Below are 113,900 nucleotides of genomic sequence, written 5' to 3'. Positions count from 1 at the left end.
CCGGGGCCTGATTTCCCGCCAGCACCCGCCGCAGGAATCCAGCCGCCGCCACCTCATCCTCAATTCCGCCGCCCTCATGACCGTTGTAGGGCCACACGAGCAGTTCCTTGGGCCCGGCGTAGTTGTTGTACGCGGCGTACACCGTGGACGGGGGAGTCACCTCATCCATCAGGCCCACCGAAAACAGTGCCGGAATCCGGGCCCGCCGGGAGAAGTTGACCGCGTCAAAGTACTGCAGGGTCTGCATCACCTGCTCCGGCTGTCCCCGGTGGACGGCCAGATAGTCGCGCAGCTCGCGGTAGGGATACGCGTCTGTGATCTGGACCGCACGGGGCAGGTCGGAGAGGAACGGCACATAGGCGGCGACGGCGGACAGCCCGGGGGCGAGAGCCGCCGCAGCAAGAGCCATGGCACCGCCCTGGCTCCCGCCAACCGCAGCGCACCGGCTTGAATCCACCAGGTCCAGGGACTGCAGCGCCTCCACGGCGCGCACGGCATCGGTATACAGCCTCCGGTAGTAGTAGGTATGGCGGTCGGTGACGCCCCGCGTCATCACACCCGGTCCCTGCGGTCCGGCACTCCCGGAAGCGTCCGGTGTCGCGCCCCTGCTCCAGTCGGCACCCTGCCCGCGGGTATCCATGTGCAGATGGGCAAACCCGGCAGACGCCCAGAACAGGTTTTCGTGGACATCGCCCCGGCCGCCGCCGTAGCCAACAAACTGGACAACTCCGGGGAGCGGACCGCTTGCTTCGGCGGGCACCCGCAGCCAGGCACGGATCCTCTCGCCGCCGTAACCGTTGAAGGTTACGTCCCACACCCGGAGCGTGCCCAGCGCAGACGCGGCCGGCTCCAGCACCACGTCCAGTGGATGTTTCTGGGCTTCAGCGAGGGTCTCCTCCCAGAAGCCGTCAAAACCGGCCGGGTCGGTCTGGCTGCCCAGGTAGCCGGCCAGCTGATCAACGGGCAGATCCGAATACATGTGGTCCTCCTAGATCCCAGTGATATCCACACCGCAGTGCAGGCGCCGGGTGTGATCCACTGAGCGTACCGGTCCACTGAGCATGATCCGGGCCGTGAGCCGGATGTCCGTGCTGGAAGCGCCGAACCGCAGCTCCAGGTCCCCCGGTTCCACCAGCCGCTGCAGGCTGGCCCCGGTGAAGCATGCGAGGTCTGCCGGAACGGTGAAGCTAACCCGGGCCGACTCGCCGGCCCGCAACGGCACCCGGGCATAGCCGATGAGCCGCTGCACGGGCCGCACCACGGAGGCCACGGGATCGTGCAGGTAGAGCTGGACCACTTCGACGCCGTCGCGGTCTCCCGCATTGGTCACCCGCAGGGAGGCGGCAGCCTGCCCGTCGGTGCCGGTCTGCGCCGACTCCACTGACAACGAATCCCACGTGAACCGGGTGAAACTGAGTCCGTGGCCAAAGTCGAACGCCGGTGTGGGATCGATGCTGGACACGTCGGTGGGACCGGCCAGCCGGGCCGCCAGATAGCTGGCCGGCTGGTTCCCGGAGGTTGCCGGAATGCTGACCGGGAGCCGCCCCGAGGGATTGACCGCCCCGCTCAGTACCCGGGCGACCGCCGGCCCGCCCTCCTCACCAGGGAAAAACGCCTGGACGACGGCGGCCGCCCGGTCAGCTGCTCCGCCGAGCGCGTAGGGCCGCCCGGTCAGCAGGACGGCAACCACCGGGGTGCCGGAATCGAGCAGGGCATCCAGCAGCTGCTGCTGGACTCCTGGCAGGACCAGGGATTCGACGTCGCAGCCCTCTCCGCTGGTGCCGCGCCCGAAGAGACCGGCCCGGTCCCCGAGGACTGCGATGACGACGTCGGCCTCCCGGGCCGCTGCGGCAGCGCCCTCGATGCCGGAGCTGTCCGGAGTGTCGATTCCGCACCCGGGAACGTGGGTAAGGACGCTGTCCGGAAACTCGGCGCGCAGCGACGCGGCGACAGTGGGCAGCTCGATGCCCGCCGGTATCTCAGGGAACTGCGATCCGACGTGGGCGGGGAAGGAGTAGCAGCCCAGAAACGCCATGGCGTTCTCAGCATTGGGACCCACGACGGCGATGCGGCGGGGGGACTGCAGCGGGAGGATCCCGTTGTTGCTGAGCAGGATGACGGACTCCTCGGCCAGCTCCGCGGCGAGGCTGCGGTTCTCCAGCGGGTCCAGATCCACGCTGCCCTGGACCGCGCCAAGATCGGTGCCGGTCCCCGAAAGGACTTCGGGGACCGGCGTCCAGTCCTCATCCAGCAGGCCAAGGCCGATTTTCTGCACCAGGACACGGCGGCACGCCAGATCGATAAGCCCGGGATCGATCCGGCCCCCGGCCACCTCCGCGAGCAGGTGTTCGCCGTACGCATCCACGGTGGGCAGTTCCACGTCCACGCCTGCTTTGAGCGCGGCGGCAGCGGCCTCTCCACGGGTTCCGGCCACACCGTGCAGGTCCTGCAGGAAGCCGATGCCGAAGTAATCGGCCACCACGGTTCCGGTGAAACCCCAGGTCTCGCGCAGCAGCCCGGTCAGCAGGCAGCGGTCGGCCGCGGAAGGCACGCCGTCGGTATCCGTGTAGGCATGCATCACCGACCGGACCCCGGATTCATGGACTGCCATTTCAAACGGCGGCAGCACCACGTCGGCAAATTCCCGTGGACCCATGGATACCGGGGCCAGGTTCCGCCCCGCACGGGAGGCAGAGTACCCGGCGAAGTGTTTCAGGGTGGCGACAACTCCGGTGCCTTCCAGGCCCCGGATGTACGCCGTGCCGATGCTGCCCACCAGGTAGGGATCCTCGCCGAGGGTCTCTTCGACCCGGCCCCAGCGGGCGTCGCGCACCACGTCCAGGACCGGTGCCAGGCCCTGGTGGATGCCGACCCGGCGCAGATCGGTTCCAATGGCAGCCCCCAGGCGGCGCACGAGCTGCGGATTAAAGCTGGCGGCCCAGGCGAGCGGCACCGGATACGCCGTCGCGCCCCAGGCTGCGAACCCGGCCAGGCACTCTTCGTGTGCCATCGCGGGGATACCGAACCGGTTGGACGCCGCGATCCGCTCCTGGGTGCGCATCAGAGACAGGGCGCCGGCCCCGGCGTCGACCGGGGTGGTGCCGAAGGGACGGGTGAGCTGGCCCAGGCCGTGCGGCAGCAGCGCCTCGAGGTCCGGCGGTTCGTTCATTTCGTGCTGGTGCGGCGCCACTTCGGCGCCGTCGGCGGAGGCTCCGACCCAGACGCCGATCAGCTGCGCGGTTTTTTCTTCCAGGGTCATCACGGACAGGAGAGCATCAGCCCGTTCTTCCGGGGTGAGTGAGTCGTCCCGCCAGGGAACGCGCTGGGTTGTGGTGTTAGACATGAGTCACTTTCCGCCAGCGCCCATCAGGCCCTGGACTAGTGCGCGGCGCGCAAAGAGGTACACCAGCAGCACAGGAATCATGGAGAGCATCACGGCGGCGAGGATGCCGGGGACATTGATTCCGTACTGGGTCTGGAAGTTGAACAGGCCCAGGGTGATGACCCGGGTCGATTCGGACTGAGTCAGGATCAGCGGCAGCAGGAAGCCGTTCCAGCCCTGCAGCGCGGCGAAGACCGCAATGGTGGAAAGACCGGGTTTGGACAGCGGCAGCACCAGCCGGACAAACGTCCGCCAGGTCCCGGCCCCGTCCACAGCCATGGCCTCATACAGCTCCGGAGTGATATCCCGCATGGTGCCGGAGAGAATCAGGGTGCAGATGGGCAGCGCGAACGCTGCGGTGGGAAGAATGATGCCGAGCAGGGTGTCGTAGAGTCCCACCGTGTTGATCAGGTAGAACATCGGAACAATTACCGCCTGGACTGGAATCGCCAGCCCGAGCAGGAAAAACCGGAAGACCAGGGTGGTGGTGCGGGACTGGCTGCGCACAATGGCATAGGCCAGCGGCGGGACCACCAGCAGCACGATTCCCACCACCCCACCGGTCACTACGAGGGTGTTCAGGAAGTAGAGCCCGAAACCGCTCTGGAAGACCCCGGCGTAGTTCTCCAGCGTGAAGCTGGTGGGGAAGGACAGCGGTCCGCCGGCGCTGAAGCCGCTGCGGGTCTGCACACTGGCAGCGATCATCACGTACAGCGGCAGCGCAACAATCAGGAGCCAGACGACGGCGGCGGCACCGGCAATGTAGTTGGGGCGTGTACGCATCTAGACCCCTTCCATGGTGCTGCGCATCTTGTCGTACCCGGAGACCTTGACCATGATCAGCGAGATGGTGGTTGCCACCACCACGAGCACCAGGGCCACGGCGGCGCCAACACCGAAGTCGAACCGGCGGAAGGCCTGTTCATACATGTAGAAGGCGGTGATGGTGGTATCGGTGCCCGGCCCGCCGTTCGTGAGAATCAGGACTGTCTCGAAGGTGGTGAGCCCGCCGACCACCATCAGGATCACTGACGTGATGATGGAGTTGCGCAGCTGGGGCAGGGTAATGCTGAAGAAAGCCCGGACCCGTCCGGCGCCGTCGACTTCCGCCGCCTGGTAGAGCACCTGCGGGATGGCCCGCGCGGCACCCTGGTAGATCAGGGTATGGAACGGCGTGAACTGCCACATGCTCACGAAGATGATCACACCGACCGCGGTGGCCTGGTGCCCGAAGAGGTTGCCGTCGCCGAAGAGCCAGCGGAACTGGGACGGCACGCCGAAGTTGGGATCCAGCAGCGCCCGCCACAGTACCGAAATGGCGGCTGAGGAGAGCAGCAGCGGCACAAAGTAAATGGCGCTGAGCACCGCACGGTTGCGCTGAGGTCCGGCCGCCCAGACACCAAGCAGCATGCTCACCGGCGTCTGGGTGAGTACCCCCAGCACAATGAACAGCAGGCTCAGCCAGAGGCTCTTGAGCATCACCGGGTCACCGGCGAGCTCCTGCCAGTTCTCCATTCCCACGAACTTCGGTTCGCCGATGCCGCGCCAGCTCATGAAGGAGAGCACTACGACGGCGATCAGCGGGATCACGGCGAACAGCAGGAAGAACACCGTGGCTGGCAGGGTCCAGGCCAGGCCGGGGCGGGGTGTGCGTGCCGGGCGGCCGGCGCGCGCCGGACGGTCCTCAACGGATGCGTCCGGGTGCGCCGGCGGCCTGGGTGGAAGCAGGGCAGTCATCAGGAACGGTCCTAGAGTCCCTGCATGGCGGCGATAAAGCCGTCTTCGTCGATCCGTCCGCTGAAGAAATCGGACATTGCCCCGTGGATGGCAGGGGTGGCCGAGGGCGGGTACGCCTGATCCCAGGAGAGCTGGAAGGCCGGTGCCTGTTCCACCAGTCCGTACTGGAAGCGCGCGTAGTCAGGATCGGCGGACTGATCGAGGAACTGCTCGGTGTTGGTGGTGGTGGGCAGGTTGCCGATTGCCACCTGCTCCTGCACAAACTCATCCGAATACATCAGTTTCAGGAAGTCACGGACGGTTTCCGGGTACCGGGTGTTGGCCAGGACGGAGTAGAAGTTGTTCGTGTTGCCCACCAGGTTCTGCGGGTCGCCCTTGCCGCCGTCAATGGTGGGGAACTCGCTGTAGCCCAGCGCGGTCTCCACGAACTCCGGAGCAGCATCCTGATGGGTGGAATATGCCCAGGAACCCATCAGCTCAAATCCTGCCTGTCCGCTGGAGAGCAGCGAGGCAGAACCGCCGTCGGTGAACTTTACGGACTGGAAATTGGTTCCGAAGGCTCCGGAGTCCACCAGCTCACGCAGCATGCCCAGCGCTTCACGGCTTTCGGCAGAATCCCAGACCTTCTCGTCGCCGGCGAGGGCGCTCTCAAACAGCTCGGGTCCGGCCACCCGGTCGTAGACGTATTCAACCCACATCAGGGTGGGCCATTCGTCCGCTCCGCCCAGGGCGATCGGTGTGACGCCGGCTGCCTTGAGTTTCTCCACGGCCTCCAGCAGTTCGTCCCAGGTCTTCGGTGCGCCGTCTACGCCGGCTTTGGCCAGGACCTCTTCGTTGCTGAAGAGCATCACCGGCTGGGTGCCGCGCATCGGAATGCCGTACGCCTTGTCGTCGACCACCGCGGTGTCAAACACCGAGGGAAGGAACGCGTCCTTCAGCTGCGGGTCCTCCTCGATGAAGTCGTCCAGGGGCATCAGCAGACCGGCGTCCACGTAGTCCGTGATGGACCCTCCGCCCCAGTTGAAGAAGACATCCGGAGCGGAGTCCGTGTCGATGACGGTTTGCAGCTTCTGCTGGTAGTCGGCCCCGGGAATGGTGTCCAGGACAACCTTCACGTCCGAGGTTTCGTTGAACTTGTCCGCCATGGCCCGTTCGACATCATTGCCGGCATCGCCGTAGACGAGGACATGGACTTCATTCTCAGGCCGGTTCGCTGCGGAAGATTCCCCGCTGTTTGAACAGGCGGACAGTGACAGGCCCAGCGCCAAGACGCCGGCGGCTGCGGTAGCTGGTCTCAGCCAGCTGCGGTTGTTCTTCATTGAACTGCTCCTCACTGGAAGGTCTCCCGGGAAGCGCTGCTCCGAAAGTTTCGAAACAATTGCCGAAAGTTATGGAATGCCGCTAGCTTAGGATGCAGTGGTGTGATGCGCAACACTTTTCTGCTGCGGCTTCACTTCGAGGACTTTTCGTGCAGAGGAGATACCCATGGCACAGACGCCGGCGGCTGGACGGGTCACGCTCGCGGAACTGGCGGCGGAGGCGGATGTTTCTCTGTCGACCATTTCGAAAGTTTTGAACGGCAGGTCGGACGTTTCCCGAAAAACCCGGGCAAAAGTTGAGGCGCTGCTGGATGGTCATGGCTATCAGCGCCGGTCGGGCCGGAGCAGCAGGTCTGCGCTGCTTGAGCTGGTGTTTCATGAGCTGGAGAGTGCCTGGGCGCTGGAGATTATCCGGGGCGTGGAGAATGTGGCCCGCGAACACGGCTTGAGCGTTGTCCTGACCGAGAGCGGAACCCGCCACGCTCCGGGCCCCGAATGGGTGGAGGGGGTCATCGCCCGGCGGCCGGCCGGCGTCGTGCTGGTTTTCGCTGACCTGGAACAGGAATCCCGGCGGCTGCTGGAATCCCGCGGGATACCGTTCACGATCATCGACCCGGCGGGCGATCCTGCTCCGGATGTGCCGTCAGTGGGCTCCGCGAACTGGGCCGGAGGCATGATGGCCACCCGCCACCTGGTGGAGCTGGGGCACCGGCGGATCGCGGCGATCACCGGGCCGGAGGACCTGATGTGTTCCCTGGCGCGGATTGATGGTTACCGGTCCGCCCTGAACTCTGCCGGCCTGCCGTTTGACCCGGCGCTGGTCCGGTACGGCAACTTCCATGTGGACGGCGGGCGGGACCATGCACTGGAGCTGCTCGCACAGCCGGACCGTCCCACGGCGTTGTTTGCCGGCAGCGACCTGCAGGCGCTGGGGGCGCTTGACGCGGCCCGGCAGCTGGGTATCAGTGTGCCCGGCGAGCTGTCGATTGTCGGCTACGACGATCTGCCGGTGGCGCGCTGGTCCTCACCGGCCCTGACCACCGTGCACCAGCCGCTCATCGAGATGGCCGAGGAAGCAACGCGGATGGTTCTGATGCTGCGGGACGGTGAACAGCCCAAGAACACGCGGCTGGACCTCTCCACGACGCTGGTTGTCCGGCAGAGCACCGCCGCGCCGCCGCCGGCAGCAGCTTAGGCCCGGTCAGCAGCTGGAGGCTGGACGCCGGAGCCTGCCCGGCCCTAGGCCTGTTCGGCCGCGGCGTTGCTGCCCTGCCCGGTCTCGAGCCGCCGGCCGCGCTGACCGCCGCGGCGGTAGGCCGGCGTCGTTGCCAGGACCAGGACCATAACCACGGCACAGCCAATGATCACGCCGGCCATGGACAGGGCACTGCCGCCGAAGACACCGACCAGCGGACTGATCAGGCCCGCCAGGCCAACCTGCAGACAGCCCAGCAGGGCGGCCGCAGTTCCGGCCATCCGGCCGTAGCCATCCAAGGCCAGCGAGGTGGCGTTGGCGAAGATGAAGCCCTGCATGCCCAGGACGAGCCACAGGCTGGCCACCAGGCCGAAGATGCCGCCGGCTCCGGTAATGATGATGACCGGCAGCGCCAGTGCGAGCACCAGGAGGATCGGGGCGGCGATGCGCAGGATGCCCGACGACGACGCGCGGCTCAGCAGCGAGGCATTGACCTGGGAGGAAATCACCATGGCGACTCCGTTGACCGCGAAGATCAGCGCAAACTGGCCCGGGGTCAGGCCGTATTCCTCCTGCATCACAAACGGCGAGCCCACCACGTAACTCATGATGATGCCCATGGCCAGGCCCGGAATCACTGCGTAGGCCAGGAACCGGCGGTCGCGCAGCAGGATCCGGTAGCCGCCCGGTTCACCGGTTTTCGGGCTGCCCTTCCGGGCGCGGCTGAGGCGCCGTTCCGGGGGAAGTGTTTCCGGCATCCAGCGCCAGACGATGACGACGAGGATCACGCCGATCAGGGCCAGCGAGTAGAACACGGCCCGCCAGGCCCAGATGCCGGCCACAGCCTGACCCAGGGTTGGAGCCAGCAGCGGTGCCAGGCCAATCATCAGCATGAGCCTGGAGAGCAGCTTGGCCGCATCGGAACCGGTGAACCGGTCGCGGATCACGGCAATCGCCACGACTGAGGCGGCAGCGTTAAAGAAGCCCTGCAGCACCCGCAGACCGATCAGCAGGCCGATGTTGGGCGCAATCGCGCACAGCAGGGACGTCACAACGTGCATGGAAATGCCGATGAGCAGCGGCAGTCTGCGTCCGAACCGGTCCGAGAGCGGGCCGATGACCAGCTGGCCCACGGCGGTCCCGAGCAGGGTGCCGGAGAGCGTGAACTGGGCCGCCGTCGTCGTCGTTGCCAGGTCGGAAGCGACCTCCGGCAGCGCCGGAAGGTACATGTCCGTGGTGACGGCGGGCAGCGCAGCAAGCGCGCCGAGCATCAGGATGTACTTCAGGCTCCGGGAACGGGAGGTGGCTCGCTTCGGGGAAGAACTGGTCACCGGGGAAGGCTCCTAGGGAGGGGTTGGGGCGCACGGGGGCCTCAGCGCTCGAACTGCAGCCTGGGCCCGGGCAGGACTGTCTCAGCTGCCCGGAGGATCAGCTGTAAGTATAGGTACCCGGACGGCGGCTTGTCCCGGTGATGTTGCCCACCTTCGGTCGGCTGCCATGGCGGGGAGGACGTTGACCGGTGCAGGCGCCCGACCCACACTTGAGGGACGGTTCCTTTCCGCTCGTGCACGTTTCCCCGCAGCAGCCACTTCCCCAGCAGCCACTCATCAGAGGCGGTATCCATGGAAAAACGGATTCTGGACTACACCGAATGGCAGGACACCGCTGACACCCTGCACCTTTTCCTGCAGATGGCGGGCAAAGTGAAGATTGAGCGCAGCGAGAAGCGGCCCGGCTGGGGGCATATCCGGATGCCGCTGAGTATCGACGGCATCGGCACCGGGATCATCCCCGGCAACGGGGGCAGCTTCGAAATCTATTTCAACCTGCGCCAGCATCATGTGGACGTGCAGAACACCAACGGCAGGAAATCCCGGATTCCCGTTGAGGACGGCCTCAGTGTGGCGGATTTTTATGCCCAGCTGATGGGAGCGCTGGAATACATCGGCGAGCCCACCCGGATCAACACCACACCTCAGGAGTTCCACGTCCAGACACCATTTGAACAGGACACCAGGCACCATTCCTGGGACCGCCAGGCTGTGGCGGTTTACCTGGATAACCTGCACTTCGCCTACCGCAGCCTGACCCGTTTCCTGGCCCCGTTCCGCGGCAAGGTGTTCACCCCGCAGTACTGGTTCGGCACCATGGACCTCTCCGGGACCGTCTTCGCCGGCCAGGCTGCGCCCTACGGCGGAACGGACCAGATTGGGGTGAACTGTTTCGACGAGAAGTTCGTGGAATACGGGTTCTGGCCAGGGGACGTGAACATGACCAAGCCGGCGTTCTACGGTATGCCGTACCCCTTTATGGCCGCCATCGACAGCTATGCGACCATGCTGAAGCCGGAGGCCGCCGTGTTTCAGCCGCAGCTGAACGAGTTCATTCTGACCCTGGAAGACGCCTTCGCCGCACCGGACCCGGAGCAGGCTATCGTCGAGATGTGCCGGAGCAGCTTCGAGATCGTCCAGCGCATCGACCGGTGGGCTGACCTGGACTGGATCACGGAGCCGATGACCTATCCTGCGGTTCCGTCGTCGGGCTAGCCGGGCGGGGAGGCATCCGCCAGCGCACTCAAAGCGCAGATATGGCGGGTTGCACGGCGGCCAGGTCGCCAAAGCTGCACATTGGATTCTCCGGCGGGAGCTCTAAGCGGGCTCCTCCGCAACACCCGCACCAGCAGCCCCAATATTCCCGCGCGGCAGCGCAGCCAGGTACGCCAGGGCCGCGGAAAGGCCGGCCTCGAAGGCTGCATCCGACCGGGAAGCCAATGCATCGCCACAGCCGTCCAGCGACCGGTGCAGCACCGGCTGGGTGTCAGGCGCAGTGCGCCAGGCAACAGCGGGTCCAGCCGTGTCCACGGAGGAACCGAGGCACAGGACGTCCAGCAGGGAGATGCCAAGGACCACCTGCGCATCGTCGAACCTGGCGCCCGCGAGCACCGAGGCCAGCCGTTCGTAGACCTCCAGCGTGGGGGCGTCGGTGACCTCCTCGCCCACCAGCAGGGGAACGGCCTTGGCGTGTTCGCTCAGCACCCGGCGGTAGTTCCGGGTCCACGCCGCTGCCTGCTCCTCCCATGGAGCGGGGGAGGGCGGGAAATCCGGGGCTGCCAGAGCCTGGGCGCCGATGATGGAGCGCATGCCGTTGATGATCTGCGGCCGCCCCTGCACGTGGTGGTAGAGCGAGGAAGGGCTAACGCCCAGGCGGTGGGCGAGCTGGGGGATGGTGAAGTCCCCCAGCTCGTCGACCAGGTCCAGGGCAGCGCCGTGGATTTTCTCCGAGGAGAGCAGCGGGGTGCGGGGCCTGGCCATGTCTCTCCTCCGGGTTGCCGGTATCTAGTCGAACACGATGACGCTGCGGGCACGCTCTCCGCGGCGCATGGCGTCGAACGCCTCATTGACGTCGTCCAGAGTAATCCTGTCAGAGATCAGCTTGTCCACGGGAAGCTTCCCGGCCAGGTACAGCTCGGCCAGGCGCGGGAAATCCCGGCCCGGCACGGTGGAACCGTAGTTCGAACCAATCAGGGATTTGCCGGATTCAGCCAGCGCCAGCGCATCAATGGCTACCGGAGCGTCCTGCGGGGGCAGGCCCACCAGCACGGCCTTGCCGCCGGCGGTGATCAGCCCGGGAAGGGATTCGATGGTCTCCACCCGGCCGATTGCCTCGAAGGCGAAGTCCGCGCCGGTGCCGGTGATCTCCTGGATTCGGGCAGCGAGATCCTCGCCCGGGTGCAGCGTGTGGGTGGCACCGAAGCCGCGCGCGGCGGCGAGTTTCTCTTCGCTCAGGTCCACGGCGATGATCGGGTTCGCGCCCACCAGGTTCAGCGCCATGATGATGGACAGGCCCACACCTCCGGTACCCACCACGACGGCGGACTGGCCCGCCTGGACACCGGCGTCGTTCACTACCGAGCCATAGCCCGTGGCGATGGAACAGCCGATCAGGCTGGCGACGTCGAACGGTACCTCCGCGGGAACCTTGATCGCGGCGGATTCGGGCACCACGGTGTATTCGCTCATCGAGCCGACGGAGAGGTACGGGAACAGCTGCACGCCGTCCTCGCTCAGTGCGGTGCTGCCGTCCGGGAGCAGGCATTCCTCGGAGCGGCTGCCGGTGCAGACGAAGGAGCGGCCGGAAAGGCAGGCGGTGCAGCGCCGGCACGGGTAGAACCAGGACAGGATCACGTGGTCGCCCACGGCAACGTCCTGGACGCCTTCGCCGATGGCTTCCACGGTGCCGGCACCTTCATGGCCCATCACGGTGGGGGAGGGAAGCTGCCAGTCGCCGTCGAGCACGTGGCGGTCGGAGCCGCAGACCCCGGAGGCACCCAGGCGCACCAGGACCGTGCCCGGGCCGGGCGGGGCAACCTCGATGGTGCGGATGTCCAGGCCCGTGGAGGTGCCGTCGTGGATGGCGGCGCGGGCGGTGCGGGGTGCGGGGTTCATGCTGGATCCTTTACTGCGGTTTGTGCTGCGGTGGTGGCTGTGGAGGCAGATGCCTCCGGAACGTCCCGGAAACCGCCCAGGTTGCGCCACTTGTAGGCCAGCGACGCGAGCAGGTAGTAGACGGCGCCGGCGAGCAGCGCTGCCGGCAGGGACGCGGTGGTGTAGCTGAAGACCGGGAGGGTTTCCAGCGTGACCGGGTTGTAGATGCTGAGGTAGAAGGCGGCACCGACTGCGACGGCTGCCAGGCCCGCCCAGTTCACCCCGCCGGAGAAGTGGTAGCGGCTCGCGGCGCCGGGTTTGAAGATATCCGGCAGGTTGAGGTGCTGCCGGCGCAGGATGAAGTAGTCCGCAATGATCGCCCCGCACATGGCGGACAGGAACGCGCCGCTGATGGTCACGAACACCATGAACTGGTCGTACATAAAGCCGGGGAAGAACGCCAGGATGGCCGGCAGGACAAAGAAAGCGGCGCAGAGCAGCGGCCACGGGGCTTTGGCCAGCAGGTTGCCGCTGGCCTGGCGGAGCGCCAGCACGGTCGAATAAACGATCGAGGAGGTGCTGGTGATGTTAGCGAACGCGATGAACAGCAGGATTGCCGCCCCCAGGATGGGCCCGCCGAAGGGCAGCATCCACACGGTGGGATCCGAGTCGCCGAGAGTCAGGGCCGCGCCCATGCCCACAACCTGGGCAATGATCGTGGCAACGAACAGGCCGCCGAACGCCGGCCACAGGGCGGCCTTGGGCGACTTGGTCAGCCGGGCCAGGGAGCCCATGACCGGGTACCAGGAAACCCCCACCCCGGCGTTGAACTCCACGGCCAGCATAAAGTTCAGCCGGTCGTCCTCGAAGGGGGCCAGCGGTGAGGCGGTCAGCAGTGCGTCCCAGGAGGTGTTCAGGATCAGGAAGACCATCAGGCCCGCCGTGATGACCACCAGGCCGGGGGCGATGAACTTGTTGAACCGGCCGATCATGACCGGACCGCGGGAGAGAATCCACCAGGCGGCGGCGATCGCCAGCAGCGCCACCACGGTGACCATCACCGACTCCGGGCCGAAGTCGGTGCCGAACGCTTCGTTGGAGACCTGCGTGACCGCGCGGCCGACCATGATCGACAGCAGCGAGGACCAGCCCATCTCGGTCACCAGAATGACGGTGAACACCAGAATGCCCACGCCAACCAGACCGAACACCGGCCGCAGCATGGTGTACTGCTCACCGCCGTGGCGCTGGCTCGACACCACGGAGGCCAGCACCATAAAGGACAGGCCGATCGCGTTGCCGATGACCATCGCCGCCAGGCCCTGCTGGAAACCAACCAGCAGGGCCGTGGATCCGCCGACCAGGAACGCCCATGTGGCAATGGCCAGGGACACGTTCACCCAGGTGAACTCGGCACCGCTCCAGATGCGCTCGCCCTTGAGGAGGGGGAAAGACCCAAGGGAGGCGCTGCGGTCGGAGGTTTCCGCTGTGCGTTTGCCGCTCACAGCGACATCACCAGCAGTCCAATAAGGCAGAGCACGACGGCGGTGCCCACGTATGCGGCCAGTTCACGGCCGGTCAGTGCCCGCCGGGACGGGTCCTGGTGTTCGTCTTCAGCTATCTGCCGCAGGCGGTCGGCCAGCTCGTCACCGCGCGTCGTTGCCGGGTCCACACATCTCCTCAGATCTCAGAAACCGCTAACCGAATGACATTCGGTTTGAGCATCATGCTTATGCCTATGATGGAAAGAGTCAACGGTTTTTGTGATTGTGACCACCACATGACGTGGCGGCGGATCAGCCCGGCAGGAGCGCAAAATGGTTCGGATAGCAGTGCTGCAGGCAGGCGCGGAGTTGAATGACCCGGATGCGAACCTGGCGCTTCTCCGGCGCTTTACGCTGCAGGCGGCCGACGCCGGCGCGCACCTGATTTTGACGCCGGAACTGTTCGCCACCGGCTACGCCCCGGCACGGGTCCGCCATTCCGACGGCGCCGCAATCCGGGCGGAGCTGGCGCGGACCGCGCACGGGGCAGGAATCGGCGTCGTCGCTTCGACAGTGGAGGACGACGGCGGCACCGGGTACATTTGTGCCTCACTGTTCGATGGTTCGGGCGCCGAACTGCTGCGCTACCGCAAGGCCCACCTGTTCGGGGACGAGGAACGCGGGTCCTTTTCCCCGGGCGATGGTGTGCCGCAGGTGGCGGAGTTCCAGGGCCTGCGGATTGCGCTGGGAATCTGTTACGACATCGAGTTTCCGGAATATGCCCGCTCCGCCGCCCGGGCCGGCGCGGACCTGCTCTGCATTCCCACCGCGGTGCCGGCTACCGGCGACGTCGGTGGCCCGCAGCCGCTGCTCACCTACAACGCGGAGCGGATCTCCACCCTGCTGGTGCCGGCCCGCGCGCTGGAGAACGGCGTCTACATTGCCTACGCCAACCACACCGCGCCGGACTTCACCGGGGCCAGCGTGATCGCCTCGCCGTACGGCACCCTGCTGGCCGAGGCCGGTGCGGGGGAGGCACTCCTGTACGCAGATATCGAGCCGGACGAAGTGCGGCGGGCGCGGAAGATCAACACCTACGAACACGACGCCCGGCCGGGGCTCTACCGGTAGTTCCGGGGGGAGATCCGGGGGCCGCTCTCCCGGGTTCGGGATCAGGGCCGGTGGAGCCCGGCGTAAGAAGGCTGGCAGGCGTGGCGACAGCTTCTGGGCCCGGTCTTAAAATCCCGGCGGGTCGGGACACAGTTTCCCTCCGTTTGGGAAACCCGCCGCTGCCGGGATTCCCAGCCTTCGTGACGGGTGGGGCCGGTGGGGTCCCAGAAGTGTACTTTCGTCCCAGAGAGTGGGAAGCGCGGGTGGTCCAGTCCGGAGACGCGCATGCCGACTCCCGCTCAGCCGAAAGCCCGAGTTGAGCACCCCCGGGCCATGCTGACATACTGTTGGCAAACCCCCTAGGGAAGGTTACCCACCCCCATGCAACCCCGTACCCTGTTCCGTGCCCTGGCCTTCGCGGAGGCCGTGACCTGGACCCTGCTGATCGCAGCGATGGTGATGAAGTATGGCTTCGGGCAGGATGCCCTGATGGGACCGGCCGGCGGCACGCACGGCTTCATCTTCCTCTCCTACGCGGCCAGCACCGTGTTTGTTGGCGTCAACCAAAAGTGGAAGTTCGGCACCATCGTGCTGGGGCTCGTCACCGCCGTCATCCCCTACGCCACCATCCCGTTCGAGAAGTCCATGGACAAGCAGGGCAAGCTCGACGGCGGGTGGCGGCTGGCTCCCGGCGGCGACCAGCCTTCCGGTTTTGTGGAGCAGGTGCAGGCCTTCATTCTCCGCCGCCCGGTGGTCTCCGTGGTGGGTGTGCTCATCGCGATTGTTGGCGTGTTCTCCGTGCTGCTCTACCTGGGTCCGCCGGTCGACTTCAGCTAGTTCGCCGAGAGCCAGGGCCGGATCCCTGGGGTTTGGGACATTCCCGCCAGGTTGGGACTTTCCTGCGCGGCGCCGCGGCAGGGAAGTCCCAAACCGGCAGGGAAGTCCCAAAGCGGAGGAACTCTGGGCCTCACGGCCCACCCGAAGATGGGGCCGCCCGGCCTACGCGTGCCGGACGCCGTCGCCGGCCAGCACGGCGCGGTATCCCTCACGGAACGTGGGGTAGCTGAATTCAAAGCCCGTGCCATGCAGCCGGGCGTTGGAAAGCCGCCGGTTTCCGCCGCGGCTGGCGCGGCGCTGCCCCTGGTCCGCGGGCGCAGGGCCCAGTGGAACGCCCAGCTCTCCGGCCAGGAAATCGAGCACTTCCGCCAGTTCCACGGGCTCGTCATCCACGCCAAGGTACAGCGGCTCCGGATCGGCAACCGCCGTTGTCAGGTGCACGATCGCCGCGGCGGCGTCATCACGGTGAATCCGGTTGGTCAGCTGCCCGGGCCCAGGGCTGGAAATCCCGCCCTGCACCTGGTCGATCAGCCGGGTCCGGCCCGGACCGTAAATCCCGGCAAGCCGGAGCACGATCGCGTCCGGCCGCCGCGAGTGCAGCAGCTCCTCCGCCTCACGGATCACCGCCCCGGTCACCGATGCGGGAGCCGTGGGGGAGTCCTCGTCCAGCCAGCCGCCGCCGGCATCCCCGTACACCGCGGTCGAGGAGACGAACAGGATGCGCCGCGGCCGCACGCCGTCACGCTCCAATGCGTCCAGCACGTTCGCTGTGCCGTCCACATACGCCGCCCGGTAGGCCGCTTCGGTGCGTTCGCCCGCGGCCACAGCGATGACGACGACGTCGGTGTCCCCGGGAATGCGGGGCAGCTCACCGCGCAGGTCCGCGGCCTGGGCCTGGAGGGGCGCGGGAATCTTCTCCGGGGAACGGCGCCAGCCCAGCACGGAAAAACCGGCCGCGGCGAACCGCAGGCCGGCTTCCGTACCGAGGTCGCCGCAGCCGGCAATCAGGACAGTCATGATCCCAGTCTGCCAGCCTGCCGCGGTCCGCACTTAGGCGGATGACGCCGTGCGCAGGATCCGGCAGCGGCGGGCTGGCCGCTAACCCTGAAGCGAGGCTGCGACCTGCCGGGCGACGTCCACACTGGACTGCGGGTTCTGGCCGGTGATGAGGTTGCCGTCCGTGACCACGAAGCTCTCCCAATCGGGCCCGGCTTCGACGATGGCGCCCTTGTCCCGCAGCGCATCGGCCACGAACCAGGGGGTGTTTTCGCCGGTGCCGCCGCCGAGTTCCTCCGAATTGGTGAACACGGTCAGCCGGCGCCCGGAGAACGCGAACCCGGCGTCCGGCGTTTCAGCGCTCAGCAGCGCGGCCGGTCCGTGGCAGAACGGTGCGATCACCAGGCCGGCGTCGTTGGCCGCAATGAGGATCCGGCCCATGTCCCAGTCCGTTGCCAGGTCCGCCATGGGGCCGTGCCCGCCCGGGATCACGACGGCGTCGTACTCCAGCGGGACCACATCGGCCAGTGACATCGGCGTATCCAGTTCCGGACGCAGCTCTTCCAGGTAGGCCCGCAGCCGTTCGGCCTTTTCTTCGCCGCCGGCCTGCTCCGGTGCCAGGCTGACCTGGTCAACCGTAGGTGCCTTGGCTCCGGGGGTGGCGAAGGTGATCCGGTGCCCGGCTTCGAGCAGGGTGCGGTGGGCTTCCACCAGTTCCTCGGCCCAGAAGCCGGTGGGGTGTTCGGAGCCGTCCTTCATGGTCAGGGAATCGGCGGCGGAAACAATCATCAGGATGTTGTTCATGGGTAATCCTCTCTGGGGATCAGTGGTGGAGGTCTACGCGGATGCCGGGCAGCGATCCTAACCGGCGGCGGCGTCGATCTCCGCGAACGTGGCAGCATCAAGGACCAGGTCCGCGGCGCCGAGGTTCTCCTCCAAATGGGTAACGGAACCTGTGCCGGGAATCGGCATCATCACCGGGGAGCGCCGCAGCAGCCATGCCAGGGCCACCTGGGACGTGGTGGCGCCGAGCTTCTTCGCGGCGGCGTCGAGGACACCACCGGGCTGGGCCAGTTCACCGGCGGAAATCGGTGCCCACGGGATGAAGCCGATGCCGTTGGCCGTCGCGTAGTCCAGGACGTCCTCGGAGGAGCGGTCGGTGAGGTTGTAGCGGTTCTGCACTGTGGAAACGGTGAAGTACTTTTCCGCCGTCTTCAGCTGTTCCACGCTGACCTGGGACAGGCCCAGGGCCTTGACCATGCCTTCCTGCTGGAGGTCCCGCAGCACCCCGAACTGTTCCTCGGCGTCGACCGTGGGATCAATGCGGTGCAGCTGGAACAGGTCCAGTGAATCCACCTTGAGTTTGCGCAGGCTCAGCTCAGCCTGCTGGCGGAGGTACTCGGGACGGCCCAAGGGAGTCCACTCGTCCGGTCCGGTGCGCACAAAGCCGGCCTTCGTGGCGATCCGCACGCCGTCGGGGTAGGGATAGAGGGCTTCGGCAATGATCTCTTCGCTGATGTTCGGGCCATACGAATCAGCAGTGTCAATGAAATCAACGCCCAGTTCGACGGCGCGGCGAACCACCTCGACGGCGGTGCCGCGGCTTTCCGGTTCGCCCCACACACCGGGGCCGACAATGCGCATGGCCCCGAAACCGAGCCTGCGGACGGTTCCGAGGTCCTTGAGATGGAGGGTGGCGGGCAGGGGCTGGTCGGTCAGTTCGGCTGGTTCAGTCTGCTCAGTCATACTCGGCGCAACCAAATGATCAGCAGGCTTATTCCTAATCTGCTCCGCCAATCCCTGCTTTGCGGACCAAACCTGACCGCCGGACCCTTGGTGCGCGCCGCAGCCAAGCCTACGATCGCTGGCATGGACTGGAAAATCGAACTTGTACCCGTGCCGGTGTCCGACGTAGACGCCGCCAAGAACTTCTATGTGAACCAGGTGGGCTTCGCTGACGACTTTGACCAGCGGGTGAATGAGGACCTGCGCTTCGTCCAGCTGACGCCGCCGGGGTCCGCCTGCTCCGTGGTGATCGGGGAGGGCACCACAGACATGGTTCCGGGCAGCCAGCGCATCCAGATCGTGGTGCCCAGCGCGGCTGAGGCCCGTCAGCACCTGCTGAATGCGGGGGTGGAAACCAGTGAGGTCACGCCGCTGGACTGGGGTACGTTCGTGTACTTCAGCGATCCGGACGGCAATCAGTGGTCGCTGCAGGAGCTGCCTGCGGTGACCGAGGGTTAATTCTGGCGGTTCGTCTGCTCGAAGTTTTGCTGAGCCATAGATCGTCGGGTCCCGGCGGGATGATCACAGGCGACCCAGCATGAATGGGCTATTCGGGCTCGCCAACCTAATGCAGACCAAAGCGAGTCGGCTAACGTTCTTGGATGCGCCCGGCCCACTCGCACTCACAGATTCGTGCGGTGGAAAATCGGTGAGATCCCGTGCCGGTGTACGAAGTCGATGCCGCCAAACCCGTCAACGCGAATCGCGCAAGGTTCGCCGGTGAGGGCCGAAAACAGCATTGAGTTGGGTAAGGGCAATTGGCGCAGCAGCTCTGACGTACTCAGTATCGAGATCACTTATGCCCCGGAATGCCTCTGAGCCTCGGTGTCAGTAGAAGCACCTTGCTCATGTACGAAGAAGACACGTTATAAACGAGTAGATTCGGATCCACGCAACTGCTCAGTCAATGGACGGAAACCGCCCTGGGACCTGGCGTAGGCTGCAATCCTGGCGCCCACTTTGTCCAGATGCCACATCACCTGAATATACGCATTCTGCCCTCGGGCTCCGGAACGCTGCTGTGGCCGGGCCAAACCTTGATCCAATGCCGCTGGGGTGGGCTGTTGGCCCTGCCGAAGTCCCATCTGAGCAAGGCAACGGCCCGTATCTTTCGAAGCCCACCCAAATTGCTCCCCCAAAGCGGTCTGACTCACCCAAACATCCGGATCCAACAGTTCATCACTGTCCAACGATTCATAGGTCACAACGGTTATCTTGCCTTGGCTCCGGGACGAATAGCTTGATCCCCACGCCGGGAAATCAAGTTGTTTCCGATGTTGAAGTGATGCCGTCATGACAGACGGGGCTACCCCCGAAGGCCCGGGTGCGCTTGTTGTTCCTGGAAGCCTTGTGTGTTTACGAGTGCAGGCTGGTGGCGACGCTCGTCACTGCCGGACTGCAATCAATGGTCGCCGCAGGAGCTGCCGGCGGTCGCTAAGGAATGGGGACCAAAGTCGAACGGCTAAGCAGGTCCGGGGACAGTCCGGCGCCAGCGCCGTCGGCCAGCAGGATGGTCACGTCGGGATGCAGCTGGAGGATAGAGGCCGGAACCTGTTCGGTGACCGGTCCCTGCAGTGCCGCAGCTAATGCATCCGCTTTGGCTTCTCCGCTGGCCAGCAGCACCAGCGAACGCGCCGCACGGATGGTGCCCAAACCCTGGGTCAGCGCATGGGTGGGAACTTCATCCAGGGAGGCGAAGAACCGGGCGTTGGCTTGGCGGGTGCTCTCTTCGAGCCGGACCACCCGGGTGCGGGAGTCCAGGGCAGAGCCGGGTTCGTTGAAGGCCAGGTGTCCGTTGTTCCCGATCCCCAGAATCTGCACATCGACGCCGCCGGCGGCTGCTATCGCGGCCTCATAGCCGGCGGCAGCACGCTCCGGATCCGCGGCCGAGCCATCCGGGACAGCCACGTGCCCGGCGTCGAGCGCCAAAGGCTCAACGATCTCGCGGCGGACCACTTCGGCGTAGCTTTCCGAATGTCCGGGCGGCAGGCCCAGATACTCGTCCAGGGCGAAGGCGCGCAGCGGCGGCAGCTCATTCCGCCGCCGTGCCAGTGCCCGGTACAGGGACAGGGGAGAGGAACCGGTGGCCACGCCCAAGACGGGACGGGTCCCCGGCGAGTGCGCATTCCGAAGCCGGGCCAGCACGGCGTCGGCGGCTGCCTCGCCCAATTCGTTCAGGTTGGCAGCCAGATGAATCCGCAGGGTCACGCCGTTCTCTCCTTCTCCAGAATGCCGTTCTTGCGGGCACCGTCGTCCAGGATATCCAGTGCGCGGGCCAGGTCCGGATCGGCCGGGCTCCAGCAGGTAATATCCAGCAGCGCGGCCGCGTTGGCGCCGAAGATTTTCTGCACGTCCACGGGCGGCATTCCCATTTCCCAGCAGATCCGCAGCTGGTCCGCCAGATACCGCCGGGCGTAGCCGCGGGGGAACCAGGAGGAATCCGTGCCGAAAATGATCCGCTCCGGACCATGGGTTTCGTAGAACCGCCGGAAGACGTCTTCCAAGGTCAGCTTCTGCGCCATGAAGCGCACCCACTGGTTGGAGCCGGAGGTGTCCACCAGAACGTTTGGGCAGGCCCACATCAGGAACAACACCTGCTGGACGTGCTGGATTCCGAAGTGGGGAATCACAAAGGTCACATCGGGATGCCGCTTGGCCACCGTTTCCAGCCAGGCCGGCTCGATCATGGCATTGTGCGCAATTCCGCCGGCAGATCCGCAGTGCCCGAAATGGATGAGGACGGGTACCCGGTGTTTGGCGGCAACCCGCCACACCGGATCGGCCCCCGGATCATCGATGCGGGCGGACATCAGCGGAGCGAACAGCTTCAGCCCGCGCAGGCCCTGCTCCGTGACCGCCCGGTCAAAGTCCTCGGCAGCCCCGGGTGCAAAGGGGTCAGTCATGGCGGCCAGGCCCAGGAAACGCCCCTGGCCGCGCGCCGTCAGCCGGCCCATCGCGGCGTCGCCGCCCGCCGTCACGAAAGCAGCGTACTCAACGTGGTGGTGGTCCAGCTCCTCCAGCCACCGGTCTGCCTCCGCTTCCCAGCCCTGGTCCGCCTCCAGCGGTTCCGGATCGGCGAAGTCCCAGCTGCGCCGCCACGCGGCGGACATTCCGGCGACCTTGGCGGCCCGCCGGGCTGCTGCCGGGGTAGCTGCTTCACAGGCGAACTGCCCTCCGGACAGGGCGCGGGTGAGCGGATCCTGCGGCATCCGGAAATGCAGGTGGAAATCGACGATGGAGATGCCCTGGACAACGGGGCGGTCCCCGATCCTGGAAACGTGCATGGCTACCTTCCTAAAGCGGCAAAACTTCGGCCAGCTGCACCGCGGAACGGTGTTCCGGCGCGGTGGCAACGAGTTCGGTGGCATAGCGGACGGCGGTCCCGAGTGCCTCGGCGGGGCCGGTACCCCGGGTAAGGCAGGTCAGGAACGCGGCGTTGAAGCCGTCCCCGGCTCCGGTGCTGTCCACGGGCACCACCGGCTGGGCGGGTGCATGGCTCCATTCCCCGCTGGGCAGGGCGAGCCCGGCGCCGTCCGCCCCGAGCTTCGCCACCACCAGGGTGCCAGTGGCGGCGGCGAGTTCCAGGGCCGCTGCCCTGGGGTCCTCGACGCCCGTCAGCCCGGTGAGCTCGTCTGAGTTGGGCAGGAACACATCCACGCTGCTCAGCACCCCGCGGACCTCGGCCTGGACTTCAGCGGTCCAGCCCTCGGTGGGCCAGCCGGTGTCCAGGACAGTCAGCGCTCCGGCCGCACGGGCCCGGGTGAACAGGCCTGCCAATCCGGGACCGCGGAGCCTGGGCAGCAGGAAATAACCGGCGAGCACCACGCAGCGGGCTGCCACGGCCTCCGCCGGCACATCCGCGGCGTCGAGCGCCGACATGGCACCGAGGGAGGAGATGAACGCCCGGTCCCGTCCCGGAGCCTCGACGGCGACCGTCACGCCACTGGGCAGCTCCGGATCCGTGATGAGCACCGGCTTCAGATGCGGCAGATCCAGCTCGGAACGGACCAGGGCGGTGGAGGCATCATTGCCGACCCGGCTGATCAGCGTGGTCGGCTGGCCAAGCCCGGCGCACCGCAGAGCGAGGTTTCCGGCGGAGCCGCCCAGCCGGATGCGGATGTCCGGAACCAGCGCTTCCGTGCCGGGTTCCGGCAGGGAGGTGACGCCGGAAACCATGATGTCCAGGTTGGTATTGCCAACGACCGTCAGGTCCTCCCGGACTGCGCTCACGCCGCGTCCGCCAGCTGCCGGGCACGGTCCAGCAGAAGCGCCCGCGCGGAATCCAGCCCCGTGCGCAGCTCCGTGAACCGGGCGGCGAGCTCCTGGGCGGCCGCCAGTGCGCCGTCGGCCGTCACCGTGACGGCCTTAATCCCCGGGCTGCCTGCCTGCGTACGGTCCAGCACCCGTTCCGGCTCGCGGCCGGCAGCGAGCGTCAGCCCGGCCAGCTCGGCGCGGATCCCGGCGGCGGCCAGCGCCTCCAGAACCTGCTCCCGGGTCCAGGCGGTCGGATCAGCGGTCTTGAACAGGCGTCCGACGACGTCGTGGGCTCCGCGCCACGGCACGCCGGCTACCGCGAGGGCCTCCGCGACCGACGTCGTGGTGGCACCGGAGCGGACGATCTCCGCCATCTCCGGCAGCCGCTGGACCTCGAACTCGGTGAGCAGGCCGTCCAGCATCCGCACAAACCGCACCACCCGGTCTCCGGCACGCCACAGGTGTTTCTGCACATCGGTGGTCGCGTTGTTGGAGTCTTCGTACCAGGCGGAGTTGATGTTGGCGAAGGTGGCGGACATGTCCGCAGCGGCCGCACCGGCCATGGAGACCATGTGCTCCAGCACCACCGGGTTCTTCTTCTGCGGCATGATCGAGGAGCCCTGGGTGTAGGCGTCCGGGGTGCGGACCCAGCCGAACGTCATCCATTCCAGCAGGACCCGGGAAAACCGGGCACCGGTGGCGCAGATCCGGGCCTGCGCCGCAGCCAGGCGCATAAAGTGCTCGGCGCCGGCAACGGCTTCGTAGCTGGAGGTGAAGGCGGAGTCGAAGCCGAGCAGCTCGCGCAGCGTCTCCGGGTTGATCGGCACATCCGTGCCCGCGAACGCCGCGGACCCCAGCGGGGAGACATTCAGTTCCGCGTAGATGTCCAGGAGCTCGCGTCCCTGGCTGAGCAGCGCCTCGGAGAGGCCGCCGAGGACGTGGCCGATGGTGGTGGGCTGGGCGGGCCGCCGGTGGGTGAAACCGATGATCAGCTTGTCGGCGTGCTCCTTGGCCAGGGCAGCGGCGTCGGCTGCCGCCTGGACCACCAGGTCGGCCTGGTCCAGCAGCTGGCGCCGGAGCACCATCCGGAACGCACCGGCGTCGAGGTCGTTGCGGCTGCGGGCCAGCTGGACATCCAGCTCGGAGGTGGAAATGCCGCAGGCAGCGGCCAGCTGCTGCTCCATGAAGTAGTAGGGGTCTTCCACGGAACCGTCGAAGACGTACTCCTGTTTTCCGTCGCTGATCCGCTCCCAGAGGGCGAGCAGTCCTTGTTCCAGGCGGGTGGAACGTTCGCGCGGGAGGATGCCTTCGTCGTCGAGCATCCAGACATGGGCCAGGGACGCTTCCACCATGGGCGGATAGATGAAGGACGCGGCTTCTTCGAAGGCGGCCCGGAGATGGTTGTCCCAGTAGACGGAGAGCTCGGGCCGGTCCTGAAGGGCGGGGCGGGGATTGGGGGTCATGACTATTTCACCGGCTTCAAATCGGGGTTCACGGAATCGGGTGCGGGGCTGGGAAGCGGCAGCGGGTTTGCCGCCGCAGGGATCGGGCCCACCAGCGGGGTTTCCACGGTGGGACGACGGCGGCGGCGCAGCATCGCGGCAATCCCGCCGCTGCGGGGGTTCTCCAGGCGCTGGGAAATAATCAGCACGATCAGGATGAGCCCCATCTGCAGGGTGCCGTAGGCCGCGGCGGTGCCGAACTCGTTGGAATAGATCCGGTTGTAGATTTCCACGGAGAGCGGCGCGAACCGGGCGGGGTATACGACCACCGAGGCCACGTACTCGCCGAAGCCCTGAATGAACGCCATCAGGGCGCCGGCCAGGATGCCGCGGTACATCAGCGGTACGGTCACGGTGCGCAGCACGCGCCACGGTCCGGCACCCAGGTTCCGGGCCGCTTCCTCGACGGACGGGTCAATCTGCGCCAGGGCCGCGTTGGCCGAGCGGAAGACCAGCGGCAGGAACCGCACGAAGTAGGCCACGGGGAGGATCCACAGCGAGCCGATCAGCACTTGTCCCAGGTTGAACGGCGTGGGGCTGGCGAACGCAGTGACCAGGTTGACTCCCACCACGGTGCCGGGCAGGGCCCACGGAATCATCACCATGACGTCCAGCAGTCCCTTGCCGGGGCCTTTCCACCGGGTCACGACCCAGGACGCCAGCACGCCGACGACGGTGCAGGCAATCATGGCGATGAAAGCCATCTGGGAGCTGACCAGGATCGGCCGCAGGGTGGACGGGTCGGTGAAGATGCGGGAGAAGTTCCCCAGAGTGTACTGGTTGGGGAGGATCTGCACGGTCCAGGAGCCGTCCACGGTGAAGGCCAGCAGCACGATCACGGCGGCCGGTGCCATGAGGATCAGCACCAGGAGGGTGGAACCGAGGCCGGCGCCGAGCCGGGGGAGCGTGCCGTGGATGACCTTGACGGCCTGCGGGGTGCCCTTCGAGGCGCTTCGGTGCACACGCCGGTTCTGGTACCACCGCATGGCGAGCAGGAAGAGGATGGAGACGATGGACAGGACCGTGGACTGGGCTGCCGCCAGCTCGTACGCGCCGGAGGTCCGGGAAGCAACAATCTGCATGGTCAGAGTCTGTACGTTGTAGAACTGCGGTGCGGTAAAGGACGCCATGGACACCATGAACGTCAGCAGCGCACCGGAGACCAGGGCCGGAGTCAGCATGGGCAGCAGCACGGTCCGCCACATGGTGAACCGGCTGGCACCGAGGTTCAGGGCTGCTTCTTCCATGGACGCGTCGGAACCGGCGAGTCCGGAGGAGACGGCCAGGTAGAAGTACGGATACATGGTCATGGTGTGGACCAGCAGCACGCCGATGACTCCGTTGGCGGATACCGCTCCGGGATCCGCTCCGAAGTACTGCGCCAGGAACCGGGGAACGATGCCGCTTTCGGCGTAGAGGAAGTAGAAGGACACCGCGCCGATCAGTGGCGGCAGGGCCATGGGCAGCATGGCGAAGAGCCGCAGCACGTTCCGGCCGGGAAAGTCGAAGCGGGTCAGCAGCACGGCCAGGGCGGTGCCGATGACGCCGGTGGTGACCACCGAGATGATGGAGATGCCGACGGACAGGCCCAGGGCCCGGCCGGAGTTCCCGCCGAAGAAGCCGCTGTAGTTGTCCATTCCGCCGTCCACGCTGGTGCGTGCCGTGGCGAACATCGGAATGACGATGTACATCAGCAGGACCAGGACCAGTGGAATGGCCAGCCAGTAGATGAACCGGTCGGAGGACGTGGTTCCGCTGCGCATCCGCAGCCTCTGCGCGAGGCCGGTCACGGTGCCACCAGCCAGACCCGGTCCGGGTGGGGTGCCAGGACCACCGGGTCGCCGGGGGAGACCCGGTCCTCGGAATCCGGAACCGAAACCACAAGGTTGTTGCCGTTCCAGTCCACTTCATAAACATTGACTGCGCCGGTGAACTCCGCGGTGCGGACGGTTCCTTTCAGCTCGCCCGTACCGGTGCCGGCGCCGGCGGAACCGGCGTCCCGGAGTACGGCAAAGGACTCCGGCCGCAGGCTGACCGCTGCGGTGTCCCCGCGGGAAACATCGGCGGAGGGAGTGCCCGGAACGCGGGGTGCGCGAAGGACTGTTCCATCCTCCAGCTGCACCTGGACGCTGTCGCCGCCGGCCTCCAGGATGGTGCAGGCCAGGACATTGGATCGGCCGATGAAGCGGGCCACGAAGGAGGTGGCAGGACGGTGGTAGACCTCCCGCGGCGGTGCGACCTGATGCAGCCGCCCCGATTCGAGGATGGCTACCCTGTCGCTCATGGCCATGGCCTCGGCCTGGTCGTGGGTGACGTAGATGCTGGTGATACCCGCGGCCTCCTGGGTGCCGCGGATTTCCGCGCGGGTTTCCTCGCGGAGTTTGGCATCCAGGTTGGACAGCGGTTCATCGAGCAGCAGCACCGAGGGCTGGATGACCAGGGCGCGGGCCAGGGCCACGCGCTGCTGCTGGCCGCCGGAGAGCATATCGATCCGGCGGTCCGCGTACCTCTCCAGGCCAACCTGTTCCAGGGCCCGGTCCACCCGCTTGGTTTTTTCGGCGCGGGAGGTGCGCCGGACGGAGAGCCCGTAGCCGACGTTGGCGCGCACGCTCATGTGCGGGAACAGGGCATAGTTCTGGAACACCATGCCGGTGTCCCGGCGGTTCGGGGCCGTGTTCGTGACGTCCTTGTCGTTGAACAGGATGCGCCCCCGGGTGGGCTGGATGAAACCGGCCACCATGCGCAGAGTCGTGGATTTACCGCATCCGGACGGACCCAGGAGAGTGAAGAACTCGCCGTCTTCAATGGTGAGGTCCAGGTCCGCGACCGACGGGGCTGCGCCCGGATAGCGCTTTTCGATTGATTCGAGAAGGACTCGTGTCATGGCAGCTCTTTCGCAGAGTAGGGGTAGAAAGATGGAGCGGGGCGGACGGCCGAAGCCGCCCGCCCCGGGGAGGCTGGTTAGCCCTTGCCCTTGATGTTTTCGGCCCAGTAGCCGATCCACTCGGTTTCGTTCTCACCGATGCGCTCCCAGTCGACCTTCATCTCCACGAGGTTGAGCTCTGCCAGCCAGGCGGGCTGCTCGGTCATCGCGATGGAGGGGATCTGGTAATACGTCTCGGACAGTTCCTTCTGGGTGTCTTCGCTCAGGAGGAACTCAAGGAACGCGTCGGCGGCGTCGGAGGACGGGCCGTTCTTGATCTTGGCTACGCCGTCAACCAGCATCGGAGCACCGGATTCCGGGACCACCGGTGTGTACGGGGCGTTCTGGTTGTCGATCTGCAGCATGACGTCCTGCAGGTTCCAGGCGCTGGCGGCCGCCTCCTGGCGGGTCACACGCAGGTACAGATCAGTCGGGTTGGCGGCGTAGACCTTGGTGTTGGCGTCCAGCTGCCGCAGCCAGTCGTAGCCGACCTCCGGGGAGCCCGCCTCGTCATACTTGCGGTCGATCATGGCCGAGTAGATGCTGCGCATGGTGCCGGAGGCCTCGACGTCGCGGATGGCGATCTGGTCCGCCATCTCCGGGGCGATCAGATCGTCCCAGTCCTTCGGGGCCTGCTCGGCGGTGAGCATGTCGTGGTTGTAGAAGATGACCTCGGCCAGCTGCATTTCGCCGACCCAGAGTCCGGCGGGGTCACGCAGATCCTCTGGAACGGCGTCGACGACGGCGTCGGGTGCCGGTGCCAGGACATCGTCTCCCGCGGCCTGCTTCATCTGCTGGCCGGTGCCGCCCCACCAGATGTCGCCCTGCGGGTTGGCTTTCTCGGCGCGGATGCGTTCGAGTGCTTCCTGCGCGCCGAGGGTCAGGATTTCGACCTTGCCGGCGTACTCCGGGTTCGCTGCCTCGAAGTCGGCGACGACTGCTTCGGCGAGTCCCTTGTCACGGGCGGTGTAGATGGTGAGGGTGCCGCCCTCGGAACCCTCGGCGCCCGACGACGCTTCGTCCAGGCCACAGGACGAGAGCGCAAGCGCCAGGGCGAGGCCGCCGGCAACGGTGACGAGCGGGCCGCGGATTTTGCGGTTCAGAGCCATGTACTTCTCCTTGGTTGTGTAGTGCTGGTGGGTCTTGGAGCCGGAGGAACCTGGTGGTATCAACCGGTGGGGGTAATCAGGCTGGCGGGGTCTTCAAGGACCCGGGCGACGGCGCCGAAGAGGACCGCTTCGATGCCGAGGGAGGCGAAGGTAACCTCCGGCGCCGATGGTGCCGAGGCGCGGATCCGGTCGGCGAGCTGAGAACGGGCGGCATCGTCCAATCCGATGGCGTCGCCGGAAAAAAGGACCAGGGCAGGGTTCAGGACGCAGGCGCAGACCACGGCCGCCCAGGCCCAGGCGTCCAGCACTTCCCCGCGCAGCGCGGCAGCAGCCGGTGCGGTGCAGATTTGGCGGATCACGTTGGCTTCGGTCACGTCGAGCCCGGCGTCCCGCGCCGCAGCCGCAATGGCCGGTGTGCTCCAGCGTTCCTCGAAACTGCCGCGGTTCCCGTGCGGCAGGGGAGCAAGCCCGGTGGGCAGGAAACCGACTTCGCCGGCAGACCGGGTGGAACCGTGCAGCAGCCGGCCGCCGGTCAGGATCGTTGCGCCGATGCCTTCAGCGATGTGGATCAGAATCAGGTCGTCGACGCCGGCCGCAGCTCCCGCACTTCGCTCGCCGAGCGCGATGAGGTTGACGTCGTTTTCCACCGTGACGGGCAGCCCGGTCTGCCGGCTGAGCGCCTGGGCCAGCTGGGGATCCCCGGCGGCGGCGAAAGCGGGTGCCAGGCTCACGGTGCCGTCAGCAGCGACGACGCCGGGCAGGGCAAGAACGAGCCGGGTGGGCCGGCGGGCGGAGTGCTCCCCGAGGCCGGCGACGGCGAGGGCGGTGGCGTTGACCGGGTCTGCCGGGTCGAAAGGGGAGTCCTGGGTTGCCAGGACCCGGGCATCGAGGTCGATCAGGCTGGCGTGGATGCGTCCTCCGCTGATCTCGGCGACGACCAGTGCGATGGCGGTCCGGTCGAGTTCGACCAGGGTGCGGCGCCGCCCGCCGGTCGATTCCCTGTGCCCGACCTCGTGGAGGTAGCCCAGGCCCTGCAGCTCCTGCACGATTCCGGTGACGGTGGAGGGGCTGTACCCGGTGACGGCGGCGAGATCGGTTCGGGAGATCGGGCCGCTGCTCAGCAGGGCTCCCATGACAGACTCCACCCGGATCCGGCGCAACTCGTGGCGTCCGGTCGGCGCACTGCTTTGTGAGGTGGATGACATTCTTACTTTATACGGTGAAGAAAGTAAGAAAGCAAGGAAATTATTGACTGGGACCTCAAGCCGGCCGGGAGCCCGGACGCTCCGGCAGCCGTGTGCCTGGAGGACACAGCGGCGTACGCCCCCGGAACCGGGGACGTACGCCGTCATTCGTGGTAGTTCAGCAGCCGTGCCCCCGGGTTCGGATGGGGGAGCGGTTTAGTACACGACGATCTTGCGGCGCCCGATGGAGGACTTGAGATCCTCAATTGCCTCTGCGGCGGCGTCCAGGCCGACGCGCTCGCCGACCATCCCGTCCAGCGGCAGCAGACCGGCCCGGTAGAGTTCGGCGATCTTGGGGAAGTCGACTGCGGGCCGGGTGGAGCCGTAGTTGCAGCCAAGGATCCTTTGCCCGGTCACGATGATTTCCCAGGGCCGGATGGTGGCTTCAGCATCACGCGGCGGCATGCCGACATAGACGGCGGCACCGCCCTGCTTGAGGTAGCCGGTCAGAGCCGCGGAAGTGCTGGTCAACCCGATGGCGTCAAAGGCGAAGTCGGTGCCGCCGCCGGTGAGTTCCTTGATCTTCTTCGCCAGGTCCGGATCGTCGCCCTTCAGGACGTCGGTGGCGCCGAAGCTGCGGGCAATCTCCAGACGGTCATCGGAGAGGTCGACGGCGATGATCTGCCGGGCGCCAACAAGCTTCAGTCCCATGATCACCGCCTGGCCCACTCCGCCGCACCCAACAACCACCGCGGTCTGCCCGGCCCGGACATCCGCCGTGTTCGCGACGGCGCCCACACCCGTGGCGATCGAACACCCGATGAGCGCAGCGACTTCCGGCGGCACGTCATTGGGAATCCTGACCGCTGCCGGGCGGGGCACGAGGGTGTACTCGGAGAACGCACCAACGCCCAGATATGGACGCACCTCTTTGCCGTCGTCGGCAGTCAGCGGCGTGGTGCCGTCCGGAAGACCGTCGACGAAAGCGCCGCTGCCCTGGCACAGCCAGGATTGTCCTTCGTGGCAGGACGGGCAGTTCATGCAGGGCGCAAACCAGGAGAGCACAACCTGGTCCCCGGGCACGAGGTCGTTGACACCCGCTCCGACGGACTCGACGACGCCGGCACCCTCATGTCCGAGCATCAGCCGGTACGGGTAGGGCCAATCTCCGTTGATGACATGCAGGTCGGAGTGGCACACACCCGTAGCGGTCATCTTCACCAGCACCTCGCCGGCACCGGGGGCGCGGACGGAGAGTTCCTTCACGTAGGGCTTGGTGTCCACCCCGTCAAAAAGCAGTGAGCGTGAGGTGACTGATGTCGATTCAGTCCGGATGTCTGTCATGAAAATGTTTCCTTCCGTAAAGTCTCCCTGCACGGAACCTGCTGCAGGGTGCACTAAACGTTACGGATAGCCAAACATCCTCTTCAATGGACAAATCCCAGCGGAAAGAGCGTCCAGGAATGGGCTTTTGCACATTCTTCGAGCCGGGAAAACGGGGGAGGGCAGCCGCCGGTATCAGGCTTAGTTTCCAGCGCGCCGGTCAGGACGCTGAACGGCCGGCGGCCACGAGGACCAAAGCCGCTTCCTGCGGCACCCGGACGTCATAGCCGGTGGCGGCTTTGAACCCTGCCAGCCGGTTGATCACAGTGTTGCGGTGACAGTACAGACGGTCCGCGGACGCCTTGAGGGAGCCCGTCTCCAGATAGGCGTGAACGGTTTCCATCATCCGGTCCCGCTCATTCGGGGGCAGGGTGCGAAGCCCGCCCAGTATCCGGGCGCGGAAATCGGGGATGTTGGCGTCAAGGTAGGCGGAGGCCAGCAGCGGCCACCCGCGGTCCAGGTCCAGCAGCCCGGCTTGCGCCTCCGCCGCCCGCGCCAGCAGCGCCACGGCGTTCAAGGCGCGGGGAACTTCCGCCAGCCCCTGGACATGTCCCAGATATCCACCCTGAAGCCCGGGAAAATCGTGTGGATTGCCGTCGGCGAATTGCCGGCGGAATGCCAGGAGAATTCCGCCGGATTCGTAGTCAAAATAGATCTCGTCTTCGCGCCGCTCTTCGAGGAAATTGCGCAGGGCCGGGATTCTCTCGCCCACCGCGGCCACCAGCTCGAAGACTGCGTCCTGGGGAACACCCAGGGCCGCTGCAATCTCCGGCAGTGCGCCGGGCTGGCCCAGGTCTCCCGTGAACAGGCGCGACACACTGTGCGTTGTCTTGAGCCGGCTGGAATGGCTCATCCTCGACCGTTCCTGCAGATACGCAAACTGGACGTCCAGAACGTACCGTTCGACGGTGGCGTTGACGTCGCTGAGATGATGCACCAGGGTGCGCAGGTAGCCGTCGTCGGCGGACTCGCGAAGCGCGTCCCACAGAACGCTGAAGTTCAGCCGGACCGCCTGCAGGAGCTCATCCAGGTCAACATTCTGGCGGGCCCGGCGCATTCCCAGGTTCCGCGGGATCTTGGCCAGATGCTCCGGCAGCGCTTGGCGCCTGAGCTGGAGAACCAGCATTTCGAATGCTTCACGCGTAAAGGCCAGGATCTCGCCGGACTCAACGCGGTGGGCGCTGGCGAAGGTTCCTCCCTGGAACCGGTGAAAATGCTCGGTTGCCAGTTCTGTCCGCCGCTGCCAGACGGAATCCAGCAGTTCATCCCATTGAAGCCTCAACGATTCATCCACTGGGACGGTACTGCTGTTCCGCATGCCCGAGTCCTCTCCCACAGCCATCCTGGCGGCCCGGCCTGTCAGCAGACGATGGCCAGCCGCTAATCCCACGCTAGCCTGAGGGTGCTTCAGTGCCCGGATCAGGCACGTCAGGTTACGGCTGCCGCGTGGCTTCGGCCAGGTACTCCAGGATGTGCCGGTAGGACTGCCCGGTGGCTTTGCTCATGCCAATTTCGCACGTGCGGTTCACGGACGCGTAGCCGTCGAACGTGCGGGCGTTGATCTCAGCTGACTGCCGGTCCGTGGCGGAAGCGGTGAGCTCAGGATGCAGCAGGCCCCGGTCGCCGGCAAAGGCACAGCAGCCCCAGCTCGGCGGCACGAAGACCTCGGCGCTGACGGCCGAGGCGATCCGGTGCAGGGCGTCATTGGCGCCGAGCTGGGTCGAGGAACAGGTTGGATGAAGTGCCAGGGAGCCCATCTTCGCCGTGACCTCCAGCCTGGGGAGCACAGTTTCGCTGACAAAATCCACCGAATCGACGAACCGCAGCCCGGGGTAGACCGGACTCGATCCGGCCAGCCGCTTCATCGTTTCCAGCCCTTCGGTGCAGGAGGCCGCGTCGCAGACCACCGGCAGCTCCCCGCCGCCGCTGGCCACCCACAGGTTCGCGAGCACCTTCTCCGTCATGGCCTCGTAGCCGGCGGTGAATCCCTTGGACTTCCAGGGCGTGCCGCAGCACAGGTCGCCGATCCCGTTCGGCACCCGGACGCCGACGCCGGCACGCTCGCAGAGTTCCAGGAACGCGGTGCTGGCTCCTTCGCCGCCCTCGGCGGGACCGAACATGGTGCCGATGCACGCCGGGAAGAACACTGCTACCGGATCCGGGTCCTCCCGCGGGGCGCGGCGGGTACCACCGGCCGGCAGCACGGTCTCATAGGACTGGACATTGTCCGCCCCCAGCACAGCACGCCCGACGGCGGTAGCCAGCTTGGGCAGCGGCGCCGGCACGGCCTTGGCCAGGCTCAGGGCCTTGCCGCCCAGGGCGGTCACTGTTCCCCAGTGCCCGGCGGCGGTTTTCCAGCCGGCGCCGGCCACCGGGTTGGCATTTTCGGCGCGCAGCCGGCGGACCAGGTCCCCGGTGTTGATCAAAACCGGGCACGCCGTGACGCACATGCCGTCGGCGGCGCAGGTCTGCACGCCGTCGTAGTCGTAGTCCTTGCGCAGCTCCGCAGCCAGGGCCGTGTCCCCGCGGGCCTCGGCATCCGCGATCTCCCGGCGCAGCACAATACGCTGGCGCGGTGTGGTGGTCAGGTCCTTGCTGGGACAAACCGGCTCGCAGTAGCCGCATTCGACGCAGCGGTCCACTTCCTCCTCGACGGTGGGCGCGACCTTCAGGTTCTCGATATAGGCCCGGGGATCGTCGTTGATGAGGACGCCGGGATTGAGCAGGTTCGGCGGATCGATCAGCGCCTTGACCTCGCACATGATCCCGTAGAGTTCGTCGCCGTACTGGCGGCGGACGTAGGGCGCCATAATGCGTCCGGTGCCGTGTTCGGCCTTGAGGGAGCCGCCTTCGGCCAGGACCAGGTCCACCATTTCCTCGGTGAACGCCTCATAGCGGGCCAGCTCAGCCGGGTCGGAGAAGTTTTCATTGAGCATGAAGTGGACGTTGCCGTCCTTGGCATGCCCGAAGATGACCGAGTCCCGGTAATGGTGCTCGGTGAAGAGCCTGGCCAGTTCGCTGCAGGTGCGGGCAAGCGACGGGACGGGGACAACGATGTCTTCCAACAGGGCGTTGGTGCCGGACGGGCGGGCTCCGGCGACCGTGGTGTAGAGCCCCTTGCGCAGGTGCCACATCGAGGCCCGGTCCGCGGACTTGGACGTCATGGCAAACGGAGCCGCCAGGTGCAGGGAGCTGAAAAGCGGGTGGGAGGCCTCACGCTTGGCTGCCAGTTCCTCCGCCGTTGCGGCCTGGTGTTCCACCAGCAGTGCTGCGTGGGCCTGGACGTCCAGGTTCCGCAGTTCCGGGGGAGCATCGGCGGCAAGCTGCGCCACCCGCAGGGAGGTGGCGTCCATCAGCTCGATCGTGGCCAGGCCGGTGGCGGTCAGCTCAGGCAGGGCGGTGGCCGCGGCGTCGAGCGTGTCGAAGAACATCAGGCCGGTGGCGACCTTCGGCAGTGCGGGGACGGTGCGGAACGTTGCTTCAGCCACGAATCCGAGGGTGCCTTCGCTGCCGACCATCAGATGGGCCAGGATGTCTACCGGACTCTCGAAGTCCAGGAAGGAGTTCAGTCCGTAGCCCATGGTGTTTTTCATGGAGAACAGCCGGTTAATCGTCGTGACGGAGTGCGGGTTGGCAACGATCCGGCCCCTGAGCCGCAGCAGACCGTCGAAGAGCTCCGGTTCCAGGGTGCGCAGCCGCTGCTCGGCGTCCGGGGCCGCGGTGTCCAGCACGGTTCCGCCGGCCAGGACCAGCACCATGGACTCCAGCGTCCGGTAGGTGTTGAACTCGGTGCCGCAGGCCATGCCGGAGGAGTTGTTGGCGACCACTCCGCCGATCGTGCAGGCAATTTCGCTGGCCGGATCCGGACCGAGTTTGCGGCCGAAGGCGGCGAGCCTGGAATTGACCGAGCGCACCGTGGCGCCGGGGGCCACGCGTACCCGGGCGCCGCCGTCGAGCACCTCGATGTCCCGGAAATGGTGCCGGGTGTCGATGAGCAGGCTGTCACTCAGGGCCTGGCCGGAGAGGGACGTTCCGCCGGACCGGAATGTGGCGGGGATGCCGAGCTCCCGGCTGCGGCGCAGCAGGTCAGCCACCTCTGCGGTGTTGGTGGGTGTGGCCACGGCCTGCGGGATCAGCAGGTAGTGGGAGGCATCGTGCGCCATTTTACGGCGGTCGATTTCCCTGGTGCTGATTCCCTCGCTGCCGAGGGCACTGATTGCTGGGGCGGAAGACTCTGCTGTGACTGACATACGATCCTGATCCGAGACATCGACGGGGCTTGGGCCCCGGATCAAATCTAGGCCCGGAGCCCGCCTTCCGTGAAATGGTCAGGCCACACAGGGTGCGGGGCCTGCAGATACTGCAGCACGGCCAGGACCCGCCGGTGGTCCCCGGCCGCTGGATGGAGGTTCAGCTTGCCGAATATTGAGGTGATGTTCTTCTCCACTGCTCCGGCGGAGAGGAACAGTTCAGCACAGATGCCGGCATTTGTCCGTCCCTGGGCCATCAGCTCCAGAACCTCCCGCTCACGCGGGGTCAAGGAAACCAGCCCTGCCTGGCGTCCGGCGCCCATCAGCTGCCGCACCACCTCCGGGTCCAGGACGGTCTCGCCGCCGCGGATGCGTTCCAGGGCGCGGAGGAAATCGGCGACGTCCGCCACCCGGTCCTTGAGCAGGTACCCGGTTCCGCTGGGCTGCCCGGCAAAAAGCTGCGCAGCGTAGCGGGTTTCCACGTACTGGGAGAGCAGCAGGACGCCGATCTCCGGCCTGGTTTGGCGCAGCTTCAGGGCGGCGCGGATCCCCTCGTGGGTATGGGTGGGCGGCATCCGGTTGTCCAGGATGACGACGTCGGGCTCCGCAGTTTCCAGCGCCAGGAACAGTTCCTCGGCGTCGCCGGCGGCCGCGAGCACCTGGTGCCCGCGGCCATTCAGCAGCTCGACCAGCCCGGCGCGGAGCAGGGCGGAGTCTTCTGCGATGACAATCTTCATCCCAGCAGCTTGCCTTACCGGGGCTGCACTTTCGAAACCGGCCCGGGAACAGCTCAGGGAACAGCTCAGGAAAGCGGCAGGAAGACCGTCACCACGGTGGGCCCGCCGGCCGGTGAGGAAATCCGCATGGTGCCGTCCACCGTCCGGACCCGTTCCGCCAGGCCTGCCAAGCCAGTTCCGGCCCCGGTTCCTGTGCCAACACGTCCTCCACCTGCTGCGCCGCCGGTGCCGTCGTCCTTGACGCTGAGCACCATGTCAGCTCCCTCCTCGACCACCAGGATACTGACGCGTGTGCCGCGGGAATGCTTGACGGCGTTGGTCACCAGCTCGGCCGCGCAGTAATAGGCGATTGCTTCCACCGCCGGTGCGGGACGGACCGGCAGCCGGTAGGACAGGTCCACGGGCAGGGGTGCCGTGGCAGCCAGCGATTCCAGTGCGGTGTCCAAGCCGTCGTTGAGCACGGCCGGACGGATGCCGCGGGCGAGGCCGCGCAGGTCTTCCAAGGCTTCCTTGGCCGTGCCGTGGGCACTGTCCAGGAGATGCTGCAGTTCCGGGGAAACTTCGGTGCCGGCCGCCCGGTCCCTGGCGTCGCCGAGCTTCATCGCGATTGCCACCAGCTGGGCCTGGGTCCCGTCATGCAGGTCCCGTTCAATCCGGGCCAGCCGGGCGTCAGCGGTCTTCACGGAGCTGCTCCGGCTGGCTTCCAGATCCCGGACGCGGTACTGGCCGGCGGTAGGACCCAGCAGGCCCGCGGCGAGCGATGCCTGGAGGCGGGCCATACCGTTGTTGATCGCTGGCCAGAGCAGGAAGGTGAAGAGAACGCCCACCGCGAAGTAGGCAGCTTGCCACCAGAAACTGTCAGCGAAGACACCCGGGAGGATCTGACTGCCACGGTGCCAGGTCCCGTCGGCCGCCTGCTGCGGGGGCAGCCACCGGGACCAGAACCAGTGGGTCATGCAGCCCAGCCCGGTGACCAGGAAACTGATGCTCAGGCAGGCGGCCGTCACTGAGGTGACGAAGCTGACGCCCATGTGGGCCAGCGCGCGCCAACCGGCCGTGTCACTGAGGCCGGAACGGAGAAAACCGAAGAACCCCGGCCGGGTGGTGAACGGCGGGGGAGCGTCGATCGGGCGGCCGAGCAGCGCAGCCGCGAGGGACCGGTTGATGGTTCCCCAGTACCGGGCTGCAGCCACCATCGCCGCCGGGATGATCAGGCCCACGAAGGTGACCAGGAAGGAAGCACCCAGTGACACCGTGCTCACGGCGTAGGCCAGGGCGAAGGGAGCCAGCAGCAGGCTGAGCCAGTGATAGCCGAACGCCCGCCAGGTGCTGCTGCGGAAAAACGCCGGACGGCGTCCTTCCGCGGGACGGGGTTGCGGACGCTGGGAGTGCGGGGCCCGTTCGGAATGCGGGATGTGCCGGGGGTGCCGCGGGTGCGGGGTGTGCCGGGCGTCCGGCACCGGAGGGGCGTCTGCCGCAGACAGGCCGGGCGTGGCGCCGGGATCGGAAGCGTGGGTGGGTGTCATGGTTCCATCATTCTCCCGGCTCAAGACCGTTGCTATGGGGTTTTCCCCCTAGTTGCCGGGGGGAGTGCCCTCGAGGCGGGCCAGAACCAGGTGCGCTTCCCGGGCGCCTGCGCCGCGTTGGATTACTCCGCCGGAGCCCGCGTTGGATTACTCCGCCGGAGCCTGCGCTGGCTGGTGCGCCGGGATCTGGGCGTAGAACCATTCGATGTGGCCGCGGAGCAGCCGGGCGGCCAGGGGGCCATTCGCAGCCGCAACGGCGTCGTAAATCCCGTGGTGCTGCTCCCGCAGCACAGCAAGGATGCCAGGCCAGTCTTCGAAGTTATCCATGGCCTCCTTGACGTAGCCGCGGATGGCACCGCTGAGCGAGGCCATCATGGTTTCGATGACGGCATTGCCGGCCAGTGAGCTGAGCTCCACGTGGAACTGGGCATCAAGGGTGTGGAAGGCATCCCGCTCCAGGTCAGGGCGGTCCATGGCTTCCAGCAAGCCGCGGGCCCGGTCCAGGGCAGCCGCCGTTGCCTCGGTGCGCGGTGCCTGCGCGGCAGCTTCGGCAGCCCAGGTTTCCAGCAGCACGCGGGTCTGCACGATGTCCGCCACCGGGAGCCGGTTGCTTGCCATATGCAGGCGCAGGGCCGAGGACAATCCGGCGGAGGGTTCGGAGACAATGATGGCGCCGGACTTCGGGCCGGACCCGGAGGAGGAACGCAGGACCCCCATGGCGTCCAGGATCCGGATGCCCTCGCGGACGGACGCGCGGGAGATGCCGTAGGTTTCCGCCAGGGTGCGTTCGCCGGGGAGCTGGTCGCCCAGCTTGATTTCGCCGGACCGAAGGCCTGCTTCGATGTTCTCCAGCAGCAGGTCGTAGCTCCGGCGCGGCGGGAGGGGTGCGGAATCCGTAAGAGTCACTGCAACATCCTTACACGGCGGGCTGTGGGATTCCCCGGCGTCCGCAATAAAGGCTCCCCGCTGCCGTCACGCAGAGGAACCCGGCACTGTTCCGCAACAAAACCCGGCACTGTCCCGCCAAAGAACCCGTGCTGTCCCGCAAAAAAGGAGCGGCAGGGGGTGGATTCCCCCCAAGGAACACACCCCCTGCCGCTCCGGCCCCGGCGCCAGGGCGCCAGGGGGAATCAGAGCAGGATGCTACGGAAGCATCCAGCCCAGGATCGGAGTCGACTGCAGGTAGACCAGCGTGCAGAGGAGCAGCAGCAGGCCAGCGCTCCAGCCGACCACCTTGCGCAGCAGGACGGACTCCTGTCCGTCCAGCTTCACGGCAGTCACCGCAATGGCCAGGTTCTGCGGGCTGATGAGCTTGCCGACGACGCCGCCGGTGGTGTTGGCGGCCACCAGCAGGTTCGGATCGATGCCGGCTTCAAGCCCCGCGGTCTGCTGCAGGCGGGCAAAGAGGGCATTGGCGGAGGTGTCGGAGCCGGTCACGGCTGTGCCGATCCAGCCCAGGACGGGGGAGAGGAACGCGAAGAACCCGCCGGTGCCGGCCAGCCAGGTGCCGATGGATACGGTCTGTCCGGAGAAGTTCATAACGTAGGCCAGGGACAGCACGGACAGGATAGTCAGGGCGGCCCAGCGCATGTTCCATACCGTGCGGCCGATCTCCGCCACGCCGTTGCCGACGCTCATGCGGTACCGGCCGCCGTCGTCGTACCGGGAGTAGACGAAGGAAACGATCAGGCCCGTGATCAGCAGCAGCGTACCCGGGGTGGACAGCCAGTTGAACGTGTAGATGGTGGAGGAAACGGGGTTGCCGGCCTCGTCCACCAGGCGCTCGTGCAGGAGCGGCCAGGGAATCTTGACGTCGGTGGAGGCCAGGAACGCCGGGATGTCCACGCCAAGCTTCCAGAGCTTGGCGATGCCGAAGATCACAATAACCAGGAAGTACGGGAACAGGGCCAGCCAGGTGCGTGACGGCGTCAGGGAGTCCTCGTCACGGACTGCGGTGACGGTCGAACCGCTGCCGGTGCCCGGGCGGTCTGCGCCGGCCGAGACGAGAGCGGTGAGGCCCATCCGTTCGCGGGCGGCGTCGAGGCCGCGGGGCTGCCAGAAGCGCAGGAAGACGACGGCGGCACCCAGACCGGCCAGGGCAGCAACAATGTCCGTGAGTTCGTAGGAGAAGAACGTGGAGCACAGCACCTGGGCAATGGAGAACGCAGCACCGGTAACCAGGGCCGCAGGCCAGGTGTCCTTGACGCCGCGGAATCCGTCGAGGATGAAGACCAGGATCAGCGGCACAATGATGGCCAGCACGGGTGCCTGGCGTCCCACGACGGCACCGATGTGATCGGCGTCCAGTCCGGTGAGGTTGGCAGCCGTGGTGATCGGGATGGCCATGGCCCCGAAGGCGACCGGAGCGGTGTTGGCCACCAGCACGGCTGCTGCTGCCTTCATGGGCTTCAGGCCCAGGGCAACCAGCATGGTGGCGGTGATGGCCACGGGGGCGCCGAACCCGGCGAGGGCTTCGAGCAGGCCGCCGAAGCAGAACGCCACGAGGATCGCCTGGATGCGGACGTCCCCGCCGCCGATGACGTCGAAGACGCGGCGAAGGTCCTCGAACCGGCCGCTGACCACCGTGATCTGGTACAGCCAGATGGCCATGATCACAATCCAGACCACCGGGAATGCGCCGAACACAGCGCCCTGGGAAGCGGAGAGCAGGGCCAGGCCTGCCGGCATTTTGAAGGCAAAGACAGCGACGGCGATGGCCACCACCAGGGAAAGCGCACCGGCAACGTGGGCCTTTACCTTCACGAACGCCAAGAGAATGAAGAACGTGAGCAGGGGTACGAGAGCCACGATGGCTGACGCGGCGACGCTGCCGGACACCGGATCGGTGCTGGCGGTGAAGTGATCCACGGGGGACCTCCGGGAAAGAGAAGAACTGGCGGGGGAGTTGGTCAGACCACAATGGTCAGGCCATGGAAGTCTAGCGCACCACTGGGAAGCGTGTGATCATGGCCACCAGCCGCGGGCCCCCTTGGTGTGTTGCTCATAACGTGCCTAGTATGGTCAGACCACACCGGCCCCGGGGACATCCCGCTGAGAGGCAGCCATGAGAATTGCACTATTTGCCACCTGCATCGTGGATGCGATGTATCCACGGACAGCCCGTGCCACGGTATCCATCCTGGAGCGGCTGGGACACGAGGTCGTGTTCCCGTCCGGCCAGGCCTGCTGCGGGCAGATGCACGTGAACTCGGGGTACTTCCCCGAGGCGGTCCCCGTGGTCCGCAACCACGTGGAGGCGTTCGACCCCGCCGGATACGACGTCGCCGTCGCACCGTCGGGTTCCTGCGTCGGTTCGGTCAAGCACCAGCACCCGATGATCGCCCGGTCCTGCGGCGACACCGCGCTGGAGGCACAGGCCGAAGCTGTTGGCGCCAAGACGTACGAACTCTCCGAACTCCTGACCGATGTCCTCGGTATCACCAACGCCGCCGAACAGCTGGGCTCCTGGTTCCCGCACAAGGTCACCTACCACCCCAGCTGCCACGGCATGCGGCTGCTGCGCCTCGGTGACCGGCAGCTGAACCTGCTCTCCTCCGTGGGCGGGATCGAAATGGCCGATCTGCCCGAAGCCGACCAGTGCTGCGGCTTCGGCGGAACCTTCTCGATGAAGAACGCGGACGTTTCCTCCGCGATGCTGGCGGACAAAACCGCCAACATCACCTCGACCGGTGCCTCGCTGTGTTCCGGCGGGGACGCTTCCTGCCTGCTGCACATCGGCGGCGGACTGTCCCGCGAAGGGGCCAGCGCCACCACCCTGCACTTCGCCGAGATCCTGGCCAGCACCAAGGAAAATCCGGTCTCCGTCACCGGAGAGATCCTCGTCAGCGGAAAGGCCGGACGATGAGCACCTACCTGGGCATGCCCACCCTGCCAGTCTTCGGGCGCGGCAACCTCAACGCCGTCGAATCCTTCCCCACTGCTGCCAAGCGGGAACTGGGGAACGCCCAGCTTCGCGCCAACCTCGGTCACGCCACCCACACGATCCGCGACAAGCGGCTGCGCGTGGTCGGCGAGCTGCCTGACTGGGAAGAGCTGCGCACTGCCGGCAGCGCCGTGAAGGAATCCGTGATGGCCCGGCTGCCCGAACTGCTGGAGCAGTTCGAGGCCAACTTCACCGCCCGCGGCGGAATTATCCACTGGGCACGCGACGCCGACGAAGCCAACGAAATTGTCCGCGACCTGATCCGCGCCGAAGGTGTGGACGAGGTAGTCAAGGTCAAGTCCATGGCCACCCAGGAAATCGGCCTGAACGAATACCTCGAAGAGCAGGGCATTGCCGCCTTCGAGACCGACCTTGCCGAGCTGATCGTGCAGCTGGACCACGACAAGCCCAGCCACATCCTGGTCCCGGCCATCCACAAGAACCGTACGCAGGTCCGCGAGATCTTCCTGCGCGAAGTGCCCGGCGTGGATCCGGAGCTCACCGATGACCCGGCCAAGCTGGCCGAGGCCGCCCGCTCGCACCTGCGCCGCAAGTTCCTCTCCGCCAAGGTGGCCGTCTCCGGTGCCAACTTCGCAATCGCCGACGCCGGGACCCTCGCCGTCGTTGAATCCGAAGGCAACGGGCGGATGTGCCTGACCCTGCCCGAAACCCTGATCACCGTGATGGGCGTGGAAAAGCTGCTGCCGACCTGGCAGGACCTCGAAGTCTTTATGCAGCTGCTCCCGCGCTCCTCCACCGGCGAGCGGATGAACCCCTACACCTCGCTGTGGACAGGTGTCACCGAAGGCGACGGCCCGCAGAACGTGCACCTGGTGCTGCTGGACAACGGCCGCAGCGCCGCGCTGGCGGATGAGATGGGCCGCTCGGCCCTGCACTGCATCCGCTGCAGCGCGTGCATGAACGTCTGCCCCGTCTATGAGCGCACCGGCGGGCATGCCTACGGCTCCACCTATCCGGGACCGATCGGCGCGATCCTCTCGCCGATGATGACCGGCATCAAGTCGGAGGAAAACAGCTCGCTGCCGTACGCCTCGTCGCTGTGCGGCGCCTGCTACGACGCCTGCCCGGTGAAGATCAACATTCCGGAAATCCTGGTGCACCTGCGCGCCGAGGACGTGGATTCCAAGCGCGGCACCAAAAAGCTGCCCACCCAGATGGACCTGATGATGAAGGGCGCCTCCTGGGCGTTCTCCCGCGGCCGGAACCTGGGCCTGCTGGAGAAGGGCCTGCCGCTCGGCCGGCTGGCCGCCGGCCGGAAGAAGAAAATTACCAAACTGCCGGGCATTGCCGCCGGCTGGACCCAGAGCAGGGACATCCCCGCGCCGCCCGCCCAGTCCTTCCGGGACTGGTGGGCCAAGGAACACACCGCGGCTATGGAACAACCGGGCGACGCGGCAAAGCAGGGGGAGACGAAGGCATGAGTGCACGCGAAGAGATCCTGGGCCGCCTGCGGGACGCGCTGCGCGACTCACCGGAGGTCCCCGAAGTTCCCCGGGATTACCGCAGCGCCGTTGAGGTCCCTGAGACTGAGCGGATCGCCATGCTCGTGGACCGGTTGGAAGACTACAAAGCCGGAGTCACGGTCCTGGACGAAGCCGGAATCGGCGCCCGGATCGCGGAACTGCTCGACGGCGCCGCCAGCTACGTGGTGCCCGAAGGCATCGACGGCGACTGGCTGGCAGCTGCCGACGCCGCCGTACCCGGCCGCCGCCGGACCGACTCGACCGGAGCGCCGCTGAGCGTTGCCGAGCTCGATGCGACCGCCGCCGTCGTAACGGGCAGTGCCGTCTCGGTTGCCGAAACCGGCACGATCATGCTGGACGGCAGCCCCAACCAGGGCCGCCGTGCCATTTCCCTGGTACCCGACCACCACATCTGCGTGGTCCGGGCCGCGGACATCACGACCATCCTGCCGGAGGCGCTCCGCCGGCTGGACGGCACCCGGCCGCTAACCTGGATCAGCGGTCCGAGTGCCACCAGCGACATCGAGCTGGAACGCGTCGAGGGTGTGCACGGTCCGCGCACCCTGGATGTGATTATCGTCCGGAGCTAGCTGGTGCTGGCCGGGGTTAGCTCCCGGTGTAGCCGGTGCGCCAGCCGCCCTTGTAGTCCTTGCGCACCGTTTCCGAGTAGGGGATCGGACTGACCACGGCCCGGACCTCGAGCTGCTGGTGCGGCTCCACAGTGGTCTTGGCGGTGCCGCCGTCGGGCTCGCCCCAGACCACACGCAGTTCGGTGCCCTCGGGAACGTCCGGGTTCACGGTTGCCAGGGACAGGCCGCGCCGCTCATTGGCGGAGTAGCCGGTGAACATGGACACGCCCACGGTATTACCGTCGGCGTCGACCACCGCGTCGTAGTTCGAGGAGCCGTAGTTGGCCAGCGGCAGGTCGAAGTACTTGTACGGAGTTCCGGTGGTGTCCAGCTGCGAGGTGAGGATCCGGCCCAGGTCTTCCTCATTCCAGGCCAGGGTGACCTTGCGGCGCTGGGCCGCCGGATCCATGGCCTCCAGGGCCTCGCGGCCGATGAAGTCGTGGTCAAATTTCACGAAGGAACCGTAACCCAGCTCCCAGGGAGTCAGGTAGTAGTCCTCGATATCGGTCGAGACAAAGCTGCCGGCGACGGCGTTGGTTGCCTCGTAGCTGTCGGCGCCGAGCCATTCGCGGTACGGGCGCAGCCGCTCGTCGGTGTAGATGGCGGGCAGGGGCGAAGGGATCCAGCCTGATTCCAAGGTGTTGGAAGGGTAGGCGCGGGAGCCGACGGCGGCCATGCCGAAGTCAGTGCCGGCTGCCATGATCGCGTCCCGGACCTTGTCATAGGAGCCGTAATCGCCCCAGATCTCCAGGCCCGGCGCCCCGGCCATGCCGTGCCGGAGGGTTCGCACACGTTCTCCGGCAATGGTCATGGTGTCCATGTTGAAGAACTTCAGCTGCTCCAGCGGGCCGCCGTTGAGGCTCTCGATGATCTGCCAGGCGTTGGGTCCCTGGATCTGGAACCGCCAGTAGCGCCGGCGGACCGGCTGGCCCATGGGGCGCGACGGCGACCGCCGGTCCACCTCGATCTCCAGGTCGTATCCGCCGGTCTCGGCGTTGAACAGCAGCCAGTTGGCTGCCGGTGCCCGCCCGACGTACACATATTCGTCCTGTTCCTGGTGGAAGAGGATGCCGTCGCCGATCACGTGGCCGGACGGTGTGGTCGGGACGTACTGCTTGGCCTTGTTGACCGGGAAGTTCGCGACGCTGTTCACCGCGGTGTCCGAGATGAGCTTCAGGGCGTCGGGGCCCTTGATGAAGACGTTGTCCATGTGATGGGACTGGTCGAACAGGACAGCGGTTTCCCGCCAGGCCCGCTGTTCGCTGCGCCAGTTGGTGAATTCCGGGGCGACGACGGGATAAATGTAAGCGCCGATCTGCGAATTACGGAGCAGATCGACCGTTCCCTGGGACGCATCCAGGACTTCCTGCAGATTCTTTGGTGCCACGATGAACCTCTGTTTCTGTCGGACGGGGAGCCGGGCAAAGCCGGTGCGCCGACCATATATCTATGCCCATAGACATGTCGAGGGTCCGGGGCCCCGATTAGGGGCCCTAGTCAATATCTATCTTGGTAGATAGTGTGTGATGCATCACACACAAAGCCGCGGGTTGGCCCGCGACGAAACGAGGAGACACCCATGAGGAAACTGGTTGCAGCAGCGGCAACGGCGGCGCTGCTTGGCCTGACGGCGTGCGGATCGGGGTCGCTGTCCTCCACTGACGAAACCAGCAGCGGGTCTCCCGCAGCCGAAGGGCTCACGGCCATTGAGGTGGGGGTTATTCCTATCGTGGACGTGGCGCCGATTTATCTCGGGGTCGAGGAAGGCCTCTTTGAGGCGGAAGGCCTGGACGTCACCCTCACCCTGGCCCAGGGCGGAGCGGCCATCGTTCCGGCGGTGACTTCAGGGCAGATGGATTTTGGCTTCTCCAACATCACCTCCATGATCGTGGGACGTTCGAAGGGCTTGCCGGTGCAGATGGTGGCTCCCGGGGGCAGCTCCACCGGCGACCCTGATGCGGACTTTGCCGCCGTGATGACCAAGCCGGACAGTGGTATTGAGACCACCAAGGATCTCGAAGGCAAAAAAGTCGGCGTGAACACGCTGAACAATATTTCCGACTCCACCATCTCTGAGGCCGTGAAGCAGGCGGGAGGGGATTACGAGAGCATCGAGTTCGTGGAGATACCGTTCCCCGAACTGTCCGGGCAGCTCGCTGCCGGAACCGTGGACGCGATTGCCGCCGTCGAACCCTTTGTGACCATTGCCAAGGCCGACGGCGCCGTTCCGGTGTTCTCCAATTACGCCGAGCCGGTGGATGACCTGACGGTGGCCGTCTATTTCGCTTCAGACGAGTACATCCAGGAAAATCCGGAAACCGTGGAGAAGTTTGTCCGTGCACTCAAGGCTTCACAGGAGTTTGCAGAGGCGAACCCGGACAAGGTCCGTGCCATCCTGCCCAGCTACACCTCGCTCAAGCCTGAGGTGATCGAGCAGCTGACCCTGCCCCGGTACAGCACCGAGGTGAACGGTGCCTCGGTTGAGGAGGTGGCCCGGATTTCCCTGGACCGCGGGCTGGTCGAGGAGATTCCGGACATGGAGACGCTGCTTCCGGCGTACTAGCCGGGCACCGGCGGGACCGGGCATGCCGGGCCGGGGATGTTCCGTGGGTCCGGGGTTTGCGGGAGCCTAATGCTCCTGGAAGTCCCGGACCCATTCCGCCGTGGCCCGCAGCCCGCCGAACGTGTAGAAGTGCAGCTGGACCGTGCCGTGCCGGGCGGGATCGTAGGTTCCGGCCAGGTCACGGAGGAAACGGTCCGGGCCGGCGGTGCCGAGCAGGTTCGTCAGTGAGAACCCGTACTTCTGGGCAATCCCGGCCGAGGTCCCCACACCGAACCGGCGGGCGTAGCCGAGCAGCCGCTTGATGCCCGCCGGCCCGGGGACGCCAATCCGGACCGGGATGGTGACGCCGCGGTCGCGCAGTTCTTCCAGCCAGGCCAGGACCGGTGCCGTGTCAAAGCCGAACTGGGTGATGATGGACGCCTCAAGTCCCTGCTCCTGGAGGGCCTCGGCTTTGGCCAGCAGGGCCGTCCAGAGGGTCCCGCTGCTGATGTCCGGATGCCCCTCCGGATAGCCGGCGATGCTGATGTGCCGGGCACCGTAAGCAGCGGGCAGCCCGGAACGGATGACGCCGAGCGAGTCTTCGTACGGACCCATCGGCTCAGCGGGGTCACCGCCCACCACGAACAGGTCCTCCACGGCGCCGGCATCGGCGAGCGTGCCGAGGAACTTTTCCAGCTCGGCAGTTGACCCCAGCCTGCGGGCGGAAATGTGCGGCACCGGCACCAGTCCTGCGGATTTCACGGCCGACGCCGCCGCCAGGCGCATCGGCAGGTCTTCGTTGCCCAGGAAGGTTACGTTCACCCGGGTTCCGGCCGGCAGCACATCCTGTGCCGCGTGCAGGGCCTCGACGTCCTTGCCGGTCATTTCGAGGGAGAATCCGGACAGCAGGCTGCCGCCTTCGGGCGTATGTGGGCTCATGCCTGCCACCCTAGCCAGCCTGGCCGGGGGTGTCCACGAATCCGGGTGCCACGGGTGCGGTGTGTGGGCGGGGGCCGGGCCGGGAGTTCCAGGGCCCGGGAGTTTTCGGCTCCCGCGAATCCAGCCCTGCGCCCGACCTCAGCCCAGCCGGGCAGAAGCCGGACCGCCCGGCGCCGAAGAAATGTGTCGTGGATCATATACAATCCTGATCAGCCGTTATGGAGCGGACAGCGTTTTCCCGGAAAGTGGTGCAGTTACGTGCTCGAGCAGCAAACCATTGAGAAGATCGCCGATGAACTGGTGGCAGCGGGCGCGAACCGCGTCCCGGTTCCCCGGCTGACGTCCCGCTACCCGGAGATGACGGTGGAGGACTCCTACGCCGTGCAGAACGTGTGGAGCCGGCGGATGCAGGAGAGCGGACGGAAGCTGGTCGGCCGGAAGATCGGCCTGACGTCCAAGGCGATGCAGGCCGCCACCGGGATCACCGAACCGGACTACGGCGTCATTTTCGACAACATGGTGCTGGAAAACGGCTGCACCGTGCAGTGGGACGCGTACACCCATCCGCGGATCGAAGTGGAGCTGGCCTTTGTGCTGGGCAAGCCGCTCTCCGGCCCGAACTGCAGCATCTTCGATGTACTGGACGCCACCGAGTACGTGGTCCCGGCCCTGGAAATTCTGGACTCCCGGATCGAGATGGAAGGCCGCACCATCGTGGACACCATCTCCGACAATGCGGCGATGGGTGCCATGGTGGTGGGCGGGCGCCCGGTGAAGGTGTCCGACGTCGATCTCCGCTGGGTTGCGGCCCTGCTGTACAAGAACCAGACCATTGAGGAAACCGGCGTCGCTGCCGGTGTCCTGAACCATCCGGCGGCCGGGGTCTACTGGCTGGCCAACAAGCTTGCCGCCCACGGCACAACCCTGGGCGCCGGCGAGATCATCCTGGCGGGCTCCTTCACCCGGCCCATGTGGGTCCATAAGGGAGATACCGTCCACGCAGACTACGGACAGCTGGGATCAGTGACATGCCGTTTCGAGTAGACCCCCACACTCCGTTCAAAGCCGATCTGACGCCGGGCAGCCGTGCCCGGGTGGGGATGTGGGCATGCACCGGCAATCCGCTGGTCACCGAGATCTGTGCCGGCTCCGGCCTGGACTGGCTGCTGATCGACGGTGAGCACAGCATCAACAGCCTGGAGTCGATCAGCGTGCAGCTGCAGGTCGCGGCAGGTTATCCGATCCAGCCGGTGGTGCGGCTGCCGATCAATGACACGGTGCTGATTAAGCAGTACCTGGACCTCGGTGCGCAGAACCTGTTGGTTCCGATGGTGGATACTGCGGACCAGGCTGCGGCCGCCGTCGCAGCCGTCCGCTATCCGCCGCACGGGGTCCGCGGGGTGGGCAGCGCCCTGGCCCGGGCCTCCCGCTGGAATCGGATCGAGAACTACCTCGCCCGCGCTGATGAAACGGTCACCCTGCTGGTGCAGGTCGAAACCGCTGAGGCCGTGGCCAACGTGGCAGCGATTGCCGCAACCGACGGTGTGGACGGGATCTTTGTCGGCCCTTCGGACCTGGCTGCCTCGATGGGTTACCTCGGGCAGCAGGAACACCCGGAGGTGGTGGCCGCCGTCGAGCGGTGCATCCGCACGGCCAAGGACCTGGGTGTTCCGGTGGGCGTCAACGCATTCGCTGAGGCCACCGCGCGGCGGTATCTCGATGCCGGGGTCGACTTCATCCTGGTGGGGGCCGACGTCGCGCTGCTGGCCCGCGCCTCCGAGGCGCTTGCCGCCAAGTACCTGCCGCAGGAATCCGCGGAGACGCAGGGGAGTCCGGCGAGTTACTGACCCGTCAGCTGGATGATCCCGTGCTCACCCGGGGATCATCCAGCTCAGTACGGGCGTGGACTGCAGGAAGACGATCACACACAGTGCCAGCAGCAGGCCCACACTCCAGCCAAAGACCTTCCGGAACAGGACGGACTCCTGCCCGCTCATATTCACTGCGGCGGCCCCGATTGCCAGGTTCTGCGGGGAAATCAGCTTGCCCATGACCCCGCCGCCGGTGTTCGCCGCGACCATCAGCTTGGGATCCAGCCCGGCAGCCTGGCCGGCCGTCTCCTGCAGCTTTGCGAACAGGGCGTTGGCCGAGGTGTCGGAGCCGGTCACTGCCGTGCCGATCCACCCGAGCACCGGAGACAGGAATGCGAAGAATGCACCTGTCGCCGCCAGCCAGGTTCCGATGGAGATGGTCTGGCCGGAAAAGTTCATCACGTACGCCAGCGCCAGGACCCCCAGGATGGTCAGCGCAGCGGATTTCATCCGCTTGGCGGTAAGCCACATTTCCTGCATGGCTCCGCCCATGGTCAGCGGATAGCGGCCCCGGTCATCAAAACGTGAGTAGACCAGGGCCACGATCAGGCCGCTGATCAGCAGCAGGGTTCCGGGACTGACCAGCCAATCGAAGCTGTAGATCGTGGAGGACTGCGTCTGACCGTCGGCATCCAGCAGGGCCTCGTGGAGCCATGGCCAGGGGATTTCGACGGTGGTTCTGGCGAGGGCCTCCGGGATATCCACCCCGAGCGTCCAGAGGTTGGCGATGCCGAAGATGACGATCACCAGGACGTACGGGAACAGGGCCATCCAACCGCGCGACGGCGTGAGCCGGTCCTGGCCCTGACCGTCCAGTCCGCCTGTGCTGGCACTCTTCCCGGTCCCGCGTTCAGCGGCACTTCCGGCAGCGTGCGCACCGCGCTGGCCACCGACATATTCCGGCGGCCCCGAGGATCCTCCGGTGCCGGAGTGTCCTGAACTGCCGGGTTGTCCTGAACTGCCGCCGGACTGTCCTGAGCTGCCGGCGGCTGCTGAGGGGCCGCCGTCGTGCCCTCTGGAGTGGCCTTCTGGCCCGGTCCCGCCACTACCCTTAGCGCCCGCTGGCGTCCAGCCCCCAGCGCGGGCGGCTTCCAGCTCACCGTGCATCCGGTCGGAGGCCTGTGCACTGCCGCGCGGCTGCCAGAACCGCAGGAACGCCACGGCAGCAGCCATCGCTATAAGCGACGCAACAATGTCAGTGAGTTCGTAGGAGAAATAGTTGGAGCACAGGAATTGGAAAATCGAGAAGACGACGCCGGTGAACAGGGCTACCGGCCAGCACTCCCGCAGCCCGCGCCTGCCATCGAGGATGAAGAGCAGGATCAGCGGGACGATGAAGGCCAGCAGCGGGGTCTGCCGTCCGACGACGGCTCCGATTTCGTCGCCGGTGTAGCTGGTCAGGTTCGCCGCCGTCGTAATGGGGATGGCCAGCGCACCGAAGGCGACCGGTGCCGTGTTGGCGACCAGCACGGCAGTAGCGGCACGGATTGGTGCAATGCCGATGGCCAGCAGCATGGTGACCGTGATCGCGACCGGAGCGCCGAACCCGGCCAGCGCCTCCAGCAGCCCGCCGAAGCAGAACGCCACCAGCAGGGCCTGGACTCGAATGTCGCCGCCGCCCACGGTGTCGAACACGCGCCGGAGATCCTCGAAACGTCCGCTGCGCACCGTGACCTGGTACAGCCAGACGGCCATCACAATGATCCAGACAACGGGGAACAGGCCAAAGGCCGCGCCCTGGGTTGCGGATAGGAACGCCAGCCCGACTGGCATGCCAAAGCCCAGGACGGCGATCACAAGGGCGGCAGCCAGCGCGCAGGCTCCAGCGATGTAGGCCTTGGTTTTTGCGAAGGCCAGCAGCAGGAAGAAGACCAGCAGCGGAACCAGGGCCAGAAGTGCGGAAAGAGCGATGCTTTCGCCGACCGGGTTTGTCGTTGGGGTGAAGCTCTCCATAAAACCCTCCGTGCCGGGTCCAGCTGCCGACGTGCCGAGGCCAGCTGAAGACCCGCTTCTGGCGGGCTGGATCCTGGCCGTGGGAGTGGGTGGGAAAAGCGGTCTGTAGGTATTTACAGGGTAAGCCGAGCCTGGCCCCACATGGATCCCTGCACAGAATTTACGGGTGGCGATGGACAGGAACTGTTTGTCACCTGGCGGAGGGGGTGGGGGTGTTTGCCTCGTTATTGCTGCCTGGATTACCAGCCTTTGGCCAGATAGATGTCCATGTAGGTGCCGCGGTCGACGTCGAGGTCCTCCCGGCGCTCCAGCCCTGCAGCAAGAGCGGTCCGTTGGGAGCCGATGTTGTCCACGGATGTGTAGGCGACTACAGGTAGTCCGGGAAGGAGCTCTTCGGAGCGGCGGACTGCTTCCAGGGCACCTTCCGTTGCCAGCCCTTGGCCCCAGTAATCAGGGGAGTAGCGGTAATAAAGGTTCAAGGCAGGCCTGCCGCGGACGATCCGGTGGGAGACTCCCGTGAAGCCGATGAGGGTCAGCGGGTCTTTAGGGTCGACGACGGTCCAGACTCCGAACCCGTGACGGTACCAGTGCTGCCGGATCTCGTGGAAAGTCCGTGCGGATGAAGCCCGGGTGACGGTTGACGGCCCGGGGTGGTGGACATTGGTCCGGGGATCGGTATGGAGGTCGATAGCTGCGCCTTCGTCACGTGCGAGCGGCCGGCGCAGCAGCAGACGGTCCGTACTGACTGGTGACCAATCCCTGGCATTCTGCTCCAGCATGGGACCACTCTAGCCATGTCCTCTTTCGAGGAGAACGATGCGCTGGCCCGGGAAGGGCTAGGGAGGGCTGGGCTGGGGAGGGCTGTGCTGGGGAGGGCTGGGCTGGCTGAGCGGGGGCCTGGGGACCGAGGAGCGGAGCTCTTGCCTTAAAAAGGAGGAGGGTCCGCGGATTCAACCGTGCCGGCGTCCTCGTCGCGCCAAAGTGCGCTTGGTTCTGATGTCAGCGGGAATCCGGCGCCGGGAGGACTGCCGAGCCCGAGCGCGGGTTCGGTGGTATAGGTTCTTCCCGTCGGCGAGGTCCAGTCGAGGGCACCGGGTTCGGGTCGGCGGGCTTTCCAATAGCCGAGGGTTTTGAAGCGGTGGTGTTTGGGGCAGAGATGTTCAAGGTTTGAGTGCTCGGTGGGTCCGCCTCGAGCCCAGGGCCTGGTGTGGTCGATCTCGGAGCGGGCTACGTTGACGGCGCAGCCGGGGAACCGGCAGGTCCCGTCGCGGGCTTGGAGCCAGCGTTTGAGTCCCGCAGGGATTCGCCGCCGCCGTCCCACGGCCAGGATTTCGCCGGAGGCCGAATCCTGCAGCAGAGGTGTCCAGTTCAGGGCCTGCAGGATCATTTTCCGTCCGGTTTCGGCGCTGATAGGACCATAGCCGTTCAGCTCTGCCGGTGCCTGGTCCAGACCGGCGAGGGTGTCAGCGTTGATCAGCACCATCACCTCAGTCCTCACCTGAGTTCTCACCTCAGTCCTCACCCGGGGCCGGGTCACGGAGGGGGACCGTGGTCCTGACCGGGAGCGTTCTGCGCGTCTGTCATTCCGTCCCGACCGGGACGCCTGCCGAGGTCCCGCGCCGGCGGGGGCGGTCGAACGCACGTCAGGTTCTCCCGTCTCGCGGGAGCCTTCGGTACCGGGGCTGTCCTCCGCTGCTGGGCTGGAACCGCCGCAGGACGGGCCACCCTCCTCCGGGCCCGCAGGAACCGGTTGTTCACCGACGTTCGGAGTTTTCCCCCTTGGACCGCCGTCGAGCAGGACCGTAGCCAGAGTGTCGGCACGCAGCTGGTCAACGCTCCGGGGATCCCCAGCCGACTTTCCAGCTCGTGCGGAGGCAGACAACGCCGTGTATATGGCCTGGCCCTTTTCCGCGGCGAGGAACGCAGTCAAACAGGACATCCCGTCAGGAAGCGCCTCGAAACACACCCGCCGCTTCTCCACAGCATCCCGGTGCCGGACAGAAATTGTCTGCGGGAACCGGGACTCCCGCAGACGGCGGGCTTTCCGGCCAAACCCGGCAGCGGTTCGCCCTTCCGCGCAACGGAGCAGATCCGCCTCGAAGCGCTGCCGCACACCCATCCGGTCAGGACCATTGCCAGCCGGAGCCGCCTCTGGCTCCGCACCGGAGTTTCCATCTTCCTGGTCTTCCGGGCTGAGCAGGTTGCGGTCCAGCAGGGTGGCCTGATTATCCCCATGGTCACCGGAATTCGTACTGCCGGGATCCGGTTCGCCCTGAGGGCTGGTCCCGGCGCCAGTGCCTGTGCCAGTGCCAGAGTCTGGGCCCGGATGTGTCGCCAAACCAGGGCCCCGAACCGGAACGTCGGGCAGGTACTGGGTTTCGTCCAGGATGATCCGCGCGTGCTGGTACCCGATCCGTCCCTCGGCCAGCCGGGCCAAGGTCTGGGGATGCTCCCTCTCCAACCGGGACGACTCGCTTACCAAATGCATCGCGCTCATATGCGGCAGGTTCAACACGGCGCCGGCCTCCGCCGCGGCGAGGGACAGCGCTAAGGAAGGGTCCTCCCGGCCGGCAGCCCGGGCAATGTCGCGGGCGAAGAGCTCCTCCAGCCGGGCCGTGACCTTGGCCTGCTGTGCCTGCGCCCAGGAGATCAGCACCCCGAACCGCTCTAAGGCGCCAACCGTCTCTGCAAACCCCAGCCCCTCCACCGAACGCAGCGACAAGCGCCCATCAAACCCCTCCGGAATCTCCGCCACCGATGAAACCGCCTGCGGATCAGCACAAAACACGGCCGGGATTCCGGAACTGTCCAGCGTCCCGGACGCGCCACTGTTTTCCCGACCCGAAGTCTGGGAAGGCGGGGTGCCTGGGGAGCTGTTCATACCCCCCACACTTTCAGCCGCCACCGACATTCCAAGCCTCAAAACGGGCTATATCGTCCCCTTCAATTACTGGTCTCCGAGCCGGCGGTACTTGTCTTGTCGGGAACAGGTTCAGGGGGCGTTTGGGCTGCCGCGCCGGCCGAACCGGCATGTGCGAGCTGACGGTAAACCGGTCGATGAGGCGACGGCGGCAATTGGCGACGGCGAACATCGGAGGCGACGGCGAACATCGGCGACAGCGCCGTCTCCGGCCGGCGTCCACCACAGAACCGGAATCCTAAACCCCTGCCACAGACCGGCGCTCTCGGTGGTGCCGAAGGGCACCCAAAAGGGCCACCGCCGTGGAGATCAGCGCGGAAACCGTAAACCCCAGCCACAAGCCCGCGTTCAAGAGACCGGCACCAGCAACCGCCCCCATCAAAATGAGCGAGATGGCCAAAACCCGCCTGGCCCAGAAATGGCTGTCCCCACCAGCCAAGCGGGAATCTGATGCCAACCCGGTGATTGTGGACGTGACGACGACGGTGGAAATCTCAGCGACTTTGAGATGCCTCGCCGTTGCGGCCTGGATCCCCATCGCGGCAGCCATTGACGACGTCGTGACGCTGCCAAGAATTTCCTCCGCCTGCACATCAATCACCGCGGTAAACACGGCCAGCAGAGCGATCCAGCCTGCAACAACTGTCAGGGCCGCGGACACCTGCCGGGACCAGCCATCAGATCCGCGCCGCAGCACCCTCCCGGCCAGCGCCGCACCGAGCATAAAACACACCAAAGCCAGGGCAGGACGAAGCGTTGGGAGGTCTGCTCCGCCGGCAAACGCCATCCCCAAAAGCAACACATTGCCGGTCATGTTCCCGGTAAAAACCTGATCGAGCCCTAAATATCCCAGGGCGTCGATCACTCCGGTGGAAAAGGTCGACGCCAGCATCAACCAAAGATGGAATCGTTCCGTGGGCACTGAGTTGAGGCGACGCATGCTGCTTCCCTCCGTCGGCATGGTGGCTCAATGTATCTGAGACAGTCAGATGGCGGACGGGGGAACCCGAGACTTGCGCCGCTCGGCGCTGATGCTGGAGGAGACCCGGGGCCGGTTTCCGCTCCCTGGGATACAGCCCGCCATTGACCCGTTCCATCGCCGCCGGGCCCGCCCTATAGTGCATTTAGGGGAACCCTCCAAGGATGAGCGAGGCTCAAAGTCATGGCCAACATCACCACCAGACCAGTCACCAAACTCGGAATCGTCGGAGCAGGGGGTGTGGGGACCGCGCTGGCCTACGCCGCCCTCATCCGGGAAGCCGCCCGGGAGATCGCCATTTACGACATCGACAGCGCACGGGCGGAAGCCGAAGTTCTGGACCTTTCACACGGCACGCAGTTCACGGGTGCCAACACCGTGACCGGCGGCGGGAACATTGAAGCGCTGGCCGGAGCCGACGTCATTGTCATCACGGCCGGAGCGCGCCAGAAACCGGGCCAAACGCGGCTGGACCTTGCAGCGGCCAATGTCCGGATCATGGAATCGCTGATGCCTGCACTGATGGAACAGGCACCCGAAGCTGTCTATGTCCTGGTGACAAACCCCTGCGACGTCCTGACAGTGGCCGCCCAGAAGATCACCGGATTGCCCACAAACCGGATCTTCTCCTCCGGAACTGTGCTGGACACCTCCCGCCTTCGGCTGCTGGTGGCCCGGTCCGCCCATGTCCTCATGTCCAGCGTGCACGCCACGATCATCGGCGAGCACGGGGACAGCGAGTTCCCGGTCTGGTCCAGTGCAACCATCGGGCCGGTGCCCATCCGCGAGTGGCAGATCAGCGGCCGCCAGGTCTTCACCGATGAGTTGCTTGCCGCAATTACTGACGACGTCGTGAACGCGGCTTACAAGGTCATCGCCGGCAAGGGTGCCACGAACTACGCGATCGGACTCGCCGGAGTGAGGATTGTGGAGGCCGTTTTCCAGGCCCAGAACGCGGTCCTTCCTGTCTCGGCGCTTCTGCGGGGGGAGCACGGCATCTCCGGGGTGGCCCTCTCGCTGCCCAGCATTGTTGGCTCCGGCGGCGTCTACAAGATGCTGGAAATGCCGCTCGATGACGGCGAGACGCAGGCCCTGCAGGATTCTGCCGACACGCTGCGGAACACCATGCAGAGCCTGGGCATCAGCTGATCCGCCAAGCGTGCCCGCTAAAGCTGATCCGCCAAAGCTGATCCGTTAAACCTGACCTGCTAAAGCTGCCCCGCATGCGGGAGCGTTATCTCCCGATGGAGGCGTAGCTGGCTGGAACCCCGGATGCAGCCTCCGGTACGGTCCCCGCCGCAGTCTCCTGCCCGGCCGCCCCACCCCGCGCCGGCTCGACCAGCGCTCCATAGGTCTCCGGCCGCCGGGTATCGAGGAATGGGAAGAGCGTGCGCCAGTGGGCGCACTGGTCCAGATCGAGGTCGGCAATGAGCACCGCCGACTCGTGGCGGGGAGCCTGCACGAGGACCCGGCCGTAGGGGTCGCAGATAAACGAGGATCCGTAGAACGTGAGGTTTCCTTCGTTGCCCCACCGGTTCGGGACCACCATAAACAGCCCGTTGGCGATGGCGTTCCCAAGGATCACCTTCTGCCACAGCGGCTGCGTGTCGAAGTCCGGGAAATCCGGTTCCGAACCAATCGCCGTCGGATAGACCAGCACCTCCGCTCCGCCCAGCGCGTAAAGCCTTGCCAGCTCGGGAAACCACTGGTCCCAGCTGGAGGGCAGGCCCAGCCTCGCGCCGTCGAGCTCTGCGGGCGCATGGACCTGGTAGGCATCCGCAACCGCGGGGCCGGGGCGAAAAAACCTGTCCTCGAAGTACCCGGTGGTGACCGGAAGATGCAGTTTGTGCGTCCGGGCCAGCAGCTGGCCTTCCGGCGACACCAGGACAGCAGTGTTCAGCCCCAGTCCGTCCGGCCCTTCCGCCTGCTCGTACAGGGAAGCATGCACGCAGACGTCGTGGCGCCGGGCGGCCGCCGCAGCGAATGCGAACGTCGGACCGTTGGTGAGGTCCTCGGCAAGGTCTGCCGGCCGGCCATCGGGCAGGGTGTCCGCCGGGTAACGGGACAGCGTGAGCTCGGGGAGGAAGACGACGGCAGCTCCCTGGTCGGCGGCACGGGCAATCCCGTCGTTCAGCTCGGCTTTTACCGCTTCCGGATCCGGTTGCCATCGGTGCTGGACCACGCCCACCCGCAGCGCCGGCCGGGTGCTGGGACCGGTTGCCGCCGGTGAGAGCAGTGCGCCGGTGCGGGTGATCTCGATCATGGGATACCTCCGGAAGATAGGGACGGTGGGAAGGCCGGCTTACCGGGCCCGGAAAACCGTGTCCTGCCACTCCTTGTGGGCGGCAGCATCGCGGCTCATCATCACGTGCTTGACGTTGGTGTATTCCTCGAAGGAGTACATGGACATGTCCTTGCCGAAGCCGGAGGCCTTGTAGCCGCCGTGGGGCATCTCGGACACGATCGGAATGTGGTCATTGACCCAGACGCAGCCCGCCGCGATTTCTTCGCTGGCGCGCAGGGAACGGGAGAGGTCCCGGGTCCAGGCTGAGGCGGCCAGACCGTAAGGCGTGTCGTTGGCCAGCGCGATGCCTTCCTCGTCCGTGTCGAAGGGCAGTGCGGTGAGCACGGGGCCGAAAATCTCGTCCTGCACAATCTCCGAGTCCTGGGCCGCGCCGGTGACCAGTGTGGGCCGGTAGAACGCACCACGGGCCAGCGCACCGTCAGGTGCCTCACCGCCGGCCAGGATCTTCGCACCGGCGTCCCGGGCGCGGTTCACGAAGCCGGCAACCTTGTCCCGGTGCACGTGGCTGATCAGGGAGCCGAGGTCCGTATCCGGGTCGGTGGGGTCCCCGACGACGACGGCGTCCATCAGTTCCGCGACCCGCGCTGTGAACTGCTCGAACAGCGGTGCCTGGATGTAGGCCCTGGTCGCAGCTGTGCAGTCCTGGCCGCCGTTGATGATTGATCCGGCGACGGCGCCGTGCGCCGCAGCCTCGAGATCGGCGTCGTCAAAGACAACAAACGGGGCCTTGCCGCCGAGTTCCAGGTGGACCCGCTTCGCCGTGCGGGCTGCCATGGCCATGATGTGGCGGCCGACGGTGGTGGATCCGGTGAAGGAGGTCATGGCCACATCCGGGTGGGTCACCAGCGCCTCACCGGCTACGGGCCCGGAGCCGGTGACAATGTTGATCACGCCGTCGGGAATTCCGGCCGCGGCAGCGGCCTCGGCGAAGATCAGGGACGTCCCGGGCGTCAGTTCGCTGGGCTTGAGCACAATCGTGTTGCCGGCAGCAACGGCGGGGAGAATTTTCCAGCCCGCCATCTGCAGCGGGTAGTTCCACGGGGAGATCGAGCCGATGACACCGATCGGTTCCCGCCGGACCATGGAGGTCCCTCCGGCCCCGTATTCGCCCGCTGCCAGGCCGTGCAGCTGCCGGGCAGCTCCGGCGAAGAAGGCGGCGTTGTCCACGGTTCCCGGCACATCGAATTCCGTGGACATCCGGATGGACTTCCCCGTCTGGGAAGTCTCCAGCTCGGCAAGCAGCCCGGCCCGGGCATCAAGTTCGGCGGCCAGCGCCAGCAGGGCCTCCGACCGTTCGCCGGGGGTGCGTTTGGACCAGCCGGCGAACGCCTGCTTGGCGGCGGCGACGGCGTCGTTGACGTCGGAGGCGTCAGCGTAGCGCAGGGTCTCCGCGGCCGCGCCGGTGGCCGGGTTGATGCGTTGGGCCTCCTCGCCGCTGCCGTGCCGGTAGCGGCCGTTGATGAACTGGTGGCCTTCGGTGAACTGCTGCATGGTTTCTTACTCCGTGGATCGTTGGGTTCCGGGAACGCGGTGAAGGCGGTCCTAGGACGGCAGGGTCAGGTAGATCTTGCGCAGGGTGCTGGTGGCAGTCCAGCGGGTGCGGGTTCCGGCGGCGAACCGCATCAGCGTATGCGGACTGAGTTCGTGGATTGAGGTCACGGACCCGTCCTCGTCGAGGAACTCCACGGTGGCAGTGCCGGAGAGCACCAGGAAGACCTCTTCGGCTTCGGTGTCGTACATCCCGCCCTCGGTCATCTCCCAGACCCCCAGCTCCACGCCGCCGAAAAGGCCAAGTTCGTGGAGACCGGTGGCGGGGGTTCCCGCGGCGATGGCGGAGGGAGCCACCGGCTCGTGGGCCAGGTCGAGGCTGTCCGGGTGGAGGGGAATGCCGGCTGCAAGGACGGTGGGGGCGGGGACGGTGTTAGCCATGTGTTGCTAAGTCCATTCGGTTGGCTGGGCTGGAAACGGGTGGGTTTGGCAGGGAACAGGGGCAGGAATTGAACCTCATGCGCTGGTCCTCTGCAGCCGGGCGGGAGTCCCGCCGGCAGCGCCATCCCGGACAAAAACGGGTTCCCCCGCGACCATCGCCAGGTCCACGCGGACTGCGGACAAACCCGGGGCGGGAAGTCCGAACGGGTTGGCCGAGTGCACAGCCAGATCCGCCGGTGCGCCGGAGACCAAGGAACCCCCTGCTGACCGGTTCAGCCAGGCCGAACCGCCGGTATAGGCGGCCAGGGCACTTTGCAGAGTCAGGGCCTGTTCCGGCTGCAGCGCCGGAGCGCCGGGATGATCCGGATGCGCGCGGTTGACCGCCACATGGATGGCCTGCCAGGGATCGGGGCTGGAAACCGGCCAGTCGGAGCCCATTGCAAGGCTGGCTCCGGCGGCCTCCAGATCAGCGAAAGGATATTGCCAGGCAGCGCGTTCGGCACCGAGCAGTGGAACGGTCAGATCCCTCATCTGGTCGTCATTGCAGGCCCAGAGCGCCTGCGCATTCACTGTGACCTCCAGTGCTGCAAAGCGCGCGACGTCGCCGGGATGGATGATCTGCAGGTGCGCCATATGGTGTCGTCTGTCCATATGGTGTCGTTTGTCCATCTGGTGTCTTCCCGCATGCTGTCGATCCGGATGTTCCCGGCCGGCGAATCCCGGGTTTGCTGCCCGTGCCGCGGCGATCGCATCGAGCCCGGTCCGGACGGCCCTGTCACCGATCACGTGCAGATGCAGGTCGAATCCGGCGGCGTCCAGCGCCACCGCAGCGGCCTGCAGCACCTCGGGCGGCAGGTAAAGCAGCCCGCGCTCACCGGCGGACTCCGGTCCGGCGCAGGCGCAGGGTTTCAGGTAGGGGTCCAGCATGGCTGCGGTGAGGTTCTCGGGAACGCCGTCGACCATGATCTTGGCACTGCGCGTACTGAACCCGGCAGCAACATTCTCAGCCCGGCGGTTCCGGAAGGACTCCACCAGATCCGGGACCGAATCCACTGTTGTGTCCCGCGGAACCCACAACGCGCCGGCAGCCCGGGCCTTCAGTTTTCCGGACCTGCTCAGTGAACGGTAGGCGGCGGATGCATCCGGGTAGCCGCCGTAACTGCCGAGGATGGCTTCCTGCCAGCCGGTGACCCCAACGGAGAACAGGTGCTCCTGGGCGTGCAGGATGCCGGCTTCGAGCAGCTCGGCCGTGACCGGCGGCAGGAGCCGGGTCATCAGGTCCATGGCACCTTCGTGCAGAATGCCGCTGGGGTGGCCGCCGGAGCCGCGTTCAATGCGTCCGTCCGCCGGATCCGGTGTGGACGCGTCAATCCCGGCCAGTTCAAGGGCACGCGAGTTCACCCAGGCGCTGTGGTGGTCGCGGTTGATCAGATACACGGGGCGGTCAGGGACGACGGCGTCCAGCAGCGCGCGGTCCGGGTAGCCGCCGGGAAAGTCGCCTTTGTACCAGCCGCCTCCGGTGACCCAGCCGGCGTCGTTCCCCGGAGCCGGAGTAAGGGCCGCGTATTCGGCGATCCGGTCCAGGCAGGACTGGGCGCCGCTGAGCTCCGCCAGGTCGCAGCCCAGGCGTTCCACACCGGCGTAGGCGGCGTGGACGTGGGCGTCGGTGAAGCCGGGGGAGATGAGCCGGCCGGCCAGGTCGACGGTCTGCGTGGCGGGGCCGGCCAGGGCCCGGAGCTCAGAATCGCTGCCGACAGCCGACACCCGGCCGCCGGAGACTGCCACGGCGCTGGCCCCGCGGACCAGCCGGCGGCCGTCGAAGACAGCTCCGGAATGGAAAACCCATTCTGCGTGTGGCACGGGCACCTTCCTGTTGGGGTCTTTTCCGGATTACCCAGCGCTTTCCGGACCATATGGGTACATGACACACAAACGTGCGCAAATAATGAATGGCATTCATACGGTCAGACTGCTCCCATAAAACGGGAGGCCGGTGACCTTGTCAACGGTGCTTTCAAAGCTGCCGGAATGTTTACATCCGGGAAATACAAGTGGGTGGAAGCGGCTGCCTCCTTGTACCGGTGCACACGGAAAACGCCCGCTTCCCGGGACGATTCCCGGGAAGCGGGCAGTCGGATTCAGGGCAGCCGCCGGGCGCGGCCTACGCCTCGGTGTGGCTGTCCGCTAGGCCCAGGACCTCGTCCAGGATGCCAAGCCCGGTCCGCGCTTCCTCTTCGCTGACGTTCAGCGGCGGGACCACATGGATGCGGTTGAAGTTGGCGAACGGCAGCAGGCCGCGTTCCTTGCAGGCCGCAATCAGCTCGTTCATGGCCGGGCTGGAACCGCCGTAGGGCGCCAGAGGTTCCCGTGTGTCCCGGTTCTTTACCAGCTCGATGGCCCAGAAAGCACCGGTCCCGCGGACCTCGCCGACGCTCGGGTGCCGCTCCGCCAGTGCGGCGAGTCCCGGGCCAAAAACGTCTGACCCCAGAAAGGCAGCGTTTTCCACCATGCCTTCGTCCCGCATGGCGCCGATGGTCGCCACCGCAGCGGCGCAGGCCAGCGGATGACCGGAGTAGGTCAGGCCGCCCGGGTAGGCGGTGTCGGCGAACGTTGCGGCGATTTCGTCTGAGATCGCGACTCCGCCCAGCGGCACATAGCCCGAGTTGACGCCCTTGGCGAAGGTGATCAGATCGGGTTCAACCCCCTCGGCGTGCTCGATCGCGAACCACTTGCCGGACCGCCCAAAACCGGCCATGACCTCGTCGGCGATGAACATGATGCCGTATTTACGGGTCAGCTCCCGGACACCGGCCAGGTAGCCGGGAGGTGGCACCATGATCCCGGCGGTACCGGGAATGGATTCCAGCACGACGGCGGCAAACGCGGCGGGGCCCTCGAGCAGGATCAACTGCTCGAGGTGCTCCAGCGCCCGCTGGCACTCCTCGTCCTCCGTGGTGGAGTGGAACTGGGTGCGGTACAGGAACGGCGCGTGGAAGTGCACGGTGCCGGCGTTGCCGTAATCATTGGCCAGGCGGCGGGGATCCCCGGTGACGTTGATGGCCAGGGCAGTGCCGCCGTGGTAGGAACGGTAGGCCGAGAGGACCTTGTACCGTCCGGTGTGCAGGCGTGCCATCCGGATGGCGTGCTCAATTGCGTCGGCGCCGCCGTTGGTGAAGAAGACGGTGTCCAGGTTCCCCGGCGTCAGCTCGGAGACCAGCCGGGCCGCCTCCGAACGGGCGTCATTCACATACTGCGGAGCAATGGTGCACAGCTTTCCGGCCTGCTCCTGGATCGCCGCAACCACCTTGGGGTGCTGGTGGCCGATGTTTGTGTTGACCAGCTGGGAGGAGAAGTCCAGCAGCCGGTTGCCGTCTCCGTCCCAGACATAGGACCCCTCGGCCTTGGTGACCGTCATGGGTTTGATCTGCTTCTGTGCTGACCAGGAGTGGAAAACGTGCCTGCGGTCCAGGTCGTAGGCCCGGCGCCCGGCGGCCAGTTCCTCTTCCGTTACAGCCGATTCGGTAGCGGTGCTCATCTGCGGATACTCCTTCGTGTCCTAGGCGTTCTGCGGGAAGCCGAGGTTCAGGCCGCCGTGGCTCGGGTCGAGCCAGCGGCTGGTGACCACTTTGCCACGGGTGAAGAAGTGGACGCCTTCGGTGCCGTGGGCGTGCGAGTCGCCGAAGAGCGAGTTCTTCCAGCCGCCGAAGGAGTAGTAGGCCATCGGGACGGGAATCGGTACGTTGATTCCGACCATACCGACCTCCACCTCGTTCTCGAAGCGGCGGGCGGCGCCGCCGTCGTTCGTGAAGATTGCGGTGCCGTTGCCGTACTGGTTCGCGTTGATCAGCCCCAGCGCCTCGTCATAGCTTTCAGCGCGGACCACGGAGAGGACGGGGCCAAAGATCTCATCGGTGTAAATGGACATTTCCGGAGTGACGTTGTCGAAGAGGGTAGGGCCGAGGAAGAAGCCTTCACCCTCGGCATCGGCCTCCACCTGCCGCCCATCCAGGACCACGGTGGCACCCGCTGCTTCGCCGGCCTCGATGTAGCCGGCCACCTTGTCGCGGTGGGCGGCCGTGACCAGGGGGCCCATGTCGGTGCCGCGCAGGCCGTCACCGATGCGCAGGGTGCGGGTGCGTTCGGCGATCTTAGCCACCAGTTCATCGGCGATGGGCTCGACGGCGACCAGGGCGGAGATGGCCATGCAGCGCTCGCCGGCGGAACCGAAGCCGGCATTGACGGCGGCGTCGGCGGCCAGGTCCAGATCGGCGTCGGGCAGGACGATCATGTGGTTCTTGGCGCCGCCGAGCGCCTGGACGCGCTTGCCGGCGGCCGTGCCTTCACGGTAGACGTACTGCGCGATCGGTGTGGAACCCACAAAGGACACGGACTTGATGTCCGGGTGCTGCAGCAGGGTGTCCACGGCCACCTTGTCGCCGTGGACCACGTTGAAGACGCCGTCGGGCAGGCCGGCTTCCTTCCAGAGTTCGGCAATCCAGTTGACAGCCGTGGGGTCTTTTTCGCTCGGCTTGATGACGACGGTGTTGCCGGCGGCAATAGCGACCGGGAAGAACCACATGGGCACCATGGCGGGGAAGTTGAACGGGCTGATGATGGCGGCCGGGCCCACGGGCTGGCGGAGGGAGTGCACGTCCACCTTCGTGGAGGCGTTCTCGGTGTAGCCGCCCTTGAGCAGGTGCGGGATGCCGCAGGCGAACTCCACGACTTCCTGGCCGCGGCTGATTTCGCCGAGCGCGTCGTCGAGCACTTTGCCGTGTTCAGCGGTGATGATGGCGGCCAGTTCCGGCTTGCGGGCGTTCAGCAGTTCACGGAAGGCAAAGAGGATCTGCACGCGGCGGGCCAGGGAGGTGTCCCGCCAGCCCGGGAAGGCAGCGGCGGCAGCGGCGACGGCGTCATTCACTGTCTCGGCGGAGGCCAGCGCTACCTGTGAGGTGACCTTGCCGGTGGCAGGGTTGGTGACGTCGGCCAGGCGGGTGTCGGACGGGGCGGTGAAAGCGCCGTTGATCCAGTGCTTCGTGGTCTGCACGGGGGCTCCTAAGGTGTGGGTTTCGCGGGTCTGGCTCCATCCTGCCCAAGGGTGTGACACCACGGACATTGCCAACCTGTCAGGAAATATTGATGGATCTTTACGCTTTGTAAGGACGGGTAGGGGAAGAGCACCTAGACTCGCGGCATGAGTCTGACCTTGGAGGACGTGCTGGAGCTCGACGTCGTGCGTGCCGGAGCTCCGGAGGTGCTGTCGGGACAAGAGTTTCTGGGCGCCCCCGTGCGCTGGGTGCACGTTGCCGAGCTGGCGAGCCTGGCGGACCTGCTGGAGGGCGGGGAACTGGTTCTGACCACCGGGCTGGCGTTTGGTAGTTCGGCGGCGGAAGCGCGTGACTATCTGGCCGGGCTGCAGGCTGCAGGAGCGGCGGGGGTCATCGTGGAAATCCTTGCCGGCCGTCCGGCGGACGCGGCAGCCCTGGCTGCAGCCGCGGCGCATACGGACCTGCCCGTGGTCCGGCTGCACCGCCGGATCCGGTTCGTGGAAGTCACCGAAGTGGTGCACCGGCGCATCGTCGCGCGGCAACTGGAACAGGTGGAGAAGGCGCGGGAAGTCCACGAGGTGTTTACGATGCTCAGCCTGCAAAGCGCCGGAGTGCAGGAAATTGTTGACCGTGCCGGGCAGCTGCTCGGGTCCCCGGTGGTGCTGGAGGACAGCTCCCATCTGGTGGTCGCGTTCGCTCCCGGGAACGTTCCGCCGCAGGAGCTCCTGCAGGACTGGCAGGGCCGCTCCCGCGCCGTGCACCGCAGCGGGGAAACGGCCCGGACGGGGGCCGGGGGCTGGCTGCAGACCCCGGTGGGCCTGGGCAGCCAGCACTGGGGAAGGCTGGTGGTTCCCCAGGCCTCGGCCTCCCCGGAAGCCGCGGCCGAGGCCTCAATGGTGCTCGAACGGGCAGGCCAGGCCCTGTCCATCAACCGGCTCGCCGAGCGGGACCAGGCAGGCCTGGCCCAGCAGGCCAAAGCGGGGCTGATCCATGAACTGCGCTCGCCCCGGGGGCCGGAGGAGGATGAAGTGATGACCCGTGCGGCTGCGCTGGGGCTGCCTCCTTCACCGGCCTATCTGCCGCTGGTCCTGCAGCTGGATGCCGGCAGCGGCAAGGATCCGATGTCGATGCAGCGCAAGGAACGGGCCCTGCTGGAACTGCTCGATGGTGTGCTGGCCTCCACCCGGAACTCCGCCCTGGCAGCAGCACTGCAGACCGGACAGGTGGCGGTACTGCTGGCCCTGCCCGCGCGGATGCTGGAAGACAGTGTGCTGGAACGTCTGTGCGGAGACCTGGCTGGGCGTTCCGCAGCCGCCGCGGAACCGCTGCTGTGGACGGCGGGGGTGGGCCGCGCCCGGTCTGCGCTGGCCGATGCCGCCGCCGGATTGGATGAAGCGGCCCACGTGGCGCAGACCGCCGGCACCATGCCCGGCAGCGGGAAGCGGTACTTCCGCTCCACCGATGTGCGGCTGCGCGGTCTGCTGGCCCTGCTGCGCGAGGACTCCCGTGCGGTGTCCTTCGCTGCAGCGGAACTGCGCGGGATCCTGGAGGAGGGTGCGGAGGAGGACCTGGTGCTGCTGCAGCGGTTCCTGGAGTGCGGCGGCAATAAAACGGAGCTGGCCCGCAGTGGCTACCTCAGCCGCCCTACGCTCTACGCCCGGCTGGACAAGTTGGAAGCGAAGCTGGGGGTATCCCTGAACGATCCGGAATCCCGGACCTCGCTGCACGTAGCCGTGCTGCTGCGCCAGCTGCAGTCGCTTCCAGCCGCGGTGTAGTCCGCTACCGCCCCGAAACCAGGTCCGCGGCCTTGGCGATGGGCGACGTCGTCGCCCGCCCGCGGTTTTCGGCACGGTCGGCCGCGTAATACGCCGCGTACATGGACTTCACCCCGAGCCAGCGCAGGGGTTCGGGTTCCCAGCGCCGGACCTTCCGGTTGACCCACGGCATCCGGGTCAGTTCGCTCTCCGGGTCCAGGATCAGGTCCCGCAGGGTGCGGGCTGCGAGATTGGTGGCCGCGACGCCGGTGCCGACATAGCCGCCGGCCCAGCCCAGCCCGGTCTCCGGGTCCAGCCCCACGGTGGCTTTCCAGTCGCGGGGGACTCCCAGCACACCGGCCCAGGCATGGTCGATGCGCGCCGCTGCCGCTGCCGGGAACATGTCCCGCAGCAGTGCCGTGAGCTTGGCGATGGTCTCCGGCTGGGTCGCGCCGTCGCTGTCGGTCCGGGAGCCGAAACGGTAGGGCACGCCGCGTCCGCCCAGGGCGATCCGCCCATCACCGGTGCGTTGGGCGTACATGTACGCGTGCGCCATGTCGCCCACAGTGTCCATGGAGCTCCAGCCAATGTCATCCCAGACACTGTCCGGCAGCGGTTCGGTGGCGATCATGGAGGAGTTCATCGGCAGCCATTCCCGGTGGTGGCCGCGCAGGTTGGCGGTGAATCCCTCGGTGGCGCGCAGAATGTACCTGGCACGCACGGTTCCCCGCGGGGTCACGGCCCTGCCGGGAAGGATTTCGCTGACGGGGGTGTCTTCGAAGACAGGCACGCCCAGGGCTTCGACGGCGCCGGCCAGGCCCCGGACCAGGCGCGCCGGATGAATGCGCGCGCAGTGCGGGTGGTGGATGCTGCCCAGAGCGCCGGCGACGTTGAGCCGCTCGGCGGTTTCACCGGCATCGAGCAGGCGGGTACCGGCCTCCGGCCACTGGGCTTCCTCGGCGGCCAAGGCCCGCAGCCGGCCGAGCTGGGCCCGGTTACGGGCAACATTCAGCTCCCCGCCCTTGGCGATTCCGGCGTCGATTCCCTCAGCCGCTGCCACCCGGATGACCTCGTCCACCGTGCCGTTCAGCAGCTCCTGAAACCGCCCGACGACGGCGCGGCCATGGGTTTTGACGTACTGTCCGCGCCCGCCGGTGATGGAGTTGGTCAGCCAGCCGCCGTTGCGGCCGGAGGCGCCAAACCCCGCGAACCGGGATTCAAGAACCACCACGGACAGGTCCGGGCGGGCCTGTTTCAGGTAATAGGCGCTCCACAGCCCCGTGTAACCGGCGCCGACGACGGCGACATCCGCCTCCAGATCCCTGTCCAGGCCGGGACGGGGATCGGGAAGGCCGGTTTCGGCAAACCAGAAGGAGACGTTGCCGTTCACGGGAGCTGTGGAGAGCGCCATATCAGAGGTGGTTCAGGCCTTCTGTGAGGACTGAACGCAGGATCGATTCGATCTGGTCGAACTCCGGCTGGCCGATGGTCAGCGGCGGAGCGAGCTGAATCACCGGATCCCCCCGGTCGTCGGCACGGCAGTAGAGGCCGGCGTCGTACAGGGCGGTTGAAATATAGCCGCGCAGCAGCCGCTCGGATTCCTCGTCAGAGAAGGTCTCCTTGGTGGTTTTGTCCTTGACCAGTTCAATGCCGTAAAAATAGCCCTCGCCGCGCACATCGCCGACGATCGGCAGATCCTTCAGCTTCTCCAGCGTGGCGCGGAAGGCAGGAGCATTGGTCTTCACACGGTTGTTGAGGTCTTCACTGTCGAAGAGGTCCAGGTTGGCCATGGCGACGGCGGCGGAGACCGGGTGCCCGCCGAAGGTGTAGCCGTGGTAGAAGGTGGTGTCTCCCTTGGCGAACGGCTCGAACAGGCGGTCCGACGCGATCATGGCACCGAGCGGGGCATAGCCGCTGGTGATGCCCTTGGCACAGGTGATGATGTCCGGCACGTAATCAAAGTCGGTCGAGGCGAACATCGAACCAATCCGGCCGAAGGCGCAGATGGTTTCATCGGAGACCAGCAGGACGTCGTACTGGTCGCAGATTTCCCGGACCCGCTGGAAGTAGCCGGGGGGCGGCGGGAAACACCCGCCGGAGTTCTGCACCGGCTCCAGGAAGACGGCGGCCACGGTGTCCGGTCCTTCGAATTCGATGGCTTCACCGATGCGGTCCGCGGCCCAGCGGCCGAAGGCTTCCGGGTCCTCCAGGCCTGCGGGGGCACGGTACTGATTGGTGTTCGGCACGCGGAACGCCCCGGGAACCAGCGGTTCGAAGGGAGCCTTCATGTCCGGGATGCCGGTGATGGACAGGGCGCCCTGCGGCGTGCCGTGATAGGCGACCGCACGGGAGATCACCTTGTGTTTGGTGGGTTTTCCGGTGAGCTTGAAGAACTGTTTGGCCAGTTTCCACGCGGATTCGACGGCGTCACCGCCGCCGGTGGTGAAGAAGACCCGGTTCAGGTCGCCGGGAGCCCCGGCGGCCAGCCGCTCGGCGAGGTCGATCGCCGGCGGGTGGGCGTAGGACCACAGCGGCATAAAACTCAGTTCGCGGGACTGGCGGGCCGCCGCCTCGGCCAGCTCTTCCCGGCCGTGGCCCACCTGGACGGTGAACAGTCCGGCCAGGCCGTCAATCAGTTCGTGGCCGCGGTCATCGTAGATCAGGTGTCCCTTGCCGCGCGTGATGATGGGAACGTTGCCGCCGGATACCGGGCCCGAGTGGCGGGCCATGTGCATCCACAGATGGTCGCGGGCCGCCTGCTGGCGGTCCGTTCCGCGCGGGGTTGTTGACGAAGTTGAAGACGGCGTGGAGGAAGGCTGGACTGTTGTTTCGGTCATCTGGTGCCCCAGTTGTAGGCCTGCTTCCGCAGGGAGAGATACATAAAGGTTTCAGTGCTCGAAACGCCTGGAATGCCGCGGAACCGGTTCACCAGCAGCAGCAGGTCCTGGTCGTTCTCGCACACGACTTCGGCCAGCAGATCGAATGAGCCGGCCGTGACGACGCAGTAGTCCACCTGGTCGATGGCCGACACCAGGTCAGCCACCGCCAGAACATCTCCGTGGACCTTGATGCCCAGCATCGCCTGCCGTGGGAATCCCAGCTGCAGGGGATCCGTCACGGCCACAATCTGCATCACGCCGCTGTCCGTCAGCTTCTGGACCCGCTGCCGTACCGCGGCTTCGGAGAGGCCCACGGCCTTACCGATCGCAGCGTAGGAGCGGCGCCCGTCTGCTTGCAGCTGCTCGATGATCGCCTTGGAGATGTCGTCGACAGAATGGCTTCCAGCTGCGGATTCCATAGTCTTCTTCACCTCCTGATGCGGATTCACCGGCTCGCGGCGTGCGAGTGGTTGCAATTCAATCTTTTATTTCGTTCGAAATCAAGGCTTTTGGAAACTGAAAACATGTCTCATTGGCGGATTATTTTCGGAAACCGTGGTGTAACAAAACTTTTACAACGAAAACCTTGTAGGTGCGGAATTGCGTCTGGCACTATCGATCAACAACAACCCGTCCGCAGTGCAGTTGTGCCAGCAAGGAGTTCCAATGTCGAAGCGCCCCGTGACCGATCCGATGCTCAGGAGCATCATCAACTCCCAGCTTTCCCGCCGCAAGCTGCTGCTGGGTGCGGGCGGCCTGTCAGTCGCGGGCATGCTTGCCGCCTGCGGAACCGGGGGAGGGACGGGAGGCTCGTCCTCGAAACCCAGTCCCGCGGCGGATGTTTCCGATTCGGAAAAGACAGTGAGCTGGGCCAACTGGACGCTGTACCTGGACTACGACGACTCCACCCAGAAATACCCCTCATTGGAAGCCTTCTCGGCGGCCACTGGAATCAAGGCAAGCTATTCCGAGGATGTGGACGGCAACGACACCTATTTCGGCAAGGTCCAGGGACAGCTGGCGGCCGGCCAGGACATCGGCCAGGACATTGTGACCCTGACAGACTGGATGGCGGCCCGCCTGATCCGCCTCGGATACACCCAGGAACTGGACCTCGCGAACATCCCCAACTCCAAGAACCTGCTTTCCACCCTGCAGAACGTGGATTTCGACCCGGGACGCAAGCACTCGCTGACCTGGCAGTCCGGGTTTGCCGGAATCGCCTGGAACAAAGAGGCATTCCCCAAGGGACTGAAGACGGTCTCCGACCTCTGGTCGCCGGAGCTCAAGGGCCGGGTGGAGGTCCTGGACGAGATGCGGGACACCATGGGCCTGCTGATGCTGGACAACGGAGTGGACATCACCGGCGACTGGGGAGACCAGGAATTCGAGAATGCCCTGGACATCCTTTCCAAGCAGATTGCGGACGGACAGATCCGCCAGGTGAAGGGCAACTCCTACAAGGAAGACCTCATCTCGGGGGATGCCCTGGCCGTCATTGGCTGGTCGGGTGACATTACCCAGCTGAACTTCGAGGAAGGCGATAAATGGGAGTTCGCCATCCCCGAGGCAGGGGGAACCCTCTGGTCGGACAACCTGCTGGTGCCGATCGGCGCCACGCACAAGGCCAACGCCGAGAAGCTCATGGATTACTACTTCGACCCGGTCAATGCGGCCACGGTGGCAGCGTACGTCAACTTCATCTGCCCGGTTGAAGGCGCACGGGAGGCCATGCAGGACATCGATCCGGCCCTGGTCGAGAACCCGCTGATCTTCCCCACGGATGACTTCCTGGCCAGCGCCCACGTTCTGCGGACACTGACTCCTGATGAAGAGACTGACTACAGCGACCGCTTCCAGACCGCGATCGGAAACTAGCGCCATGAGCACCACTGAGCTTTCCCGGGAACCGGGTGCGGCACCGGGCGGTACCGGCGCGGACCTGGTCCTGTCCGGGATCACCAAACGCTTCAGCGACTTTACCGCCGTCGATAACCTCGACCTGGTGATCCCGTCCGGTTCCTTCTTCGCCCTCCTGGGCCCCTCCGGCTGCGGAAAAACGACGACGCTGCGCATGGTCGCCGGCCTGGAACAGCCCACCGCCGGCAGCATCAGCCTGGGCGGCAAGGACATTACCGGCACCAGTTCCTACCAGCGTCCGGTGAACACGGTCTTCCAGAACTACGCCCTCTTCCCCCACATGAGCGTGCTGGACAACGTGGCCTTTGGGCTCAAGCGCCGCAAGGTCCGGGACGCCGAGGCCCAGGCCAAAGCCGCCCTGGAACTGGTGGAGCTCAGTCATCTGGCCGCGCGCCGCCCGGCCCAGCTCTCCGGCGGGCAGCAGCAGCGTGTGGCCCTGGCGCGCGCCGTGGTGAACCAGCCCGCCGTCTTGCTCCTGGATGAACCGCTGGGAGCCCTTGACATGAAACTGCGCCGCCAGATGCAGGTGGAGCTGAAGAAGATCCAGACCGAAGTGGGGCTGACTTTTGTGCACGTCACCCATGACCAGGAGGAAGCCCTGACCATGGCCGACACCGTGGCCGTGATGAACCATGGCCGCGTAGAGCAGATGGGCCCGCCGCAGGAACTGTATGACCTTCCGCGCACGGCATTCGTCGCGAACTTCCTGGGCAAGTCCAACCTCATGCCGGCCACGGTGACTTCAGAAGCAGGTGAGTTCCTGCAGCTGGACGTGGCAGGAAACGCGCTGACCCTGCTAAAGGACCGCGCCACGGACCACAGCGGCCGGATCCTGGTAGGGATCCGGCCGGAGAAACTGCGGATGGAAGCGGATCTGGCCAGCTCGGCGCAGGATGCCATCCGGGGCGTTGTGCTGGATGCGTCCTTCACCGGAGCCAGCACGGAGTACCTGGTCGAGGCAGAGGGGATCGGCACGGTGGGGTTTTCACGCAGAACCACGGCGGTGCCCTGTTTGCCGACGGCGACCGGGTCCGCCTGGCCTGGGATCCCACGCATGCCTTCGGCCTCAGCGGAAGCGAGGACCGGCAGGCCGGAGCCGGAGAGGACGGTCTCTGATGGCACTGCTGGCCACCGGCAAAGCCAGCGCCGGTGCCGACACCGGCCCCAGCGCGGCCGAAGAGGAAGCGGGCAAACGGCGCGGCCGGGTTGGCTACCTGCTGATCCTTCCCGGCTTTATCTTCCTGCTCCTGTTTTTCGCCCTGCCGGTGGTTTCCCTCCTGGCGACCTCGCTCTACATCAAGCCTGAGGGGGCCGACGTCGGGCAGTTCGTGCCGGCGCTGGAGTTCGGCAACTACGTGGTGGTCCTCCGGGATTACTGGCCCGCGCTGCTGCGTTCCTTCGCCTTCGCGCTGATCGCCACCGTGGCAGCCCTGGCCATCGGCTACCCGATGGCTTACCTGGTGGCTGTCCGGCTGCGGGAACGGAAGCTGCTCAAGGGCATCCTGCTGGTGCTGATCATCGCGCCCTTCTTCACCAGCTTCATCCTGCGCACCCAGGCCTGGAAGCAGATCCTGGCCGATGAAGGACCCGTGGTTTCGGTGCTCCGCTCACTGGCCCTCCTGCCGCCGGACGGACGCCTGACCGCTACGGCGTTTGCCGTGATCTGCGGCCTGACCTATAACTTCCTGCCGTTTATGACCCTGCCGATCTACGCCAACCTGGAACGGCTGGATACCCGGCTGATCGAGGCGGGCGGGGACCTCTACGCGAACGGTTTCACCACCTTCCGCAAAATCACCTTTCCGCTCTCCCTGCCGGGCGTGATGGCCGGCACCCTGCTGACCTTCATCCCCGCTACCGGCGACTACGTCAACGCGGCTCTGCTGGGCAACAACCAGAACACCACCATGATTGGCCAGGTTATCGACTCCCGGTTCTTCCGGGTGGTGGATTACCCGGGAGCGTCCGCACTGTCCTTCCTGCTGATGCTGGCGATCCTGTTCCTGGTGATCCTGTACGTCCGCCGTTTCGGCACCAAAGAACTGATGTAAGGGACCGACAATGAAACAGAGACTTGGCCGCTGGCTGGTGCCGGTGTTCGGAGGACTGGCCTTCCTTTTCCTGCTGGTTCCCATTGCGTATGTCTTCGCCTTCTCCTTTAACGACGCCGGCCGCACCAACCTCACCTGGCGCGGCTTCACGCTGGAGAACTGGAAGAACCCCTGCGGGGCCCCGGATGTTTGCCAGGCTTTGGGCAACAGCCTGCAGATCGGGTTTATTGCCACGGTCCTGGCCACCACGCTCGGAACCGCGATCGCCATTGGACTGGTCCGGTACCGGTTCAAGTTCAACGCGACGGCGAACATGCTGATCTTCCTGCCGCTGGCCACCCCGGAAGTGGTCCTGGGCGCATCCCTGCTGGCCCAGTTCCTGAACCTCGGAGCCGAACTGGGAATGGGCACGGTCATCCTCGCCCACACCATGTTCTGTATCTCCTTTGTTGTGGTGACAGTCAAGGCCCGGGTTGCCAGCCTGGATCCGAAACTCGAGGAGGCCGCGGGAGACCTTTACGCCTCTCCGGTCCAGGCGTTCTGGCGGGTCACGTTTCCGCTGCTGCTGCCCGGCATCGTCGCAGCCGCGCTGCTCGCCTTCGCCATGAGCTTCGATGACTTCATCATCACCAACTTCAACTCCGGCAACGTCGATACGTTCCCGAAGTTCATTTACGTCGCCGCCACCCGGGGAATCCCGGCACAGGCTAACGTGATCGGCTCGGCCATGTTCATCCTCGCACTGCTGGTGGTGATCGGCGGCCAGGTCCTCTCCCACCGGCGGGCGAAAATGCTCGCCGCCCGCTGACCCCGGCCGGCAATTATCCGGCCTGGGGATTTCCGGTGAGGGCCAGCAGTTCCCGGAGGCGCCGCGCGTTGTGCACCGCGGCGCCTCCGCCGTCGTTATTGAAGTACGCATAGACTTCCCGTCCGGAATCCTCCCATTCCCGGATCCTGTCCGCCCACCAGCGCAGGTCCGCCTCGGAATAGGAACCGGCGTACAGGACGTCCGGATCCGGTCCGTGCAGCCGGACGTAAACGAAGTCCGCGGTGGCTTCCAGCAGGCAGGGAAGCTGTGCTCCGCTCATCACACAGTAGGCAGCGTTGTGCTCCGCCAGCAGCCCAAAGACCTCCGGGACGTTCCAGCTGGCATGCCGGAACTCGACGGACACCCGGATATCCGGGGACAGCGCCGAAAGCACCCCGGCGAGCCTGCCGTCGTCGCGCTCCAGATCCGGCGGAAGCTGCAGCAGCAGCACACCCGCCCGGTTTCCCAGCTCCTGCCAGCAGCGGGTGATCCGTTCGATCCAGACGACCGGATCACGCAGTTTCCGTGCATGTGTCAGGCCGCGGGGCGCCTTGACGGAGAACTCGAAACCGGGCGGCAGACGGTCCCGGTACCTGGCGAACGCCTCTTCCCGTGGCCAGCGGTAGAAGCTGCCGTTGAACTCCACGGTGTCAAAGCGGTCCGCGTAGTGCTCCAGCCATTTGGCGGCCGGCAAGCCCGGCGGATAGAACTCATCCCGCCAGTGTTGGTAGGACCAGCCGGAGGTTCCAATGCGCAGCCTGCTCACCCAGCCAAGGTACCCCTGCCGGGGGAAAACCGGGCGGAGTGCCGTGCCTGCCGCCAAGAGCGGACGCACACTTAAAGGGAACACAGCTGCTCCTCGAGGAAGGGCGCGCCATGGCACAGCCAGCAGAATCCGATTCCCGCCGGGCAATCTATCTGGAGATGGTGCGGAGTTTCGCCGCCGAACCGGCAGCGGTCTACAACGCCTGGGCTGACCTGGCGCATGCCACGGACTGGTGGGGACCTGAGGGCTTCATCGTCCCGGCAGACCGGGTCAGCGTCGACGACCGTGAGGGCGGAAAATACAAGGCCTGCATGATCAACACCATTACCGGGGAGGAACTGTGGTGGGGCGGCACACTCGAACGGCTGGACCCGCCGGAGCATCTTTCGATGACCCAGCAATGGGAAGAACCGGATGGGACCCCGGCCAGCAACCTCACCCTGATCACGGTGGACCTGGAACCGCACAACGGCGGAACGCAGATGACCTTCCGGCAGGGCCCGTTTCCGGGAGCCCAGGACCGCGACGGACACGAGAGCGGCTGGAGCCAGTCCTTCCACCGGCTCTCGAACTTCCTGGCGCGTCAGAAATGACCTGGTGCCGGGATTCACACTGCGGTTGAAATAAGCGGGAGCCTCCCGCGGTTGAACCCTAAGCCCGTTCGGACACCTAACGCTGTTCCAGCGGACCGTCCGCAGGATTCAACCTCCTGCGCTCACGGGCAGAAAAAACCGCACAACGAAAGGCCATTCCATGCCGTATCCGCTCTCCATCCTCGACTTCGCTTCCATTGAAGAGGGCGGGACCGCTTCGGAATCCTTCCGGGACAGCCTTGCCCTCGCCCAGCATGCAGAGAATCTGGGCTACCGCCGGATTTGGTACGCCGAGCACCACAACATGCCGACCATCGCGTCCTCGGCCACCAGCGTGCTCATCTCCTACATCGGGGCCAACACCTCCTCGATCCGGCTCGGCGCGGGCGGCATTATGCTTCCCAACCACGCCCCGCTGACCATCGCTGAGCAGTTCGGCACCCTGGAATCCCTGTATCCCGGGCGCATCGACCTCGGTCTGGGCCGGGCGCCGGGCAGCGACCAGAAGACCATGCGCGCCCTGCGGCGGGATCCGATGTCCGCTGACAGCTTCCCGCGCGATGTCCAGGAGCTTCAGGGCTACCTCACCGGGAACAGCCTGATCCCGGGCATCGACGCGATCCCCGGTAAGGGGACCAACGTGCCGCTCTACATTCTGGGTTCCTCCCTGTTTGGTGCGCGCCTGGCCGCCGCACTGGGCCTGCCGTACTCCTTTGCCTCACACTTCGCGCCGCAGGCACTGCAGGACGCCGTCGCACTGTACCGGCGCGAATTCCAGCCTTCCGCACAGCTGGCGGAGCCGTACGTCATTGCAGGAGTCAATGTGCTCGCTGCCGATACCACCGAGGAAGCGGAGGCCATCTTTGCGCAGTCCCAGCGCCGCCGGGTCACCCAGCTGCTGGGCAAGGACCGGACGTACACGGACGAAGAAGCGGACCTGGTGCTCGAATCGCCCGCCGGCCAGCACATCAAGATGATGGGCCACTATTCCGGCGTGGGAACCACAGCCCAGGTCCGGGACTACCTCGACTGGTTCGGCGAGCATGCCCAGGCCGACGAACTGATTGTCGCGACGCACGCCCCCTTGGAGCAGCGGCTGCGCTCCTTCACGCTTCTGGCTGACATCATGCAGCCCGCCGAGGCATAACCGCCGCCCCGGCCGGGTACTGCACCCGGCCCGGCTACTGCACCCGGCCCGGCTACTGCACCCGGCCCGGGTACTGCGCGCCCGCCCGGGCCTGAAACAGTTGTGGCCCGGGCCGGCGCGTAACGCCGTCGGCCCGGAACCGGAGCCTGTGCCAAAATCGGATCCATGACGATCCCTTCCCATGTCATCCGCGTGAACGTGCCCATGCGCTGGTCGGACATGGACGCCTACGGCCACATCAACAACGTGGAAATCCTCCGCATGTTGGAAGAAGCACGCATCCTGGCTTTCGGTCCGCCCGGCGGCACCGGTGCGCCAGGCACTGAACCGCCCATCGCGCTCTTCAACTCGGTCCCAGCGAACACACAGTCCTTGATCTCCGAACACCGGGTGAAGTACCTGGCGCCGCTGGAGTACCGCAACATCCCGGCCAGCGTCGATATCTGGGTCAGCTCCGTCAAGGCAGCGAGCCTGAGCATCTCCTATCTGGTGTCTGATCCGGTGATGGGGGTGCCGTGCGTCAAGGCGGAAACCGTCCTGGCTTTTGTCGACGGGGTATCCGGCCGGCTGCTGCGCGTGAGCGAGGAACAGCGCGAGCTGATCCGCCCTTGGGCCGGGGAATCCGTTTTCGGCTGACAAGCAGTCTGACAAGCAGCCTGAACAAGCAGCCTGAACAAGCGGGACCTGGGCAGGGAATACCTGCAGGAAGCGCTGCCCCGGGCAGGGGGCAGCGGGCTAATCTGGGCTGACGGGGGACCAGGTGCACCTGTTAGGAGACCCACCGTGTGGCACAGCCTTGGTATTTCGCCCATTGAAGCGCTCTGGGTCGTCATCTCGGCCCTGGGCATCTATCTCGCCTTCTACCTTTTAGTCCGGGGTTTTGGGCAGCGTGCGCTGGCCAGCTGGTCGACCCTGGACAAGGCGATAGTCATCGCCCTGGGATCTGTCCTGGGCCGGGTGGTGCTGGGATACACGCCTACGCTGACCGCAGGCATCATCGGGTTGGCCACCATGTTCGGGATGCTGCGGCTGGAAGCCTACCTGCGGCGGACAAAGCGCGGCGCGTTCCTGAGCAGCAGGCCGATCCTGCTGATGGCCGGCGACCAGGTCCTGGCTGACGGACTGCGGCAGGCCAAGATCCAGGAGGACGAGGTGTACTTCAAACTCCGGCAGGCAGGGATCAGGAACTTCTCCGAGATTGCCCTGGTCATCCTGGAACCCACCGGGGATGTCAGCGTGCTCCGCCGGGGGCTTCCGATCGACAGGGTTCTCCTGCGCCGGGTCCGTGACCGCACGATGATCCCAGCCGAACTGCTGCAGCCGGAGTGACGCCGGGACGCCTGCCGGGACGCCTGCAGGACGGGCAGGGAAAAGCGGGACTAGCACCCCCGGGGAAAGTCGTGTATAGTCTTTTTCAGTTGTTGTGTTGCGCGTTTTGTATTTCAAGCGGCGAAACCCAGACGGGCTAGCCGCTTTTTCTGTATAAGCGGTAAAAACGGACACCGCGACTGAAACCCCCCGAAAGTCGGGAACGGTTTCGAGCAGAAGGAAGTATTAAAATGGCTACAGGTACCGTGAAGTGGTTCAACTCCGAAAAGGGCTTCGGCTTCATTGAGCCGGATGACGGCAGCGCCGACGTCTTCGCTCACTACTCCGCTATCAACTCCAGCGGCTACAAGTCCCTCGAAGAGAACCAGAAGGTCTCCTTCGACACCGAGCAGGGCCCCAAGGGTCCGCAGGCCACGAACATTCAGGGCCTCTAATTTCAGAAGCCTAGACACCGCCGTAAAGGCAGGTATCTAAAAAGAAGAGCAGGACGGGCAACCGTCCTGCTCTTCTTGTTTAACGTCCTGCTCTTGTCTACTCAGTTCGTCCTGGTGGATGAGTCCTCATCATGAGGCAATGCCGCGTCCCCTTCGTCCCCTGAGGAACGTCCTGCGGCTGGCAGGATCAGACGACGCGGACCCGCCAGGCAGGATGCGGCGGCGCGCGGCCCGCCACTGGACAGGGCAGGCGCGCCCGCGCCGCCTCAGGCTAGTCCTGGACCCGCACCGCCGTCTCACGCAGATACTGCTCAACCCTTGTGTAGGCGTCCTGCGTCAGCGCACGCCAGAACTGCATGGCCAGCCGTGGTTCGTCGGCTTCCATCCGGGCGATCTCCTCCGCAGGCAGCCGCCATACCTGGACCTCGCCGTCGGCTTTCACCGTGGTTTCCTGGCGCTTGTCGTCGCCGAGTGCCATCTCGCCGAAGGTCATGCCGGCGCCCAGCCGGTTCAGCTTCACCTTTTGCCCGTCAGGCCCGGGCATCAGGGTCTGCACGTATCCGGAGCTAATAAAGTAAACGCCGCTGAACCGCTGGCCGATGCGGCGGATCACCTCGCCGTCGGCATAGGAGAGTTCTTCCATCCGCCCGGCCAGATCATCGGCGGCCTCCTGCCCCAGCGGAGCCAGTGCGGGGGAGTCCGCCGGGAGAATCCGCTCCGGCTGGACCAGATCCGCGCCGTAGCGCGTCAGGAGCTCATCCTCACACCATTCCACCGCAGCGGAGCGGGTTTTGAAGGTGAGCACCGGGTGGCCGTGCTCCGTGAGGTCGGCGGCAACGGCACCAGCCGTATCCACCACCGCCAGCTGCCTGCCCGACTCCGTCAGCATCTGTGCCGCCTCACCGAACATCCGCAGGGCCACCCCGGAGACTTCGTCCACGCTGCGCAGGTCCAGCACCACCAGTTCGACGTCGTCCTGGAGGGAGGAGAGCTCCCGCACCATCGCTTCGGCTCCGGCAAACAGCAGATCGCCGTTGAGCTCAAGGATGTGGGCCCGGTGCGCGTTCGTGCGGAGGACAGCCGCAGCATCCTCGCTTCGGCGGATCCCCGACGGCGTGGTCCCGATGTCAAAGGCGGCCCGGAGCGCCGAACGCCCGGTCCGCCCGGCCCGGACAAAGTGCAGTTCCAGATCATGGGAGAGCCGCTGGCTGACGGCGACCCCGCGGACGCTGCTCCCGTGGGCATCCAGCGGGGGAGAGTAGACGGCCAAGCCGATCTGGCCGGGCAGCACCGCGATGGTTCCGCCGCCCACCCCGGACTTGGCCGGCATCCCGACGCTGCTCATCCACGCGCCGGCATCGTCATACATGCCGCAGGTCGCCATGACCGAGAGCACCCGTTCCACCGGGGCGATATCCAGCACCTGCTCATTACTCAGGGGATTCCGCCCGCTGTTCGCCAAAGTGGCGGCCATCATGGCCAGGTCCAGGGCCGTCACCATCACCGAGCACTGCCGGAAGTAGTCCTCGATCACCGGCGTCGGGTCAGATTCGATGATGTCGAAGCTGCGCAGCAGATAGGCCAAGGCGTGGTTGCGGTGTCCGTATTTCAGCTCGGACTGGTAAATGCGTTCGCTGACGGACAACTGGCGGCCCGCGAAGGCCGAATAGGTATTCAGGATGCGTTTGAAACGGGAGTTGCCGCCGGAACCGCGCACCAGGGAGGTGGCCGTGAGGGCTCCTGCATTGATCATCGCGTTTGCCGGGCGCCCGGTTCCTTCGGCGAGCGAGATTTCGTTGAAGGAATCTCCGGAGGGCTCGACGTCGACCTTCGCATCGACGTCATCCATGCCGCGGTCAGCCAGCGCCAGGCCATAGGTGAAAGGCTTGGAGATCGACTGGATGCTGAATTCCTCGCGGGTGTCACCCACCTCATAGACGTAGCCGTCAGCGGTGGCGAGGACGATTCCAAAGCGGTCCGGATCAACATTCGCCATGGCAGGAATGGAGCTGTACGGTTTGCCGTCCTTGAGGTCGGAAATCTCGGCGTGGATGCGCTGCAGGTAGTGCTCGATCGGGGAGTCCATCTTTCCAGCGTAGGGGAGTCGATGGACCCGTGACGCTGCCCCGGCCGCTGTGTATACTAGCCGCAGTTGTTGTGTTGAGCATTTTGTATCCAAGCGGCCGAAACCCAGATCCAGGGCAAAGCCGCTTTTTTTGTAGAACGCCGTAGACGGCACAGCAACTGGAAGCTCCCCGACGGTCGGGGATGTTTCGCCTCAGAAGGATGATTAAAAATGGCAACTGGCACCGTGAAATGGTTTAACTCTGAAAAGGGCTTCGGCTTCATCGAGCCCGACGACGGCAGCGCCGATGTTTTCGCCCACTACTCCGCCATCAACGCGAGCGGCTACCGCTCCCTCGAAGAGAACCAGAAGGTTAGCTTCGATACCGAACAGGGACCGAAGGGCCCCCAGGCGGTAAACATCCAGCCTGTCTAATCAAGGCTTGCGGCCCCTTTCACGGGCCAGCTGGACACAGATGCAGGACGGTTTTCCGTCCTGCATCTGTGGTTTAACCGCCCGGACCGGCCGGAATGTTTCGTAGGAAATGTAACGGAACACACATCGTCCAGAATCTGGTTATACTTCCTACAGCTTCAAGAACTGCGGCCGCCAAGCTCCGACTTGGCCGCATACCAACCCCACGCTCGTTGGGTGGTTCGGATGAAGAAGCGGCCTGCACTCGCCCCAGCGGCAACCGGTGCCAGGCAAGAGCACGCCGAAAGGACCGGCGCACGGCGCCGCACCCATGGACACTACTTTTCCCGCACTTCAGTCCCTTCACGCAGTGAGCCTCCAGGAGTACGAAACCCTGGTCAGCGGACGGGAAGCCTTCATCAGCTTCCTGCTCGGCGACCCTGTCGCCGCAGTATGAGCACTCCGGCTGGGCTGCTCCTTGATACACCGGTGGTTGCGGAGGTGCGTGGATCTTCACCAGACCCCGGTGTTGTCGCCTTCCTGCGCAGCCGGAGCCACCTGCGCATCTTTGTCTCTGCCCTGACGCTCGCGGAGCTGGACTCGCAGGAGAGTCCTGACGGATGGCTCGACGAATTCATCCACCGGTTCTCCGGGAACATACTCCCGGTCAGCCATCACGTGGCGGTGGCGTGGCGGTCGCTGCCGCAGGCACCGTCGGCGGAGACCAGTGACGCACGGGAGGCTTTCCGTTCCCTCATAGCGGCGACCGCCATTGAGGCCGGGTTGACCATAGTGACCCATGAAACCGGGGCCTACGAGGCCTACGGCGCGCCCGCAGTTAGCCCGCTCAGAAATTTCGGCGCCGCACAAGGGGTGTGAGAGAATTCATTGTCCCGGGTGAGCCCCGGCACATTTTTGCCGCGGCTGCTGCCACGCCGTGGCCTCTCGCACGATAGGAATCCCAGGCCGATGGCTGAGAATAACGCCCGCGCGGGTGCCGTTCCGCACTCCGAACGCGTAGATGACGACGGCGGCGCACCCGCTAAATGGAAGATTGTTGGCCCCGGGCTTGTGGTTGCCGCAACCGGTGTCGGCGCGGCGGACATGGTTGCCACCCTTGTTGCCGGCTCACGCTACGGCTATGGGCTGTTGTGGGCCGTTATCCTCGGCGTCATCCTGAAGATCATCCTGGTCGAAGGGGCCGGACGTTTCACACTGGCCACCGGTAAGACCATCTTCGAGGGCTGGCGCTCCCTCGGGCGCTGGACCACCTGGTACTTCGGCCCGTACATCATGATTTGGGGCTTCGTCTACGGAGCGACGGCGATGTCCTCCGCCGCGCTTCCCCTTGCCGCCGTGTTCCCGGTCCTCCCGCTGTGGGCCTGGGCCATCCTGATGGGGCTGGCCGGCTTCGTGATGGTCTGGTTCGGCAAATACGCCACCTTCGAGAAAATCACCGCGGTCCTGGTGGGCCTGATGTTCGTCTCGGTCGTCGGCCTTGCCGTCATCGCGCTGCCGAATATCCCGGAGATGTTCAAGGGTCTTGTCCCGGTCATTCCGGAGGGTGGTGTCGTTTACACCCTGGCGCTGGCCGGTGGTGTCGGCGGCACTATCACGCTCGCCGCTTACGGCTACTGGCTCCGCGAAAAGGGCTGGTACACGCCCAAGTGGATGAAGGTCATGCGCATTGATAACTCCATGGCCTACGTGATGACCGGCATTTTCGTGGTCGCCATGCTGATCGTGGGCGCGGAAGTTGTCCGCACCGCCGGCATTTCGCTCAGCGCCGGCGACGAAGGCCTGCTGGATCTCTACGGCGTACTGAAGGTGGAGTACGGAGATTTCGTGGGCACCGGATTCCTCGTGGGATTCTGGGCTGCATCTTTCTCCTCGATCATCGGTGTGTGGAACGGTGTCTCCCTGATGTTTGCCGATTTCTGGGGCAACATGCGCGGCAAGGAATCAGGACACCCGGACACCCGCGTCGGCGGTAAGTACTTCAAGTTCTACGTCCTCTGGCTGACTTTCCCGCCGATGATCCTGTTCGCACTCGGACAGCCAATCGGCCTGATTCTGGCCTACGGTGTCCTGGGATCCCTGTTTATGCCGTTCCTGGCACTTACCCTGCTGGGGCTGCTTAACGGCAAGCGGATTCCCAAGATCTACGCCAACCGCCTGCACACCAACATCGCCCTGGGAATCACCGCCCTGCTGTTCATCATCCTGGGACTGCAGCAGGCTTGGAAGGCACTGGCGCCGGTCTTCGGCGGCTAACGAATGTCCTTCCCGCACATGGCCGCAGGCCACGTGCGGGACGACGCTTAAACTGCCCTGCCGGGGTCAAACACGGCAGGGCAGTTTAGCGTATTCAGGGGACTTTCACGAGGGAAAAACCCGGTTCAAAAATAAGTACGCGGAGCCCATCTACGTGCTGCAAACCACCCGTTACTCTTAAGTGGCGAGAGAAGGTTGCAGCATGGAAATCAGCGCAGCGGGTGGCCTGAATCGTCTGATTGCGGGCCGTTACCGACTCACCGAACCCATAGGCCACGGTGGCATGGCCACCGTCTATCGAGGACAGGATGAAGCTCTCGGCCGCGACATTGCGGTGAAGCTCTTCCGAGCCAGTGCTGTGGACCCCGACGACGTCGAGCGCCAGGACACGGAAATGCACCTGCTGGCCTCCCTCACACACCCCGGGCTGGTCACCCTGTTTGACGCGGGCAAGGACGACGCCGGCCGTGACGACGGTGCCGCCGGCGAGCCGCGCGCGTTCCTGGTCATGGAGCTGGTTGACGGCCCGGATCTTCGAAAGCGGCTCCGGGATAACCCCGTCCCGGCGGCCGACGCCGCATATATCGGAGCGGAGCTGGCTGGAGCGCTGGCATATATTCATGCCCGCGGTGTTGTGCACCGGGACGTGAAGCCGGCCAATATCCTGTTGCCGCCCGCCATCGCAGGGACTGCGCCCCGGGCAAAACTCACCGACTTTGGAATCGCCCGGATGGTTGACGGGGCCCGCATCACGGCCACCGGCGCGACCCTGGGAACCGCAAATTACCTTAGCCCTGAACAGGCCTCGGGCAGCTCGGCCTGCGCCTCGTCGGACATTTATTCGCTCGGACTGGTGCTGCTGGAAAGCGTGACGGGACGGATCGAATTCGGCGGCAGCGCTGTGGAAGCCGCCGTCGCACGACTGAGCCGCGACCCGGAGATCCCTGCAACGCTGGGACCGCAGTGGCGGTCGCTGCTGTCCGCCATGACGGCACGCACACCGGAGGACCGGCCCACGGCGGGGGAGGTTTCCGCGTCCCTGCTGGACTTCCGCTGGGCGGGTGCAGCCGCAGCGTTCCGCCGTGCCGCTGATGACGGAGTTCCTGGGCCGGCCCAGGATGCCGCAGAGACGATTGTGTCCGGGGCGGTCTCGGGAACGGCTGGAATTGCAGGAACCCGTGGAACAGCAGGAACGGGTTGGCCAGCAGGAACGGGTGGGCCAGCAGGAACGGGTGGGACATCTGGAACGGGCAGCACAGATGCGGAGCCAGGCCGGGAGGCGTTGAACCTTCCGGTGTCAGCAGTGCCTGCACCCGCTGCAGAGCAGGCGGCCGCCGCCCTTGCGGACGGCGACGGACCCGGTCACCCGGATGTCCATACGCCGGCGGCTCCGCAAACACCTCCCTCGATTGGCTTGCTACCGGTTTCCCGGCCTGCAGGACGGCGGAACGGCGGGCGGTGGAGAGCCAGTGGATCACGCGGTGCCGTCCAGGGATACGCAGGTACCGTGCGTGTGCCTCCCAGCCGTGCGGTCATTACCGGCCGGGCCTTGCTTGCCGTCCTGGCCATGACCGTGCTCACCGTCGCCGTCGTCCTGGCGGCCGGCCGGGTGGGCGCTGCGGACCAGAGCCGGTACCCGCTTCATCCCGGACACGTCAGCGGAACATCCCCGCAGCCAGTCAGTCCGCCGTAGACCGGTTTATGCCTGGGACCCGGAGTCTCGCATACTTGAGGAATGACTTTCCCGGTGCTGAACTCCTCCGACCGCTGCCCCTGCCTCAGCGGAGAAACCTATGGCGGATGCTGCCACCGCTTCCATGCCGGCAGCGTCCCCGCGCCGACGGCGGAAGCGCTCATGCGTTCGCGGTATACAGCCTTCGTGACCGGAGACAGCAGCTACCTCCTGCGCACCTGGCATCCAAGTGCGCGTCCAGCCAGGCTGGACCTTGATCCCGCGCGGGTCTGGCGGCGGCTGGACATCATGTCCACCCAGGCAGGCGGCCCCCTGGACTCCACCGGCGTCGTGACCTTCGCGGCTCACTACCGCGAGGACGATGCTCCGGGCGTCCAGAGTGAACGCAGCAGTTTTCTCCGGGAAGCGGGCCGCTGGCTGTATGTGGATGGTGAGTAGCCGGCTGGTGCACTCTGGCTCTTGCGGGCCCATCTACAGGCGCCGTGGGTTTTGGTGCGATTGTTACGCAGGCAGATAATGAGGTTCTGCGGCCGCGCCCGCGGCGCAGTTTCCACTGTTATAAGAGGTTTGCAATGTCTAACGGCACTACCCGGATGATGATCGCCGGACGCCTGAATGTCGAAACCGGAAAGTTTTCCATGCAGGAAGTTCCGGTGCCGGACCCCGGCCCCGGATTCGTCCGGATCAAGGTGGGCGCGGCAGGCGTCTGCCTCTCGGATGTCCACCTGATCCAGGGGCTGCTCCGTCCCAAATTCCTCCAGGGCGATGAAGTCACGCTTGGCCATGAAGTGGCCGGGACGGTGGATCTTCCCGGGCCCGGCGTCACCTCGGTGACGGCGGGGGACCGGGTTGTGGTCCAGGCAGGCTATGAGCACAACGGCGTGACTCTCACCATGGGAGTGGACTACGACGGCGGCTGGGCTGAGTACCTGGTGGTTCCTGCCGGTGTGCTGGTCCCGCTGGGCGACCAAATACCGTTCGACCAGGCGTCGATCATCCCGGATGCCGTCTCCACCCCGTGGGGTGCCATCTCCTCCACCGCAGATGTGCGCGCCGGTGAAGCCGTGGGTGTCTGGGGTATCGGTGGGCTGGGTGCGCATGGGGTCCAGCTGCTGCGGCTCATCGGAGCCGCGCCGATTATTGCCGTCGATCCGATCCCGGAAGCACGGGAACGCGCCCTGTCCTTTGGCGCCGACTACGCCCTGGACCCTGCAGCAGGGAACTTCGCAGAGGCCATGGCAGCCGCCACCGGCGGGCGCGGACTGGACGTCGCACTGGATTTCGCCGGGGTTGACGCGGTCCGGACTCAGGCCCTCGACTGCCTGGGCCTGCGCGGACGGCTGGTTCTTGTAGGCCTGAGCGGCAAGCCGATGACCATCCACGACAGCACGGACTTCTCCTACGCCCGCAAGCAGATCCGCGGGCACTATGGATCTGAAGCGCACCACGTGCCGCAGCTGGTATCCCTGGCCCGGCTTGGACGCCTGGACTTTGCCAAGTCCGTCAGCGCTCGGATTCCGCTTGCCGACGCTGAGCAGGCCGTCAAATCCCTGGATGCCAAGGAAGGTAATCCGATCCGGCTGGTCCTGATCCCGTAGACCACAACCAGCGGCTGCGGGGAGCCTTCCTCAACCGTGGAAGGCTCCTCGCAGCCGCTGGGTTGCGTTTCATGACGCGTTCGGGCCGGGGTTATGTTACCGACGTGTTAAAGAGTTGCCTAATAAGCAATTTTTGATGTTTAGTAGTCACACTCGCGTCGCAATGGTGACGCGGTCCACAGCCTGCCCGCCGTCCCGGGCACAGTAAGGATTTCCGCCATGAATCTGACCCGCGATGAGGTCCAAGCCGCTGCCCAGCGCCTGGTGGCCGCGTTTGCCGCCACCGATACCGAGGCCTACTTTGGTGCCTTCGCTGAAGACGCCACCTTCGTGTTCCATACAGAACCGGCACGGCTGGAATCCCGCAGCGAATACCGCTCCCTCTGGGAGGGCTGGACCGCCGAAGGCTGGGCAATCGAGTCCTGCACCAGCACGAATGCCCGGATTCAGCTCGCCGGTCCGTCCGCCGTCTTCACCCATGACGTGCATACCGTAGCGGGCACGCCCGGCGCGTCCGAAGAGACCCGGGAACGGGAAACCATCGTGTTCGTCCGTACTGAGGACGGAGCCGTCCTGGCTGTCCACGAACATCTGTCCCCGGCACCCGCGGCCAGCGAAGACGTGGCAGCATGAGCACAGTAACTCCGCCGGCCGCCCGGGTGGAACAACACGGTATTGAACCGATTCCTGCCCCGGAACGCACATCCCGGCCGCGGGACCTGTTCCGTCTCTCCTTCGGAGGTGCCAACACCTTCGCCACCGTGGTGCTGGGCTCCTTCCCGATTATCTTCGGCCTGTCCTTCCGCGACGCCTTGCTGGCCACGGTCCTGGGCCTGGTTGCCGGAGCCCTGGTCCTGGCTCCGATGGCCGTCTTCGGTCCAACGAACGGTACCAACAACGCCGTCTCCTCCTCCGCGCACCTGGGCGTGCACGGGCGCATCGTCGGCTCCTTCCTGTCCCTGCTGACAGCTTTCGCCTTCTTCTCCATCTCCGTGTGGAGCTCCGGCGACGCACTGGTGGGTGGCGCCAACCGGCTGGTCGGCCTGCCCAATAACGTCTTCACACTGAGCGCTGCCTACGCGGTGTTCGCCATCCTGATCCTCACCGTGTGCATCTACGGGTACCGGTTCATGCTGTGGGTCAACAAAATCGCGGTCGTTGCCGCGTCCGCGCTCTTCCTGCTGGGCATCGTCGCCTTCGCCGGGGCGTTCGATCCGTCCTACGCCGGAATCTTCGGGCCCGGTGCAGATGCCGAAACCGCTGCGCTCTACTGGCCTTCCTTTATTGGCGCGGCGCTGATCGTGATGTCCAACCCGGTGTCCTTCGGCGCTTTCCTGGGGGACTGGTCCCGCTACATTCCGGCGGAAACCCCCAAAATCCGGATCCTGGGGGCAGCCTTCCTGGCCCAGATGGCCACCTTGGTGCCGTTCCTCTTCGGCCTCGTCACCGCCACGATTATCGCCATCCAGGCGCCGGCCTTCCTCGAAGGCTCCGACTACGTTGGCGGCCTGCTGGAAATCGCCCCGGCCTGGTACTTCCTGCCGGTCTGCCTGATCGCCCTGATCGGCGGAATGTCCACGGGCACCACCGCCCTCTACGGAACGGGCCTGGACTTCTCCTCGGTGTTCCCGCGGTTCTCCCGGATCCAGGCAACCATCTTCATCGGCATCGTCGCGATCATCTTCATCTTCGTTGGCCGGTTTGCCTTCAATATCGTGCAGAGCATTTCCACCTTCGCCGTGCTGATCATCACCTGCACCGCTCCCTGGATGATCATTATGATGGTCGGATTCGTGACCCGCCGCGGCTGGTACGACTCCGATTCGCTGCAGGTCTTCAACCGCCGCCAGGTGGGCGGCCGTTACTGGTTCAACAACGGCTGGAACTGGCGGGCCATGGGCGTCTGGGGAGTCTCCGCCCTCACCGGCCTGATGTTCGTCAACCTCCCGGACCAGTTCGTCGGCCCGCTGGGCAACCTCGCGGCGGGCGTCGATCTGAGCATCCCGGTTTCGATCGGGCTGGCGGCGCTGCTGTACCCGCTGGTACTGGCGCTGTTCCCGGAACCGGCTGATGCGTACGGTCCCGAAGGCCCGCGCTTCGTCCGCGCCGCAGCACCAAAGAACACACCGATCACTTCGGAGGATGCGGCTGCTGAACCGGTGACCGCTGCCTAGTTCTTCTCCCCAGCAGCCCTAACCGTCCCTGTCCCTGCCGCACCGGCGCTTTTGCAACCGGTGCAGCAGGGACAGTGCTGTCTCCAGCGCCGTAACACGGGGGGACCCTCCTGTTTACACCGCCGCAATGCAGGGTTCGTACGATCGGATTCTGTCCCAGCCGGTTCAACGCTTTGAGGTTCCCATGCCAACTGCGCTCACTCTGTCCACCACATCTGTCCGCAGAAGCCTTTGGGGAATGGGCCTGACCCTGGGTGTGCTGCACCTGCTCGCCTGGGGCGGGTTCGCACTGCTGGTCCTGCCGCACAGCTACCGGACCGGCGACGGCGGCGCCGTCTTCGGTGTGGGGCTGGCAGTCACTGCCTACCTCCTGGGCGTGCGGCACGCCTTTGACGCCGACCATATAGCGGCCATCGACAACACCACCCGCCGGCTTGCGGTCGGCTCGGCGCGGCCGGTCTCCACGGGGTTTTGGTTCGCGCTCGGCCACTCGACGATCGTGGTGGGAGCGGTGGCCGTACTGGCTGCGGGGGTGGATGCGCTGGCCGGGCAGCTGTCGGATGACGGTTCGGTGTTGAAACAGGTCTCCGGCATCTGGGGTCCGGCGGTTTCCGGGACGTTCCTGCTGTTGATTGGCGCCGTCAACCTGGTTGCCCTGGCTGGAATTGTGCGGGTCTTCCGCCGGCTGCGGTCAGGCAGCTTCCAGGAGGAAGAGCTGGAGGCCGCGCTGGAGCAGCGCGGGTTCATCAGCCGGCTGCTGGGACCCGTTGCCCGGCGCGTGGACCGGCCGTGGAAAATGTACCCGCTCGGTTTCCTGTTCGGCCTTGGCCTGGATACTGCAACCACCATCGGCCTGTTTGTGGTTGCCGGAGGCGCCGTCGTCCTGCTGCCCTGGTATGTGGTGATGGTTCTGCCGCTGCTTTTCACCGCCGGCATGGTCCTCTTCGATTCCCTCGATGGTGTGCTTATGGCCCGGGTCTACAAATGGGCCTACGACGCTCCGGAGCGGAAGGTCTTCTACAACCTCGTTATCACCGGAGTCTCGGTGGCCGTGGCGTTCCTGGTCGGTGCAGCGGTGCTGGGCGGAATGTTCACCGATCTCCTGGGCCTCCAGACCGGGCCGGTGGCCTGGATCGGCGGGCTTGACCTGGAGTACTTCGGCTTCGCGGTCGTCGGGATTTTCCTGGCGGCCTGGGCCGCCGCGGCAGCGTACTGGAAGACATCGGCCGGGCTGACCCGCTGACGGCGGAACCAGGGGCAGGTTCTTCCCCGACTCGGGCGCCGTCCGGCGTACGCTGCGGAACAGGCTGTTCCACTGCGCCAATCCACCGTGCCAACTCCACTGTTGCCAAGCCGGAGCGCGGGAATTAGGTTCCCTGCCATGTTGTGGCGAAGCAAACCCGTTGCCAGACGCCTGCTTGCAATTCTGGCGCTGGCCCCTGTCCTTGGTTACCTTCTTGGGCTGGTTTTTGTGCAGCTGGGGACGGAAGAAAGTCCCTGGAAGGCGTGTATCAGCGTCAGCGCTGCTGCGCTGGTGTCCGCCACAGTGGTTTACCGGAGAGAGGCGGCTTTCGCCGCCCTGAAACGGGACCCGGAGGCGTACATCCAGCGAAAAGGCCTGAGCAGGAACAACCGTCTGGCCCTGTGGCTAAATACCGGGCTGAGCATATTTGTCAGCTGTTCCTTAGTCCTGTTGGTGCTGATCTGGGGCAGACAGGACGACGGCCTTCTCCTGCTCGTCTTTGGGGCCGTCCTGGCCTGCATGTGGGGCTTCACCGTCTACGTTCTTGTATCGACGCGCAAGCGCATCACCAGGACCGGGCTGCACTGCTCTGCCCACGGGCAGGGACGGCTGGCGGCGGCACAGCTGGCCCCGGGACTTCCCTATGCGGAGACGCGGCGGCTGATCGAGGGCGAGCTGCATGGCAATCCGGCATTCTCCCTCATCGAAGAGAGCGGCCGCTCGCTCTGGCTCCGGACTCGAAAGGCCCGGAGGCATGAGCTGGTCATTCACGTCGAACTGCAGCCGGCAGGCCGGCTGACAGAGATCCAGGCCCGGTCCTTTCCCATCGGCAGGATGACGAATAATACGGCAGCCCATGGCGCGGAGGCCCTGGTGACTCTGCTGGACGGCCTGGCCGACGCCGCGGCGGGGCACGCGGACACTTTTCCGGAACCGGATGGCAGCACCCAGGCGCGGCGCGGGGTTACTCCGTAAGCTGGTCCTTCCACCGGCTGTACTCCGCCTGGACGAGGCGGTCGGCTTGATGGGCCGAATCGGCCAGCGCGCGCAGGACAGCGCCGTCGGCGGCAAGATCGAACCGGTGTGCCGCGGGGCCGGCGGTTCCCTGGCCGGTGGTTCCCTGGGCCGCGTTTCGGTCCAGGCCGGCGTTCGGGGCCTCGCCGGTTCCCGGCCCCTGTTCCGGCGACGCTTCCTGTTCTGGTGACGTCCCCTGTTCCGGCGACGCTCCCTGTTCTGGTGACGGCCGCCAGCCGGCCGCCGTCGCGCTGGCCAGGACCTTGGAGGCACCCAGTACGCCAATGGCCTGCCGCCGGGTGCCGGTAAGGTCCAGATCCTCGTACAGGAAGTCGCCACTGGGACCGGCCAGCCGCGTAACGCTGCGCAGCGCACCCCCGGCCTCTCCGGAGCGTCCGAGCACCAGGGTTTCCCGGAGCAGCACCCGTGCGCCTGCGTCCAGCCGTACGCGGGTCTCCCGGAGGACGTTGGACCCGCCGGCCACCACAAACGGTGCACCGTCCCAAACCAGCGTCGACCCCTCGCCGAGCACGGCGTCCAGAGACCAGCGCGAGGCCACCCCCTCGGCGTCGTACGCCACCATCCCGGCCGGCTCGATCAGCTCAAGGGTGACCCCCGGACCCACCGTGACCTCGATCCGGACATCGTCGCCGCCCAGCAGCATCATATGGATCCCGATCAGCGCAACGCGCAGGCGCGGGTTTCCGCCGCCGGAAGCGCGGAGCGGGACGCTGACTGGCCGCGGCGCCAGATACAGCCCCTGATCGAGCACGGAAAACCGGGCGCCGGGTCCTGTTCGCTCCACTGCTATCCGGGTGGGCCGCGGTCTGCCGTCCATGGCTCCCCGGACCGGATCAGTGACGGTGGACAGCGCCGGGCTCCTCGTCATGGCTGTGGATGAAACCGCCGTCCTCGTCGGCGTGGAAATGCGGTGCCATGGGGCCGGGGTCCTGCGGGGTGTGGAAGCCTGCCCGGTGCAGGGCCACCATTGCGCGCACCCAGGCACTGAGCTCATCGATGGTTTCCTGGCGCTTGCGGGAAAGTGCCAGCACCGGTCTGCCCTCCCGTGCTGCGGTGGCGTCGACAACCATCTGGTCCACGTCCACGTCCACGTGCGGGGCCAGGTCGATCTTGTTGATCACCAGCAGGTCCGCCCGGGCAATCCCGGGACCGCCCTTGCGGGCCACATCGCCGCCGCCCGCGACGTCGAGCACAAAGATCTGGGCATCCACGAGGGCGGGAGAGAAGGTGGCGGTGAGGTTGTCGCCGCCGCTTTCCACCAGGACCAGGTCCAGCGGTGCGAAGTCGGTTTCAAGGTCCTCAACGGCCAGCAGGTTGGTGGTGACGTCGTCGCGGATGGCAGTATGCGGGCAGGCTCCGGTTTCCACTGCCCGGATCCGCTCCGCCGGCAGGACGCCGGCCGAGCGCAGGAACCGGGCATCCTCATCCGTATAGATGTCATTGGTGATCACCCCGATGTTCAGTTCTCCGGACATGGCCCGGCAGACCGTGGCGATCAGCGAGCTTTTGCCGGTCCCAACGGGTCCGGCGACGCCGAGGCGCAGGGAGCGGGTGGGCGGGGGTGTGGTGTTCTCAGGCAACGAACAGCCTCCTTGTTCTGGTGGTGTGGTCTTCGGCCCAGTGCTCCATCCAGGGGGCACTGAGGGCGGGCAGGTCTTCGAGTCCACGGGCGGCCACTGCGGATTCGGCGACGGCGTTGATCTCGCCCTCAGCGGCGAGAATCCAGCCTGTCGCGGTCATGGGATCGATCGGCAGCAGCTTCAGCGCCGCGGCGACGACGGACTGGGCATCGTCGTAGCAGCAGAGCCGCGCCAGCGGCCCCTCCGTCATGCCGAGCGCGGCAGCGGTTACCCCCAGGGCCACCGGGCGGGTGGGCTTCGGCACGGTCTGTTTCAGGAGTGCGACGGCGGGATCCGCGGCTTTCAGCGTGGCCGCCAGGCGCAGCATGCCACGGCCGAGCCGGCGGGAAGCATCGCGCTGGGCGGCTGAGGGAGTGCGGGCGTCGAGTGCTGCTTCCAGCTGCGCAAAACCAGGGGCATCCGCCGGCGTCCCCCGCTCAGGGGCCGGGCTGGCGGTGCGGATCGCCCGCGCAGTCCGGAAGGCCAGCACGGCGGCGCACGCCTCCATCCGAACCACGGTGGAAAGCCGCGAGACCAGATAGGGGTACACGCCGTCGACCCCCAGTCCGGCGAGCACCGCCGGTTCCAGGCCAGCGGAGTGTGAATAGGCGCCGGAGGGAAGCCGGGAATCTGCGAGCAGAAACCCGGCCAGGGCTGAACCGGTTTCAGTCATGTGCACCCCCTAGAACAGCGTGTAGCGCTGGGTCAGCGGGAGCTCGGAGACGGGTGCCGGTTCGATGACCTGGCCGTCGATGCTAACCAGGAACGTTTCCGGATTCACCTGGATGTCCGGCAGCGCGGTGTTGTTCGGCAGGGACGCCTTGGTGACGCTGCGGGTGGAGCTGATCGCGGTCAGGGAACGGGTGAGTCCCAGCTTTTCCGCCAGGCCGTCCTCCAGCGCCGCCGGGGCAACGAACGACGTCGACAGGTGTGGTGCCGAGGACGAGCGGCCGGCCAGGGCCTCGCGCATCCAGACCGGCTGCGGGGTGGGCAGGGAGGCATTGGGGTCGCCCATCTGGCCGGCTACGATCGCCCCGCCCTTGATCACGATGGACGGACGGATGCCGAAAAAGGCAGGGTTCCAGAGCACCAGGTCCGCCATCTTGCCGACCTCGATGGAACCGACTTCCGCGTCGATGCCGTGCGCCACCGCAGGGCAGATCGTGTACTTGGCGATGTAGCGGCGGACGCGTTCATTGTCTGCCGGCAGGGCTGATTCGGTGGTGCCCATGTAGTCCTTCATCACGTGCGCCATCTGCCAGGTGCGGGTGATGGTTTCACCGATCCGGCCCATGGCCTGGGCATCGGAGGACGTGATGGACATGGCCCCGAGGTCCTGGAGCACGTCCTCGGCCATCATGGTGTTGGCCCGGATCCGGGATTCGGCGAAGGCCAGGTCTTCGGGAATCCGCGGATTCAGGTGGTGGCATACCATCAGCATGTCCAGGTGCTCGGCCACCGTGTTGACAGTGAACGGCAGGGTGGGATTGGTCGACGCCGGCAGCACGTTGGCTGCCGCAGCCACGGTGATGATGTCCGGGGCATGTCCGCCGCCGGCACCCTCGGCATGGAACACATGGATGCCGCGGCCCTTGATGGCTGCGAGAGTGTCCTGGACATAGCCGGCCTCGTTCAGCGAGTCGGCATGCAGTGCCACCTGGACGCCCCAGTTCTCCGCCGCCGTGAGGGCAGCATCGATCGCGGCGGGGGTGGAGCCCCAGTCCTCATGCACCTTGTAGCCCGCGGCGCCGGCGAGGGCCTGTTCCGCCAGGGCGGCCTGGCTGACGGTGTTTCCCTTGCCGTAGAGCAGGAAGTTCAGGGGCAGGGTGTCCAGGGCCCGGTGCATCACCTGCAGGTTCCAGGCACCGGGGGTCACAGTAGTGGCCTTGGATCCCTCGGCCGGTCCGGTGCCGCCGCCTCCCACCGTGGTGATGCCGGAGGCCAGGGCCTCGCGCAGCGCATCGGTGCCGAGCAGGTGCACATGGGTGTCGATTCCGCCGGCGGTGAGGATTTTGCCCTCTCCGGCGACCACCTCGGTAGCGGGGCCGATCACCAGGGCAGGGTCAATACCGTCCATGATGTCCGGGTTGCCGGACTTGCCGATTCCGGCGATCCGGCCGTCCTTCACGCCCACGTCGGCGCGGACGATTCCCCAATGGTCCACGATCAGCACGTTTGTGATGACCAGGTCCGGGGCGCCTTCCGCCGAGGTGCGGGTGGACTGAGCCATGGATTCGCGGATATTCTTGCCGCCGCCGAAGACCGATTCATCCCCGCCGAAGGTGTAATCCTTTTCCGGACTGATCCAGAGATCCGTGTCCGCGAGCCGGACCTGGTCTCCGACGGTGGGTCCGTAGAGGTGGGCGTATTCGTGCCGGCTGACCTGCATGCCTAGGCTCCTTCGGGGGAACGGCGGATCTGGAGTCCGGGCACAGTGCCGCTGCCCGCGAACTTCACCAGCAGCACTTCGCGGGAGGCACCGGGTTCAAAGCGGACGGCTGTTCCGGCCGGAACGCCCAGCCGGAATCCCGTGGCCGCGTCCCGGTCAAAGGACAGGGCGGAGTTTACGTCCGCGAAGTGGAAGTGTGAGCCCACCTGGATGGGCCGGTCGCCGTCGTTCGTGACCACCAGGGTCCGGGATCGGCGGCCCGCGTTGATCTCCAGGGAGCCGTTGGCAGTCCGGATTTCGCCGGGAATCAGGGGCCCGCTCATGAGATCGGATCCGTGATGGTGACAAGCTTGCGTCCGTCCGGGAAAGTTGCTTCGATCTGCAGGTCCGGAATCATCTCCGGAACGCCTTCCATGACGTCAGCGCGGGTGAGGACGCTGCGTCCCTGGCTCATCAGATCGGCCACCAGGCCGCCTTCGCGGGCGCGCTCCATCACCCAGCAGGAGAGCAGGGCAATTGCCTCCGGGTAGTTGAGCTTTAAACCGCGTGCCTGCCGGTCGCGGGCGACCATTCCGGCAACGCTCAGCAGGAGTTTTTCCGTATCCGACGGCGTGAGGAACATGCGGGAAGTCTTCCACCGGCATGTTTCAGGTTGTCGCCGCTGTGTTTCCGGGACGTTGCGGCTGGCGGGGCGTTCAGGTTTGGGGGACGCTGCGTCTGCCGGGCGGGGCTACTTGCCCTTGCCCTTGCCCTTGTCCTTGTGCGAATGGGAATCCTTGGCTTCCTTCGCGGCCTTCACCGCGGCGGCCGCTGCAGCTGCTTTCACGGGGGTGGGAACCTTGACGACCTTGACCTTTGTTTTGCTCTTGGTGTCCAGAAGCAGTGCCGCGGCGATGCCGGCCAACCAGATGTCCTTTGCGAAGGGGACACCGGCGCTGCTGGGCCGGAATCCGTCGTCCTCCGTGAATTCAGGGGTCTTCAGATACATGGTGACCATTCCGCCGGAAAACGCGCCCAGTGCCAGGCCGGCCAGCTTGCTGGGCACAAACGGTGTCAGGAGGAACAGCCCAAGGCTGATTTCTGCAGCGCAGAGCAGTTTGCCGAAACGTGCCGGTTCCAGGTCCAGGACCTGGGGAAAGGCGTTGCCGGCCAGATGCTGGAGCCCGGCCGCGGATTCAGCGTCCAGGTTGCGTTTGTTCAAACCGGAATTGAGGATGTACGCGCCGGTAGTGAGCCGCAGCGGAATATGGCTGAGTTTCATGGTGGTTCCTTACGGGGGACGGCGGTTTCACGCACGAGCCTACGGCGGGGCAGGAGCCGGCACCAGAGCATGGAAAAAAACCGGACCCCTGGAATCGAAGCAAGGTACCGTTCCGGCTCTTTTTTGAACATCAGGTGACGTGTAGGTGCACATCGGGTGCCGGGGCGGACACACCGCCGTAAAGTTACCCCGATCACCTTATTTCTGCTTTGATTAAGCGGGTACCGAGCTTCCGTTTCCCCCGACGACACTAGACGACCACCGGACGACACTAGAAGGTCAACAATGGATTACCTCCCGGCCGAACACCCGCGGCCGCGACACTTCATCCTTCATCTGAGCGACACCCATCTGCTGGCAGGTCCTGGCCCGCTCTACGGATCGGTGGACAGCCGGGCGAAGCTAGTCTCCCTCTTTGAAAGGCTGGAGGCAGCGGAGCGCCGGCCGGAAGCGATAATTTTCACCGGAGACCTCGCAGATAAAGGTGAGGCGGCAGCCTATGACTCCCTGCTGGCGATCGTGGAACCCGCAGCGCGAAGGATGGGAGCCCGGGTGATCTGGGTGATGGGCAACCATGACCGCCGGGACACCTTCAAGGAGCGGCTGCTGGGCGAGGCCCCTGATATGGCACCAATGGACCGGGTCTATGACGTCAACGGCCTGCGCATTATCACTCTTGACTCCACCGTTCCCGGCTTCCACCACGGCGAGCTCAGCGGAACCCAGCTCGCGTGGCTCCGCTCCGTCCTGGCTGCTCCGGCACCTGACGGAACCATCTTGGCACTACACCATCCGCCGGTTCCCAGCGTCCAGGACCTCAGTGTCCTGGTGGAGCTCCGCGACCAGCGTGCCCTGGCTGCGGCGGTCGAAGGAACGGATGTCCGGGCGATCATTGCCGGCCACCTGCACTACTCCACTTTCGCCACCTTCGCCGGCATTCCGGTGTCCGTTGCCTCGGCCACGTGCTACACGCAGGACCTTGCGACGCCGGGAACCCGGGGACAGGACGCCGGGCAGGGCTTCAACATGATCCATGTGTACGAGGATTCCGTGGTCCACTCGGTGGTGCCCCTGGAGGAGCAGGAAACCGTGGGGGAGCGGGTGGACGAGATGGAGACCCGGCGCCGGCTCGATGCAGCCGGAATCCGGATCCTCGATGCCCGGAGCATGAGCCACGCCTGAGCTGTGTCCTGCTCAGTCCCGGCCTGGCTCCGGACCGAGGTTGAAGAACCGCCCGGAGATACTCGTGGGGGTCAGCTCCACGAAGTGGTGTTTTTCGGTCCGGACCCAGGGGCGAACGGGGAGCTGCTCGGCAGCCTCGATCTCCGCGGACAGCTCGAGTTCCCGGGTGGTCCCGTGCATAACGACTGACCAGGCTTCGTCGCTGTAAATACCGTCCACCTCGAACGCGACCTGCGAGTTCACGGTCAGCTCCGCCAGTTTGGTGCCGGGAGCGGTCCGGAAGAGAAGCACGCCGTCGTGCGCGTAATAGTTCACCGGGAAGATATCCGGCCGGTTGCCGACGCTCAGAGCCAGCCGGCCGTGGAAGGTTTTTTCGACAAACCTCCAGGACTCTTCAGCCGTGAGTTCGACAATGGGCGGCTTTTCATCGCTAGTCATGCCCCCAGTGTGCCAAGCGAGCTGCCCAGCCGCCACTGTCGCGCTCACGGCAGGGGCTTGACCGGCCGGGGAGGTTGGAGACCGGTACCGGACCATCCCCGGATCACAGCTGTGGGCCGGAGCCGGGGAACCGGGCTAAACCGGGGTGACGTACGCTCCCGAGATGCCGCCGTCGACCATAAAGGTGGAGGCCGTGATGAAGGAGGAATCGTCACTTGCCAGGAAGGCTACGGCACCGGCTAGTTCTTCGGGCTCGGCGAAGCGTCCCAGCGGGATGTGGACCAGCCGGCGTGCTGCCTTTTCCGGATCCTTGGCGAACAGCTCGCGCAGCAGGGGAGTGTTGACCGGCCCCGGGCACAGGGCATTCACCCGGACACCCTGGCGGGCAAACTCCACGCCGAGTTCCCGGCTCATGGACAGCACCCCGCCCTTGGACGCGCTGTAGGAGATCTGTGAGGCCGCCGCTCCCATGACGGCGACGAAGGACGCGGTATTGATGATGGAGCCTTTGCCCTGTTCCAGCATGTGCGGAAGGGCGAACTTGCAGCAGTGGAACACGGAAGTCAGGTTCACCTCCTGCACCTTCCGCCAGGCCTCGATGCCGGTCGCCAGGATGGAGGCATCCTCCGGTGGGGAAATGCCGGCGTTGTTGAAGGCGATGTCCACGCGCCCGTAGGTTTCCCGGGTGATCTCATAGAGCCGCCGGACTTCCTCCTCGACAGTGACGTCCACCGGGACGAAGAGGCCGCTGACCTCGTCGGCAGCAGCTTTGCCGGCAACGGGATCGATGTCCGCTACGACCACGTGCGCGCCCTCCGCGGCGAGCCGCCGGGCGCTGGCCAGCCCAATTCCGCTGCCCCCGCCGGTGATGACGGCGGCGCGGCCCGCAAGCCGCTGAGAGAGACCTTGTGAGACCGGTTCAGGCATGGCGTTCCTTCCTTGGGGGCACTACCGGCCCGTGGCGATGAAAACGTTCTTGGTTTCGGTAAACGCGTCGAGTGCATCGGGGCCCAGTTCACGCCCCAGGCCCGAGTGTTTGAAGCCGCCGAATGGGGTCCAGTACCGCACCGAGGAATGCGAGTTGACCGACAGGTTTCCGGCCTCCACCCCGCGGGCGGTGCGCAGTGCCCGGCCTAGGTCCCTGGTCCAGATGGAACCGGAAAGTCCATAGGCGGAGTCGTTCGCGATCCGGATCGCGTCCGCTTCGTCCCGGAAGGGAACAACGGCGAGCACCGGACCGAAAATCTCCTCCCGCAGGGCCGGACTTCCCGGAGCCGGCGCCAGGACCGTCGGCGGGAACCAGAAGCCCGGGCCGGACGGAGCTTTGCCTTGGAAGACGACGTCGTCCGCCGCCACGTAGCCGGCCACCCGGTCGCGCTGTGCCGCGGAAATCAGCGGGCCCATGGCGGTGTCCGTCTGCCGCGGATCACCCACGGTAAGTCCGGTGACCTGCGGCTCGAGCAGTTCCAGGAACCGTTCGTACACGTTGGCCTGGACCAGGACGCGGGAGCGGGCGCAGCAGTCCTGCCCGGCGTTATCGAACGCCCCGCCGGGCGCGGCGGCGGCTGCCGCCTCGAGGTCGGCGTCGTCGAAAATGATGTTGGCGCTTTTCCCGCCCAGTTCCAGGGTCACCCGTTTGAGCTGGGTGGAGCAGCCGGCCATGATTTGCCGGCCCACCTCCGTAGACCCGGTGAAAACGACCTTGCGGACGGCCGGATGGGTGACGAAGCGCTCGCCGATCACCGAGCCTTTCCCCGGCAGTACCTGCAGGACTCCCTCCGGCAGTCCCGCTTCCAGGGCCAGTTCGGCCAGGCGCAGCGCGGTCAGCGGGGTAAGTTCGGCGGGCTTGAGCACCACGGTGTTTCCGGCTGCCAGCGCCGGGGCGAATCCCCAGGCCGCGATCGGCATCGGAAAGTTCCAGGGCACAATGACCCCGGTGACGCCGAGCGGTTCATGGAAGGTGACGTTTATTCCGCCGTCTACCGGGATCTGGGCGCCGGTGTGCCGCTCCGGCGCTCCGGCGTAATAGGCCAGCACGTCGCGGACGTTGCCGGCTTCCCAGCGGGCGTTGCCGAGGGTGTGCCCCGCGTTGGCCACTTCCAGCGCCGCGAGGTTTTCCAAATCGGCGTCGACGGCGGCGGCGAAGCGGCGCAGCAGTGCGGCGCGGTGGGACGGACCGGTATGGCGCCAGCTCTCGAAGGCGCGGGCGGCCGCCTCGATGGCAGCGTCCGTGGCCGCCAGGTCCAGGGGTGCGACGGCGGCTATGGCCTCTTCCGTGGCGGGGTTGAGGATGGGGGTGCTCACCAGTGGACTCCTTCCCGGTTGGCAGCGGCTTCGGTGTCCGGGCGGAGGGTGCCGGGGCGAACGCCGTCCCGGCGCGTGGCGCTGCGCTCGATGCGCCCCAGGGTCCTGCCGCGCTCGGCACGCCCCCGGGACGCCTCGGCGATGAAGCCTTCGAACAGCCGCAGGTCTCCGGGGTTCTGTTCCGGGTGGAACTGCACTCCCAGGACCCAGCCTCCGCCGACTGCTTCGATGGCTTCCACCGTGCCAACGGGGGCCTCCGCCGTGACCCGCAGCCCACGGCCCAGTTCCGCGATGCCCTGGTGGTGATAGCAGGGTGCGCTCGCCTCCGCGCCCAGCAGGGAGCCGATGATGCTGCCCGGAGCGGTGCTGAAACGAACCTCACCGAAGACCCCGGGCGCGGGCTGGTAGTTCGCTTCCGGCCGGACATCCGGCAGGTGCTGGATCAGCGTCCCGCCCAAGGCGACGTTCAGGATCTGCGCACCGCGGCAGATGGCCAGCAGGGGTACTCCCTTCTCCAAGGCAGCGTTGGTCAGGGCCAGATCGTGCGCGTCGCGCAGCGGCTGGCTGACCGTAAGGGGGTGGGGCTCGTGCCCGTAGACCGCTGGATCCACGTCGGTGCCTCCGGCGGTGATGAGCCCGTCCAGGACATCGAGTACCGCGGTTTCCGTGCCGACCGGCGGCAGCAGCACAGGGGAGCCACCGGCGGCCGCCACTGCGTCCACATAGGTGCCCGGGATCAGCGCCGCGGCGCCCTCCCAGACACCCCAGGCAGCCTGCTGGTAGTAGGTGGTGATCCCGATCAGGGGGCGTCCTGAGTTGCTGCCGCCGCCGGTTCTCTCGCCGGTGCCGCCGCCCGTGCCCCCGACGGGCAGGTCAGAGCCGCTCAAAACCACGCTTGCGCTCCCAATCGGTGACGGCCGCGTCGAAAGCCGCCAATTCGACGTCGGCCGCGTGGACATAGTGGGTAAGGACCTCGTCCCCGAAGGCCTTGCGGGCGATTTCGCTGCTGGCCAGCAGGTCACGGGAGGCCCGGAGCGTGGTGGGCAGGCGGTCGGCGCCGGTGATGTAGGCGTTGCCTGCGGTGACCGGCTCGAGCGGCAGCCGGTTCTCCAGGCCGTGGATGGCCGCGGCGACCAGCGCTGCTGCGGCCAGGTAGGGATTCAGATCTCCGCCGCCGACCCGGTTTTCGGTGCGGAGGCCGCTGCCGTGCCCGACGACGCGGAGGGCGCAGCTGCGGTTGTCCAGGCCCCAGGCGATGGCGGTAGGAGCGAAGCTGCCTTCCACGAACCGTTTGTAGGAGTTGACGTTCGGGGCCAGGAAGTAGGTGAGTTCCTTCAGGGCAGCGAGCTGTCCGGCGATGAAGTGCTCCATCACCGGGCTGAAGCCGTGTTCTCCGTCGCCGGGGAGCACCGGGTTGCCGTCGAGGTCCCGGAGGCTGAAGTGGATGTGGCAGGAGTTGCCCTCGCGTTCGTTGAACTTCGCCATGAACGTGAGGCTTTTGCCCTGCTGGTCCGCGATCTCCTTGGCTCCGGTCTTGTAAAAGGCGTGGTTGTCGCAGGTGCGCAGGGCTTCATCGAACCGGAAGGTGACTTCCTGCTGGCCGTAGTTGCATTCGCCCTTGGAGGATTCAACGACCATGCCGGCGCCTTCCATTCCAGTGCGGATCGCCCGCAGCACCGGTTCCAGCCGGGAAGTGGCCAGCAGCGAGTAGTCCACGTTGTAGCGGCTGGATGCCTGCATACCGCTGTATCCGCTGTCCCAGGCATTCGAATAACTGTCATCGAAGAGGATGAACTCCAGTTCGGTGCCCATATAGGCGCGGTACCCCAGCTCCTGCAGCCGTTCCAGCTGCCGGCGGAGGATCTGCCGCGGCGAGGGCGCCAGCGCCGACCCGTCGGTCCGCAGGACATCGCACTGCACAATCGCCGTTCCGGGCAGCCACGGCACCAGCCGCAGCGTATCCATGTCCGGGCGCATGACCAGGTCTCCGTAGCCGTTCTCCCAGGAGGAGGATGCATAGCCTTCGATCGTGTTCATGTCCACGTCGACGGCCAGCATGTAGTTGCAGCCTTCTGCTCCGTGGGGGTAAACGTCCTCCAGGAAGGACCTGGCCCCGCACCGTTTGCCCTGCAGCCGGCCAAGATGGTCGGTAAGGGCGACGATCACCGTGTCGATGCTTCCCGCCGCCGTGAGTTCGCGCAGCTCGTCGATGCCGAGGCCGTTGGGGTATTGCTGCTTCATGCTGTCCACGCTCCGAGGTTGTAGTGCCGGTGCTAGCGGATTTCCTTTTCTGCCTCGCTGATCTGTGCAAACTCTTCTTCCGGTGCGCTGGCCACCAGATGGTGCCGGCTATAGAACCAGAAGTAGGCCAGCGCTGCCACGAAAATGCCGGCGGTTATGGAAGCAGCCAGCACATCCACCACAAAAGTGGCGATCACCGCCACCACCGCCAGGACCAGCGCGACGCCGGTGGTAACGGCCCCGCCCGGAGTGCGGTAGCCGCGTGGAAGGTCGGGCTCGCGGCGCCGAAGGACGATATGCGAGAGGTTCAGCAGCACATAGGAGACGGTGGCACCGAAGACCGCGATATTGATCAGTAGTCCGCCGTCGCGGGTGAGTGCTGCGAGCAGGAAGCCGATGGTGCCCGGGACAATCAGCGCCACGTAAGGGGTGCGCCAGCGGGTGGTCAGTGACATCCAGCGGGGAAGATAGCCGGCCCTGGACAGGGCGAAGAGCTGGCGGGAGTAGGCGTAGACGATGGAGAAGAAGCTGGCCACCAGTCCGGCGAGGCCGGCGTAGTTCACGAAGTCCGCCAGCAGGGTGTTCCCGCCGTAGGCGATGCGCAGGGCTTCGGGGAGCGGGTTGTCAGAGGTGCTCATGGCTTCGGCACCGGCAGCCCCGGGGACCAGGACCAGCATCAGCGCGCCGAAGACCAGAAGCATGGCCATCGCCGCGATGATGCCGCGGGGCATGTCCTTCTTGGGGTTCGCTGTTTCCTCGGCCGCCAGTGGTACGCCTTCGATGGCAAGAAAGAACCAGATGCCGTAGACCAGCGCAGCCAGCGCTCCGGCGATGCCCATGGGCAGGAAGGAGCTGGCCCCGGCCGCATCGGAGGGGACGATGTCGAAGAGGTTGGCGGCATCGAATTTGGGGACCAGCCCGACGACGGTGGCAACCAGCGCCAGGACCGCGATGGCGGTGATGGCGAACATCAGCTTCAGGGCTTCGCCCACGCCGCGGATGTGGATGCCGATGAAGATGGCGTAGGTAACCAGGTACACCGGCCAGGAGTTGGTCAGCCCAAAGAGACCCAGGGCTTCTATGTAGCCGCCGATGAAGGTCGCGATCGCGGCGGGAGCCACGGCGTACTCGATCAGCACCGCCATTCCCGTGGCAAAGCCGCCCAGGGGGCCGAGCGCCCGGCGGGCAAACCCGTAGCCGGCGCCCGCCGTGGGGAGGGTGGAGGAGAGCTCCGCCAGGCCGAAAACCATGCACGTGTACATGATGCCCATCAGCACAAAGGCAATCAGCAGTCCACCCCACCCGCCCTGGGCCAGGCCGAGGTTCCAGCCGGAGAAGTCCCCGGAAATGACGTAGGCCACGCCCAGTCCGGCGAGCAGGATCCAGCCTGCTGCGCCGCGCTTGAGCTGGCGGTGGCTCATGTAGTTTGCGTCGACCTTGGTGTAGTCGACCCGGGATTTTGCCATGCCGTTTTCCTTCGGGGCCGGGTGCCGTGCAGGGAAAGAAGAGCACCGCCGCAGCAGGCGCGGCGTAAAGGACTAGTTTCAGTCCATGGAAAGTGGGCCTTAGTCTGACGTTGCGTAAGAGGGCACGTCAAGAGCCCAGCCGAACTTTCTATTGGCCTGTTTCCAGTCATTTGCAGTTAGACTCCCGGCATGACACAGCCGCAGTTTGACTCCGGGGCACTGGTGCCGCGGCCCGTGCGGCGCGGCAACGCCTTCGAAGAGACAATCCAGCGGCTGCTCCAGGGGCTCAAACTCGGTATCTATGCCGCTGGCACCCGGTTGCCGCCTGAGCGGGAGCTGGCCGCACAGCTGGGGGTTTCGCGGGCTACTCTCCGTGAGGCGCTCGCGGAACTCCAAGCCGCCGGCTATCTGCAGTCCCGGCGCGGCCGGTACGGCGGCACCTTCGCGGCTCCGGTCCTCCCGGGAGCGGCCGTGCAGGAGCAGGGCAGCAGTGCAGGAGATGTCGAGGATGTGCTGCTGTTCCGCGGCATTGTTGAACCGGCTGCGGCCCGGCTGGCAGCCCAGGCCACCCTGACACCGGCGGCCAGGTCCCATCTGCTGGCTGCGCTCACTGAAGTGGATGAGGCGAACATGGATACGTTCCGGCCCAAGGATGCCCGGTTCCACATTGCGGTGGCGGAGCTGTCGGGCTCGCCGCGCCTGGTCGCTGCTGTTGCCGATGCGCGGGCACAGGCGAGCGATCTGCTGGACCGGATCCCGCTGCTCCAGCGGAATCTGGACCATTCACAGGCCCAGCACCGCGAGCTTGCCAACGCAATCCTGCGGGGCGACGCGGACGCAGCCGAGGCCGCCGCTGCCGCGCACCTGGAGGGAACAGCGCGCCTGCTGCGGGGGTTCCTGACCTAGTTTTCCCGGGATGCTGACCTAGCTTGCCTGGGATGCTGATCTGCGCTGCCCACCGGTCCTGCACACCCTGCATCATGCCCGGCTGGCGGAGCTTCCTGCCCACAGACACGGCGGCCGGGAACCTGCCCAGCCGCCGCCGTCGTACCGTGTGTCCTAGTTCTCCCAGGGTGCCTTGATGGGGAAGTACTTCTCCAGGAATTCCGTCACCCGCGCGGTGCGTTCCTCGGTGGATACTTCGGGGAAGGATCCGTCGTTCAGGCAGAACAGGTCCTTGTTGCGTTTCTCCAGGAGCCGGTCCATGGATTTGAGCCCACGGTAGGAGGTGGTGTCCACATACTTTACTTTCGCGGTTTCCTGCGTGACAGCGCGCCCGGTCAGCAGAGCGTAGTAGTGGTAGAGCGAGTTGGTGACGGAAATGTTGTCCTTCGCCCGGAACCTGCTGGCCGCCGTAGCCGCGAATTCCTCCGGGAACACGGCTTCCATCTCCACCAGGACGCTCTTGCGCAGCGGTGCGGCAGTATGTTCCAGATGCCGGGTGGTGATGCGGCCGAACCGCTCCCAGAGCAGGTGCCGGTTGACCCGGGCGGCGTTTTCGAAGCCGCTGCGTTCGGGATCGTTGGCGCCCAGCCCGATCCGGGTGCTGGCTTCAATGAACTTGGTGATGCCGCCGGGGGAGAAGAACAAATCCGGTCCGACGGGACGGCCGAAGAACATGTCGTCATTGGAGTACAGGAAGTGCTCGGACAAACCCGGAATGTGCTGGAGCTGGGATTCCACGGCCTGCGAGTTGAAGGTCGGGAGCACTGACGGGTCGCGGAAGTGCTCCGCAGCCGGAACGAAGGTCACCGAGGGATGGTCGGCCAGCCAGTCCGGGCGCGGGGAATCCGAGGCGATAAAAATGCGCCGGATCCAGGGCGCGAACATGTAGACCGAGCGCAGTGCGTACTTCAGTTCGTTGATCTGCCGGTAGCGGGCCTCATGGTCATCCCCCTCGCCGACGACGGCGCCCTGCATCAGGGCGGCGCGGCGGGCGCGGTACTCCGGCGAGCTGCCGTCCACCCAGGAAAAGACGAGATCCACGTCGAAGCGGATGTCCGTGGCGTGGTCGGCGAACATGTTCTCGATCGTCGGCCAGGTCAGGCCGTGCTTGTCCACGCTGCCGCGGACCACTTCGGAAGCGGGGAGAGTGCGCCGGGTCAGGGAGTTCTCCACCGGGAGGGTGATTTCCGTGTCGCCGAGCTCCCAGAGCTCCACCTGCACACCTGCGGAAGGGCCAAAGACCAGGTTGGTGCCGCTGGTTCCGCGGGGACGGAACAGCCGGACGATGCGGGTTTTCTGGTGTGGGGAGAGCCCGCCGTCGGCAATCAGCAGGGTGCGGGACTTGTCCGTATCCACACTGCGGGAGTAGAACGGCTCGTCCCGGCAGGCCTCGACAAGGGCGCTGCGAAGCGCTTCGCGCAGCCGGATGTCGATCGCGATGACCGGGCGCTCGTCGTTTCCGCGGACCAGCAGGTAATCAATTCCCGCGTCTTCGAGGACTCGGCGGACGAAAAGCAGGTCCTCCACCATCGCCTGGTGCGGGGTGAGGCCAGTGTCCATCAGGGTCAGGCGGCCCTTGATCTTCTGGACGTTCGGGCGGTGCTCCACACGTTGGATAACGGCCAGGGATGCTGTCTGCAGATCTTCGGGTTCACTCCCGTCTTCGGGAGTGCCAAAATACACGTCGTGTTCGGCGGAGATATCGGTAATGGGAGCCTCCAAAAGGGGTCAGGCACAAGGCAGGTATATGTGGGTGTGCGACGCTGCACGTGTACTGGGCTCCTGCAGACGCGCCGGGCCGGTTTGGGCCGGACGGATGCGCAGACTGCAGAAAGCTATGGGTGGCACTGCCGGGGCTGCGTAGCATAGTTGCTGTGCACGCGGAAACTTCCGGGAGCCGATGTGAGATACCGTAACACCCTGATTGCGGCGGGAATAATAAGCAGCCTTTGCCTGTCGTCCTGCGCAGTGTCTCAGACCCCGGATGATGCGCCGGGGACTGCTTCTCCAAGCTGGGCAACCTACACCGTTGTGCCTGCTGACCTGCAGTTTCAGTACCGTACCGACTGGTCCGTGGAGGAAGCGGCAACCCTTGCGAATGACCCGGCCGGTGGGGTGTCGCTGCGGGTGCACGACGGCGGCGGGAGCGTGATTGCCTGGCTGGACACCGGGATCATCACCGACCAGATCTGCACTCCGCTGCCGGAGCCGGTGACGTACACCGAATATGATGCTGCGCCGATGCCGGAGCTGCGATCCGCGCAAGGTACGGTGCAGCGGTTTGTCTACCGGTCCGTTGTGCCGGCTGGGGGTGAAACTGCCCAGGTGACCTACGCCGTCGTGAGCGCTCCGCCTCCTTCTGCGGAGGAGGCAGCCTGCGGACTGTTTGATTTCTTCACCCTGACGGAGTCCAGCGGCGGGCGGTTTGCGGGGGTGGTTCCGGCTGGGGGCGGGGGCGAGGTTGGCGTTCGGCCTGAGGCTGGCGTTCGGCCTGATGCGGTCGCTGGGGCGGGGGCTGAGTCGAACGTGGAAGAGCATCTGCGAAAAGCCGTGGTGTTTGCGCAATCCCAGGAGTTCCGGGATGTGAAGCGGATGCTGGTTTCCTTGCGGAACGCGGACTGAGGGCCGTTACGGGCGGATTTTCTACTTTTTGGGATGGGGTTTCGGTGGCGCCCTGTGGATAAGTCAGTATGCTTTGCGGCAGTTTGAGTAGCATCTAAGCGCACTGGTCCTGATGGCTTACCCCGGGGGTCTTACATGTTTAGTCTCGTTGATCGTCGCCGTGCTGGTGCTGGTGGCTCTGGTGCCGGAGCTGGAGCTGGAGCCGTGCCCGGAGAAGTTGCCGGTGCCGGAGCGGAAGGCGGAGTCGCTGCCGGTGCCGGTGCCGGTTCCGGAGCGGGTGCTGGAACTGGGTCAGCGTCTGGCTCCGGGCCCGGCAGTACTGCCGGAGGGTGGCTTGCTGTTGTTGTTGCGGGTGCCTTGGTGCTGTCGGGGTGTTCCGGTTCGGGGGAGCGTGATGCGGATGCCGCCGAGACTCCGAGTGTGAGCCCCTCTGCGATCCCGTCGGAATCGCAGAGTTCATCCCCGTCTCCGTCTGCTGTGTATAAGCCGGCATCGGCTGAGGGTCCTGCGGAGAATGTCCCGCTGCCGGTCATGCCGGAAGAAGCGAAGGTCGAGTCCAAGGAAGGGCTGATCGCTTTCGCCAGGCATTGGTATGACCTGGCGAACTACGGATATGAGACCGGCGATGTTGAACCAGTGAAGGCCATCAGCGGGCCGGACTGCACCGCCTGCATTGGTCTTTACTCCACATTGGAAGAGGGTTATGCAGAAGGCGGATGGTTTGGAGGTGCTGTCGTCAGCGCCAATTCCGTCAGTTCAGACTTTATTCGTATGGAAAACGGCGAATATCAAGTATTGGTTCTATTCGTTCAGCAACCGATAGAGGCGTATGGGCCGGGTGGTGTTCATTTTGGGACGAGAGGTGAAGGAAAGCCTTACGTCCAGATGATTGAAGCGTCATTTGACTCGGGCGAGTGGACTGCCCAAGATGTTGTCACCATAAAGAAGCTCCCATGAAAAGGCGTCGATGGCGAACCCTAGCGGCGCTTTGTGTTGCATCCTGTATTTTCGCCGCTCCCGTACATGCTGCGGGTGTCCCCGAGGGGGAACTTGGAGAGAATGGAACAGTCGTAGGAAAAGCTGACTACTACCAAGACCCGGAAACAGGTTTCTGGACTCCTTTTCAAGTGGGTTTAGCTGAGGATCCAATGATGTACAAATACGAGATGGCCTGTTTTGATGAAAATAATGGTGACATCGATTGTATGGTGGCCTTTGGAATAAAGTGTGATGCGGGTCCGGATGGGCGGCTTGTTTGGTGGTCCTATGCCCTTAAAGGTGATGCAAACCCGATTTGGACTCGTATCGGTGCAGTTCCATCCTGCATTTATTCCGAAGACCCCTCAGCCTTCGAAGAGCGGCTCCGCGCAGCTGTCCTCTCCGCTTTCCAGGAGAGTCCGATTGCCCCAGGACAACTATCAGTGCAGCCCAGCCCACACACGCTTATCGGGGCGCATACGAACGTGTATGTCGAAGCGGGAGAGCAGGTTTTCGATATGAATCTGCTGGGCCAGTCGATCCGGATTGTCGCCAGCCCCACGGAGTACACGTTCGATTACGGTGATGGGACAGCTTACGGTCCGGCCAGAGTTCCCGGCGGTCCGCTGCCGGAATCACGCTGGGGTGAACAGACAGCAACAAGCCATGCGTACCAGTCCACCGGAGACTTTCCGGTAACAGTGACGACGTTCTTCTCCGGCGAATACTCGGTCAACGGAGGCCCGATGGTTCCGATCGATGGCCGGGCCCAGGTCACGTCGCCGGCTCAGCTGCTTAGCGTGTGGCGTTCGGAGTCCCGGAACGTTGCTGATGACTGCCTGGTTAATCCGGCGGGTGTCGGCTGCTGATTTTGGGCTGACAACTGAGGGGTGCCGGCAAGCCTTCCCGGCAACGGCCGCAGGCTCCCGCACGCGCCGGATTTGCCATTGCTTCCCTCCCCTCAGTCGACCGGAATTACGCTGTGGATAACACCGAACCCCCGCCACCGGCCAGTACCATCGGCGGAACACAGATCGCTGAGTGCTGGTTGAAGGGGACGAGAATGAGCGAAGAAAAGGCAGCACAGAAGGGCAAATGGGGGCGACAATGCTTGGTGCTCGTGGCCGCGCTCATCCTTATGAGCGGTTGCTCGGCTGCGGCTGGAACAGCAGACCCGGCCGGTGGACCATCTGCTTCGATCCCCGTAGCGAGCGGAGTAGGGACTCCGTCCGACTCGCCGACGCCGCCGCCGGCGCCCACACCGTCTTATAGCCAGGCATCGGGAGACGGACCGGCAGCCAACGTGGTGCTCCCGGAACTTCCCGAGATGGCTAGGCAAGAAACCAAAGAAGGTTTCCTGGCCTTCATTGATCACTGGTACGACCTCGTCACATATGGCTATGAAACCGGCGACGTGGAACCAATCCGCGCTATCAGTGGCCCAGACTGCATCCCCTGCGCCAACTTCTACGAAGGCATCCCGCTGGCCTATGCCAATGGAGGCTGGTGGGAGGGCGGCAACGTCGAGGTCGACAACGCACAAGTGCCACCCGATCTGGTGCCCGGGGATCGTTGGATCGCGTACATCTCAGCTCGTCAGCGCGTCATTGTCCTCCGGGACAGCACTGGAACATCACGGAACGTCGATGCCGGCCGGGGCTTCAATCAGTACATAGAAGCCAGCTTTACCGGCGATGGCTGGTACGCAGATGTCGTGCGATAGCTCTCAATGCACGCTACCCGGCGCCGGCACCGTGAACAGCGCCCGCGGGTCCTGCAGCAGGGCCGGATATACGAAAGCCGATCGCTTCAGGACCGTGCCGGTCAACCGGACCTTCCGCCGGGCCGTGTCATTCGTCAGCGTCACTGGCCCAACCTCTCCCAGTTCCAGCCGGGAACGGTCCGACCCGAGCAGCGCGACCGCATCGCCGTCGTTCATCACGTCCAGAAACCGCTCCAGCTGGCGGCCCTTCTTGCCTGTGATCGGAGTCCCGCGGGCTGAGAGCATGGGCAGCTCAATGACCGGCCCGTCAAGGTCCCGGACCGGACGGGCAATCCACAACCACGGGTCAGTGGGTTCTGCGGGAGCCGTCGGGACCGCCGGCTCCGGCCAGACATACGGCAGGCCAGCCGGCGTCCCGGGAAACAGCTCTGCATAGAACTCCGGATCCTTCACCAGAAGGTTCGAGCGGTGCCCCTCATGAAAGGCCTCGTCGCCCAGCCACGCGGGACGGGGAACGACGTCGGACGCTGCCTCCGGTGCGAACTCCAGCAACTGGTCACGGACAGTGTCGGCAAACCCCCGGACTACCCACTCGTCGGTCATCGCCAGACCATAGGCGGTCAGCGCCGGAACGAAGCCCATCCACATGCGTGTCGCAGGGTGGCTTTGCCACCCATAATCCGGAACCACAAGGGCACGCAGGATCTGCAGGGTCTCAACCCGCTGTTTCCCCAGCCGGGGTGAATCAAGGACCCGGGCACTGTGCGCAAAACCCTCGTAGGGCAGGAACGTCTGCATCGGTCAGCTCCCGGAGGCAAGGGACCGGGCCAACACGAGATCGTCGAAAAGGTGCGGCCCCAACGGAAACTGTTTGCGGCCCACGGCAGAGAACCCCGACTTCCGGTAGAAGGCCTGCGCCCGCAGGTTCATACCGTTCACCCCAAGCCACACCGTTCCCGTCCCGGCCTCCTCCGCCGTTTGAAGGGCCGCAGCCATCAGCCCGGAGGCCACGCCCCGCCCATGGGCGGCCGGATGCGTATAGAACTTAGAGAGCTCGGCCGTGGGATGGGGAAGACCCTCCAGCGCTGTGCCGATCTGCGGATCTGCGGGCGGTTCCAGGACCAGCAGGGCATAGCCGACCAGGCCAGGATCAGCTCGTGCAACCAAGACCCGGCGGGCAGAATCGGCGACAAAACCCGCGAACGCGTCTTCCGACAATGTCCGGCCGGCAAACTCCGCTGCCTCTTCCTCCGTCACGGCGGGAGGGCAGGCAAGCGGGAAGGTCAGGGCGGCCAGCGAAGCGAGCGCAGCGGCGTCGGTGTCCCGCGCCGGCCCGACGGCAAACACCGCGCGGTCAGTACTCGGCATACAGCTCACCCGCTATCAGCGGGACATCCACCCGGTTGTCCGGTCCGGGCAGAGGACAGGCCCAGCGTTCGTCATAGGCACACGACGGGTTGTAGAGGAAGTTGAAGTCCAGGACGAGCGACTCACCGGCGCCGGTTCCGAGATGTGCTCCTTTGATGGTGTCGAGCAGGTAGCGGCCTCCGCCGTATGTTCCGCCGTCCTTGCCGGCGAGGGCATCGCGTACCGGCAGGAAAAGCCCGCCGCCGTACGTGGCCAGCCGCCACAGGGCCAGGCTGCCGACTCCGGGAACCTTCACCGTCCCCAGCCGCTCGAAATACACGGTCCCGTCCGTACCGGTCGCGGCCTCCAGGCGCTGCCCGGCGCCGTCGTCGTCAATCACCGTTTCAAAACGCAGCGCAGGATCATAGGGTGCGACGGCGAGGCCCGTGAAACGCGCCTTCGTCGCCTCGTCCAGGGGCGAGGCCGCGTGGGTGCCGAACAATATGTCCCGTTCGTGACGCCATAAATCATGGGCCGACGACGGCGAATCGTCCGCAGCTGCGTGCCGAACCTGGGCATATATATCGAACATGCGTCTGCGCCAGTCAGCCGTCCGGAGTGCCGAAGCAGGAGAAACCATAGGCCCAGCGTAGTGTGTTTGGCGTGACTACCGGACTTCTAATTGTGGTGCTGACCTCGATCTTTATCGGCGCAGTGGCCCAGCGAATCGCCGGTCTCGGCTTCGCATTGCTTATTTCCCCCTTCCTGGTCATCATCCTTGGAGCCCATGGCGGCGTCCTGATGGTGAACGTCTGCGGATTGATTTCCTCCCTCCTGATCATGTTCCGCGTCTGGAAAGAGGTGGACTGGAGTATGTATCGCTGGCTGACGGCAGCTGCGGTTATCGGTACGATTCCTGCGTCAATTGCAGCCGTTTACCTGCCGGCGGCACCGATGGCCGTCATTGTTGGCGGGATTGTGCTGGTTGCACTTGGGGCATCGCTGGTTTTGGCACGGAATTCCGTGGTGGTGACCGGCAACAGGGCCAAAGCGATTGCTGGATTCGCCTCCGGTGTTACGAATGCCGTGGCCGGAGTGGGCGGTCCGGCGGTCAGCGCCTACGCGGTGCTGGCGCGGTGGCCGCAGCGCCCCTTTGCCGCGACGCTGCAGCCGTTTTTCGTGACCATGGGGATCGTTACCCTGAGCGTCAAGCTCATAGTGGCCCCGGGGCAGATGCCTCCGTTCAGCACGCTGGCGTGGATCCTGATCGGCGTCCTGATTGTGGCTGGTATTTATGCGGGTGAGCAGCTCCAGAAACACATCAGCGACGAACATGTACGGTTTGGCGTCATTGTCATCGCCTTCATTGGTGCCGCGGCGGCCATGGCCAAAGGACTGTTCGACCTTTACGCGTAACCGGAGCCATTCCGGACCGCTCGCCGGCACCGGATCCGGGCCTCCCGGCGAAGCGAGAAATAAGTAGGTAGCAGCTCCGGAAAGTCCCGTAATTGGTGGCCCCTCGATGGGCCGTTTTTCGGCTTCAAATGTCGGTGGCAGCTGAAAGTGTTGGGGTATGAAGCGCTCCCCGGGCACACCGTTTTCCCGGTCCACGGACCGGGAAAACGGCGGTGCGCCGGGTGCTCGCCCGAGCGTCCATCACGGGGGTTCTCCCGGGGCCGGGGCTTCCGGACACGCCGACGGGGCAAGGGCTTTCGGGACTTCAGGCACCAGCACAAATCACGACGCCGGTCCGGCGTCCGGTGCCTTCGACGCCGAAGGGGCGGGTTCCGCCTCGAGTGGCGTTCGTGGTTCTGCTGCCGTTTTTTGTGCTGATCCTGCAGACGATCCGGCCGTGGATTTGGCGGACGTGCCGGAGGGGCTCGATGGGCGCTTGTCGCTGCGTTCGGTGGAGCTGCTGGGGTTTGCGGAAACCGTGGGTGCATTGGAGCGGCTCGGGGCGCTGATCTGTTGGGCCCAGGCGCAGCAGGCAAGGGCCGCGACGCGGCTGGAAGAGCTCTTCGCCCGGGACATTGCCCGGGCTGCCGGCCGAGAGAACCCGGGTTTGGCGTTGTCCCTGGCGGCAGCTGAGGCGGGTGCACTGCTGAATCTGCCGCACATGAGCGCAATGCGTCTGGTGAGTGAGTCCTCCCGCTTGAGCCGCGAGCACCCTCAGACCCTGGCACGGCTGGCCGAGGGACGGATCGGGTATCAGCACGCGCGCATCATCCTGGACGAAACCCAGCACGTCCCTGACACGCCGGACCCGGATGACGGCGCGAATCACGACGCCGGTCCGGCTGACGGCGGTGGCGGCACTGGAGCGGATGTTCCCAGTCAGGGGGAGGACTCCCAACCCACATTGGACCTGCTGGGCCAAGGCAACGCCGATGACGGCGCGGCCGCCCCGGATTCCGCAGGCAGCCGGGGTTCTGCGGATTCGCCGGACGCTTTGGGAAATGCCGATGCTGAGCCGGTAAGCATGAGGCAGCGTTTCGAAGCGGACCTGCTGAGCACGGCCGAGGGCCGAACAGCAGCTGGATTTGGGAAGAAGGCCCGCCGGCTGCGGGAGTCCCGGTTCCCCGAGACAATTTCGGTCCGGCACCGGGATGCGCTGGAAAAGCGGCGGGTGTGTTTCGAAGCGTTGCCGGATGGCATGTCCTGTTTGACGGCTTTTATGGCCGCGGAGCGGGGGCAGGCCATCTACACAGCGCTGTCAGGCGCGGCCCGCGCCGGCAAAACTGCCGGCGACCCCCGAACCATGGACCAGCTGCGCGCGGATGCTTTCGCCACGGTAATGCTCGACGGCGGCGGCCCGGGGGATGCGCTCCCGCCAGCCGTGCGCCGGGAGGGAACGACCCGGCCGGGGGATCCTGCAATCTCGAAGATTCCTGCAGTCTCCAAGATTCCTGCAATCTCGAAGATTCCTGCAGCTCCAAAGGTTCCTGCAGTCCCGGACATCCCTCCAGCTCTGGCCGGAAAATCAGGGCAACCGACGGATGGAGCTGAGGGCGCCGCGCCAAGGCGGGGCAGCCGCCGGGCGGATCGGCACCGGGGCAGATTCCGGACGAAGACGGAGGTGATGGTCCTGATCAACCTCGATACCCTCGCCGGTTTGGATGAAGCCCCCGCTGAGTTGAACGGATACGGCCCGATCAGTCCTGAGGCCGGACGACGAATGATCCTGCAGGCCCTGAGCTGGACACCGCTGTTGCAGGACCCCGCCACGGGGGAGATTCTCGGGGTGGGGCGAAGGCGACGGATCCCTGCCGGTTTGAAACGCTGGCTCCAGGCCCGGGATGGAACCTGCCGGTTCCCCGGCTGTGCCGTCAGCGTGACCCGCTCCGAAATCGACCACACCCGACCCTGGGCCCGTGGCGGGCCCACCGAGCATTCGAACCTGGAGCATCTTTGTCCCAAACACCATCGATTCAAAACCCTCGGCCATTGGAAAGCACGCCAACCGCAGCCCGGCACCATTGAGTGGACCTCACCAGCCGGTCAGGCTTATCGCACCGAAGCGGCCCTCGAC

Annotated in this window: 104 protein-coding genes, 1 pseudogene and 1 riboswitch (2 of these 106 only partly in view); of the genes and pseudogenes, 42 read left to right on the top strand and 63 right to left on the bottom strand. The window is 65.8% G+C overall.

The features are described from left to right. The 5 genes in view from H9638_RS05775 to H9638_RS05755 are tightly spaced (at most 11 nt apart) and all read right to left on the bottom strand, a layout consistent with a single transcriptional unit that may run on beyond the window. Positions 1-979 carry the 5' portion of an acetylxylan esterase gene (locus H9638_RS05775; protein WP_191746230.1) on the bottom strand. The gene continues 65 nt to the left of window position 1, outside the view, so the window shows 979 of its 1,044 coding nt (coding positions 1-979); it begins with the start codon at positions 977-979; the stop codon falls past the left edge of the window. A 9-nt stretch (positions 980-988) separates the two neighbouring features. Next, complete coding sequence (locus H9638_RS05770; protein WP_191746229.1) at positions 989-3,343, bottom strand: beta-xylosidase/alpha-l-arabinosidase; 2,355 nt, start codon at positions 3,341-3,343, stop codon at positions 989-991. Between the two features lie 3 nt (positions 3,344-3,346). Continuing rightward, the gene (locus H9638_RS05765) at positions 3,347-4,165 is read right to left on the bottom strand and encodes a carbohydrate ABC transporter permease (protein ID WP_191746228.1); all 819 of its coding nucleotides are present in this window, start codon (positions 4,163-4,165) and stop codon (positions 3,347-3,349) included. After that, positions 4,166-5,119, bottom strand: coding sequence for a carbohydrate ABC transporter permease (locus H9638_RS05760; protein WP_191746227.1), 954 nt, complete (start codon positions 5,117-5,119; stop codon positions 4,166-4,168). Positions 5,120-5,130: 11 nt separating this feature from the next. Next, complete coding sequence (locus tag H9638_RS05755; protein ID WP_191746226.1) at positions 5,131-6,438, bottom strand: ABC transporter substrate-binding protein; 1,308 nt, start codon at positions 6,436-6,438, stop codon at positions 5,131-5,133. Positions 6,439-6,604: 166 nt separating this feature from the next. Between H9638_RS05755 and H9638_RS05750 the strand changes: the two genes are divergently transcribed. Continuing rightward, positions 6,605-7,633: a LacI family DNA-binding transcriptional regulator gene (locus H9638_RS05750; protein ID WP_191746225.1), complete on the top strand. Its 1,029-nt coding sequence runs from the start codon at positions 6,605-6,607 to the stop codon at positions 7,631-7,633. A gap of 44 nt (positions 7,634-7,677) precedes the next feature. On the opposite strand, the gene H9638_RS05745 is transcribed toward H9638_RS05750, so the two are convergent. Continuing rightward, complete coding sequence (locus tag H9638_RS05745; protein WP_318241793.1) at positions 7,678-8,964, bottom strand: multidrug effflux MFS transporter; 1,287 nt, start codon at positions 8,962-8,964, stop codon at positions 7,678-7,680. 291 nt (positions 8,965-9,255) lie between these two features. On the opposite strand from H9638_RS05745, the gene H9638_RS05740 reads away from it, so the two are divergent. Beyond that, entirely contained in the window at positions 9,256-10,179 is a 924-nt protein-coding gene (locus H9638_RS05740; protein ID WP_191746224.1) for a DUF5996 family protein, read from the top strand. A gap of 102 nt (positions 10,180-10,281) precedes the next feature. Here the strand turns inward: H9638_RS05740 and H9638_RS05735 are convergent, their stop codons facing one another. From H9638_RS05735 to H9638_RS05720, 4 genes are read right to left on the bottom strand one after another with little or no spacing between them, the layout of a single operon-like run. Continuing rightward, positions 10,282-10,944 carry a TetR/AcrR family transcriptional regulator gene (locus H9638_RS05735; RefSeq protein ID WP_191746223.1) on the bottom strand — a complete coding sequence of 221 codons (663 nt, stop codon included), beginning with the start codon at positions 10,942-10,944 and terminating at the stop codon, positions 10,282-10,284. A 24-nt stretch (positions 10,945-10,968) separates the two neighbouring features. Beyond that, positions 10,969-12,078 carry an alcohol dehydrogenase catalytic domain-containing protein gene (locus tag H9638_RS05730; RefSeq protein WP_191746222.1) on the bottom strand — a complete coding sequence of 370 codons (1,110 nt, stop codon included), beginning with the start codon at positions 12,076-12,078 and terminating at the stop codon, positions 10,969-10,971. Beyond that, complete coding sequence (locus H9638_RS05725) at positions 12,075-13,562, bottom strand: cytosine permease (RefSeq protein ID WP_318241792.1); 1,488 nt, start codon at positions 13,560-13,562, stop codon at positions 12,075-12,077. The genes H9638_RS05730 and H9638_RS05725 overlap by 4 nt, the downstream gene beginning before the upstream one ends. Further along, the gene (locus H9638_RS05720) at positions 13,559-13,729 is read right to left on the bottom strand and encodes a hypothetical protein (protein WP_191746221.1); all 171 of its coding nucleotides are present in this window, start codon (positions 13,727-13,729) and stop codon (positions 13,559-13,561) included. The genes H9638_RS05725 and H9638_RS05720 overlap by 4 nt, the downstream gene beginning before the upstream one ends. 145 nt (positions 13,730-13,874) lie before the next feature. Between H9638_RS05720 and H9638_RS05715 the strand changes: the two genes are divergently transcribed. After that, the gene (locus H9638_RS05715) at positions 13,875-14,672 is read left to right on the top strand and encodes a nitrilase-related carbon-nitrogen hydrolase (RefSeq protein WP_191746220.1); all 798 of its coding nucleotides are present in this window, start codon (positions 13,875-13,877) and stop codon (positions 14,670-14,672) included. Positions 14,673-15,032: 360 nt separating this feature from the next. Next, entirely contained in the window at positions 15,033-15,488 is a 456-nt protein-coding gene (locus tag H9638_RS05710) for a DUF3817 domain-containing protein (protein ID WP_191746219.1), read from the top strand. Between the two features lie 162 nt (positions 15,489-15,650). Here the strand turns inward: H9638_RS05710 and H9638_RS05705 are convergent, their stop codons facing one another. The 3 genes from H9638_RS05705 to H9638_RS05695 form a co-directional block, all read right to left on the bottom strand. Continuing rightward, positions 15,651-16,505: an SDR family oxidoreductase gene (locus H9638_RS05705; protein WP_191746218.1), complete on the bottom strand. Its 855-nt coding sequence runs from the start codon at positions 16,503-16,505 to the stop codon at positions 15,651-15,653. Positions 16,506-16,586: 81 nt separating this feature from the next. Continuing rightward, the gene (locus tag H9638_RS05700) at positions 16,587-17,288 is read right to left on the bottom strand and encodes a type 1 glutamine amidotransferase domain-containing protein (protein ID WP_191746217.1); all 702 of its coding nucleotides are present in this window, start codon (positions 17,286-17,288) and stop codon (positions 16,587-16,589) included. A gap of 57 nt (positions 17,289-17,345) precedes the next feature. Then, entirely contained in the window at positions 17,346-18,230 is an 885-nt protein-coding gene (locus H9638_RS05695; protein WP_191746216.1) for an aldo/keto reductase, read from the bottom strand. Positions 18,231-18,353: 123 nt separating this feature from the next. On the opposite strand from H9638_RS05695, the gene H9638_RS05690 reads away from it, so the two are divergent. Further along, positions 18,354-18,728: a VOC family protein gene (locus H9638_RS05690; RefSeq protein ID WP_191746215.1), complete on the top strand. Its 375-nt coding sequence runs from the start codon at positions 18,354-18,356 to the stop codon at positions 18,726-18,728. 975 nt (positions 18,729-19,703) lie between these two features. On the opposite strand, the gene H9638_RS05685 is transcribed toward H9638_RS05690, so the two are convergent. From H9638_RS05685 to H9638_RS05615, 15 genes are all read right to left on the bottom strand, one after another. Beyond that, positions 19,704-20,471, bottom strand: a complete 768-nt coding sequence (locus tag H9638_RS05685) for a glucosamine-6-phosphate deaminase (RefSeq protein WP_225217105.1) — start codon at positions 20,469-20,471, stop codon at positions 19,704-19,706. A 2-nt stretch (positions 20,472-20,473) separates the two neighbouring features. After that, the gene (locus tag H9638_RS05680; RefSeq protein ID WP_225217014.1) at positions 20,474-21,553 is read right to left on the bottom strand and encodes an amidohydrolase family protein; all 1,080 of its coding nucleotides are present in this window, start codon (positions 21,551-21,553) and stop codon (positions 20,474-20,476) included. 10 nt (positions 21,554-21,563) lie between these two features. Continuing rightward, positions 21,564-22,499 carry a carbohydrate kinase family protein gene (locus H9638_RS05675; protein ID WP_191746214.1) on the bottom strand — a complete coding sequence of 312 codons (936 nt, stop codon included), beginning with the start codon at positions 22,497-22,499 and terminating at the stop codon, positions 21,564-21,566. Beyond that, a complete protein-coding gene (locus tag H9638_RS05670) occupies positions 22,496-23,986 on the bottom strand; it encodes a lyase family protein (protein WP_191746213.1) in 1,491 nt (496 codons plus the stop codon). The genes H9638_RS05675 and H9638_RS05670 overlap by 4 nt, the downstream gene beginning before the upstream one ends. Positions 23,987-23,988: 2 nt before the next feature. Next, positions 23,989-25,815 (bottom strand): ABC transporter permease, encoded by a 1,827-nt coding sequence (locus H9638_RS05665; protein WP_318241790.1) that lies wholly within the window; start codon positions 25,813-25,815, stop codon positions 23,989-23,991. Beyond that, positions 25,812-26,909: an ABC transporter ATP-binding protein gene (locus tag H9638_RS05660; RefSeq protein WP_191746212.1), complete on the bottom strand. Its 1,098-nt coding sequence runs from the start codon at positions 26,907-26,909 to the stop codon at positions 25,812-25,814. The genes H9638_RS05665 and H9638_RS05660 overlap by 4 nt, the downstream gene beginning before the upstream one ends. 77 nt (positions 26,910-26,986) lie before the next feature. Further along, positions 26,987-28,057, bottom strand: coding sequence for an extracellular solute-binding protein (locus H9638_RS05655; RefSeq protein WP_191746211.1), 1,071 nt, complete (start codon positions 28,055-28,057; stop codon positions 26,987-26,989). 59 nt (positions 28,058-28,116) lie between these two features. Beyond that, complete coding sequence (locus tag H9638_RS05650) at positions 28,117-29,262, bottom strand: ROK family transcriptional regulator (protein ID WP_191746210.1); 1,146 nt, start codon at positions 29,260-29,262, stop codon at positions 28,117-28,119. 195 nt (positions 29,263-29,457) lie between these two features. Continuing rightward, on the bottom strand, positions 29,458-30,585 hold the full coding sequence (locus H9638_RS05645; protein WP_191746209.1) for an alcohol dehydrogenase catalytic domain-containing protein: 1,128 nt from the start codon (positions 30,583-30,585) through the stop codon (positions 29,458-29,460). Positions 30,586-30,784: 199 nt separating this feature from the next. Further along, entirely contained in the window at positions 30,785-31,942 is a 1,158-nt protein-coding gene (locus H9638_RS05640; RefSeq protein WP_191746208.1) for a helix-turn-helix domain-containing protein, read from the bottom strand. Positions 31,943-32,057: 115 nt separating this feature from the next. Beyond that, entirely contained in the window at positions 32,058-34,874 is a 2,817-nt protein-coding gene (locus H9638_RS05635) for an FAD-binding and (Fe-S)-binding domain-containing protein (protein WP_191746207.1), read from the bottom strand. Positions 34,875-34,921: 47 nt separating this feature from the next. Continuing rightward, complete coding sequence (locus H9638_RS05630; RefSeq protein ID WP_191746206.1) at positions 34,922-35,611, bottom strand: response regulator transcription factor; 690 nt, start codon at positions 35,609-35,611, stop codon at positions 34,922-34,924. Between the two features lie 65 nt (positions 35,612-35,676). Then, positions 35,677-37,137, bottom strand: coding sequence for a sensor histidine kinase (locus H9638_RS05625; RefSeq protein ID WP_191746205.1), 1,461 nt, complete (start codon positions 37,135-37,137; stop codon positions 35,677-35,679). Positions 37,138-37,284: 147 nt separating this feature from the next. Further along, positions 37,285-38,043, bottom strand: coding sequence for a FadR/GntR family transcriptional regulator (locus H9638_RS05620; protein ID WP_191746204.1), 759 nt, complete (start codon positions 38,041-38,043; stop codon positions 37,285-37,287). Positions 38,044-38,280: 237 nt separating this feature from the next. Next, on the bottom strand, positions 38,281-40,005 hold the full coding sequence (locus H9638_RS05615) for an L-lactate permease (RefSeq protein ID WP_191746203.1): 1,725 nt from the start codon (positions 40,003-40,005) through the stop codon (positions 38,281-38,283). Positions 40,006-40,201: 196 nt separating this feature from the next. Here H9638_RS05615 and H9638_RS05610 point away from each other — a divergent pair, with 196 nt between their 5' ends. Genes H9638_RS05610 through H9638_RS05600 form a run of 3 tightly spaced genes read left to right on the top strand, consistent with a single transcriptional unit; the run spans position 40,202 to position 43,154 of the window. After that, complete coding sequence (locus H9638_RS05610; RefSeq protein WP_191746202.1) at positions 40,202-41,002, top strand: (Fe-S)-binding protein; 801 nt, start codon at positions 40,202-40,204, stop codon at positions 41,000-41,002. Further along, positions 40,999-42,522 carry a LutB/LldF family L-lactate oxidation iron-sulfur protein gene (locus H9638_RS05605; protein ID WP_191746201.1) on the top strand — a complete coding sequence of 508 codons (1,524 nt, stop codon included), beginning with the start codon at positions 40,999-41,001 and terminating at the stop codon, positions 42,520-42,522. Before H9638_RS05610 ends, H9638_RS05605 begins: the two co-directional genes overlap by 4 nt. Further along, positions 42,519-43,154 carry a LutC/YkgG family protein gene (locus H9638_RS05600; RefSeq protein ID WP_191746200.1) on the top strand — a complete coding sequence of 212 codons (636 nt, stop codon included), beginning with the start codon at positions 42,519-42,521 and terminating at the stop codon, positions 43,152-43,154. The genes H9638_RS05605 and H9638_RS05600 overlap by 4 nt, the downstream gene beginning before the upstream one ends. Before the next feature lie 16 nt (positions 43,155-43,170). On the opposite strand, the gene ligM is transcribed toward H9638_RS05600, so the two are convergent. Beyond that, entirely contained in the window at positions 43,171-44,580 is a 1,410-nt protein-coding gene (gene ligM / locus H9638_RS05595) for a vanillate/3-O-methylgallate O-demethylase (protein WP_191746199.1), read from the bottom strand. 192 nt (positions 44,581-44,772) lie between these two features. Here ligM and H9638_RS05590 point away from each other — a divergent pair, with 192 nt between their 5' ends. Continuing rightward, the gene (locus tag H9638_RS05590; RefSeq protein ID WP_191746198.1) at positions 44,773-45,756 is read left to right on the top strand and encodes an ABC transporter substrate-binding protein; all 984 of its coding nucleotides are present in this window, start codon (positions 44,773-44,775) and stop codon (positions 45,754-45,756) included. 66 nt (positions 45,757-45,822) lie between these two features. Here H9638_RS05590 and H9638_RS05585 read toward each other — a convergent pair whose 3' ends face one another. Next, positions 45,823-46,674 (bottom strand): methylenetetrahydrofolate reductase, encoded by an 852-nt coding sequence (locus H9638_RS05585; protein WP_191746197.1) that lies wholly within the window; start codon positions 46,672-46,674, stop codon positions 45,823-45,825. A 258-nt stretch (positions 46,675-46,932) separates the two neighbouring features. Between H9638_RS05585 and hpaH the strand changes: the two genes are divergently transcribed. Together hpaH and H9638_RS05575 are read left to right on the top strand one after the other, a co-directional pair. Further along, positions 46,933-47,718 carry a 2-oxo-hept-4-ene-1,7-dioate hydratase gene (gene hpaH, locus H9638_RS05580; RefSeq protein WP_191746196.1) on the top strand — a complete coding sequence of 262 codons (786 nt, stop codon included), beginning with the start codon at positions 46,933-46,935 and terminating at the stop codon, positions 47,716-47,718. Then, positions 47,703-48,521, top strand: a complete 819-nt coding sequence (locus H9638_RS05575; protein ID WP_225217013.1) for an aldolase/citrate lyase family protein — start codon at positions 47,703-47,705, stop codon at positions 48,519-48,521. The genes hpaH and H9638_RS05575 overlap by 16 nt, the downstream gene beginning before the upstream one ends. A gap of 24 nt (positions 48,522-48,545) precedes the next feature. Here H9638_RS05575 and H9638_RS05570 read toward each other — a convergent pair whose 3' ends face one another. The 5 genes and pseudogenes from H9638_RS05570 to H9638_RS05555 form a co-directional block, all read right to left on the bottom strand. Next, positions 48,546-50,498: an L-lactate permease gene (locus tag H9638_RS05570; protein ID WP_191746195.1), complete on the bottom strand. Its 1,953-nt coding sequence runs from the start codon at positions 50,496-50,498 to the stop codon at positions 48,546-48,548. 239 nt (positions 50,499-50,737) lie between these two features. Continuing rightward, complete coding sequence (locus tag H9638_RS05565) at positions 50,738-51,277, bottom strand: GNAT family N-acetyltransferase (protein ID WP_191746194.1); 540 nt, start codon at positions 51,275-51,277, stop codon at positions 50,738-50,740. A 146-nt stretch (positions 51,278-51,423) separates the two neighbouring features. Beyond that, positions 51,424-51,996, bottom strand: a complete 573-nt coding sequence (locus tag H9638_RS16945; RefSeq protein ID WP_318241789.1) for an HNH endonuclease — start codon at positions 51,994-51,996, stop codon at positions 51,424-51,426. Positions 51,997-52,305: 309 nt separating this feature from the next. Then, positions 52,306-52,617 (bottom strand): annotated as a pseudogene (locus tag H9638_RS17145) (DUF222 domain-containing protein); the annotation flags it as partial. Between the two features lie 1,039 nt (positions 52,618-53,656). Further along, positions 53,657-54,310, bottom strand: a complete 654-nt coding sequence (locus H9638_RS05555; RefSeq protein WP_318241802.1) for a YoaK family protein — start codon at positions 54,308-54,310, stop codon at positions 53,657-53,659. Between the two features lie 270 nt (positions 54,311-54,580). On the opposite strand from H9638_RS05555, the gene H9638_RS05550 reads away from it, so the two are divergent. Next, positions 54,581-55,546, top strand: a complete 966-nt coding sequence (locus tag H9638_RS05550; RefSeq protein ID WP_191746191.1) for an L-lactate dehydrogenase — start codon at positions 54,581-54,583, stop codon at positions 55,544-55,546. Positions 55,547-55,631: 85 nt separating this feature from the next. Here H9638_RS05550 and H9638_RS05545 read toward each other — a convergent pair whose 3' ends face one another. The 6 genes from H9638_RS05545 to H9638_RS05520 all read right to left on the bottom strand — a co-directional run bounded on the left by H9638_RS05545 (position 55,632) and on the right by H9638_RS05520 (position 63,678). Next, positions 55,632-56,660: a nitrilase-related carbon-nitrogen hydrolase gene (locus H9638_RS05545; RefSeq protein ID WP_191746190.1), complete on the bottom strand. Its 1,029-nt coding sequence runs from the start codon at positions 56,658-56,660 to the stop codon at positions 55,632-55,634. Positions 56,661-56,699: 39 nt separating this feature from the next. Next, on the bottom strand, positions 56,700-58,193 hold the full coding sequence (locus H9638_RS05540) for a gamma-aminobutyraldehyde dehydrogenase (protein WP_191746189.1): 1,494 nt from the start codon (positions 58,191-58,193) through the stop codon (positions 56,700-56,702). Positions 58,194-58,244: 51 nt separating this feature from the next. Then, entirely contained in the window at positions 58,245-58,631 is a 387-nt protein-coding gene (locus H9638_RS05535) for a cupin domain-containing protein (protein WP_191746188.1), read from the bottom strand. Positions 58,632-58,706: 75 nt separating this feature from the next. Beyond that, positions 58,707-60,491 carry an amidohydrolase gene (locus H9638_RS05530; protein WP_318241788.1) on the bottom strand — a complete coding sequence of 595 codons (1,785 nt, stop codon included), beginning with the start codon at positions 60,489-60,491 and terminating at the stop codon, positions 58,707-58,709. Positions 60,492-60,792: 301 nt separating this feature from the next. Next, complete coding sequence (locus H9638_RS05525) at positions 60,793-62,166, bottom strand: aspartate aminotransferase family protein (RefSeq protein WP_191746186.1); 1,374 nt, start codon at positions 62,164-62,166, stop codon at positions 60,793-60,795. Between the two features lie 21 nt (positions 62,167-62,187). Further along, the gene (locus H9638_RS05520; protein WP_191746185.1) at positions 62,188-63,678 is read right to left on the bottom strand and encodes a CoA-acylating methylmalonate-semialdehyde dehydrogenase; all 1,491 of its coding nucleotides are present in this window, start codon (positions 63,676-63,678) and stop codon (positions 62,188-62,190) included. Positions 63,679-63,825: 147 nt separating this feature from the next. On the opposite strand from H9638_RS05520, the gene H9638_RS05515 reads away from it, so the two are divergent. Further along, entirely contained in the window at positions 63,826-65,454 is a 1,629-nt protein-coding gene (locus H9638_RS05515; protein WP_191746184.1) for a PucR family transcriptional regulator, read from the top strand. Positions 65,455-65,458: 4 nt separating this feature from the next. Here H9638_RS05515 and H9638_RS05510 read toward each other — a convergent pair whose 3' ends face one another. From H9638_RS05510 to H9638_RS05500, 3 genes are read right to left on the bottom strand one after another with little or no spacing between them, the layout of a single operon-like run. Continuing rightward, a complete protein-coding gene (locus tag H9638_RS05510) occupies positions 65,459-66,844 on the bottom strand; it encodes an NAD(P)/FAD-dependent oxidoreductase (RefSeq protein WP_191746183.1) in 1,386 nt (461 codons plus the stop codon). A 1-nt stretch (position 66,845) separates the two neighbouring features. Continuing rightward, on the bottom strand, positions 66,846-68,270 hold the full coding sequence (locus H9638_RS05505; RefSeq protein ID WP_191746182.1) for an aspartate aminotransferase family protein: 1,425 nt from the start codon (positions 68,268-68,270) through the stop codon (positions 66,846-66,848). Beyond that, complete coding sequence (locus H9638_RS05500; RefSeq protein ID WP_191746181.1) at positions 68,267-68,731, bottom strand: Lrp/AsnC family transcriptional regulator; 465 nt, start codon at positions 68,729-68,731, stop codon at positions 68,267-68,269. Before H9638_RS05500 ends, H9638_RS05505 begins: the two co-directional genes overlap by 4 nt. A 247-nt stretch (positions 68,732-68,978) precedes the next feature. Here H9638_RS05500 and H9638_RS05495 point away from each other — a divergent pair, with 247 nt between their 5' ends. From H9638_RS05495 to H9638_RS05480, 4 genes are read left to right on the top strand one after another with little or no spacing between them, the layout of a single operon-like run. Further along, positions 68,979-70,190, top strand: a complete 1,212-nt coding sequence (locus tag H9638_RS05495; RefSeq protein ID WP_191746180.1) for an ABC transporter substrate-binding protein — start codon at positions 68,979-68,981, stop codon at positions 70,188-70,190. Positions 70,191-70,194: 4 nt separating this feature from the next. Further along, on the top strand, positions 70,195-71,538 hold the full coding sequence (locus H9638_RS05490; protein WP_404799631.1) for an ABC transporter ATP-binding protein: 1,344 nt from the start codon (positions 70,195-70,197) through the stop codon (positions 71,536-71,538). Further along, positions 71,498-72,283 (top strand): ABC transporter permease, encoded by a 786-nt coding sequence (locus H9638_RS05485; protein ID WP_404799630.1) that lies wholly within the window; start codon positions 71,498-71,500, stop codon positions 72,281-72,283. Before H9638_RS05490 ends, H9638_RS05485 begins: the two co-directional genes overlap by 41 nt. Positions 72,284-72,293: 10 nt before the next feature. Next, positions 72,294-73,091, top strand: a complete 798-nt coding sequence (locus H9638_RS05480) for an ABC transporter permease (RefSeq protein WP_191746178.1) — start codon at positions 72,294-72,296, stop codon at positions 73,089-73,091. 13 nt (positions 73,092-73,104) lie between these two features. On the opposite strand, the gene H9638_RS05475 is transcribed toward H9638_RS05480, so the two are convergent. Further along, positions 73,105-73,857: a DUF72 domain-containing protein gene (locus tag H9638_RS05475; RefSeq protein ID WP_191746177.1), complete on the bottom strand. Its 753-nt coding sequence runs from the start codon at positions 73,855-73,857 to the stop codon at positions 73,105-73,107. Positions 73,858-73,967: 110 nt separating this feature from the next. Here H9638_RS05475 and H9638_RS05470 point away from each other — a divergent pair, with 110 nt between their 5' ends. From H9638_RS05470 to H9638_RS05450, 5 genes are all read left to right on the top strand, one after another. Beyond that, the gene (locus H9638_RS05470) at positions 73,968-74,450 is read left to right on the top strand and encodes an SRPBCC family protein (protein ID WP_191746176.1); all 483 of its coding nucleotides are present in this window, start codon (positions 73,968-73,970) and stop codon (positions 74,448-74,450) included. 160 nt (positions 74,451-74,610) lie between these two features. Further along, entirely contained in the window at positions 74,611-75,597 is a 987-nt protein-coding gene (locus H9638_RS05465) for an LLM class flavin-dependent oxidoreductase (RefSeq protein ID WP_191746175.1), read from the top strand. A gap of 165 nt (positions 75,598-75,762) precedes the next feature. After that, positions 75,763-76,233 carry an acyl-CoA thioesterase gene (locus H9638_RS05460; protein WP_225217011.1) on the top strand — a complete coding sequence of 157 codons (471 nt, stop codon included), beginning with the start codon at positions 75,763-75,765 and terminating at the stop codon, positions 76,231-76,233. Between the two features lie 147 nt (positions 76,234-76,380). After that, the gene (locus H9638_RS05455) at positions 76,381-76,926 is read left to right on the top strand and encodes a DUF421 domain-containing protein (RefSeq protein ID WP_191746174.1); all 546 of its coding nucleotides are present in this window, start codon (positions 76,381-76,383) and stop codon (positions 76,924-76,926) included. Between the two features lie 230 nt (positions 76,927-77,156). Next, positions 77,157-77,360: a cold-shock protein gene (locus H9638_RS05450; RefSeq protein ID WP_055240158.1), complete on the top strand. Its 204-nt coding sequence runs from the start codon at positions 77,157-77,159 to the stop codon at positions 77,358-77,360. A 271-nt stretch (positions 77,361-77,631) separates the two neighbouring features. On the opposite strand, the gene glsA is transcribed toward H9638_RS05450, so the two are convergent. Next, positions 77,632-79,446, bottom strand: coding sequence for a glutaminase A (gene glsA / locus H9638_RS05445; RefSeq protein WP_191746173.1), 1,815 nt, complete (start codon positions 79,444-79,446; stop codon positions 77,632-77,634). Between the two features lie 210 nt (positions 79,447-79,656). Here glsA and H9638_RS05440 point away from each other — a divergent pair, with 210 nt between their 5' ends. The 11 genes from H9638_RS05440 (at position 79,657) to H9638_RS05395 (ending at position 89,796) form a co-directional block, all read left to right on the top strand. Then, positions 79,657-79,860 carry a cold-shock protein gene (locus tag H9638_RS05440; protein WP_055240160.1) on the top strand — a complete coding sequence of 68 codons (204 nt, stop codon included), beginning with the start codon at positions 79,657-79,659 and terminating at the stop codon, positions 79,858-79,860. A 156-nt stretch (positions 79,861-80,016) separates the two neighbouring features. Continuing rightward, positions 80,017-80,142: riboswitch (SAM riboswitch) on the top strand. 28 nt (positions 80,143-80,170) lie between these two features. After that, positions 80,171-80,296, top strand: coding sequence for a hypothetical protein (locus H9638_RS16940; protein ID WP_263599409.1), 126 nt, complete (start codon positions 80,171-80,173; stop codon positions 80,294-80,296). Beyond that, positions 80,293-80,718, top strand: a complete 426-nt coding sequence (locus H9638_RS05435) for a PIN domain-containing protein (RefSeq protein ID WP_191746172.1) — start codon at positions 80,293-80,295, stop codon at positions 80,716-80,718. Before H9638_RS16940 ends, H9638_RS05435 begins: the two co-directional genes overlap by 4 nt. Positions 80,719-80,808: 90 nt before the next feature. Next, entirely contained in the window at positions 80,809-82,113 is a 1,305-nt protein-coding gene (locus tag H9638_RS05430) for an Nramp family divalent metal transporter (protein WP_191746171.1), read from the top strand. Between the two features lie 202 nt (positions 82,114-82,315). Further along, positions 82,316-83,806 (top strand): serine/threonine-protein kinase, encoded by a 1,491-nt coding sequence (locus H9638_RS05425; RefSeq protein ID WP_225217010.1) that lies wholly within the window; start codon positions 82,316-82,318, stop codon positions 83,804-83,806. 42 nt (positions 83,807-83,848) lie between these two features. Then, positions 83,849-84,244, top strand: coding sequence for a YchJ family protein (locus H9638_RS05420; RefSeq protein WP_191746170.1), 396 nt, complete (start codon positions 83,849-83,851; stop codon positions 84,242-84,244). A gap of 134 nt (positions 84,245-84,378) precedes the next feature. After that, on the top strand, positions 84,379-85,404 hold the full coding sequence (locus tag H9638_RS05415) for a zinc-binding dehydrogenase (RefSeq protein WP_225217009.1): 1,026 nt from the start codon (positions 84,379-84,381) through the stop codon (positions 85,402-85,404). Between the two features lie 219 nt (positions 85,405-85,623). Then, positions 85,624-86,037, top strand: a complete 414-nt coding sequence (locus tag H9638_RS05410) for a YybH family protein (protein ID WP_191746169.1) — start codon at positions 85,624-85,626, stop codon at positions 86,035-86,037. Continuing rightward, a complete protein-coding gene (locus H9638_RS05405) occupies positions 86,034-87,578 on the top strand; it encodes a purine-cytosine permease family protein (protein ID WP_191746168.1) in 1,545 nt (514 codons plus the stop codon). Before H9638_RS05410 ends, H9638_RS05405 begins: the two co-directional genes overlap by 4 nt. Positions 87,579-87,816: 238 nt before the next feature. Next, complete coding sequence (locus tag H9638_RS05400; RefSeq protein ID WP_191746167.1) at positions 87,817-88,821, top strand: HoxN/HupN/NixA family nickel/cobalt transporter; 1,005 nt, start codon at positions 87,817-87,819, stop codon at positions 88,819-88,821. Positions 88,822-88,959: 138 nt separating this feature from the next. Then, positions 88,960-89,796: a hypothetical protein gene (locus H9638_RS05395; RefSeq protein WP_191746166.1), complete on the top strand. Its 837-nt coding sequence runs from the start codon at positions 88,960-88,962 to the stop codon at positions 89,794-89,796. Here the strand turns inward: H9638_RS05395 and H9638_RS05390 are convergent. The 7 genes from H9638_RS05390 to H9638_RS05360 all read right to left on the bottom strand — a co-directional run bounded on the left by H9638_RS05390 (position 89,786) and on the right by H9638_RS05360 (position 95,125). Further along, entirely contained in the window at positions 89,786-90,724 is a 939-nt protein-coding gene (locus H9638_RS05390) for an urease accessory protein UreD (protein WP_191746165.1), read from the bottom strand. The two genes, H9638_RS05395 and H9638_RS05390, sit on opposite strands and share 11 nt — an antisense overlap. Beyond that, positions 90,690-91,436: an urease accessory protein UreG gene (ureG, locus tag H9638_RS05385; protein WP_191746164.1), complete on the bottom strand. Its 747-nt coding sequence runs from the start codon at positions 91,434-91,436 to the stop codon at positions 90,690-90,692. The genes H9638_RS05390 and ureG overlap by 35 nt, the downstream gene beginning before the upstream one ends. Further along, positions 91,429-92,148 carry an urease accessory protein UreF gene (locus tag H9638_RS05380; RefSeq protein ID WP_191746163.1) on the bottom strand — a complete coding sequence of 240 codons (720 nt, stop codon included), beginning with the start codon at positions 92,146-92,148 and terminating at the stop codon, positions 91,429-91,431. Before H9638_RS05380 ends, ureG begins: the two co-directional genes overlap by 8 nt. Positions 92,149-92,157: 9 nt before the next feature. Then, positions 92,158-93,864 (bottom strand): urease subunit alpha, encoded by a 1,707-nt coding sequence (locus tag H9638_RS05375; RefSeq protein WP_191746162.1) that lies wholly within the window; start codon positions 93,862-93,864, stop codon positions 92,158-92,160. 2 nt (positions 93,865-93,866) lie between these two features. Then, positions 93,867-94,187, bottom strand: coding sequence for an urease subunit beta (locus H9638_RS05370; RefSeq protein WP_318241787.1), 321 nt, complete (start codon positions 94,185-94,187; stop codon positions 93,867-93,869). Continuing rightward, positions 94,184-94,486, bottom strand: coding sequence for an urease subunit gamma (locus tag H9638_RS05365; RefSeq protein ID WP_191746161.1), 303 nt, complete (start codon positions 94,484-94,486; stop codon positions 94,184-94,186). The genes H9638_RS05370 and H9638_RS05365 overlap by 4 nt, the downstream gene beginning before the upstream one ends. Before the next feature lie 108 nt (positions 94,487-94,594). Further along, positions 94,595-95,125, bottom strand: a complete 531-nt coding sequence (locus H9638_RS05360; RefSeq protein WP_318241786.1) for a hypothetical protein — start codon at positions 95,123-95,125, stop codon at positions 94,595-94,597. Between the two features lie 285 nt (positions 95,126-95,410). Here H9638_RS05360 and H9638_RS05355 point away from each other — a divergent pair, with 285 nt between their 5' ends. After that, positions 95,411-96,307 (top strand): phosphodiesterase, encoded by an 897-nt coding sequence (locus H9638_RS05355; RefSeq protein ID WP_191746160.1) that lies wholly within the window; start codon positions 95,411-95,413, stop codon positions 96,305-96,307. Positions 96,308-96,319: 12 nt separating this feature from the next. Here the strand turns inward: H9638_RS05355 and H9638_RS05350 are convergent, their stop codons facing one another. The 6 genes from H9638_RS05350 to eat all read right to left on the bottom strand — a co-directional run bounded on the left by H9638_RS05350 (position 96,320) and on the right by eat (position 102,756). Then, on the bottom strand, positions 96,320-96,745 hold the full coding sequence (locus tag H9638_RS05350) for a pyridoxamine 5'-phosphate oxidase family protein (protein ID WP_191746159.1): 426 nt from the start codon (positions 96,743-96,745) through the stop codon (positions 96,320-96,322). 135 nt (positions 96,746-96,880) lie between these two features. Further along, on the bottom strand, positions 96,881-97,672 hold the full coding sequence (locus H9638_RS05345; RefSeq protein ID WP_191746158.1) for a 3-oxoacyl-ACP reductase: 792 nt from the start codon (positions 97,670-97,672) through the stop codon (positions 96,881-96,883). A gap of 21 nt (positions 97,673-97,693) precedes the next feature. Beyond that, positions 97,694-99,049 carry an aldehyde dehydrogenase family protein gene (locus tag H9638_RS05340; protein WP_404799629.1) on the bottom strand — a complete coding sequence of 452 codons (1,356 nt, stop codon included), beginning with the start codon at positions 99,047-99,049 and terminating at the stop codon, positions 97,694-97,696. Then, positions 99,046-99,936, bottom strand: a complete 891-nt coding sequence (locus H9638_RS05335; RefSeq protein ID WP_318241785.1) for a gamma-glutamyl-gamma-aminobutyrate hydrolase family protein — start codon at positions 99,934-99,936, stop codon at positions 99,046-99,048. The genes H9638_RS05340 and H9638_RS05335 overlap by 4 nt, the downstream gene beginning before the upstream one ends. Further along, on the bottom strand, positions 99,923-101,290 hold the full coding sequence (locus tag H9638_RS05330; protein WP_191746156.1) for a glutamine synthetase family protein: 1,368 nt from the start codon (positions 101,288-101,290) through the stop codon (positions 99,923-99,925). Before H9638_RS05330 ends, H9638_RS05335 begins: the two co-directional genes overlap by 14 nt. Positions 101,291-101,322: 32 nt before the next feature. Next, positions 101,323-102,756, bottom strand: coding sequence for an ethanolamine permease (gene eat / locus H9638_RS05325; RefSeq protein WP_191746155.1), 1,434 nt, complete (start codon positions 102,754-102,756; stop codon positions 101,323-101,325). A gap of 189 nt (positions 102,757-102,945) precedes the next feature. On the opposite strand from eat, the gene H9638_RS05320 reads away from it, so the two are divergent. Beyond that, positions 102,946-103,662 (top strand): FadR/GntR family transcriptional regulator, encoded by a 717-nt coding sequence (locus H9638_RS05320; protein WP_191746154.1) that lies wholly within the window; start codon positions 102,946-102,948, stop codon positions 103,660-103,662. 153 nt (positions 103,663-103,815) lie between these two features. Here H9638_RS05320 and H9638_RS05315 read toward each other — a convergent pair whose 3' ends face one another. Next, positions 103,816-105,261, bottom strand: a complete 1,446-nt coding sequence (locus H9638_RS05315; protein WP_191746357.1) for a stealth family protein — start codon at positions 105,259-105,261, stop codon at positions 103,816-103,818. Between the two features lie 408 nt (positions 105,262-105,669). On the opposite strand from H9638_RS05315, the gene H9638_RS05310 reads away from it, so the two are divergent. From H9638_RS05310 to H9638_RS05290, 5 genes are all read left to right on the top strand, one after another. Then, a complete protein-coding gene (locus H9638_RS05310) occupies positions 105,670-106,323 on the top strand; it encodes a hypothetical protein (RefSeq protein WP_225217008.1) in 654 nt (217 codons plus the stop codon). 148 nt (positions 106,324-106,471) lie between these two features. After that, positions 106,472-106,747 (top strand): hypothetical protein, encoded by a 276-nt coding sequence (locus H9638_RS05305; RefSeq protein ID WP_191746152.1) that lies wholly within the window; start codon positions 106,472-106,474, stop codon positions 106,745-106,747. Next, a complete protein-coding gene (locus H9638_RS05300) occupies positions 106,744-107,280 on the top strand; it encodes a DUF6318 family protein (protein ID WP_191746151.1) in 537 nt (178 codons plus the stop codon). Before H9638_RS05305 ends, H9638_RS05300 begins: the two co-directional genes overlap by 4 nt. A gap of 464 nt (positions 107,281-107,744) precedes the next feature. Further along, positions 107,745-108,170, top strand: coding sequence for a hypothetical protein (locus H9638_RS05295; RefSeq protein ID WP_191746150.1), 426 nt, complete (start codon positions 107,745-107,747; stop codon positions 108,168-108,170). Between the two features lie 194 nt (positions 108,171-108,364). Then, positions 108,365-109,024 carry a DUF6318 family protein gene (locus tag H9638_RS05290; protein WP_191746149.1) on the top strand — a complete coding sequence of 220 codons (660 nt, stop codon included), beginning with the start codon at positions 108,365-108,367 and terminating at the stop codon, positions 109,022-109,024. Positions 109,025-109,027: 3 nt separating this feature from the next. Here H9638_RS05290 and H9638_RS05285 read toward each other — a convergent pair whose 3' ends face one another. The 3 genes from H9638_RS05285 to H9638_RS05275 are packed head-to-tail and all read right to left on the bottom strand — an operon-like array spanning position 109,028 to position 110,963. After that, complete coding sequence (locus H9638_RS05285) at positions 109,028-109,822, bottom strand: MSMEG_6728 family protein (RefSeq protein ID WP_191746148.1); 795 nt, start codon at positions 109,820-109,822, stop codon at positions 109,028-109,030. A 3-nt stretch (positions 109,823-109,825) separates the two neighbouring features. Continuing rightward, complete coding sequence (locus H9638_RS05280) at positions 109,826-110,392, bottom strand: GNAT family N-acetyltransferase (RefSeq protein WP_191746147.1); 567 nt, start codon at positions 110,390-110,392, stop codon at positions 109,826-109,828. Further along, positions 110,379-110,963 (bottom strand): DUF1684 domain-containing protein, encoded by a 585-nt coding sequence (locus tag H9638_RS05275; protein ID WP_225217006.1) that lies wholly within the window; start codon positions 110,961-110,963, stop codon positions 110,379-110,381. The genes H9638_RS05280 and H9638_RS05275 overlap by 14 nt, the downstream gene beginning before the upstream one ends. A gap of 71 nt (positions 110,964-111,034) precedes the next feature. On the opposite strand from H9638_RS05275, the gene H9638_RS05270 reads away from it, so the two are divergent. Further along, positions 111,035-111,787 (top strand): TSUP family transporter, encoded by a 753-nt coding sequence (locus H9638_RS05270; protein WP_191746145.1) that lies wholly within the window; start codon positions 111,035-111,037, stop codon positions 111,785-111,787. A gap of 436 nt (positions 111,788-112,223) precedes the next feature. Beyond that, positions 112,224-113,900, top strand: the 5' portion of a protein-coding gene (locus H9638_RS05265) for an HNH endonuclease (RefSeq protein ID WP_191746144.1). It continues 237 nt past the right edge of the window; only the first 1,677 of its 1,914 coding nucleotides appear in the window; its start codon is at positions 112,224-112,226; its stop codon lies beyond the right edge, outside the window.

This window comes from Arthrobacter pullicola, from assembly GCF_014836875.1.
Lineage (GTDB): Bacteria > Actinomycetota > Actinomycetes > Actinomycetales > Micrococcaceae > Arthrobacter_B > Arthrobacter_B pullicola.
This window is presented reverse-complemented; position numbering and strand designations above follow the sequence as displayed.

Bases quoted from the DNA above. Each gene is read 5' to 3' on its own strand.
- H9638_RS05770 (WP_191746229.1), bottom strand. From the start codon at position 3,343: ATGTCTAACACCACAACCCAGCGCGTTCCCTGGCGGGACGACTCACTC.
- H9638_RS05765 (WP_191746228.1), bottom strand. From the start codon at position 4,165: ATGCGTACACGCCCCAACTACATTGCCGGTGCCGCCGCCGTCGTCTGG.
- H9638_RS05760 (WP_191746227.1), bottom strand. From the start codon at position 5,119: ATGACTGCCCTGCTTCCACCCAGGCCGCCGGCGCACCCGGACGCATCC.
- H9638_RS05755 (WP_191746226.1), bottom strand. From the start codon at position 6,438: ATGAAGAACAACCGCAGCTGGCTGAGACCAGCTACCGCAGCCGCCGGC.
- H9638_RS05750 (WP_191746225.1), top strand. From the start codon at position 6,605: ATGGCACAGACGCCGGCGGCTGGACGGGTCACGCTCGCGGAACTGGCG.
- H9638_RS05740 (WP_191746224.1), top strand. From the start codon at position 9,256: ATGGAAAAACGGATTCTGGACTACACCGAATGGCAGGACACCGCTGAC.
- H9638_RS05735 (WP_191746223.1), bottom strand. From the start codon at position 10,944: ATGGCCAGGCCCCGCACCCCGCTGCTCTCCTCGGAGAAAATCCACGGC.
- H9638_RS05730 (WP_191746222.1), bottom strand. From the start codon at position 12,078: ATGAACCCCGCACCCCGCACCGCCCGCGCCGCCATCCACGACGGCACC.
- H9638_RS05715 (WP_191746220.1), top strand. From the start codon at position 13,875: ATGGTTCGGATAGCAGTGCTGCAGGCAGGCGCGGAGTTGAATGACCCG.
- H9638_RS05710 (WP_191746219.1), top strand. From the start codon at position 15,033: ATGCAACCCCGTACCCTGTTCCGTGCCCTGGCCTTCGCGGAGGCCGTG.
- H9638_RS05705 (WP_191746218.1), bottom strand. From the start codon at position 16,505: ATGACTGTCCTGATTGCCGGCTGCGGCGACCTCGGTACGGAAGCCGGC.
- H9638_RS05700 (WP_191746217.1), bottom strand. From the start codon at position 17,288: ATGAACAACATCCTGATGATTGTTTCCGCCGCCGATTCCCTGACCATG.
- H9638_RS05695 (WP_191746216.1), bottom strand. From the start codon at position 18,230: ATGACTGAGCAGACTGAACCAGCCGAACTGACCGACCAGCCCCTGCCC.
- H9638_RS05690 (WP_191746215.1), top strand. From the start codon at position 18,354: ATGGACTGGAAAATCGAACTTGTACCCGTGCCGGTGTCCGACGTAGAC.
- H9638_RS05680 (WP_225217014.1), bottom strand. From the start codon at position 21,553: ATGCACGTTTCCAGGATCGGGGACCGCCCCGTTGTCCAGGGCATCTCC.
- H9638_RS05670 (WP_191746213.1), bottom strand. From the start codon at position 23,986: ATGACCCCCAATCCCCGCCCCGCCCTTCAGGACCGGCCCGAGCTCTCC.
- H9638_RS05660 (WP_191746212.1), bottom strand. From the start codon at position 26,909: ATGACACGAGTCCTTCTCGAATCAATCGAAAAGCGCTATCCGGGCGCA.
- H9638_RS05655 (WP_191746211.1), bottom strand. From the start codon at position 28,057: ATGGCTCTGAACCGCAAAATCCGCGGCCCGCTCGTCACCGTTGCCGGC.
- H9638_RS05650 (WP_191746210.1), bottom strand. From the start codon at position 29,262: ATGTCATCCACCTCACAAAGCAGTGCGCCGACCGGACGCCACGAGTTG.
- H9638_RS05645 (WP_191746209.1), bottom strand. From the start codon at position 30,585: ATGACAGACATCCGGACTGAATCGACATCAGTCACCTCACGCTCACTG.
- H9638_RS05640 (WP_191746208.1), bottom strand. From the start codon at position 31,942: ATGCGGAACAGCAGTACCGTCCCAGTGGATGAATCGTTGAGGCTTCAA.
- H9638_RS05635 (WP_191746207.1), bottom strand. From the start codon at position 34,874: ATGTCAGTCACAGCAGAGTCTTCCGCCCCAGCAATCAGTGCCCTCGGC.
- H9638_RS05630 (WP_191746206.1), bottom strand. From the start codon at position 35,611: ATGAAGATTGTCATCGCAGAAGACTCCGCCCTGCTCCGCGCCGGGCTG.
- H9638_RS05625 (WP_191746205.1), bottom strand. From the start codon at position 37,137: ATGACACCCACCCACGCTTCCGATCCCGGCGCCACGCCCGGCCTGTCT.
- H9638_RS05610 (WP_191746202.1), top strand. From the start codon at position 40,202: ATGAGAATTGCACTATTTGCCACCTGCATCGTGGATGCGATGTATCCA.
- H9638_RS05605 (WP_191746201.1), top strand. From the start codon at position 40,999: ATGAGCACCTACCTGGGCATGCCCACCCTGCCAGTCTTCGGGCGCGGC.
- H9638_RS05600 (WP_191746200.1), top strand. From the start codon at position 42,519: ATGAGTGCACGCGAAGAGATCCTGGGCCGCCTGCGGGACGCGCTGCGC.
- H9638_RS05590 (WP_191746198.1), top strand. From the start codon at position 44,773: ATGAGGAAACTGGTTGCAGCAGCGGCAACGGCGGCGCTGCTTGGCCTG.
- H9638_RS05585 (WP_191746197.1), bottom strand. From the start codon at position 46,674: ATGAGCCCACATACGCCCGAAGGCGGCAGCCTGCTGTCCGGATTCTCC.
- H9638_RS05575 (WP_225217013.1), top strand. From the start codon at position 47,703: ATGCCGTTTCGAGTAGACCCCCACACTCCGTTCAAAGCCGATCTGACG.
- H9638_RS05570 (WP_191746195.1), bottom strand. From the start codon at position 50,498: ATGGAGAGCTTCACCCCAACGACAAACCCGGTCGGCGAAAGCATCGCT.
- H9638_RS05565 (WP_191746194.1), bottom strand. From the start codon at position 51,277: ATGCTGGAGCAGAATGCCAGGGATTGGTCACCAGTCAGTACGGACCGT.
- H9638_RS05555 (WP_318241802.1), bottom strand. From the start codon at position 54,310: ATGCTGGCGTCGACCTTTTCCACCGGAGTGATCGACGCCCTGGGATAT.
- H9638_RS05550 (WP_191746191.1), top strand. From the start codon at position 54,581: ATGGCCAACATCACCACCAGACCAGTCACCAAACTCGGAATCGTCGGA.
- H9638_RS05545 (WP_191746190.1), bottom strand. From the start codon at position 56,660: ATGATCGAGATCACCCGCACCGGCGCACTGCTCTCACCGGCGGCAACC.
- H9638_RS05540 (WP_191746189.1), bottom strand. From the start codon at position 58,193: ATGCAGCAGTTCACCGAAGGCCACCAGTTCATCAACGGCCGCTACCGG.
- H9638_RS05535 (WP_191746188.1), bottom strand. From the start codon at position 58,631: ATGGCTAACACCGTCCCCGCCCCCACCGTCCTTGCAGCCGGCATTCCC.
- H9638_RS05525 (WP_191746186.1), bottom strand. From the start codon at position 62,166: ATGAGCACCGCTACCGAATCGGCTGTAACGGAAGAGGAACTGGCCGCC.
- H9638_RS05515 (WP_191746184.1), top strand. From the start codon at position 63,826: ATGAGTCTGACCTTGGAGGACGTGCTGGAGCTCGACGTCGTGCGTGCC.
- H9638_RS05510 (WP_191746183.1), bottom strand. From the start codon at position 66,844: ATGGCGCTCTCCACAGCTCCCGTGAACGGCAACGTCTCCTTCTGGTTT.
- H9638_RS05505 (WP_191746182.1), bottom strand. From the start codon at position 68,270: ATGACCGAAACAACAGTCCAGCCTTCCTCCACGCCGTCTTCAACTTCG.
- H9638_RS05500 (WP_191746181.1), bottom strand. From the start codon at position 68,731: ATGGAATCCGCAGCTGGAAGCCATTCTGTCGACGACATCTCCAAGGCG.
- H9638_RS05495 (WP_191746180.1), top strand. From the start codon at position 68,979: ATGTCGAAGCGCCCCGTGACCGATCCGATGCTCAGGAGCATCATCAAC.
- H9638_RS05490 (WP_404799631.1), top strand. From the start codon at position 70,195: ATGAGCACCACTGAGCTTTCCCGGGAACCGGGTGCGGCACCGGGCGGT.
- H9638_RS05480 (WP_191746178.1), top strand. From the start codon at position 72,294: ATGAAACAGAGACTTGGCCGCTGGCTGGTGCCGGTGTTCGGAGGACTG.
- H9638_RS05470 (WP_191746176.1), top strand. From the start codon at position 73,968: ATGGCACAGCCAGCAGAATCCGATTCCCGCCGGGCAATCTATCTGGAG.
- H9638_RS05465 (WP_191746175.1), top strand. From the start codon at position 74,611: ATGCCGTATCCGCTCTCCATCCTCGACTTCGCTTCCATTGAAGAGGGC.
- H9638_RS05460 (WP_225217011.1), top strand. From the start codon at position 75,763: ATGACGATCCCTTCCCATGTCATCCGCGTGAACGTGCCCATGCGCTGG.
- H9638_RS05450 (WP_055240158.1), top strand. From the start codon at position 77,157: ATGGCTACAGGTACCGTGAAGTGGTTCAACTCCGAAAAGGGCTTCGGC.
- glsA (WP_191746173.1), bottom strand. From the start codon at position 79,446: ATGGACTCCCCGATCGAGCACTACCTGCAGCGCATCCACGCCGAGATT.
- H9638_RS05440 (WP_055240160.1), top strand. From the start codon at position 79,657: ATGGCAACTGGCACCGTGAAATGGTTTAACTCTGAAAAGGGCTTCGGC.
- H9638_RS16940 (WP_263599409.1), top strand. From the start codon at position 80,171: ATGGACACTACTTTTCCCGCACTTCAGTCCCTTCACGCAGTGAGCCTC.
- H9638_RS05435 (WP_191746172.1), top strand. From the start codon at position 80,293: ATGAGCACTCCGGCTGGGCTGCTCCTTGATACACCGGTGGTTGCGGAG.
- H9638_RS05430 (WP_191746171.1), top strand. From the start codon at position 80,809: ATGGCTGAGAATAACGCCCGCGCGGGTGCCGTTCCGCACTCCGAACGC.
- H9638_RS05425 (WP_225217010.1), top strand. From the start codon at position 82,316: ATGGAAATCAGCGCAGCGGGTGGCCTGAATCGTCTGATTGCGGGCCGT.
- H9638_RS05420 (WP_191746170.1), top strand. From the start codon at position 83,849: ATGACTTTCCCGGTGCTGAACTCCTCCGACCGCTGCCCCTGCCTCAGC.
- H9638_RS05415 (WP_225217009.1), top strand. From the start codon at position 84,379: ATGTCTAACGGCACTACCCGGATGATGATCGCCGGACGCCTGAATGTC.
- H9638_RS05410 (WP_191746169.1), top strand. From the start codon at position 85,624: ATGAATCTGACCCGCGATGAGGTCCAAGCCGCTGCCCAGCGCCTGGTG.
- H9638_RS05405 (WP_191746168.1), top strand. From the start codon at position 86,034: ATGAGCACAGTAACTCCGCCGGCCGCCCGGGTGGAACAACACGGTATT.
- H9638_RS05400 (WP_191746167.1), top strand. From the start codon at position 87,817: ATGGGCCTGACCCTGGGTGTGCTGCACCTGCTCGCCTGGGGCGGGTTC.
- H9638_RS05395 (WP_191746166.1), top strand. From the start codon at position 88,960: ATGTTGTGGCGAAGCAAACCCGTTGCCAGACGCCTGCTTGCAATTCTG.
- H9638_RS05390 (WP_191746165.1), bottom strand. From the start codon at position 90,724: ATGACGAGGAGCCCGGCGCTGTCCACCGTCACTGATCCGGTCCGGGGA.
- H9638_RS05380 (WP_191746163.1), bottom strand. From the start codon at position 92,148: ATGACTGAAACCGGTTCAGCCCTGGCCGGGTTTCTGCTCGCAGATTCC.
- H9638_RS05375 (WP_191746162.1), bottom strand. From the start codon at position 93,864: ATGCAGGTCAGCCGGCACGAATACGCCCACCTCTACGGACCCACCGTC.
- H9638_RS05370 (WP_318241787.1), bottom strand. From the start codon at position 94,187: ATGAGCGGGCCCCTGATTCCCGGCGAAATCCGGACTGCCAACGGCTCC.
- H9638_RS05365 (WP_191746161.1), bottom strand. From the start codon at position 94,486: ATGTTCCTCACGCCGTCGGATACGGAAAAACTCCTGCTGAGCGTTGCC.
- H9638_RS05360 (WP_318241786.1), bottom strand. From the start codon at position 95,125: ATGAAACTCAGCCATATTCCGCTGCGGCTCACTACCGGCGCGTACATC.
- H9638_RS05355 (WP_191746160.1), top strand. From the start codon at position 95,411: ATGGATTACCTCCCGGCCGAACACCCGCGGCCGCGACACTTCATCCTT.
- H9638_RS05350 (WP_191746159.1), bottom strand. From the start codon at position 96,745: ATGACTAGCGATGAAAAGCCGCCCATTGTCGAACTCACGGCTGAAGAG.
- H9638_RS05345 (WP_191746158.1), bottom strand. From the start codon at position 97,672: ATGCCTGAACCGGTCTCACAAGGTCTCTCTCAGCGGCTTGCGGGCCGC.
- H9638_RS05330 (WP_191746156.1), bottom strand. From the start codon at position 101,290: ATGAAGCAGCAATACCCCAACGGCCTCGGCATCGACGAGCTGCGCGAA.
- eat (WP_191746155.1), bottom strand. From the start codon at position 102,756: ATGGCAAAATCCCGGGTCGACTACACCAAGGTCGACGCAAACTACATG.
- H9638_RS05320 (WP_191746154.1), top strand. From the start codon at position 102,946: ATGACACAGCCGCAGTTTGACTCCGGGGCACTGGTGCCGCGGCCCGTG.
- H9638_RS05315 (WP_191746357.1), bottom strand. From the start codon at position 105,261: ATGGACACTGGCCTCACCCCGCACCAGGCGATGGTGGAGGACCTGCTT.
- H9638_RS05290 (WP_191746149.1), top strand. From the start codon at position 108,365: ATGAGCGAAGAAAAGGCAGCACAGAAGGGCAAATGGGGGCGACAATGC.
- H9638_RS05285 (WP_191746148.1), bottom strand. From the start codon at position 109,822: ATGCAGACGTTCCTGCCCTACGAGGGTTTTGCGCACAGTGCCCGGGTC.
- H9638_RS05280 (WP_191746147.1), bottom strand. From the start codon at position 110,392: ATGCCGAGTACTGACCGCGCGGTGTTTGCCGTCGGGCCGGCGCGGGAC.
- H9638_RS05275 (WP_225217006.1), bottom strand. From the start codon at position 110,963: ATGTTCGATATATATGCCCAGGTTCGGCACGCAGCTGCGGACGATTCG.